Here is a 110,155-nt window from a genome sequence, read left to right on the forward strand (position 1 = left end):
TAATCAGCTCACGTTATGTGTGTTGAACAGGTGTCGATTGCTCATCTGGCCTGTTCAAGATTTTCCAAAAAGCCCGCCGGCAAGCGGGCTTTTTGGTTTCTGCGATTCGTGAATCTACATCGTCGCTTTCCTGCAAATAAAACTGTGCCGGATAGTAGCATGGGACCTCCGCTTTTCGCCCTACAAAATCCGTTGCTTTCAAAGAGCTAGGCCACTCATCAGCACGGAGTGGGACGCAGCTGGCCCAGGACGCGCAGGATTTCGTTTTCAAAGGCCACTTTCGATTCAAGGTCGGCCAGCCTTTTGTGACCCTCTGCAACGCACCTCAGCAAGCCCGGCAGGTGACCATGCTGGGGCGGCTCGTTGCCGTTCGTGACCAGGTAGCCTTTGTGGTACTGCGCGGCGATGTAACCCTGCGTTTCCAACGAGCGCAGCGCTTCACGCACAGGCATACGGCTGACCTGGAAGGCATTGGCGATGGCTTGCTGCGCAAGCCGTTCACCTGGTTCAAGTCGTCCGTCCATAATGGCTCCGCGAAGCGCTTCTTCTATGGTCTCGCGAGGCAGCGCTATAGGCTGTGCAATGCCGAGGGCAATGGTTTCGAGCACGTGCTGCGCGTGCAGTTTTTGCGTTCTGCGGTTACTCATTTACTTCTCCTTTTTACGCATGCGAACACAACCCTGCGCCGGAGCGCCTGACTCGGCGCGGCACAGGTTGAGGTGTGATTTCTTAGGTGCCACCTCCTGGCCGGGAGGTGGCCTATCAGGCGGCTCAGTCCACGCTCATGCCGTCATCTTCATCCGGGGATGACAGCTCCGGTGTGCCGGCAGCGATGGCCTGCCCTTTGGCGTGGTTTCAGCGACTTCCCGCTCAGGCGCGGTCGGTTGCGCAGACCATTCGCGGCGGTTGACCGTTTTGTCCGTGACAGTGCCGTCCTCTTCGATGACCTGCACCACGACAGGCTGGGTGCCCAGGTCTTGCAAACGTACCTGGTCGCCTTGCTTCAGATCTGCGTCGCCCATGGCCTCTTCCAGCCCCGCCCACACCGTGCGGGGCTTACCGCCCTCGGGCTTGGCGTCACGAAGTATTTTGTTGGTTGTGTGTTGGTGCTTCCCATGCTCGATGCGTGCCCTCGATGACTTTGCTCCTGGACGGGGCTGTCTGGCTCGTTGCTGCTTTTGTGTCGGAAACAGACGCTCTTCCACCTCATTGACTATCTGGGCAGCCATCTCCGTGAGGTGGTCCAGATCATCGACCAACTTAGGCGAGTTTTCGACTTGCTTGTAAGTGGCGACGATGCTGGCCTTGAACGCTTCACGATAGCTGTCGTTTTCCATGTAAGACGTGAGCGCTTCAGGGTCTTGTTCCGCCGCAATAAGCCAGATGGCGTGGTCTTTACCTCGCAAGCCCATGACCGTATCAGAGGCTCTGACATCCGCTTCGGACATCGGAAAATCACGACGCCATTGTGCTTCAAGCCTGACCAGCTCGCTGGGCTCTGCAGGTCCGGATCGTTGGCCCGACTGGTCTGCCCTTCAGCTGTGGCTGTTGCTGCGGGATCGGCAGTCGATTGCGCACGCTGCGCCTGCCATTGCAAAGGCCTGATCGCCCTTGGGCTCACCACGTTTGGAATGCCCAGCGTGGTCGCCACCAGTTCGACTAACGAAACGCGCATCCGCTCTGGCACGAAGTCCAGCTCTTTGGTCAGTACCTGGCTAACCTGCTCAGCGGTTTCCTTCTTATCCCTCGATTGTCACTGTAACGGGTCCCGTATCTCCCGTGAGGAGTCATCAACCGAGGCCAGGTTGTTGGCATTAGGCTTTGCGGCTTCGGGGTTCACTGGTGCCGGCGCTGGGCTTGTGCCAGCTGAAGTACTCACCGGCTCAGGCGTGCTGGTCTGTGCCTCAGACGTGGCCGGCGGTGGAATCCACATCAGGGTGAGCACGCTGTGCCTGCCATTGCGCAAAGCCTGGTCGCCTTTTGGCTGACCGCGTTCAGGAATGCCCAGGGTGATCGCCACCGTCTCCACGAACGCAATGCGCTCCGGCTCGGGAACAGTGTCGAGCTGGGTGGCCAGCGCCTGGCTAACCTGGTCAGCCGTTTTTCCTTGGCCATACAGCGCTTCGATAGGCACGGTAACGCCTAGGCGATCCGCCTGGTCCCGCACGTCCCGTGTGGCGTCATCAACGTGCCGAGGCAAGTCGGTGGCAGGACCAATGCTCTGGCCATCACGTTCGATGTCCAGCTCTGCACGGCGGTCAGCCAGGCTTTGCGTTCATGGCCTTGTCGGTGAAATGCACGTCCAGGCCATTCTTGGCCACCGCCTCGATCCACCAGCTTTTTGAATTCGGCGGTGCCGGTGATGGTCAGTGTGCTGCCGAACCGCTCCCTGGCCAGCTGGAGGGCCACGGACACCCCGGATTCGGTAATCCCCGTGCGGCGCATAGAGATTGTTTTGCCCGTGTCCACAAACAGGGTCTTGTCGGTCTGCTTGTCCAGGTAATGCACGTTCTGACTGAACTTGGCTTTGCGTGTGTAAAGGTCCTTGGCGCTGAGGTCGCGGGCCCGCTGACTGGCGGCGGCGGGATCAACCTGTTTGGCAAAGCGATCCATGACCCGCTTCACCCGGTCACGCACGCCTTCAGGGCCAGGCCCTCTGGCACCGCTGATGCTGAAGCCTGGGTCTTCTTTTTCGTCTTCTAACAGATTGCGTATGGCTGCACTGCCCATGAAATTCACCTCGGTGTTGGGTTTCGGGTTGTGGAACTGTTCACGCGCTTTAAGCCGTTCGAAGGTCAGCACGGAAACCAGCTGCGCCTTGTCTTGGCGGGTTAAGCGTTGATCGGAGAACACGGCGCGCCTGAGCGCGTAATACTGTTGATCGATCCGGCGTATTGCCCATCGATGCGCCGGGGCAATCTGGTTGTGCTGCGCTTCCCGCGTGAAATACGCGGCCACCGTCGAGGCCTGCCTGTTAACGGTCAGGGCCTTGATCGAGGCGCGCTTGAACACCAGCGCCTTGTCTGCGGGCCGTTTGAGCGGATCGAACAGCATCCGGGCGCGCTGCTCGATGTCAGCCACCGTCGCGACCCGATGCGGGTTCTTGGCGTAGGGCGGGACGACAGAGCCAGGCCGCCATTGGCGGGGAGGGCGAGGCTTGCCTGGAGCCCTGGGCCTACGCCCGACAGAAGATCGTCCAGGCGTTGCTGTCGCAGTCGCTGCCTTGGGCATCGACGTGACGGAAGGTGCTCTGTAGAACACCAGCGCGTTGTCAGAAGGCTTCTTGAGCGGATCAAAAAGGCGTCGGCCTCGCTCCTCGATGTCAGCGATGGTCGCGACGCGGTGCGGGTTCTTGGCATACGGCGGGACTACGCGTCCAGTTCGTACTCGGGCGTTTCGGGGCTTTCCAGCTCCGGTCCGGCGTCGGCCTGTAGCGCCTGCTGGCGTTGCTGTTCCCGTTGCTTCCTGAGAAACGGCGGCAGGCCCGCGTCCTCCTCTTCCTCGCTCAACTGTGGACCTGCTCCCTCTTCCTCTTCCTCGTCCTCCTCCTGGTACAGATGGTCGCAATCCAGAATCTCCTCCTGGTTGCGACTGTCCCAGGTGAACGTGTGCATCACTGGGCAGTAGCACCGCACCGTCACGGCTTCGGGCCGATCCGGCTTGCCGGTGATCTGCCACATCGCTGACGGACAGGTCTTGCAGGCCATCGGCAGGTGCGGCAGTGCGTCGCCCCGCAGTTTCAGCAGGACTTCGCTGGTGATCTCTCTGTCGTTGCCCGGTGTGTACGTTGTCATTGTGTTCTCCATGGACTTGGTAGAATTTCTGCTCGCGCTCAGCAAGCAACTGCTGACGCTCTTCTGGGCTGGCAGCCACATAACGCTTGCGAAACGCCGGTGTCGCCTTTTCCACATACTTGATTTCCATCGCCCGTTGCGGCCATTCAGTTAACCGCTGGGCAATGATCGCTTTATCAAGCGGCTCCTTTTTCAAGTCGCGCCTGACGATAAAGTCATCGTGAAAGATGGTTTCTTTGAGGTTGGTAAACTTCGCATCACCGGGCAACTTGACGGCCACGTACTCATTGTCTTTGCCCTGGTTGCGGATGCGCGTTTCACCGTAGGTGGCCGCCAACTCGTAGAACGCCTCACGGGTGGTCACGTTCTTTTCAATCACCTGCCTAACCAGCGTTTGCTTGAACTCCCGATTCTTACCGTAGAAGTCATCGCCCTTGTACCTGGACAGCACGCTTGCGGCATCAGCAATGTCTACCCGAACATGCTCTCTGGGTGACGCAAGGTTGTACTTCTGGTTTAGGTATTCCTGGAAAGCCTCAAAATACTTCTCATGATTCTTATAAAAGCCCACGGGGTTGGCTTCATTACCACTGAGCAAGTTAATGCGCGGCACGATCACATGAATATGCGGTTTGCGCTCGACAGGCTTGCCGGTCTTCTTGTCAGTTACCCATTTGATTTTCGGCAAATGCGCTTCTGCATAGAAATTGAATTCTTCCGCTTTATACGCATACATGAGAAACTGTTTAAATTCGGCTGTAACTGCTTTAAGTGTGGATTCAGCCACAGCGTCTTCACGAAAGCTAAGCGTGAACGTCAAGTAACGGTCCTGGCCGCGATCAGGGATGCTCTCATATATAGAACGGGTTAAATCGAGGTCGCCGGATATAACCAGGCGATGATCCAGTTCATCGCGAGTGAACTCACGCCCTGACTTATTGCCTTCTTCGAGATATTCCTGTGCGCCAGTGTTGTACCCACTGGGCCTAATCAGCATCAGAGACACCTGCCAACAGCAGGGCCTCGATGGCGGTCAACTTGTTCAACCAGAGGGTGTATGTCTTTTCAGAAATGACGCCACGGCGGTGTGCAGCATTCACCTGATGGGCCAACTGGTTAATGTTGTTGCTGGTTTTGTTATAGAAGAACAGCAGCCGGTGATAGTCCTGTGGCTTGGCCGCTTTAACATTGAAGGTGAGTTTCGCATTGATAAAAACGTCACGCAGGAACTCGGAAGTCGTCATGCCTGCTTCCTTGGTTTTCCTGAGTATCTCGGTGTGATCATCCTCACCCACACGCAGGGTCAGGACACGGGTCTTGGGGGGCTGCTCAGCCATGGGGCCTCCGACGATCAATGACGCAATTGATTTATCGACTGATGACAAACGACAAGCGCAGCGCTACCGCTCTGCGGGGTTTCAAAGGGGTTTCCCCTTTGGCACGGCGATGTATTCGGGGGGGCGCTTCATCCCCCCGTATACATCGGTAACGTGCCTGTTTTGCGAATTCGGATTTCGAGTACGGCTCCAGAAGACAAGTGCACACTGCATTTGCACTGCACTCGCACTGCAAAATAACTGCACCTACACTGCATCACACTGCACTTTCACTGCATTATCAGTGCACGTGCACTGCACCTCACTGCATTTGCACTGCATCTTCACTGCACCTACACTGCATTGCACTGCACTTTCACTGCATCCCCACTGCAAACCCTGATGAAAAGGAACATTTATGGCCAAATCAACCATTGCTGACACCCTAAACAGAATGGCCAACGCACAGAACGGTCGCAGTGTGGCCAGCCGCCTGCGTGACATTTTCCCTGACATCGAAAGAGCGCTTGAGGCAGGGGTGAGCCGCACAGCCATTCTGAAAGCGCTAGAAGATGATGGATTGGCAATCACCATGAAAACATTCGAAAGCGCTCTGTACAGAATCCGCCGTAGCACTAAGATAAGTGAGGCAAATACAGGCATCGCTGGAAGTTCAGAATCACGTAGTGCGAGTCAGAAACTAACAACATCTCAACAGCCTGAAGGTAAGCCTCACCCTTTCGCAGGGCTCGGCGGTAACGGCAGAGACAGCAATGCAGTGCACCACTCTGTACCTGACAAAGACCGAATATACGGACGAAAATAGTCAGAAAAGGGGTGAACTCACCCCTTTTTACTCATCAGCTCTAAGGAAACTCTGAAAAAGACTTCCAAATCTGGTGAAATACGCCAGTCCCAAGCACTGAACGGTTGAGTCCCGATGAAGCAGATGTCCTTCGCTGACGCCGAATACGCTGGCAAACGCAAACAAACCCGCCGTGAACGCTTCCTGATCGAGATGGATCAGGTCGTGCCCTGGAATGGCTTGGTCAAACTGATCGAGCCACACTATCCAAAGGGCGAAGGTGGTCGCCCTGCCTATCCGTTGATGGCGATGTTGCGGGTTCATCTGATGCAAAACTGGTTCGGCTACAGCGATCCGGCCATGGAAGAATCGCTCTACGAAACCACAATTCTGCGACAGTTTGCAGGACTGCACCTGGATCGGATTCCGGACGAAACCACGATCCTCAATTTCCGCCGACTGCTGGAGAAACATGAGCTGGCCGGTGGGATTTTGCAGGTCATCAATGGCTATTTGGGCGACCGTGGTTTGTTGCTGCGCCAGGGCACCGTGGTCGATGCAACGATCATCCATGCGGCGAGTTCGACCAAGAACGAGGACGGAAAACGTGACCCTGAAATGCACCAGACGAAGAAAGGAAATCAATATTTCTTCGGGATGAAAGCGCACATCGGTGTCGATGCCGAATCCGGTTTGGTGCATAGCGTGGTGGGCACGGCGGCGAATGTAGCTGACGTAACTCAGGTCGACCAGTTACTGCACGGAGAAGAAACTTACGTCTCTGGCGACGCGGGCTACACCGGTGTCGAAAAGCGTCCCGAGCATCAAAATCGCCAAATGATATGGTCGATTGCAGCGCGGCCCAGCAGTTATAAAAAGCATGCAAAGGAAAGTCTGATCGGGCGCATGCGTCGCAAAATCGAATACGCGAAAGCTCAACTGCGCGCCAAGGTTGAGCATCCGTTTCGAGTGATCAAACGCCAGTTTGGTTATACGAAAGTACGCTTCCGAGGCCTGCTGAAAAACACTGCGCAGCAGACCACGCTATTTGCTCTGTCCAATCTGTGGATGATGCGAAAACGACTGCTGAATACAGGAGAGGTGCGCCTGTAATGTGGACAATTGACGCTAAAAAGCGCTTGTCCGAAGAAAAAAGAGGAGTTGGGCGAGGCAAAGGTCTGATTTTCGATTGAAACGACGTTTTTTGAAACTTTGAAGCAACGGGAGGGTTAAAAAGTCTGCCTACTTCAGACCTTCCCTAACACCTGCTTTTTAACATTACTGGGCAACCTATCAATAGCCTGACTCTGTTTTTTTGATTCTCCATACCAATAGTTGGCGTTTTCCTGACTGTCCTGCGCAAAATCATACAACATCACCCCCCCAACAGAGGCCGTCATCACAGTTAAAGCAAGGGCAACAGAAAGACAAACATTCGTAATTAACAGCTTGGTATCTCGCAAACTCGCTGACAGTTCGTTTATTTTGCCTTCCGCCTTTGCAGCCACTGATTGCAGCGCCTGAGTAGACCCCGTCAATACAGCAGAGGTATCAGCAACCACAATTTCCTTGATACGTTGATGCGCATTTTCAATTTCAAGTTTGGTTAAGGCACTCAACATGCCTTTGGTCTCGTCTCGTAAAGACCCTACAGTCCTTTCCGAATCTTCAACAGCGAGCACAATTTTCTCAATGACCGTATTCATCGCGCGTGGAACATCACGAACCACCTCTTCCAGTGAATCACTCACACTGTCGAGCATCATCTTATTGGCAAGCACTACGGAAAAGATGGGATCTTTTTCGGACAGGCGAATCCCATGCTCGGAGAATACTTCATTACGAATTTTATGATTCAGCTCTTTATCATTCATTCGAGTTTCCATCCTCACGGGAAAAAACCACATCCAATTGACGATAAACATCATTAAACACATTGAATATTCTTGACTTAGGCATCAAGCCAAAATCAGTGGAGACTTTAACTTCACGGTAAGTCATGTGCCGCTCAGTCATCAGTCGAATATCAGTAATAAAGTCATCACCATTTCTTTGAACGATTGTGACAACCCCTTGAATGATCGGCAAGGCCTCTTGAAACCATTCATTCTGCTCCAGGGTTTTGCCATCAAAAGTAGGCTTACCCCAAAACTCGTTTACCCAAACAACAATTTTTGCATTGGATTGGGTGCTTCGCACCAGGTCAATCAAGGAAATTAGTCCGGCTGCCGTGTCGTCTTTCGATTGGCCACCGGTGACGACACAGTGTATGAATACCTGTTTACCGTATTCCTGCATTGTTTCAAGAACACAATTGGATTTTATGAACTGCGCGAACGGTAAAAACGTCGAGGCTCCGTTATCGACAACCGACACCCTGTCGCTCAGCAGAATGGACTCAAAGAGCGGATCAAAAAGGCGCTGCATCACGATCCCGTCTTCAGCAATTTTGATCAGTTGAACGTTTAACGCAGCAATTTGGTAAAAGGTGCTGTTTACCGGGTCAGTATCCCCGCACGCTGGCTCATGGCCGCGTTCAATCATGTACTGCGCGAGAATGGATGACGCGAAGGACTTACCCACGCCGCCTTTCCCTTGAAGAATCCAGTGGGTAGTATTTTCCATCGGCATAAGGTTGTTCATAGTGTTTCCTATGGTCGAGTTGAGGCGATCAATCGCCTGAATAGAATGGTTTGTGGCGTAGAGTTTCAACACCAAGGGCGCGGCCCTTGTCATCCCGCAACGGCCGCGTTGACCTCGGGAGCGCGGGGTGGTGAAGCTACCCCACACTCCCAAGGTGAGCCTTTTCTGAACGAGGTAGCGTCAAGTGTGCGCTGCGCCCGTGCTTCCGTTCGCCGCGACGATAGAGCGCGTCACGACGAGCCGGGAGCGCGGCACCTGACGTGTCCGAGAACGAAAGAGGGTGTGGTACTGGTACGGCGGGTTGAAGACGATCAGCCCTGATGACTGTTTGCGTCGGCGTCATCAGTGTTGAGCTGAGCCATTTCCAGTAACGCTGGCGGGATTGTCTCAACCGCCCAGTCCGCCTCAAAGGGTGGTACCAGGTTACGCTGTTCAGCGATACACAGGCATTGCAGTAGCGTCGCCAGGGAGACACCCAGGCTTGTTCCTGCACGACTGTCCTGGAACTCAAATATGGCCCCTAGATCTGGAGCCAAAGGCGCTGACGTTGCACCGTGGTTCATATGATTCCCCTCTTGGTCGCAATTTCTCTAGCCACCGCCAGAAGCTTTTCATTGCGCTGTGCTTGCTCGGGTGAGACATGGATCAGCGCCTCGAACCGATCCGGGTCGAAGATGATCTGTTTTTCGTACACTTTGGGAGCCTTGGCAGCCTCATTGGTCCGTGTGAAGTCCCGGACTCGAAGCTTGAGCGTTTCGACCAAGCTTGCGTCTTCGTCATCGACTTTCACGCGGTGGTGCAGGCACTGCAGTTCAAGCTTGAACCACTGATGCCCCTTCACCAGCTGCCCCTCCGAAGTGATCCTGGCTGATGGCACCTTTGTGCGAATACCTTCAGCAAGCTCAACATTTTTACCAACGTACTGACCAAACAAGCTCTGGACTGGGCCGAAATAGGCAATCATCCAGGGCAGGTTGCGCAGGTGTGCACCTGTGTACAGATGGCCCTCAGAGTCCAGCCATTGATCAAGCATGTCACCGGCGAATTTGTCAGAGAACGAAAATCCGAAGTCACTGCGCAAGATCAGCACAATCCGGTCGAACTCGTTGATGGCCAAGTCGGTCAACTCCCGAGAAACAGGCCCCGGTGCACGGCGACTGTCAGGTCCACGGCCACTCGCTTTGAGCTTGTAGGGACAGAATTCAAGATCGAGCCGATTGAAAGCAAAGCCCTTCATTTCACTCCCAACGTGACTCCCGTACCGCCGGGCACCTCCGGGAGTTTCCTTGTAAACGCCCTTGAGCTGGATGGCGTTGTCGCAGTAGGGGCAAACCGCAAAATGGCGGTCATCTCCTCGCTGTTGACCTGGCTGGAACCACGGATGACGCCGCCCTAACCACTCTTCGACATTTTCCTTAGTGACCTTGTAGGCTGGATGCCTTCCTGGCGTAACCTTAAAATGTGCAACCATCGTACTTCTCCACCCGTGCCCACCAATGCTCCGACAAAGGTGCCATGACTGATTGCTGCTGAGCAAATCTTAGAGCTTCCATGACATTGCCATAGGTCAGGGTCAGCCTCTGCCCTGATGCGCTTTCCAGTTCGAATACCAAGGAGCATGCGCAACCTTCTCCTGAATTTTCGGTGACACCGATCAGCCGAGCCACCGGTGGGCAGTTTGAGTTTTGGTTCATGACAGTTCTCCTGGGTCGATGCTTGAACGGCAGATGTTCCACGACGCTAGAACCCGTCACGGCGTGACGGGTACCGAGGAGGGCTAAACCATCATCCATGTGAACCGGTAGGGGTCCATGAACGGGATATTGTCGTCACCGCCGTCAAAATCCCCAGCGGGTTGCGGTGCAGACGCTTTGGCCTGTGCTTGCTTACCTGATGCACGTGGCGGTTTTGATGCGGCTTTCCCTTTGCCGGACGGTTTTTCCGGTGCCGCCTGCTGGGGGGCTTGCTGCTGAGTGGGTTCCTGATGATCACTGCCGCCGCTACCGTGGCCGTTCTGGCCTTGTTGTGAGTCGCCCTGTGGACGGCCACCGAGCAGCTGCATGGTGCCCTGCATGTCCACGACGATTTCCGTTGTGTAACGCTTCACCCCGTCCTTTTCCCATTCGCGGGTTTGCAACTTGCCCTCGATGTAGACCTGCGAGCCCTTGCGCAGGTATTCGCCGGCGATTTCTGCGATCTTGCCAAACAGCGACACGCGGTGCCATTCGGTCTTCTCGACCTTCTGCCCGCTCTGCTTGTCGGTCCATTGCTCGCTGGTGGCCAGGCTCAGGTTGGTTACCGCTGTGCCGTTGGGCAGGTAACGACAGTCAGGGTCTTGTCCGCAGGTGCCTACCAGGATCACTTTATTGATGCCACGCGCCATGATTGCGCTCCTTCTTCAATGAGTTCTTTAAGGGGTGTCTTCGTTCGGATCAAACACGAATATCGTGCTCAGAAGCTTTCGGCCTAGGGCTGTGGACTGCTCAGCTGGGCCCAGCAGCAATGCCGTTGAACCGTCTGCCGACAACTCAAACTCTGCAAAGCAGTTGTCGCAATCCACTGGACGCCAGGTCATTTCCCACGCTCTGACGTTGACGATATCCACGGTTGCGGGTGTTTCACAGTTGGGGCAGTGCGCCGTCATCGTGTCACCGTCTGGCCACTGCGCCGCCTTGGGCTGTTGTTCTTCAGGCATAGCTAATGCTTCCTTTAGAAAGAGGGGTCATGCGCGCGTGGGTTTGCGGCTGAACACGAATTCCAGCTTGGCTTCGTGGTTGAGCTTCAGTGCCGCGTCAAAGGACTTGCCGGTTTTCTTGCTGTGAAAGCCCTTCAGTACGCCGGTCTTGCCCGTCGTCAGCAGCGCCTCGATCTGGCCGGGGGACAGCATCTTGCCGCTGACTTCCGGGTAGAACTTGAACACGCAGGCGCGACAGCCGATCACTCGCGGGGTGACGGCCAGGTCACTGCCGCACATGGGACACTGAGCGTTCAGGCTGTCCAGTACCGGCTTACCGTCGCCCTGCACGTTGCCCAGGTCGATGTTTTGCACCTGGTCTGCAATGAAGGCCTCCAGTTCGTCCAGGAACGCGTCCACGCTCAGTTCACCGGCCTCGATCATCTGTTGCTGTTCATGCCAGAGCGCGGTCATGTCCGGCGTAGTCGCGATATCAGGCAGCGCGGCGATGAACTCCAAACCCAACGGGGTGGGGATCAGTTTTTTCTTCTCTACCGCGTAGAAGCCACGCTCCTGGAGCTTGGCCAGCACCGCGCCACGGGTAGCGGGGGTGCCGATGCCGCCGTTCTCGCCTTTCTTGCCCTGGTCACGGTCGATCAGCAGCTGCTTGATGCGTGGGTCTTTCACATATTTAGCGACCCGCCGTAGGTCCTTGAGCAATTCGGCTTCGGTGTAGAGCGGCAGGGGCTTGGTCTTTTCCTTAACTACCGTGATGCCGTCACATACCCCGGCGTCACCGACTTTCAGACCCGCCAGCGCATCGAAGGGGCTTGCCACCTCGGCGGCGTCCGACCCGTCTTCCTCTTGCTCGTTTTCTTCAGTGACCTGCGCCGTCCAGCCTGGCTGCGTCACTTTGGTGGAGCGTGCAACGAAGGTGTGTCCGTTCACGCCAAAACGCACTTCGGCACTGAGGTAGCGTTTTTCGGGCAAGAACTGCGCGACGTAGCGTTTGACGATAGCCAGGTACACGGCGCGTTCATCGGCGCTCAGTTGGGCGATGTCGATCTTCACCGCCGTGGGGATGATCGCGGTGTGGGCCGAGACCTTGCTGTCGTCGAAAGCCCGGCTTTTGCGTTCCGAATTCACCTCGGTGAACATCCCGGCCAGGTCCGGCAGGGCCTCGCTCAGCAGGCTCAAGGTCTGCGGGGCCTCGCCAAATTGTTCGTCGGTCAGGTAACTGCAATCCGAACGGTTATAGGTGATGGCCTTGTACTTCTCACGCAGCGCCTGGGTCAGTGCCAGGGTCTTTTCAGCATCGATGCTGTGGGTCTTGCTCATGTACACCTGCAGGTCGAGCAACGCGAACGGCAATGGCGCCGGCGTTTGCTTCTCTTCCACGCGGGCCTCGATCACGGCTGCAGCTTTCTGCCGGCACGCGTCGGCCACGTTGGTGGCGTAGGCCTCGTCAATGATCCGGTTCTTGTCATCGATCGGGGCATCGGCGGCCACCACGAGGCGGGCCTGCGCACGACTGCTACCAAAGGCCAGGCTTGCCGCAACCGTGTAGTAAAACGCACTGGCGTGACTCTTGTTCGCCAGGTAGCGATTCACGATCAGACCCAGGATCGGGGTTTGGACACGGCCCACCGACAACACGCCTTTAACGCCCTTGGCCCTACCGGCCAGGGTGCAGGCGCGGGTCATGTTGAACCCGTACAACTGGTCGCCGATGCTGCGGGCCAGAGCTTTCTGGAACAGGCCGTAAAACTCGCGGTTGTCGCGCAGCCCCTCCAACGCTTTGCGGGCAGCGTTGGCGTTCATGTCGTTGATCAGGATGCGTTTGACCGGCGCGGTGTTGCCGAAATGCACCAGGACCTCATCGACCAGCAACTGGCCTTCGTCGTCCGGGTCACCGGCGTGGACGATTTCTGAGGCGCGACCGATCAGCTGCTGGACCACTTTGAGCTGGTCGCGGGTGCGCGCAATCGGCTGGTACTTGGCCGGACGCAGCTTCAGGGGCAGGTCGGCCTGGACCCAGTTTTTATAATCAGGGTTGTGCACCTCAGGTGGGGCCAGTTCGAGCAGGTGGCCCACGCACCAGGTGACGATATCGTTGCTGCCGCACTCGAAATAGCCGTCCTTGCGTATGACGGTGCCCAGCGCCTCGGCAATGACCTGGCCCAGGGCAGGCTTTTCCGCAATGAATACTCGCATGGTGTTCTCCTTGTCAGTATCTGGGGCTTAGCCCCGGACCTTGCCGAACTTGTCGTTGATTTTTTGGGTGTAGCTCTGATCAGCACCGGGGCAGCTGTTGAGGTAGTCCTGGCGCGCCGTGGCGGTCTGGCTCCATCTGATGTTCCCGTGCTTCTTGACCAGGATGCTGAAGTAGTCCTGTTCGGCGCTGCGGCACTCGCTGCCACCGCTGTTGCCGGTGAATTTGCCGTAGAGGCAAAGCACGGACTTGCACGGGTCGCCGGCGAACGCTGAGCCGCTGCCCAACAGGCACACTGCGAACAGTGCGCAGACCCGAGTTTTGCCGCGACCGGGCACGGCGTTGCCAGCGGCCTGACCCTGGCGGTCAGCCGTTTTGCTGAAGGTATTCATGTGTTGCTCCTGCAAGCGTTTGGATGTGCCAGTGGGGGGACTACATCGTTTCGGGGGTATCGTCAGCCTGCGCAGGCTCGGGATCCGGCTCGACCTCGGGCGGCTGAGCCTTGTCCGCTTCGACCTGAGCCGGGTTGGACGCGGTGTCTTTGGGGTTCCAGCGCTGCCGCTGTTCGGCCTGCATGGGCTTGGTGTCGGCCACGGCCACCTTGGCTTCGACGGTGCGCACCGGCACGGTGAGCGCGTCGATTTTGGTTGCGTCTCCAACCGGCAAGGGCGGAGGGGTCATCTTCTGTCGCGCTTTAAATACGTCCTCTTCGAAGTAAATGATCTTGCGCGCCAGAATTTTCATGGGCTCTGTTTGCCGGTTGCCCTGGACAAAAATCAATTGCTTGTCGAAAGGTAACTCGTTCACCTCCTGGGGCAGCAACAAGGGCCGGGGCTGCTCGCTGTAACTGTCTGTTTGACCTCGAGCACCCACCTCGTGCTTCTGTCTGTTCAACGATTGGTTATGGACGCGCACGGTCGTGTTGCCCAAGCGCGTGCTGTACTCCTTGGCCAGCTCGATGTCACCGGGGGCGAACACAATTTCGTTGTGAATCGCCTTCATGATGGCATTGCCGGCTGTCTCGCCATAGATAGCGCGGACCTGATCCTTGCCCTGGAAGATGAGGAAAAACCTCAGACCGGCACCTCGGGTCAGCGCAGGCGCGGTTTCCATGATTTCCATGCGACCCATAATGGCGAATTCGTCCATCATCAGGGCCAGTTGGTATTTGTACCGAAGCGTACCGTCTGCGCAGTGCCCGCCTTGCTCCGGAATGACCGTGGAATTGAGCCGAATCGCCTGGGTGAAAAACAGGTTCATCAGCGGGCCGTACTTCTTCAGGTTTCTTTCGGTAACGCTGAAGTAAACGGTGGTCTTCTCCTCGCGCATTTTGGCAAAGTCGATGTCGTCATCCGACACGGCCCAGGCCACCGTCTTTTCGGCATACACCGACAGCACGTCGCGCACGATATCCACGGTAGTGGACCAACCGCTGCTCTTGTTTTTCGAAGCTTCGTACACACCGTTAAGCTCTCGAAGGGTTTCAACGGTCAATGCATTAGGGCCGGTGCTGCGCAGCTCGATGATCTGCTGAGCCCATGCCCCCATCCCGGTACCCAATGAGCCAATTTCGTAGGCCTGGGGCAACGTACAAGGCATGGCCGGGGTTTCCATCAGGTACAGCAGGATGGATGAGAAGACGTTACCGGCCTTGTTGTACCACTCCTGGTTTTTCGGGTTGTCGGAGACAAACAGCACGCGGGCCAGGGTACGAATATCGCCTAGCCGGTACAGCGGGTCGCGGCTAATGGCACTGACCGGGTTCCAGCGGTGCGTTTCCAGGCGCTCCGGCGAAAAGCGGTAGACCTTGTGGCCAGCTGAGGCGCGAAAGCCCGAAGTAACATCCCAGTTTTCGAATTTCGGATCGTTGACCACCATTGAATCGGGGTAGCTCAACAGGTTGGGGATCACCGCACTGACGCCTTTCATCGAGCCTGGGGGCGCAGCCAACATCACAAACTGTTGGCCGTAACTGGCCAAAAATACGTCTTTGGTAGGGTGCTTGCCCAAGAGGAATGCAGGATGCTCCTCGATCCGCTCTTGTGGATTGTCCGGGCTGATGGGTTGTGGTTTGGCTTTGGCCATCAGCGGCTCCCTGCTTGACGCTGAAGCGCCTGTTCGTTGTTGCTTTGGGCCTGAAGTGCGGCCTGCTGGTGTTGCAGGGCGATGGACACCTGCTGGTTGGCCTGAATCTGCTTGAGCGAGGCGCTGATGACTTCGAGCTGGTTCGCCTGTCGATCAAGCTGTGACTGAGTCGCGCAGCCGGTCAGGGACAGCATGAATACAGCGGACAGGGTCAGTGCGGTACGAACGTTCATAGTTTGGAATCCTTGATGGGATCGTGGACGACAACCGAATCGGGATAACGGAGCAAACTGGGAATCACAACCCCTACGGGCTTGCCGGAACCTGGCGGAGCAGCCAGCAGAAACGAATCCTCCGTGGGGTGCTTGCCGAGCAGGAACGCGGGATGCTCCTCGATCCGTTCTTGGGGATTGTCCGGGCTGATGGGTTTGGATTTAGCCCTGGGCATCAGCGGACACCTGCCCGACGCTCAATCGCCTCGGCTTCGAGGCTTTTTTGCAGGGCGATGGCCACCTGCTGATTGGCCTGGATCTGCGTGAGCGATGCACTGATCTCATCGAGCTGGGCGAGTGCGATATAAATCCCCAGCCAAGCTGCAATGACGAAGACGACGCCCAGCGCGATGGGCAAGGGCAACCCCAAAAAGAGAAGGGGTTTCGATTCTTTTGCTTGTTCCATGGGGAATCTCCTGCAAGGTGCTTCCGGACACAGCCCGACACCAGGTGGCTGATAGCCGTCTGCGTGGCGGTGCATGGGGAGGGTCTGAAAATGCGGGTGTATCAGGGGGCGAAGCAGCTACCTATTTGCACAGCCTCCGCTTGAGTTATCGAGTGGCTGTTGATCGGCATGTCGCCACTTCAAGTAGTCCTCGACACGCCAGAAACCGGCAGCGGCAGCATTGCGTTCAAGCATCCACAACGTTTCGCCAGGCTCGACCATGCCGTGGTAATCCTTAGCTAACTTACGGCGTGGATCGTCGTCCTGTTCAGCTGCCAATTGCTCCTGATTGAACTGGTCGCTGCGTGCCTGCTCTTCGGCCAACTCCTCTTCAGTGAAGTAGTCATAGGGATCATCACCAAAGTCAGGCTCTGCGAACTGGCATTCCCATTCGCTGCGTATCTCCTGTTCATCGCTTCCGGTGGCCAGCAGATGACCGAGGTAGTCCAGGGCACCGGCTGGAATGTCTGCCAGCGGCATGTCCAGAATCCGGGCGACTTCGGGCTTCGCTTTCTCAGTAGCCTCATCAAGCGCCTTGCTGATGCGCTCATATTCAGCCTCATCGGCTTCCCGCTTAGCGCGCAACCGCTCGCTGTTCGCCACCTGGTCGGCCTTGGCCTGCTCGATGACCCTGCTCCAGTCAGGCGGCGGCGGGCAGACACCCTTGTCGATCAACCCGGCATTGATCATGCTGAGCAACGCCATGTCCTGCTCCGGCACCGGCGTGCTGACGATTGGGTCCGCGGAATCGTCCTCGATGGCGTCCGACAAGCCGCGTTTCATACGGCCAGTGCCCACTCGCCTCACCAGGTGAAGCTCTCCCCAGGCGTTGCCGGTCGCCCTCCGGCCTTCCATTTCCAGGCTCGTGGTGTATTTCATCAACCACTTGTGCATGAACCGCTGACGCTCGGGTGCCATGCGCAGGGAAATGTCATGGAAGCGCTGATAGAACGCTTCGTCATGCCCGCACGCCATGCTGTCGCCCTGGTGCGCCACCTCGTGTTCGACCAGCCCGAAGATGTAGGCTGCCGTTTTCATGGGTTCGGACTTGAGCCGTTGCACGATGGGGCGGTTGATGGCCAGGTAGGTTTTACCATCCGTCCACGCTTCACTGGTGTTTGACTCGCCAAGCAACACATCCAGGCGGTCCTTGTTATGTCGAACGGTGCCATCATTCCAGCGTTCAGCCCCCACACACGCACCGGCGTAGTGTTGCAGGCACCAGCGCAACGCGATCCAGGCCCGGCGTGTTTCCTTGTCCAGCGCCTTTTTCTCATCGACAATCGATGTGCGCTCGACATAAGCCTTTTTGACCGTCGCAAACGCGGCGCACTGGGGCACCTTCAGCTCTCGGTACCAGTGACTGACGGCAGGTCTGGCATTGGCAATCACTCGTTCCAGCACATCTTCAAAATCTTCAACGCTATGGCAACCGAAGCGGTCGAGTGTTTGTGGATGCAGCACCTGGATAATGCGTTGCCCGGCAATGCCTTCGCCTTTGGGTATGTCACTGCCCTTTAAAACAACGGTGTAGGTGCCTTTGTGCTCACGAAACGCCTTGTTAATAAAATCCATCAGGGTGATATGCCGTTTGCCTGGCAGCACCGTAATGACTTCTTCATGGCAGAATATTTTGGCCACATCAGCTGCACCGCTGAGCAAAGACAGTGCTGATCGCGCTCGACGTGCTTCTGTCTTGCGGCGTCCACCCAACTCCCCCGAGACCTTGTCGGCCAACGGGCCGAACACCTTGGCGATTGCTTTCCAGACCGGGCAGGTTTTGCGCAGTATCTCGCTACGGGAGACGTTGAGGGCAATCGCCTGCTTGGTCACGATCAGGCCTCCAGCCCCCCAGAGGTGCGAGGAATCGTGACGGACCAGCACACCTTGGTTGTAGATCGAAACTGCGCCTTCTTCCTTGGCCCGGTAATAGGCGTATTCGTCTTCAAAGTCCCACTTTTCCGTTGCAGGATCGCGGGTAATGAGACGGCCATTGAGTTCAACGCTGATGCGGGTGTAGCGCACCAGGTCACGAATCTCCTGGACGGCAGACATCAACTCCAAATCGTTGAGCGGTTCGTACCAGGTGCCCTCGATGGAGCAACCCGGTGCGCCGTGTTCAAGATCGTCCAGCTCGTAGTTGTAGCCCATCGAGCGGGTATCAACGGTCATCTGCCAATCGTTGGAAGCCCAACGTGTCTTGGCATGCGCCATGATCTGACCCCGGCCCAGGCGAAACCGGCCATAGGTGGCATCGCCTTCCTGGTGCGGTGTGCCAAAGCGTCCGAAGTAGCGCAGCACGTCATTGCGGCTGGCAAATCCGCGACCGTCATCAGCGCAGTGAAAGCCCTCTTTGGTCATGGTCAGGCGCAATGCGGTGGCATCGGCGTCTACAGAGTTCATCACCAGCTCGATGATGGCCTTGCCGATCGATCCGGCCTGACTATGGATGATGTGTTGAATGATTTCGGGGTCCAGCTCGAAAGGTAGCAGCACGGTACACCTCATATGGATAAAGCTAGGCACAGCCAAACGCCAGACAGCTGATAGCCGACTGCGTAGCGGTGCACTGGGATGGTTTGAAAATGCGGGAGTATCAGGGGGTGATGCGGGTGCAATGCCTACTTGCTGGTGTTACGGGTATTACCGGGTTGCTTTGCCAAACGGTAAACACGGACACGGGCATAGCCTGACTCACTATTGGCGAGCGTGGTCCAGCTCCCCTTGTGGCCGGTGTTCAGCCTCTCGATAAACGGCGTGACCTCATCATCGGTTTTCGTACCCGCCAACACGATGGTTATGGTGAAGTTCGCCAACATGGCTTCTGCTGATGCCTTAGAGAGCGCCAGTACGTCTTTTGCGTCACTTTTTGCGAACACTTTTTCGGTGGTCATCGTAATGCCTCGTCTGTTGTCTGAATGCATGCAGTGAGCGTAAAGCCTACTTGCGGGCCTTACTGGTGTTCTTGTACTCGCCTTGGTACTCGAACTGGCGCAGCTCGCGGTCGTTGGCAAAGCGGGCATCACCGTGCAGCGAAGTCTTGGGCTTCAAGCGCACGAAAACGGCCATCAACGTAACGCCGACCGGCAGGAACGTCAGGGCTGCCGTCACACACCACGACCAGGGCACGTACAGCATCCGCCGGTCGTTCCAGGGCAGCTTGCGGGCCTCCCACAGCGTGTCCCAGGACAAGCCCGCGAAGTGCCCCTGGGTCAGTTGCAGAAACATCGCTCCCCCTGCGTACAGGCCTGCCACGAAGAAAACCAGCATCAATGCGATGACCAGTAATGTCAGTCTCCACCACATAAACTTCTCCTGTCACCCTGCCGGACGTGCGTGTGCTCGGCCTCCTGAACATGAGCACGTGCAGCCTCGAAGGCTGCAAACGTCCTCGGATAAGGCTGGATCGCTTCGATCATCTTGAACACTTGCCCCAATGCATCACGGTTGTGCCGCTCGCGTTCTACAAGGGCTTTCTCCAGGCCGTGTGCTGGATTGCGCGTAATGCTGTTGTGCAGCGTGACGTAATCCATCTGGATGGCTTCGGCCACTGCGTAGAACTGTGAGTAATTGAGCAGCAGAACGTATGGCTGCGTGGGTGGCTTGGGCCTTTCTGCTACGCGCTTATCGCTACCGCGTGTTGCAAACATCCGAGTAAAAATCCGTTTCAACCGCATGACACACTCCTATTTAGCGTCGTTGACGCTGGCCATTGAGCAAGGCCAGCTTGTGTTCGGGTTCGTAGTACACCTGGACGATCTCGTGGTTTTCCATGTAGATCTCCACGTCGAACGTCATCCGTACTTTGCGCTCGATGTACTCGATGTCCAGGCCCCTGCCGATTTCGGACTGTTTGACCAGATCCGCGACCCTTGAAGCGCCTTCACCTTCATTGGCGTGTGCCGTGGTTACCCAGCCACCTTTACCTGTGTTGGAGACCTCCATCAGGTGCCAGACTTCATCGCCAGTCAGCTCGGCCAGAACCACATGGTCAGGCTTCATCCGCATGGCGCTGGCGATCAACTGTTTGGGGGTCACCACATGCCCATAGAGCAGGGTCACGTGATTGGGGTGCAAAGGCAGTTTCAGTTCATCAATCTCGGCAATCGTCAGCATCCGCCGGTGCGGTGGAAACCGGTCGAGCAGCGACAGACCGTGCGTGGTTTTGCCAGAACCCGGCCCGCCAAAGATGGCGATGTTCTGACGGTGGGCAATGGCAATGTCGTAGAAACCTCGCCAGTCGCAATCGGCATGACAGCGCTTCATCTCGTGCTGCCAGTCCTTCAACTCCAACACGCTCGAAGACACTGCCCGAGTGCGGTCATACCGACCCTCCCGGATGTAGTCGTCGAGCGTGAAGCGCTCCAGGGAAGGTTTGCGAAACGTCATCGACAAGGTGCCTTTCTCGCAGGCCGGGGCCATGACGATCTGGCCCCGCTCCCCACCCGGCAGCTCCACCGTGTGAATCGGTGAATGAGGAGCCAGCACGCGGTAGTTCAGCGCACAGAGCGCATTGGCCAGCCGCCAGCACAGGTTGTAGGTGAGCCAGGGCGCGTCCTCGCGCACCCAGCCGTCTGGACCGTCTACCCAGATTTCAAAGGGCCGGTTAATGGCCACGTCCTGGGTGCCGGGGCGATTCAGGCGCTCGGTGACGCCTGCCTGGTCGAGAAAGTCCAGGACCAGCGTGTCTTCGGTCAGCCCTTGTTCCTCTGGGTCTTGCGAGTGATCTGGTTCTTGCGTCATGAATACTCCTTAGCGGTTCTCGAAAACCGATGAAAAGTCGATGTCGCGGGCCACGATGACGGTGATGACCGTGCCTGGCAGCAGATGCGCGGTGTCCGGGATGTTGATGGTGCTGTCCAGCGCCTTGTTGGCCATGCTCTCCACGTTCTGCTCGCTGTTGTTCACCGTGTAGCCCCCGGACCCTGAGCTTTTCTGCGTCGTGTTGGACGCAGCCTGAAGCGCGTCCTGGATGAACGACAACATCACCGCACCGCCAAAGCGCTGCATGTAGTGACGATCGATCCAGGCTTCGGTCCCGCTGGCTCCCATGGGGCCTGCACCCAAGCTGTCAATCTTGGCCCGCACACCCGATTGGGTTTCGATTTCGGTCCAGGTGGTGAACACGCTGGTTTCGCCTGGCCCCACCTCAACCGTCTGTTCGCCAGTGAGCTTGTCACCTGCCGCCGCAATCACCGTGGAGCCATCAGCGGAATACAGCGGATCGGTCAGACGACAATCCACCATCCCTGGGTGGGTACTGATGATTTCGGTGTACAGCGCGCAGCGCGTGTAGGTGTTGTGGCTGACCAGGTACTTGCGGTTCGGTGCCAGGTACGCCTTGGCCGGGGCAAAGGTGGTGCCGCCCAGGTCACTCAGACTGCTGCGTTTTCGGGTGGACGATTCACCACCCAGCCCGCCGCTCGATCCGCCTTGCACGTCAGCCAGCAATGAAGGCGGCAGGGAGGGCTGATCGTTGGTCGGCTGTTGCGGCTGAGTATCCGCAGCGCCGGTGCCCATCGCATCTTCCGAAGTGACGAACATTGCAGCCCCCAGTTTGCGTTGCCGGGGGGTCTCCACGACCGGTGTGTTCTGCCCGGGCGGTGGCGGCACACTGGCGGCATGTCCCTGATCGGTCGATCCGCGATTGGCGTCCCTTTTATCCTTTTCCTCCTTCGCCAATCGGTCTCTTTCAGCGCGGGCTCTCCTGTCCTCTTCGGCTTTGTCAGCGGCCAGCTTGGCTTCCCGAGCCTTCTTCATGCTGTCGTCACTGCCCAGATTCACATCCAAGGTCGCGTCCTTCTTGACGTGGGTTTCATCAACCTCTGAGCCGGTAGTTTTCATCTGGGAAATGGTGAAGTACCAGAGTCCGCCAATCACCAGCAGCCCTACAAACACCAGCCCGGCCAGGCCCAGGTAAAGCGACTTCTTGTTTTGGGCATCGCCTGTGCGTTTGGCCCGCACGTCAAAGGCCCCACGGGCCTGGGTGCTGGCGGGCTCCGAGGCCGGGGCGTGTTCCGTTGCCGCTCCTTGCTCCGTGGTCGCTGCTGGAGCCGCTGCGTGTTCGGGCGGCACGATGCTGTCCGGCCCTGGTGTGCTATCCGGAGTTTGGTCATTGTCATTGTTCTGCATGCTTGAGCTCCCGAATCTCGCCGGTGGTGGTCCCGTTGAAGTTGTACCCCGTGTTCACCTGAGCGGTAGGCCGGGCCTCTACAACCAGGCTGTTCAAGCGGAACCGAAACAAGCGGCTCACCCCATGCACCACGACCACGTTCTGTTCGTTGTGCGCGTCGGCCAGGGTTTCGGTGCCATCGGGCAATACCTGGTACAGCACCGGGCGAGGCCCGTTGCCGGTGAAGCGGAAGCAGGTCAGCATGCCGTTGTCCCAGCCCTCATACGGCGCTATGGACCGGCTCTCTGCACTGGAGCGCTTCTGATAGGGGCCGTTTTGCACCGGGCCGTCGCAGGGGTTGCCAGGGTCACGGCGTACCGCGCCGGATTTTTTCGGCGGCTCGGGGTAGGTGAAGCGCAGCGCGTAGGTCATGTCCGCAGCCCGAGTCACCAGTTTCAGTTCCAGCAGGTAGGTGTGCCGGTTGGTGTTGATCACCAGATTAGTATTGGGCTCCTGGTCGGTAGTGGGCTTGATGGCCACCAGGTTACCGGCCTTGTTCGGACCGATGGACCAGGCCTTGGGATCACCTGACACCATCAGGCCTGATGCCTCGTTGATGGTCTCGTTGGCCGGAAGCTGTACCAGCGAGGTACGACCCACCGAGGCCTGGATGCGGTACACGTTGTCCGGGCTGTAAACAGCGGTCTGCACGCGCCGGTCGAGTGATGAGCCGGTGCCCAGGCTCTCGGCAAGAGCCGGGACGACACACGTTAAGGCCAACAGCGCCGCGAGGCCTGAGACGGCTTTATTTCCCATTGGACACCCCCACTTCCTGGGTCATCGTGTAGGCCTTGACCCCAAAACCTCGGGGGTTTAGCCACTGATCACCGGCTTTTTTGGCAGGATTTTTGTAGTCGTAGGTCACCGTCGCCACCCAGGTCACCGGGGCCAGCTGAGGATCGGGCGTGCCGTTGCGGTCCAGCACGGTTTTGGTGATCCGCACCTGGGCGGTGCCTTCCCGGTCTTTGCGTTCCAGGAAGTTGATATTGTTGATATCCGTGCGGATTTGCCGGTTGGTCCCCAGCACTTCCAGATAGCCCTTGGAGGACAATTGGAAGTTGCGGTACTCGGTAAACGTCTCGCCGTAGGACATCAGCTCCACCATGCCGAACTCTGCGTCGTGGCTTGAGAAGTTGTAGCTCTCGCGAAACCGTACATAGGCCGAGAGCCAGAACTCGTCATCGATCTGCTCCGGTGGCTTGCCCTTGTCGTCGGCCCACACCACGTCCGTGTAGCCGGAGTTGTTGTCTACCCGTACCAGGCCAAGTTGCACGGTCTTGAGCGGGGTCAGGCCCATCACGGCGGCGATGGACATAAAGGTCAGCACACCGAAGAAGCCCGCCAGGCGACGGGCGTTTTTGGTCTTGGCCTTCTCGTCGGCGGCGATGTTCTTCTCGAAATACCGCGCTGCATGGATGAATGCCTGTTCGGCCAGGCTGATTTCTTGTGCGGTGGCCGCGTCGATGCTGGTACGGGCGGCCAGTTGCCGCTCCTGCTCGATCACGTCCTGTTTGGATTTTCGTAGCTTTCTCATAAGTCACCTAAACCTGGACATACACGTGCTTCGCGGATCAGTTCGCGGAGCATTTGGAGTCGTTGGGCGGGGCCTCGGCGGGCTTTGCCGGGGAGGCGGTTACCGGTCGCTTTTGCTGGGTAGTCTTGAGCGGCTGGGCCTGGGGCGCGGGGCTTGCCGCTGGCTGTACCTGGCCAGGCAAGGGTGCGGGCGTTGTCACAGGGGCAGCCCGAGGCGCAGGGGCATGGGTAAAGGGCATGTCTTCCCACTGCCCTTCTGGTTCGGACAGTTTGGGTGCAGAGCCACACCCTGACAGCAGGGCAGCCGAAAGCAGCCCGCTCAAAGCAAGTTTGACATTCATAGTGGAGTACCTGAGAGAAGCGAGGGTGTTGCGAGTAGGGAGAGGGCGTAGCCGGTGAAGCGGTGTGCTATTTGATGTTGTTGCGTCCCCTCCGCAGTTTGGAAATGCCGGCAGCGGCACCGCTGGTCATGCTTTTGGCTGCTCCAAATCCTGAAATTTTGCTGATCATTCCGCCTCCGGAGGGGCCACCGCCCATGATGGAGGCTGCTTGCTGAGGCAGTTCGATCACAAGCGCTGTGAACGTGCAGAAGACAATCAGGATGGTGAGATTCCCCTCCAGGGTGGTCGTCAACGTTCCGTCTTTAATCATCACGGTGTTGATAAAGCCGATTTCGATTGCCAGCACAACCGATATCAACACCTGAGCCAACATAAAGCCTGCGATGGCTGAAACCCACCCCCAGAAATACTGCCGGGTCTGGTCAAACAGCAAAAAGGCGATGAACAGAGGCCCTACGGCCACAACAGCCGTTGTCGAGACTTTCAGTACAAACAGCGTGGCGACGGCGGCCAGCAAGAACGGGATACCGCCCAGCACGTAAAACACCACCCCCTGAATGCCCAACCAGATTTTAGCAAAACTGGTTGTTACGATATTGAATTCCATAGCCCCTATCAGGGCGCTCAGGTTCGACGCATAAGTAACAATCAAACTGTCGATCTGGTTGGTTTGCGTGCCCTCCTGGCCGGACAAAATCCCCCCCATCCAGTTGGGCAAGCCAGTGATAAAGGGCACAATCGTTTGTACGTACCATTGCACACTGAACGCACACGCGGTGATGGCAGCCATTTTCATAATTTCTTTGGCCACATCCTCGAAGGCAACGTTCATCCCCCGGTACAGCCATTGCATGTTTCGCAGCGTGAAGTGGATCAACCACATCGTCCCGAAGAGCGCTCCAAGCCCCAGCATCACCTTGGCCATCCCGGTGACCAAGGCGCTTTGCAGAGCAGCATCAACGAAATTGAACAACGTCTGGGCTATCTTTGTTACGTCCATGCCGCCTCCGTTATTTTGCGCGGGTATAGGTGATGTAATCGAAATAGATGACGTTGCCTTCCAGGCGCATGGTTACAAGACCATTAGCCATGCTTAAGACACTATCCGACTCCGCCTTGGCTTCAAATCGCTGCATGCTTTTTTCCCTTTTGCCATGCCCCAAAATATCATCTGTGGTTTCAAGGTTTACGTGAAACAGTTCTCCGTCTTTGGAGATATCCATGACAAAGGTTGGCTTGCCCATTCTTTTCATGTTTTCTCCAGTCCATCGCCCCACAAATCCATCCCCTTTGCTATCGAAGCAACCCGACAGCGCCAGTGCAAACAGGACCAAGCAAGAAAAAGCAGTCATTCTTTTAAACATGGGTCATCTTCCCTTTTGAATTTATTGGTTAATCACTCATAGCTAGGCCGCACGCTCGTTTTACCGTTCATGTAGTCACTGAACGCTTGGGCCCGTTTTTCGTTTTCCATCTTCTCTTGCTGCTGCTGAAGCATCTGCATGTTGGCCAGCCGCATCTGCTGGTTTTGCAGCTCGATCAGCTCCTGCTGGTAGCGCAGCTGTAAATCCTCCTTCTGCTGTGGGGTCGTCACCTCGTTCAACCGGGCCCGTAGGAACTCGGCGTTCTTGACCCGTTCGGTGCTGGCGTTGTAATTGCGTTCCAGCGCATCGGCAACCGACATCATCTGGTCGAATTTCTGCTGCACGCTGGCATTATCCGAGGTTAAGCCGTAGCGGTCACGCAAACTGGCGATGTCCCGTGCCGTGCCGTAGACATCGGCCCAGTCCCCCATGGGCATCACCTTGTTCAAGGCCGGGTCGTTCAGGAACCCACCCAGCATGTCATTGCCGGTGATGATGCTCTTGTAGTGGTTGTACTGCTGCGCGGTCTCGCGGATGGCGTCCTTGGCCGTGGTCAGTGCATCCATCGCCTGCTTGGCCTGGGCCAACGCATTCGCCCTCAGCGTGAGCAGGGTAGACGGGTCCAGGACCGGCACGCCTGGCACTGCTGCGTAGGCCGCAGGCAGGGCGGCGGTCAGCATGAGCGCGCTCAGCGCGCAAACCAGCATCTGCTTTTTCATGACGCATTCTCCATTTCGTTGTGTTCCTGAAGGGCCTTCCAGGCTTTCTGAAAGGCCGGCAGCCAGCGTTGTGCGTCTCGCGTGTTCATGGACTGGCGCAGGTTGTCGGCGTAGTCGAACGCAGGCAGCCATACAGCGGGGTCGTCGGTGTTCAGCCATTGGCGCACGGCCTCGGCCACCAGGAACGCATCGACCCACACCTTGGGATCGGTAGTGCCCAGGTGTTGCCGGATACGCTCGGCGACCGCCAGGTTCATTTTCGTGGCCGACAGCAACGGCAACCAGTACTTGAGTGGGCCGCCCAGCTCCATCTTCAGCTTCACCGTCTGGTGACCCTGCTGCACCACCATTTCCCGGCTGAGTTTCCCCATGTCACGCACCGCTTCGAACAGCTTGCCCTTGACGCCAAACTTCGCGTAGTTCTCCGGCAGGGCCCTTTCATTGGGCAACCACATGGGGGTGGTCACCTGCTGAATGACCGCCGGAGCATACTTCGTCGCCAGCGCTTGCTCGGGGTACTGGGTGTCCATGATCAGGATTTCCCCGCGCATGCGTCCGCTCTGCAAGACCTCCTGGATGGCATCCGCCGTGCTTTTGAACGACAACGGTGCCCAGTACTCGGCCACCACATTCAGCAGCAGGTTGCCGGGGCGGGCCTGGTGCATTTCGCGCTTCATGTAGAACAGCGTGTTCAGAAACGCCTCCATGACCTCGGGGTGTTTCTCGGCATAATTGTTTTTGAGTAACTGCGTGCAATCGAAGGCGAGACGCCGGTAGGTCTGCGCATCGAACTGGTTGACCGGCGAGTCCAGTACCCAGGCGTATTGCCCTACACGGCCTTCACCGGCCAGGCGACACCATTTCGATAGCCGGGTCCGCAAGCAGTTTTCGCCTTGCTCGGGGATGTTTCGCAGCAGCAATGACATGCTGCGATTGCGCACGTTGGTGTGCGCCATGACCGCCTCGATCGAGTCCTTGATCCTTTTCTGGTCAGCGTCGTTGCTCTTGTCAGGACCACCGGCGCAGCACAGCACCAGGTCAAACAGCATTTGCCGCAACCCCGGACTGTCGTGAAACTGGAACGGGTTGACGCCGGTGAATTGCCCCAGCTGCACGGTGTAATACTCGGCCCCCAATGCACACAGCAGGTGCCTCAGCGACTCGTTGTAGTCGATGCCGAAAATCAGCGGATCGAAGCGGCTGAGAAAGGTCAGCAGGGTGGCCTCAGCGGTGGTTTTACCGACCCCCGTCTGGCCCGTGAAGACCGCATGCCCTGGCAGCATTTCACCGAGGTTGTTCTGACCGGGCGGGCTGTCATGCACGTTGAGGACATACAACGCCTTGTTGGCCGTCAGCACGGGCATCACACCCGTGCCATCACCGATGGGGTTGCCCTTGACCTTGCCCGTGGGAGTGGAGTGCAGGGAAAAGCTGCACGCCAGGTTCTCGGTCGATTTCATCATGGGGTACATGGCCTCGGTCACACCGGGGAACTGCGTGTACCAGGTGTCGATGTTGCTCATGGTCGAACGCACAAAGGTCGCGTCACGCACCGTAAACACCGACGCCATTTTCGTGCCGTTCTCGATGGCCTGGTCCGGGGTCTTGCCGAAGACGATCAGGGAGGCGTGATAGCGGCCAAACGCCTTGTCGCCCAGGGTGATGGCCTCGATGGCATTTTCAAGCTCCTCGGTCTGCTTTGAATCACGCTCGACCGACCCCAGATCCGCCACGTGCTTTTTGAATTTGTCCTTGGCCTTGTTACGGTCTTCGAACAGAAACGTTTGCACCAGGGTGAACTCGAACTGCTGCTCGATGGCCTCGTCCCACATACCGGGGTAGGTCCCGCCACTGGGGTAGTCGCGCAGGTCAAAGGTGGTCGCGAAACGCTGGCCACCCCGATTGGGCCGGTTCTCGACAAAATCGTAGTTTTCGAAGTTGGTGACGCTATCAATGATCGCGTCCCCCAGGCGGGTATCGCTGACCAGCACGTCTTTTTCGTGCCCGTTGATCAGCAGGCTGTAGTAGCGCCCGATCTGCGAGAACAGCGCACCGTGTTCGTTTTCCTCCAGCCCCATGATGACCGGGTCATATTCGGCCAGCAAAGTTTCGGACAGCGACAACAGGTCGCTCATGCGCTCGATCCCTTCATCCACCTCGCGGTACTTGAGGATCAGGGCAATGCTGTACCCGACTTGGTAGAAGGTGCCGTTGCGAAACGGTGCGGTGTAAGCGTCCACGAAGTCCTGAAGCGCGGGCAGCGGCAAGGTGTATTGCGTGTCCAGCTCGATGCCCGTCTTGGTGATGTAGGTTTGCAGCATCAGGTGCTTGCCTTCCTTTTTGCCCAGGGCCAGGAAGTAGCGGTTGAGGTTATGAAACAGGTGGACCAGTTCGTCATCACTGCGGGTTTCGCTGGAAACCCCCTTCAACTGGATCAGGCTCACCAGGCGATTGCCGGGCAGGGTCACCATGTGTTCGTGGACCGGATAGCGCATCAATGGCGCTTTCTTTTCCGGGGGCATAACGCTTGTGTGAAAATCGTGCGCCATAGAATTCATTCCATTGCGGGTTAAAGGGGGTCAGCAACAACGGTTTGCCGTACTTGAGGCTCAGCCAGAGACGCCGCCGCCCAAAGCGGATGCGGCGCAAATATTGAGGATCAATCAGGCCCACGACCCTCAAGGCAATGAGGGCTATCAGGAACGGGGCGGCAGCGACCAGGCCCCACACCCAGGACAGCAGGAAGGTTGCGGCCACACCGAAGACCAGGCCGCCCATCAGCAAGCCCACCATCGGCATGATGGGGATGTTCCAGAACATCGCGGGCCGACTCATCGCGTTGTAGCTTTCGAAGGTCAGTTTCTTGAGTACTTCGTTACTGGCCATAAGCGCTCCTGGTCAACCCGGCACGCCGGTGCCGAACACCTGCCAAGCCGCCGTGGCCAAGGCCACAGACCCACCGACAACCAGGATCACTCCGACTTGCTGCAGGTAGTCCATGAAGGTGTGCGAGCGGTCGCCCGTGGAGCGAGCAATCAGCCATTGGGCACCTGACCAGATCAGGCAAACCAGGCCCAGGGTGCCCGCCAGGGTATAGAGGCCCAGGCGGATATTGCTGCCCCACTGGTTCAGCGTGCTGAGCCAGTCGGCGGAGGCGATGCCGGGCAGGCAGGCCACTGCCACCAGCAAAATGCAGAGTTCGCCTTTGTTGGGCACAAGGGTACGTTTGATCATCATTGATCCTCTTTGGGGAGAGTTGAGGGTTGTTCTGGGGGTGAAGCCGGAACAGCAGGTGCAGCGGATGGAGCAGAAACAGGCGGTGGCGCAGGTGGCAGATAGCGCGGGTACTGGCGCAGCACGTCCCAGCTTTCATAAGTCGGCTCAACGGTGGACGCCGGGGCCTGAGCGGGCTGGAGCTGGCTCGGATCAGCTGAACTACTTTCCAGAGCCGGTACGGTCACGGTGGTACCGTCTGCGTTGGCCAGCACACGCTGCACGTGGCTGCTGCCACCGAATTCGGCCTCGGCCTTGAAGCCGCGTTTGGGGTTGCCGCTGTAGTAGCAGGAAATAGCCTTGTGCAGCGCTGCCTGCCGGTTGGGCTCCTTGGCGCTGGCACTTGCGTAGCACTGTCCAAGAACAGCGGCAGCCATGCGCAGGTTGGTGCAGGGTTCGAATACGGGTTCGGGTCGGCTGACATCGAAATGCTGCCGGTTGATTTGGCCCAGGCCGATGCTGAAGTCTGCCCCTTCCGCGACCAGCTTTTTCACCGCCAATACGGCTTCATCCAGGCTTTGCGGTTGACGCGGCAACACTTTGCCGACCACGCCAATGGCATAGGGATTGAAGGAGGATTCTGTCTTGACGATGGGAGTAAGCGTGGCGGGATGTATCGAGGGAGCGCATTGCATAGCCAGGGCCAGGAAGGCGCTGGTGGTGAGCATGTTCAAAACTCCTGAGTTACGGAACGACTACTTTCTTGCAGCCTCTGCAATGAGCTCCTGAACGGCCTGCTCCAAATAGTTATCGATCAGGTAGCGAGCGAGCTCCGAGGGTGAAATCTGCCTGGAGCTTTGGGTTTCATAGCTCACCCGTATCGCAGCTTTGTTCAGCGCCTCCACCCTGGCCGGGCGGATATAAACGCTTACTGTCTTGGTGGTTGTTTCATCTTCGGATGACGCCATGGGAACTCCTAAGGGCTGTGAGAACGCAAAAAAACACCGCCTGGCAAAACCAGGCGGTGAAATGGGAAATCGTGGGAAGTAGTAATGCCTAGGCGGCACGTACCCTCGAATAGCAAAGGGTTCCGTGGCGCCTGACAAGGCGCTCCAGCGCTGCGTCCTGGGCCAGCAGCGCAAGGAAAGCCGCTCTGCGCGCAGCATCAGATTTCATGTCGATGATCAGACGCAGCGTTTTTTCCAGCTCTGTCGGCAAATTACGAAACTCGATGCAGTCAAGCTGACGGTTAGAACGAACCAAGGTAGCGGCTTTTAATTGCTCGACCGTAGCGTCCTGCACAACACAGGCCCTACCGCCAAACTCACAGGAGCTACCGCCAAACTGAACGAACCCATGAGCGCCATTCAGCGCGGTGATAGTCGTCGTGTGCGTGACCTCAGGATCGAAGCGCAGCAGCAGATAGCCAGGAAACAAACGCACCTTCGTCTCTACCGATGAAGGGCGATCCGGACGTTTGCGGTAGGTAGTGCTTTCGGGGGAATACACCTCCACGTCCAACTGTTCGATCAACGTGATAAGTGACTGATGTACGGCAGAATTGTGCATCAAAACACGCCAATTTTTCATATTCAGAACCTTCCGATCAGGCGCTCTTTCGAATTCCCAAACCGCTGAGCGCAGGGGCGAGTGGTGTGCTGATGGAAACCAGCTCCATCTGTACTGGGCCGGGATGGTCACCAGGTGATGGATTTGTAGATAACAAAATAGAGCAAACAAAAGAAAAAGTAAATGAAAAACCATCTATTAGATGGTTTGTTTTCTTTTCCGTGAGCCAACTGCATGAAACCATGCGATTTTATGGGTAAAAAATGGACACGCTTCGAAGCTTCGTAGGAGCAAAAATCAAGGCTCTTCGTAAATTGTCAGGCATGAGCCAAGCAGCCCTTGCTGAAAAAATAGGCTGTGATGCGCCGCTTGTAGGCTGTTACGAAAGAGGAATTCACCTCCCCGGCGTTGAGCAGTTGATAAAAATCTCGATGGCTTTTGATGTAGCTCCTGGCGAACTGCTACCAGGTGGCCAAGACGTACTGAGGACGCGCCTGATATCGCTTAGACAGGCAATCGCTGACAAAGCAATAGAAGTTGATTCGCCAGAATCTCTAGAAGAGATTCTGGCATTCATGAATAAATTCACGACTTACAACAAGTCTGATGAAAAATAACACGCCATATCAAACATCAGCCCAGGCCGTATTTACGTGAAATTTCCATTATTCGAAAACGTCGTTGGTAATTGAATTCAATTGCTTCGTGATCTATTGGAAAAATACCATCCGACAACAAAGATGCGTACTTTTCGTCTAAACGTATCAAGTCTATCAATTCTTTTATTTCGACTCTCACTTCATCTTCATCAATTATCATTATTTTCTCCAACACGGTGCACGCGGCATCTATGAAAGGTCAGAAAATCTATTTATCAGTTTTTGAAATTAGAACTCTTACCACCTTGATCAAACGCGCTGGCCACGACTAGCAAAACTGCTGATAAAACCAAGATCAGTACAACGCTATTTGTTGAGTGCGTTGGAGAACTTGAAACCAAGGATAACGCTCCAAGCGGGGCTAGGCCACCCGCTATAGCAGTTCCAATCTCACGACCAGTACCAACGCCTGATGATCTTGTGTTGGTAGGAAACTGACGACTCAAGAAAGAGCCTTGTGGAGCGAACATCATAGGTGCAAGTACACCAGTTGCAAAACCAATAGCGACACAGATCCACAAGCTCTGCCCTGTCTCCAAGAGCTGCATGAAGGTGTACGCAAATATTGCAGACAGCGTCCCTCCAGCCATCAATACTTTTTTGCTGCTCCAGCGATCACACAAAGCGCCAAAACAAGGAACCGTGAAAATTGCTATTAGACTGGCAATGGTTACAGATAGCGACGTGGTATTTGCGGAGACTCCCTTATACAAGGTGAGGTATGCGAGTGAAAAGGTTTTGAATATATAGCTTAATGCATTATACCCAATTGCAACAAGAAGCACGACAACAAGACCTTTAAAGTCTTTCTTAAGCAAGGTCAGCAAAGGCGCTTTTTCTATCCCTGTGTTCGACGTGACCTGTGATTTGTTGTCTTCACTGATCTTCTGGAACGCAATCGTTTCTGGAATGCTTCTGCGCACCCACAATCCAACCATGACAAGAACGATACTGGCTATAAATGGAATTCTCCACCCTCCAGAAAGCAAGAATGCTTCACCTTGCATCGTCAGAAGATAGACCGTCAACGACGACAGAAGCAGCCCCAGGTTCAACCCTAGAGCGGGCCATGCGCCCTGGCTGCCGCGCTTGTTCTCGTCAGCATGCTCATACGCTGTGACAGCTGCAGCAGCGAGTTCAGCACCTGCGCCTAGACCTTGCAAGATTCGAATCACCACCAACGTTGCCGGTGCCCAAATGCCTAGCGTGGCATAACTAGGAATAAGTCCAATGATTGTTGTGCAAAACCCCATTAGGCAAAAGGTCACCATCAACATACGTTTGCGGCCAAACTTATCTCCGAGGTGTCCGAAAAGAATACCTCCCAACGGTCGAGCTATGAAGCCGATTGCGAAGGTCGAGAAAGACAGTAAGGTCGCATTTTGCGCATCAGCAGGATTAAAGAAAACTTTAGAAAAAACCGTGGCAGCCATCAATGCATACAGATAAAAATCATACCACTCCAGCATTGATCCAACGATTGTTGCAGCGGCAACCTTCCGCAAACGAATTTTGCGCTCGGTTTTAGTTTCATCTGGCATCAATCTATTTTTATCACTCATGGTTGTATCCATACTATTATAATTTATGTTAACTGCACTGCTTAAACTACAGAGCCTTCTAGTTTTGCCACTATCATTTCTGCAATTGGAATCGCCGATGTGGCTGCCGGTGATGGCGCATTACACACGTGCAGCATTCTGGATGTTTGTACAAACAGAAAATCTTGTACAAATCCTCCTTTGTTTGTGACGGCCTGTGCGCGTATGCCTGCGTCCGAAGGTTTTAAGTCTTCAAGGTTCAAAGAGGGATAATACTGTTGGCATTGCTCCAGGTAGCTTTTCTTGCAGGCCGAGTTTCTAATTTCGCTGACACCCGAGCGTAAGTTTTTGCCAAGAAGCTTCCAAAAACCTGGATACAAACTATATTCCAAAACATCGCGAGCATTAAATGCAAGTTTATTGTAGCCTTCGCGCGAAAGCCCAAGCACAGCATTAGGCCCAACCGTAACCCCTCCATCAATCATGCGAGTTAAATGAATCCCGAGAAATGGAAGCCCTGCTTCTGGCACTGGGTAGATCAGGTGATTGATGCTATTGTTTTTTTCTGACGGTAAACGAAAGTATTCACCACGAAAAGGTATGATCTGAAAATCGACATCTAGCCCAGCCATTGCAGCTAGACGATCAGACTGTAAACCCGCGCAAACTACGATTTTTTTGGACTTCCAGGATAACGCTTCTGATGACACCGATACGTGGCTCTCATGCTCCTGAATTGCGGCTATCGTTTGACCAAATGCTATTTCCCCACCGGCTTTAGTTATCAAATCAGCCATGACATCTGACACGATTCGGTAATCCACAATACCGGTGCTGTCTACAAACAGTGCACCCAGACCTGTAATATTGGGTTCGCGTTGTCTTAGCGCCTGAGCGTCTAGTCGTTCAACGTTGAGCCCATTCTGTCTGGCTCGCTCTTCAAGACTGCTGAGCAAGGCAAGCTGCCGAGGATTAGATGCAACAAGCATTTTCCCGCAAACTTCAAACGGGATCTTGTGTTCGGTACAGAAGGCTTTGGTCAGTTCTGCCCCGCGCTTGCACAGTCGGGCCTTCAAACTGCCAGGCTCGTAATAGACCCCTGCATGGATGACCCCGCTGTTGTGACCAGTTTGGTGCTTTGCTATCGCGGCCTCTTTTTCCACGAGCACCAACGAAGCGCCGGGATGAGCCCTAAGTAGTTGCATGGCTGTGGCCAGCCCCACAATCCCACCCCCAATCACACAAAAATCGTAAATCATGAAAGTCCTTTTTATGTCTGGTTGTCTGACAACGAATATGAACGGCGACAGGTACTGGTGCCCTCACTGACACCGCTACTCCATCACATCTATATTGAGGCGTAGAGCGGCAGAATTCAGATGCAAGCGAGCGCAGTTAGCGGCTTCAACCGGGTTGCGACTTTTGATCGCATCGTAAATTTCACGGTGCTCGCGATTGGCACCGCTTGGACCTACCGCAAGCTTTGACGAGTTTTCCCACGCCATGAAACGAGCCCGGATGAGCTGGCTTTCAAGAAAGTCATGGAATGCAGCCAGGTATTCGTTTTTGCAGGCAGCTACGATGGCCCTATGAAATTCCACATCCGCCTTTGAAGATGCTTCAAAATTCCCGGCATTACCTTCCATCAGTGAGATGGCGTCAGACAGCCGCTCCAAATCTTTCGTCGTGTGCCGTTGCGCAGCCAGTGACGCGGCTTGTATTTCAATGCACGAGCGTAATTCAAACAGCTTAGCGAGATCCGCTGCATGGCTCTCGCTGCTAGGCAGCCTAAAAACCGTTCCAGATGGATTTTGAGAAACAAAAGAGCCGTTGCCTCGACGAATCACTAGCACGCCATCGGCTTTCAGCTGTGAAATGGCCTCGCGCACTACCGAGCGGCTGACACCGAACTGATCAGCCAGCTCATGTTCTGTTGGCATCTTCGAGTCGGCTTGGAGCCCCCCGCTCGCTATTTCTTTGCGTATCGTTGACACGACACCTTCAACAAGGGATTGAGGTCGTGAGAAGCTGAGCATAATGTTTTTGTCCTGTTGTCTGACAATAAGGCTAAGGAATATAGGATCCAAATTCCACTTTTCCCGACGAATGGCTGTGGGTGAGATTATGTTGATTCTCGCTTAGAGCGCACCGGCAGCAAGCGCGGAGCTGGGCAGCCCACAGCCACAGCCACAGCCACAGCATTGAATTGATGCTGTTGCGTCTTCATTTTCATGGACACTAAAAAGATGCCGCAGCCCAGAACGGGCTGGGCTGGGCTGGGCGTGGACAGGCTGTTACATCATGCCCATATCGTGCAGATGACAGGTGAAAGCTATCGACTCAAGGACAAGCGCAAAGCAGGAACCAAATCTTCTCGGGCCGAACCGGCTCGAAAATATGAACCCGAGGGGGGTCAAAACTAAGTTGGCGATTTAGCACGGAAGGGGGTCACTTTTTAGTTGGCGTTGACACCTATTTTTCGGCGAATGGGCCATCGATGCTTTCAAAAACGACCGCCACGCCCCTCAAGGCGGTGAGGGCTACTAGGAACGGCATGGCAGCGGCCAAGCCCCACACCCAGGACAGCAGGAACGTCGCGGCCTTGGTCGATCACTTCAAAAGCGGTTAAGCCACTTCATCAAGGCTTCTGCTACGCACGGAGGGGCCATGTGGCCTGCGAACTCTCGCAGCAAGTGCAGATACTTAGGGTCTGAAAGCTGGCATATGGGCAGGTTACGGACTGTGTTATAGTCTCGCTCGGACATAATCTTCCCTCCAGGGAGTTTTGTTCACGCCGGGGATGGTGACAGCCATACCCCGGCATCTTATATTTTTAGCTTCTACTGCATACTCATGATGAGTTAATACTCATGATGGGTTTTTCTTCAAATAATCCGCTACGAACTGCTCGACTTCTTCTTTCATCGTTCTCCCATTGCGCATGCAAGCAATGCGAAAACGCTCATGCGTTGAAGCATCCAAGTTAACGTTCAACCGTTTCTCTTGTGCCTTGCTTGCCTTTTCCAGCTCTCTAGGTGCATTTTGTTGTGCACGACTAGTCGCTGCTTTTAATAGGGCCATTACCCGTTCTCCACTAACCGTTTAATTTCTTCTGCGAAAATTAGAGAATCTAATCGTGCGCCGCTATTGCCGCTGGTGACTGGTGTTTTACCTTGTGCAATTGACGTTGGGAATGCGATCCGGTCATGCAGCGCACTACTCAACACAGGTATTCCATAATCACTTAGCGCGTCGGCTGCTTCTTTCCCAAGTTTAGTACGGGGGGAAAGCCGGTTAACAAATAAAGCTGCTTGTAGACCGGGCCGGTGTGCCTGATGTGCTTTTACCAGCTCGACCGTTTCAGCTACCGCCCATATGTCAAAGACACTGGGGGCACATGGCAGCAGTACAAGGTCTAAAAATGACAGCACCTCGGCAGAGAGCCCGCCCGCTGTGTCCACCACCACAAAATCTGCTGTCGGCAGATGCCGTAAGTCATTGGCTTGGGTAGCAGTGAACACCTCTAGCGTCTCCGGGAGGTTTGCCCCCTCGGACCAACGCTCAATGCTTCGTTGCCGGTCCAGGTCCACCAGAAGAACGCGGTACTTTTGAGCAAGCGCGCCTGCCAGGGCCAACGCAGACGTGCTTTTCCCTGCACCGCCTTTCTGCGTAACAAAGCCTATCGTTTTCACGCCAATCCCTCTTGATAAGTGAGTAAATACACAATATGAGTACGATTATTGTGCATCGTTTTCGCGGTCGAGCTGAAAGCTTTCGGTAGCAGCAACATTGCTCCACTCATCAGACGCCAGATAAAAGGCAGCCATGTCAGCCGATACGGCCCAGCGAGCCATGAACCTCTTGATCTTTGCTGGCATGCCCAATAGTGCCACCTGATCTTAATGTGTATAGGCTCATTACACACCAAAACTCACATTGTGTAAATACTCATTATGAGTTTTATCTCATCGCTCTTTGGCAAGAGCGCCTGCTTTAAATCTGCTCTACAGAAGTGGGGCTCTGCTTTTGGGATGAGGCGGATGATTGCTTGTGCTTGAGCGTACAGCATGTGAGTAAAAACTCAATATGTACATAATGAGTTTTTACTCATAAATCTAAGGCCTTTTCGGAATGTGTACATACACATCTTTCCCATAAAGTGTATTTACTCATAACAATGATGTTCAGCAGCTGTAATGGCTCAAATGGGTAGTTCTTTCTAAGGTAGCTCTTTAGGGTTGCGTTTAGGTCAATTGGGCCACGCCTGATATGCTGGGTCTATTTGGGTATACCAAAATGGGCCATACGATGACGACTCTCAATGTTGCGCGGGTGTACCTGCGTGTCAGTACCGAAGACCAGGACTTGCAGCGCCAAGAAGCGATCATTGGCAATGCGCGAGCATCGGGCTACTACGTGGCTGCGGTCTATCGCGAAAAAGCATCGGGCGCTCGACCCGACCGTCCCGAGCTGTTGCGCATGATAGAGGACCTGCAACCAGGTGAAGTCGTCATCGCTGAGAAGATCGACCGAATCAGCCGTCTTCCCTTGGTCGAAGCAGAAAAGCTTGTGGACGCGATCAGGGCTAAGGGCGCACGCTTGGCAGTGCCCGGCATCGTCGATTTATCGGAATTGGCCGAGGCATCCAGTGGCATCGCCAAGGTGGTGTTGCAAGGTGTACAAGACATGCTGTTGCGTGTGGCACTGCAAATGGCCCGTGACGACTTTGAGGACCGTCGAGAGCGACAGCGGCAAGGCATCGATTTGGCCAAGAGCGCTGGTCGATACAGAGGGCGTAAACCAAATGTTAAAGTGCATGAAAGGGTCATTGCCCTTAAAAGCGGCGGGTGTAGCATTGCAGAGACTGCGCGGCTGGCGGGCGTCAGTGTCAGCCAGGTAAAACGTGTTTGGTCGCAGTACCTGGCGGCTAAGACAGATGTCTGAGGCGCTGCCTTGGTCCAGTGCCCGTCTGTGACCTTGCTGAAGCATTTTCAGTCTCTCGGTCAACAGTATCAAACCCTTTTCATTAGGCACAAAAATGCTCGATTTATCCGCAGAGCAACACCAGCTGGCGAAGGTAGTCCATGATTATGCCAGCCGATTTCCATCGACAGAAAGTGGCGATAGCCAGCTACTTCAGGGCTGCTATGACTATATGATGGCTTTCAAACAGGTGCTCGACAGCTCATCAAAGGTCCAGATGGACTACATCTGCCTGCAATATCCAGGATTTTTTCGTTTCGCGAAAATGATGGAGTTGCTGGCACAAGGGATTGCTGATGGCGTCATCCAGGTACCAAAAGAACACTAACAAGGGTTGTAAGCCGGGATTGCAAGCCGTTACACCTATGCATCAATTCGTTTTGGACAGCCACAGAGCTAACAGAACTGGAAAACCACTACCCGAATTTATCTGTAGATCATATTGATGTATATTGTAATCTACAGACCATAAACTGGGAGTGGTGAACATGAGCCAAGCGACTACTGCACGTGCACAGTCCACCAAGGATGCTGGCGCGGTGGCACTACGCACCGCAGTGACGATCATGGAGCGATGGAAAGCGACACCTAAGGATATCGAGAACACCCTTCGTATATCACGCAGCACCTACTCGCGCGCCAAGGATCAAGGTCGTTCCGTGAGCTTGGATAATGATCAAATTGCACGTATCAGCCTTATCCTGAACGTACATGGTGCGCTGAGAACAATCTTCGACAACCCAGAAAACGTCTATGGCTTTCCACGAATGGCCAACGACAACGAATTTTTTGATGGCAGAGCCCCGCTGGAAATCATGTCCACAGGCTCATTCATCAACCTGTACGAGACTTACCGTCGCATTGACGTGTTACGAGGTGCCCAATGGTAAGCGCTGCTGATCTGAATGTGCTGCGCGGGGGAGGGAGCATCAAGTCATACCGCTTGGTGAACTCCAAGTTTCCTCCGATTGCCTTGTTCGATGACGTGGCCAGCGCTGACGAGTTCGATATCCTTTACCAAGTTCAGGCCCTGACGAATCCCCGTCTGCAGAACGAGGTAGGCGACCTCAACCTGATCCCTCGCAGCGAAATACCTTTCGGCATCACTGGCTGCTCCTACGCCACCGCGCCGTTCACACACGTGAACCCTGACGGCTCCCGCTTCAGCGATGGCTCGTTCGGCATGCTTTACCTGGCTGCCTCCATGGATACGGCCATCGCCGAAGTGCGCCATCACCAAGAAATGTACTGGAGCAAAGTGCAAGGGCTGAACTACGAGCGTTTCGTATTCCGTGGTCTGACCTGCGAATTCGACGAGGTGGGTGTACTGGACGCAACTGTGCTGTATCTGACGGACGCGATCTATGCTCCAAACGATTACAGCGCCTCAAGAGCGCTCGGCCGCGAAGTGAGGAAGGCCAAAGCTTCGGGTCTGCGCTATCGCTCCGTTCGCTCGCCTGGCAATACCTGTTGGGCGCTGACTACCCCTCGACATGTTGATTCGATTATCCAATCAAGCCATTACGAAATGGTCTGGAACAAGAAAATCACCAGCGTTAATAAGCTCGTAGCCAGCGCGTGAGAGCCCAAAATTGCTACTGAACGCCTGGATACCGTGCCGACGCAGTACGTCCTTGATCTGAAAGTAAGGCGCACCCATTTTCACATACGGTTTTGTATCGTAAGCGCGAGCAGCTGTTATGGGGGTTGTAAGCCGGAGCTGCCGAAATTTCCGTCATGGGCGGGAAGCCAGTACTGGTGCGGATTGACGCCAAACAGTTGTATTCCCGCAGCGACGCCGCCAAGCCGAAAACGGCTTGATTGAGCGGCCAAATATGTACGGAAAACCGTATCGGATAAGGTCGGTGTGGCAGGCAGCTCTTGGCTCGCCTATGCTCCTTCTCGCCAACAGATATGGCGCAAAGCCACTTAGCACTCAGGAGTCAGGTTGTGATCACGGAATTGAACATAGATGGCGTCACCAGTTACAAATCCAAGTCTACTCTCTCGCCCACCAACAAGACGTCTCTCATCTACGGGCTAAATGGTGCAGGTAAGAGCACCATCTCCGAGTTTTTGTACAATCATACCGAACCTCGGTTTGCTAAATGCAGTCTGAAAACCAGTCAGCCATGTGAAATTTTGGTGTACAACCAAAGCTTCCTCAACGACTACTTTTACGAAGAGGACAATTTAAAAGGAATTTTCACCCTCTCGAAAGAGAACAAGGTTGCACTCCAGCAAATCGAAGCCGAGACGAAAGAGTTGGAGAAGCATCTGACCGCTCAGCAAGAGAATTCAAAGCGGGCCACTGAAAACGCCACCAAACTCGATCAAGAAAAGACCAAAGCAAGCGGAAAAGTCTGGGAGATCAAGACGAATTTCACGGGTGGGGATCGCGTCCTGGAGTTTTGCCTAGAAAGCCTCAAAAGAACAGAACTTCTCTTCCAGCATATTATTGGATTACCTCTGCCGGAAAATGCACCTAGCTACACCATAGATGGGGAGCCTAGAGAATTCGGAAAAAATCGTACGCTAAGGTTTTCCGAGCTGTCGTAACGGCCTGAATTTCCCGTCTTCCAGCTTGCGGCTCTGCCGCCAGACGTAATCGCCGGTCAGGTTGACGTGCTCCCAGCCCAACGGCGACAGATACTGATACAGGTCGGGGTTGTAAGCCGGAATCTCAGAAATTTCCGTCACCCTTTTAAGTCCCCCAGGCGGGGGGCTCGACGAGAGCGACAGACCTTGTGTGTAGAAGTTTCAAAATGCTTATGCATCAAGAGACAGTGCCCTGCCCGAAGATATTTACATTCGGTGTGCCTTGGGCGTATACGCCCAAGGCTTGAGGCAGGGAGTTATTGGTTAATTCTGCGGTCTTCGTGTGCGAGCATCGTAAGGCGTCTCTGTAATTCAACAAGGTCAGCTCTTGCTTGGCGCAGCTGTTGTGTTGTATTCGCTATTTCGTCAGGATTGGCCTCTTCTGTAGCGTCTTCAAGCTCTTCAGTAAGGTCGTTAACAAAGGTTTGTTTGTCCTGTATTTCTTGTCTCAATTCAGCAGCGGCCCCACGTGGGCAGACTTGTATGTCGCGTGACGATGAGCCGACATGAGAGACTCGTTTGCCCCCGCCTAATAGGGAGTTGGGTGTAACCGGGATTTCTAGCCCACCAACCGCAGGTTTGAAGTTTCGTTGTTGGAGCTGGTTGAGAGCGTTCAGGTGGGGGCTGTTGGAAGGGCCCGCGTGGGTGTTGATGTCTAAGCGTTGAGCATCAAAAGCTTTAACTAAAATTGTGTTCTGCCGGTCTTGGTGAGCTGGCCTCTCACCCAATTGGCGCAGTCGCTGCGCCTGCATGCTTAGTCTTGCCCCCGGCTTTTGTAGTCCTTCTGAAGCTTGGTTGATTGCGGTTGTGGTGGCATGTGGCGAGGAATTGGCGGGAGAGGAGGCGAAATGGTTTGGCGCTTCCTCCGCAGGGGTCGTGTAGTTGAAACTGGAATTAACTGAACTGGTTGAAATACGATTCATTGGGAAACCTATTTTTCAAAGGATTTACGGCGCAGAAGCACGTCTGCGGTCGTCATTTTTACCCTTGTGGAGAGGACGGAAGTGTTAGTGGAGCCGCACTAGCCGGCAGTTCCCAGTCTGCGCAGAAATATTTTCTCTCTCTGGCAAGATGTTGAAGTTCACCTTCGGATAGCAATGAACAGGGCAGCCTGCGGCTGCAAATCGCCCGTTCTTGCGATCGCGTAGCAGCAGAAACTGTCGCTGTCGCCGGTCTTCGAATTCGTCACGCGCTATTTATAAGGCCACGCGCAACAAAATGTCTTGAATGCCTTGCAACACCACCTTAGCTACGCCACTGGACGTCTCGGTCAATTCCGATAGGGGGGGCTACAGAATTCGGAAATAATCGTACGCAAGGTTTTCGAGCGTATTCCAGTCTACGATTTACTAGGTTTCGAAGGTTTGCCATCAGCCGCTCCGTAAGGTTGGGCTATACCCTATCCGGATGTCAGGTAGTCGTGTGTCATAGCGTCAGAATAGAGTCCTATTTAGAATTTATTGACGTTATCGAGTGAAGGTCTTAGATTTCAACCTGACAGAATTCAGTTTGAGGTATGAAATGTCGCAGGTTTATCACAAGCCATTGAGCCGTACAGCGTTGAGGGCGCGCCTGTGGGACTGCAACGCTCGTCGCGCTCGTGCCGATGCGATGGCCACACTCAGCGTGTGCCGCTGGCTGTGTAGCGGGGTACGTTAGAAAATGCAGGGACATCGTATCGGCTATGTCCGGGTGAGTAGCTACGACCAAAACCCGGAACGCCAATTGGAGCAGACCGAGGTAAGCAAGCTGTTCACCGACAAAGCCTCTGGCAAGGATACCCAGCGTCCGCAATTGGAAGCCATGCTTGGCTTCGTCCGTGAAGGTGATACGGTCGTGGTGCACAGCATGGATCGCTTGGCCCGCAACCTGGATGACCTGCGCCTTCTTGTGCAAAGGCTGACCAAGCGCGGCGTTCGTATCGAATTTTTGAAAGAAGGCTTGGTATTCACCGGCGACGATTCGCCAATGGCCAATTTAATGCTGTCGGTCATGGGGGCTTTTGCGGAGTTCGAGCGAGCGCTTATTCGCGAGCGACAGCGCGAGGGCATTGCCTTGGCCAAGCAACGTGGCGCTTATCGGGGCCGCAGGAAAGCCCTGTCCGTCGAGCAGGCTGTTGCAGTCCGGGCTCGGGCCGCTGCCGGCGAGCCAAAGGTCCAGTTAGCTCGTGAATTCGGTATAAGTAGGGAAACTCTCTACCAGTACCTACGTCCGGATGACTGATACATGCCCCGTCGCTCAATACTCTCGGCCTCTGAGCGCGACACGTTGCTTGCGCTGCCGGAAAGCCAAGACGACCTGATCCGCTATTACACCTTTAACGAATCCGACCTGTCGCTGATCCGTCAGCGACGAGGTGATGCCAATCGCCTCGGCTTTGCGGTGCAGCTCTGCTTGCTTCGCTACCCCGGATACGCGCTGGCCAGCGACAGCGTGCTGCCCGATCCGGTCATTGAGTGGATAGCCCGACAGGTTCAGGCAGCTCCAGAAAGTTGGGCGAAGTACGGTCAGCGCGATGTCACCCGTCGAGAGCACGCCCAGGAACTGCGTGCCTACCTGAGTTTGCTGCCGTTCGGATTGTCGGATTTCCGTGCCCTTGTACGCGAGTTGACCGGCCTGGCCCAGCAGACCGACAGAGGCCTGTTGCTGGCTGGGCAGGCGTTGGAGAGTCTGCGTCAGCAACGGCGGATCTTGCCGCCCCTTATGGTGATTGATCGAGCCTGCTCCGAGGCAGTGGCCAGATCCAACCGGAGGATTTATCGTGCTTTGATCGAGCCGCTGAACCAGCAGCATCGTAATAAGCTTGACGAACTATTGACCGTTAAGGCAGGCAGCAACAGCACTTGGTTGACCTGGCTACGCCAGTCACCATTGAAACCGAATTCACGGCACATGATGGAGCACATCGAGCGGCTGAAGATTTTCCAACTGGTTGCGCTGCCTGAAGGGCTTGATCGGAGCATCCATCAGAACCGCCTGTTGAAGCTGGCCCGGGAAGGTGGGCAGATGACACCTCGGGATCTGGGCAAGTTCGAGAATGAGCGGCGCTACGCCACCCTGGTGGCCGTCGTGCTGGAAAGCACCGCTACGGTGACGGATGAACTGGTGGATCTGCACGACCGTATTCTGGTCAAGCTGTTCAGCAGTGCCAGGAACAAGCATCAGCAGCAATTTCAGAAGCAGGGTAAAGCGATCAACGACAAGGTGCGCTTGTACTCGAAGATCGGACAGGCTCTGCTGGACGCCAAAGCCTCGGGTGAAGATCCCTTCGCCGCCATCGAGGCGGTCATGCCTTGGGATGAATTCGCTCAAAGCGTCACTGATGCCGAGCTGCTTGCCCGCCCAGAGGCCTTCGACCATCTGCACCTGGTCAGCGAGAACTTCAATACGCTGCGCCGCTACACTCCGGCCTTTCTGGAGGTTCTTCAGCTGCGGGCCGCCCCAGCTGCGCAACGTGTGCTGGATGCCATCCAGCAGCTGCGCGAGATGAACGTAGACAATTTGCGCAAGGTGCCGTCGGACGCCCCGACCGCGTTCATCAAGCCCCGCTGGAAACCGCTGGTAATCACGCAGGAAGGGATCGATCGTCGTTTTTACGAAATCTGCGCCCTGTCCGAGCTGAAAAATGCGCTGCGCTCCGGTGACATCTGGGTTAAGGGTTCCCGGCAGTTCCGTGACTTTGAAGATTACCTGCTGCCACCCGCACAGTTTGCCGCGCTCAAAAAGGAACAGGCGCTGCCATTAGCGATCAACCCCAACAGCGACCAGTACCTGGAAGAGCGCTTGCAGCTGCTGGATAAGCAGTTGGCCACCGTCGCCAAGCTAGCCAAGGACAATGAACTACCCGACGCGATCCTCACCGAGTCCGGACTGAAGATTACACCGCTGGATGCGGCGGTACCGGACACCGCCCAAGCGCTGATCGACAAGACCAGTCAGCTACTGCCACGCATCAAAATCACCGAGCTGCTGATGGATGTGGACGAGTGGACGGGATTTACCCGTCACTTTACACACCTGAAGGATGGGGCCCTGGCCAAGGATAAAACCCTGCTATTGTCCGCAATCCTCGGCGATGCAATCAACATCGGACTGACCAAAATGGCCGATTCGAGTCCGGGCATGACTTACGCCAAGTTGTCGTGGCTGCAAGCTTGGCACATCCGCGACGAAACATACGCGGCGGCACTTGCCGAACTGGTCAACAGCCAGTTCAGTCATTCCTTCGCTGCCAACTGGGGAGACGGCACCACCTCATCGTCCGATGGCCAGCGCTTCCGCGCAGGCGGTCGAGGCGAAAGCACCGGGCATGTCAACCCGAAGTACGGCAATGAACCGGGGCGGTTGTTCTATACCCACATCTCTGATCAGTACGCACCGTTCAGCACTCGCGTGGTGAATGTCGGTGTCCGCGATTCAACCTATGTGCTCGATGGATTGCTGTATCACGAGTCAGATCTGCGGATCGAGGAGCACTACACTGATACTGCGGGCTTTACCGATCATGTGTTCGCCTTGATGCACCTGCTGGGCTTTCGTTTTGCCCCGCGCATCCGCGACCTTGGAGAAACCAAGCTGTATGTGCCACAGAGCGTGCAGGAATACCCGACACTGCGCCCAATGATCGGCGGCACGCTGAACATCAAGCACGTTCGCGCTCACTGGGACGAGATCCTGCGTCTGGCCGCTTCGATCAAACAAGGCACCGTCACCGCCTCGTTGATGTTGCGCAAACTGGGCAGTTACCCACGCCAGAACGGACTAGCCGTGGCCCTGCGGGAGTTGGGCCGGATCGAGCGCACGCTGTTTATCCTGGACTGGCTGCAAAGTGTCGAGCTGCGCCGCCGTGTGCATGCAGGCCTGAACAAAGGCGAGGCGCGCAACGCCTTGGCCAGGGCGGTGTTCTTCAATCGCCTCGGTGAAATCAGAGATCGGAGCTTCGAGCAGCAGCGCTATAGGGCCAGCGGATTGAACCTGGTGACCGCCGCCATCGTGCTGTGGAACACGGTCTACCTGGAGCGGGCCACCCAAGGGCTGACTGAGGCCGGAAAGCCTGTGAATACCGATCTGTATAAGTACCTGTCGCCGTTGGGTTGGGAGCACATCAACCTGACCGGCGATTACGTCTGGCGGCAGAGCCGCAAGCTGGAAGACGGAAAATTCAGGCCGTTACGACAGCTCGGAAAACCTTAGCGTACGATTTTTTCCGAATTCTCTAGGCTCCCCTAGATGATCTGAAGGCTGAGGCGTCGTCCATTGAAGGCGAGGGTGCAGCTTCATTCACGAAAATTCCAACCCTTTCGGCTGGCTGGCTGACCATTGAAGGGGATTCCCTCTGGTCGAAAATCATTGTCGGCAGCCAAGAAGGTTCAGTTGCAGAGTTCATCACTAAAACTCGCAATTCTGACTGGGTGAAGCAAGGGCTCCAGTACATTTCAGATGATAAGGATCCTCAAGCCTGCCCTTTCTGTCAGCAAGAAACGATCACTAAAAATATCATCGATTCCATCCGCCAAGTCTTCGACGAAGCCTATGAGCAAGATGTTAAGCAGATGGAGTCAATCAAGACCCGCTATGAGGCGCTAACCTCCAGCCTGAGTCTCCAAGATATTTCAAACTCTCCGCTTGCCAGCAAAGAGCTTGTGGAAGCCTGGAGCATTGCCTGTGAGGGGTTGAAAGCGTCAATCCGCGAAAATATTCTGCACATTGGCAACAAGATCAAAAGCCCGAGCACGCCGGTTGTCCTCAACGATACCCAGTCCGCCGTCGACGTGATCAATAATTTGATCGGCGGCCTGAACGAGCTGATTGAGGCACATAACGACAAGCTGGCGAACAAGAAGAAAACTCGGGATGACATAAGATCGCGCTTTTGGACGCTGATGCGCTGGGATTATGATCAGACGATTTCTGCCTACTCGCAATCAGCTTCAGATCTCAAAGATGAGGCCAGCGAAATAAGCCAAGAAGCCACCAAGATCAACACTGATGTTACAGCCTCTAACGGCAAGCTTGCTGCTCTCAGAAAGCAAACGGTCAACATCGAAGAGTCAATTGAGAACATCAACGCTGGGCTGGTAGAGATTGGCATCGATGGATTTTCTGTGGTGCCATACGGTGAAAATTTCTACCGGGTTTCCAGGGCTACCGATCAAGCGAATGCATTTCACTCGCTGAGCGAGGGGGAAAAAACCGTTATTAGTTTTCTATACTTCATGGAGCTTTGCAAAGGGCAGAAGACGGCCACTGCGGTGCCTCAGTCGAAAGTGGTTGTGATTGATGATCCCATTTCCAGCCTTTCTCACCTCTACGTGTTCAACATTGGGCAGCTGATCAAGAAATATTTCATTAACGATAAACTCTACGCGCAGGTGTTTGTTCTCACCCATAGCCTGTATTTCTTCTACGAGCTTACGCACACTGATAAAGAGAAGCGTGCGGAGACACAGCACCTATTCAGGATTTTCAAAAATACAAACGGAAGCACTGTAATTCCAATGAAGTATGAGGAGATCCAGAATGACTACCAGTCCTATTGGTCAATCATAAAGGACCAGGCCTCACCGCCTGCGCTGATTGCTAACTGTATGCGGAACATTGTCGAATATTTCTTCAATTTTGTTCAAAAGAAGGATTTTAATAACGTTTTCCAAAAGCCAGCCCTGTCGACTGATAAGTTCACGACGTTCTACAGGTACATGAACCGAGAGTCACATTCCTTTGGTCAAAACATTTTTGACATAAAGGAATTTGATCACGATGTGTTCAAAGATGGTCTGAAGTTAATTTTTGAAGAGTGTGGGTATGCGGAGCACTACCAGGCTATGAGTAAGTAAATCCGACATGGGGCGAGCATTCGTAATGTGGCGAGTGCGCCGTCTCAGCGGCTATCCGCCACGGTTTCCCGTGTACATTTTGTACCCCTCATTCAGGCCGTTTTCCGCTTGGCGGCATTACTGCCGGGAAACAAATGTTTGGCGTCAAACCGCACCATTACTGGCTTTCCGCCCATGACGGAAATTTCGGCGGTTCCGGCTTACAACCCCGTTCAGGGCAAAACACCCCCTGAGCCTTCATCTGATGCAGATAGCCGCGAATCAAGTCGTTGACCTCCGACGTCCGGCACCCTATGGCAATGTCGCGGAGCGACCCCACCGGAAGGGTAAAAGCCTCCTCAACTTCGTTTCCTCGGTCTAGGGCGAACCTGTACTCCCTCTGATGAGCGTAATTATCCCGCTTTTTCAGCACGGCTTGCGCTTTATCAAACGAACCGTTGAAGGTCAAAGAATCGTAGTAGTCCACAAGCCCAGCCACTGCACCGAAGCCCCTGCTATGGATTTCATCGAGAACTCTTTTCTGAAATGCCCCGGTGTCGACAACCACGGCTGCATAGTCGCCGAGGTCATCTACTTCAGGCTTCATCATCTGAGCCTCAACAAAGCGCTCGAAAGCCTCGTCGGATTCGAAGGTGCATCCCCGCTCATGCACCGCATAAAGACATAGGACGTTCAGGGGGTTATGACCGTCGAACTGAATAACCGAGGGCCCCGCCAAGTCCTCCGCAGGGATGGTGTATTCCCAGTCTGGCAGGTCATCACACGTTAGGGTCATCGTGAACTGCCCCGGCTGTAGTAGCGATATCGTCCCTTCGTGTCGGTCCCCGATATTCGCCTCCGCCTGTTCCTGATATCTGCGGAAGAAACTTAATGGATTCATGTACAGCAAGCCGTCGAGAAAGCCTTCACGGTGCGCTTCTTCGCCGCATACCTTTACCTGAAAAAAAATCCTATTCATGCCAATCATCCTCGAAAGCGACCGTGTCTAGCGAAGTAATGTAACCGTCCGGTTAACCCACTTATTGTCGTGTGATAACTTCGTTCAATGCTGACAACGGTTTTATACCGTCGCTTAGCATGAATACCTTGTCCGGCTCGCTCAGAAACCAAGCGAATGAGCCCCAAGCAAGACCGCTAATGGTCTTCTTAAAACCTGGTGACTGACGGTCCGCATAGGCCGTGACGAATGCTACGCTCGATCGTTTGAACCCTCCTTTGTCCGTGAGCGAAAATAAAGCCTCTTGTCTGCGTTCTGTAATCGCACCGTCGGTGGCCACTACCTCGACGAACACGATGAGCGGATGAACAGGTTCCAGGTCAACCAGGATCAAGTCAGGTAAGTTTTTTTGCGCTTCAATATCCAGGCCTATGCTGGAAGCCATGCGCAAATCCTGCATAGCCACCTTGTTGCTGGACTCGCTCAGCCAGAGGACAACAGGCTTCGCCAGGAACTGCTTTGCGAAGACCTCTACCACCGCCCGGGATATCTCCGAACTGGGGCCAGGGGCTAAAGTACGGGTCTCACCATTGGGAAAACGGACCAGAACCCCTTCCTTGTCAGTTCCTCCAAGGCGCATCAGAGAAATCCTTGCCAGCGCCCCTTTGTTCAGGTGCTCCTCCTGCCAACGCAAGATGGCGGATGCCAATTCGTCCCCCTTCAATAATGGGGAAAACAGCGCAGCGAGCCCATTTCTGAGCGCATAACGCGGAGCGCCCGCAGTCGTGGAAACGGTTTTGTCCTCGATAACTGCACCAACGGCGATCAGCCCCTCGCGCAAGGTCTCATCCCGAATGGGTTCGCGCGTGTTGTCGGCGTACCATCGCTTCCCAGGAATGGTAAAATTGCGCTTTCGCAAATTCGACCTGTAGTTGTGACGCGCGTCGTCACTGCCGTCCGCTGCCTGCTGATCAGTCATGCGATAAACGTGCACCGGCCCCAATAGAACGCCAGTTCCCTCCAAAGCTCCGATGTAGAGCATCGTGAACACAGTACTGGCTGCCAGTTCGCGCGTGCAATACGTTCTATTGGGCGTTCCTTCTGGGAAAATTAGCGGTAGACGTTCGGCGACTAAGTCCCTTGCTACATAAGGTGGCAGCACTACCTATCCCCTTCGAACAATTCAGTGCAAGCGGCTTCGATTGCGTGACGATCAGCCCCTGCATTTACCAAACGAGTCAGTTCGCCCAGGTCGTCTGGTGCAGGCAACGGTAGCGATTCCAGCTCGTAGGCCGAAACGGCAACCGAGCCGCTGACGCAGCGAAATGCGCGATCTGCAGCCCCACTGTTGATAAAGGCCGCCAATACCTCCGCACTGACCTCCGGCACCTCGCTGATCGGGCGGATCATATTGATATGGTTTTCAATAACGACACCGCCGTGCGTCTTCAAGAACTCGGCGGGTAACGCTGCTGCGATTAGTCGCCGGCTCTGCTCTTTGGCGGTGGTCCGCTGCAAGAGCACGCATGGTTTGGTCGTAACCATCCACCCATCACTGGCTTGCAGTTCAAAATAAGGCGCGTGGTTTCTCTTTTCCGCACGAAATATGAAATGGCCATCCGCAGTAATGGCTTCGGCCCAAATGAGCGGTAACCGCTTGCTGCTTGGGCGGTGTGCCAGCTGGCTCTTGTATCGATTCCATACAAGCGGACCGGTGCTCACCGTATAGCCCCAATCGGCCAGGCGGTGCGGCATTTGCGTCAAACGCTTTACCAATGCGCCTTGTTGGGCAGTACGGGGCAAAATCCATGGCAACGAAGGATCAGCAGGAAACTCAATCACACCGGTTTGGTGGATCGCCAGGCCGTTTGTTGCCGGTGAAATTTCTGCCACCACCACCGGCGCGCCAGCAGCACCGCGCCGGTAAGTGGCCAAAGCGGTTTCCTGCAGCACATCATCGAACATACCTTTGCGCACAGTGACAAAATCGATGGACAGCGGCGGTGCCGATCGGCCAAGCAAAGCCCGAAGGTTTTTGAAATAGACACCTGCGAGAAAGGAGGTCGGCGTAACGTAAGCGATCACCCCACCCAGTTTGGTATGACGCAACGCCAAATCCGTAAACAGTCCGTAAAGATTAGCGTGGCCATAGAGCGAACGCTTGTAACGATCACGTGTTTCTGGATCGAGTTTTGCTCGGCCATAGGGAGGATTCCCTATTACCAAGTCAAAGCGATCTCTGACAGGGCTTCGACGCAACGAATCACAGACGGTAACCATCACCGGCAGCCGTCTGCCTGCTATGCGGCTCACTGGGAGTACCACCGCATCCAAAGTAACCTGTGTAAGCCAAGCGCCGAATGGATCGATCTCGTAACCGCGTAGACGGTTACCGATGCTTTGCATCAGCAGCTTTGGACTACAGCCCTTCGCCTCATTGATGATTCGCTGGGCGATAGGCACGAGAAAAGCGCCCCCCCCGCAGGCCGGATCGAGCACTCGGCACGTTGCCCAGTCCATGCCCGCTGTTGTCACTTGGTCGATCAATCGTGCAGTCAGAACAGGGGGGGTGTAAAAAACACCATAGGTCCCGCGGTGTTCTAAAGGAAGCATCCCTGTATAGGTAAGCCCTATTTGATAGGCGGCGGTCTCAGCATCAAAGCTCGCGGCAATACGACCAATAGTCTCCGCCAGTGCAGCAGCCGCTTGAGGGAGCACCTCCACAGTGAAAGGCTGTAGCGGCGCTCTAAGGTCTGGAGAAACGATGTCAATGCTGGTCAGTTCATCCCACCAGCTCTCAATTAGACGAACACCGAAAGCCCGTGCCAAAGCCAACTGGTGCTCAATCGGAAACGTATTGGCTAAAGCACGGGCCATGATGCGTGCAGAGGCCAGCATCTGACTCGGAGACTCAGTCGCCGTAAGGCCTACCTGCCGTATGAGTTTTGCCTGTGCCATATGAGTGATGTCTCCCTGTTTGCGCGGCGGAGAGTCTACAGTACTTGGCTTTTACTGCCGACCGCAGGTCTTAGATTTTATGTTTAGGCTTCGCGCGCACATGACCGGTATCTGCCACCTTAGACGGGCTATCTCTCACGGCTGAGCGCTATGACCTGCGCTATGACTTGGTTGTTGCCAAAACACACGTTTTTTCACGAGCGGCTCGTATGGCTTAAGTACACTTTCTGTTCCGTTACTCCCCGAACCCTGATTACTTCGCCTTTACAACCCACAGCTGATCAAGCCGGGTCGTGTAGCTCTGGCTCAAGGTGAGCGACCGTAATGTGGTTGACCTAGCTTCAAGGAAGCCACATGGTTATGTCGATTTGCCTGTAGAAACTGGGTGACCACTACAATCGTCTGCTATCAACTCAAGGAAGAATTATGTCCAAGATCAAGCGTCCCCCAGAATCCGAAGTAGTGTCCTGGCTACAACAGCTTATTGAGAAGGAGGAACTGCTTGAGTCGATCCAGGGGCAAGAGGCGATCACATCCTTAACGGACGCGGTAGACCAGGAGTATTTCCTTCCATCCTTTGGTATCGATTACATCTCTCGACGTGCTTCAGCGGAGGCGGCAGACCATGTGCTGAGTCGATTGGGCTTGCTGGAGATTATCTCGATCAACACCAGCATCTCACTGACCACAGGGGAGGTGCTGCGTCCAGACATCCTTTGTTTCAACCCTGAGACGAAGACGCTCGTGGTTTTTGAGGTCAAAAGGGCTAGCGAAACCGAGCGACAGACTGTCACAGAGCTTGCCGGCTACGAGCAGGAGCTTCGGAATATGCTCCCTTTTTTGGGCAACTTCGACGTTTGCTTCGTGGTAGTCGCGGCTGATTGTCAACGCCAACTAAAAAGTGACCCCCTTCCGTGCTAAATCGCCAACTTAGTTTTGACCCCCCTCGGGTTCATATTTTCGAGCCGGTTCGGCCCGAGAAGATTTGGTTCCTGCTTTGCGCTTGTCCTTGAGTCGATAGCTTTCACCTGTCATCTGCACGATATGGGCATGATGTAACAGCCTGTCCAGCATGGCCGCTGTCAGTGTTTGATCATCCGCAAAGGTTCCGGCCCACTGGGTAAACGGCAAGTTACTCGTGAGGATCAGGCTGCCTTGCTCGTAGCGCTTGGCGACAACATTGAAGAACAGGTTGGCTTCATCACGACCAAACGGCAGGTAGCCGATTTCATCGATGACCAACAACCCAGGGGCCATCACCACACGACTGAAGTATTCCTTGAGCCGTTCCTGGCGGTGCGCAGCGGTCAGTTGCAGCATCAAGTCAGCCGCCGTGACGAAGCGGGTTTTGATACCGGCCATCACTGCCCGGTAGGCCAGGGCGATAGCCAGGTGGCTCTTGCCTACACCACTAGGCCCCAGGAACACGATGTTCTCGGCACGTCCAACAAAACTCAGTGCTGCCAGCTCCTGGAGCTGTGCCCGGGGGACGCCGGTGGCAAACGCGAAGTCGTATTGCTCCAGCGTTTTCACAGCGGGCAGCGCGGCAGTTTTCAGCAGGGCCTGTCGAGAGCGTTCACTTCGGGCATCGGTCTCGGCAGCCAGCAGCTTTTCGAGGAAGTCGGCAAAGCTGTCTTCGCCGCTTGCTGCTTGTTGGGCCAGGTGCGGCCAGTCCACCCCGACGCGCTCAAGCTTTAGCCCCTTGCATAGTTCTGTCAGGCGAGCATGTTGAAGGTTCATGCTCTCACCTCCAGCAGTTGCTCATAAACCGACAGCGGATGCTGCAAGCTCTCGTACGGCAGGACCCGTCCCAGGCGTAGGCCTTGGGCGGGTTGTGGGCGCAGGCTCTGTGTTGGCAGTGGTAATAGTACCTGCTGCTCTTGGGCCAGACGTACCGCCGGTTGAACACCCGTCGTGCCGTGAATCCGCTGATGAGCGACTTCGTCGAGCCATTGGCCGATATGTGCGTTGGCCGTCACCACATCCAGCGTCAGACCCGCACTCTTGAGCGTAGCGGCCAACGGGGTAATGAAACTGCCCTTCAGATACCCGTTGAAGCGCTCAACCTTGCCCTTGGTCTGGGCACGGTAAGGGCGGCAGACCTTGGGAATAAAACCAAACTCATCGGCCAGCGCAGCCAATCGGGGATGCCAACGGTGCTGGCCCTCCCCAAAAGCATCTCGCTCGGTGATGATGGTTCCGGCGTTATCAAACAATGCCTGCTCGGGCACGCCGCCAAAGTAAGCGAACGCCTCCCGAAGCCCTGTCAGCCAGGCTTCGCTGTCCTCTCGCTCGGAGAAACGGACAAAGCTTGCTCGACTAAAACCAAGTGTCGCCACGAACGCCTTAAGCGGCTGACGGCCTCGTCGAATGGTGGTGAAGTCCACCTGTATCTGCTTGCCGGGCAGTGTCTCGAAACGTACCACCGGCTCTTCTGCCTTACGTTTGAAGGGGCGAATATAAGCCTTCAGACGACTGACGCCGCCGCTGTACCCCAATGCCGTGATCTCACGCAGCAGGACGGTCGCCGGAATCCAGTGTGGGCGCGCCGCCTCAATACGCTCGTGCAGGTAGTCCTTGAAGGGGTCGATTTTGCACGGACGTGCGGGTCTCACCTTGTCACTGGGTAGCGACCGGGCCTTTCGCAGGTACTTGCGCACGGTGTTACGCGAAATACCCAGCTCACGGGCGATGAATTTGATGCCATGGCCCTGACGGGCCAACACTTTAATTTCCACAGACTGCTCCTGGGTCAACATATTGGCAGCTCAAAGCCGCCAGTTTTACCCAGGGGGGTCAATTCTAGGTTGGCGTTAGGGGGTCATTTTTACAGTGGCGGTGACAACTACACAGCCCTACTCAAAAAGCTGGGAGCAGGTATCCATCAAAGGGATGAGGAATGGTCCTAACGGGGCCTACGCGTGCACCGTTTGCGGTTTGCCAATGTCACGTGTTCCGAAGCCTCTGTCCTAGGAAAACCGTTTGGGAAACACCTCATGAGCCACCACAAAACCCCCGATGCCCCTGCCGGCATGCTGGTACTTGACCAGCGGCAGGTAAGCCTAATGGATATGTTTGCCGGCGCAGATGATCTGCTGGCTGAAGGAGAACAGGCGCATCGTGACGCGCTTCGATAAACGCGCAACAAGTTTTGCGGCGATAGTCTCATTGGCATGTGCTATGCGGTGCTTGCGACAATACTTTACGTACAAAGCCTAACAAAAAACCAGTTACCGAAGTTTACTCGGTAACTGGGTTCAATTGACTAGAGGAACCGTGGATTTATTCCATTTTCACTCCGTCAAGCCTCACGCCTTGATTTGTAGTGGGCAATAAATAAAACAGCATTTCCTTAAACTAAGCTTTTTTGAAGTCTGGCTTACCGTTGGCGGCTCGCCACTCTTTAAGTATCTTTAATACACCTGCAGGACTGTCCTCTACACCTTCTGCGGGGTAAAAAATAAGCCCATTCTTCTCTGGATGTTCACTGATGTCATCAAAGTGCTTAGCAAGCTTACTTATGTACTGTCCGTACTCATCACCCTCTAGATTTTGTTTGTTGACAAAAAACTCTTCAAGAAACGCTAAAAACTCAGCCTCTGTATACTCTTCATATTTATTTTTAAATTCCATTTCACAATCCCTCTTTCTTGGTGTGAGTTTGAATATGTAGTTTGGGGGTCATTATACGCATGTTTTCCACATCGTAAACCGCTCCGGCTGGATGAACAGGTATGACGTGATGAATCTCAAATTGACCACGCCCTCCAACTTGCTCGCTCGGAATTGCAAATGGCGCAGTGCCTCCTTTAATCAGAGTATTATTTGATCCTTTGAATTGTTTTGACAACTCTAGATCAGCACCGACAGCGAGCCAGAAAGCTTTCCGAAAGTCTCTGAAGTTCTTGAACTCCTTGCCGCGAAGCTGATCAGCAATCTGCGATGGAATGGGAGCCCCTTCACCTTGCGATGCAGCCCCTAGCCAGATCCCCGATACAGGTTGACCGACACCTGTTGCAACGCCCGGATCTTCTCGCCGATCCCGGAACATCGTATAGATGGGTGGTAAACCAGAGTCTGCCGGAAAAACCGTAATGAAATCATCAAAACTGGCTTCTGAAACAGCCGGGAATGCATCTATCCTCCCTTCAACGGGCGTTACTGCAGCCCCCGTATACACGGGTGGAGCTGGCTGTTCAGCAGGCGATGTTGTTGAGCTATTCCCAAGACTGACAATCGGTGTCCAAATCAATATCCTGGGTGGTACATCTCCCGTCGTCACGCTATAGGTGTTCTGCTCTACATCAAGAACAGCTGATACCACTCTTACTTTCGACGATGCTGTCAAAGCATCGGTCTTGACAACAAAAACTTCAGACTGCCCATCTGCTGCTGTTTTAGAGCTAAGTCGAAATGGCAAATCAACAGTACCACCAGATGCCGCAATCGCTGGCAAGTCTTTACCAAGCTCAGGCGTCAGATCCGACAATGGTGTGTTGAAAGCATAACGCTCAGGTAACTCTCCGTTAGCCAGTTTGGGTGAATAGACCAAAGCTGACACGCCGACCAAAAGCCCCGAAGCCGTACCAGCGGCTAAATTAGTTAGCGCGGCAACAGCGGAGCGGATAGCTGCTTGCAAGGTAACTGTCGCCGCTTCGATAACGGCAATCGTTCCCGCAGCCGTCATGATAACGGGAGCGGTAGCTGAAAGCGGGCCAGGCGCACGGAATGTATTAGCTGTCCGAACGGCCTCTGCAGCAATACGAGCCTGCTCTTCGGCAATGCGTTTGGCTTCCGCAGCTGCTGCTTCATCAGCTAAGCGTTTGGCTTCCGCAGCCGCAGCTTCATCAGCCAAGCGTTTGGCTTCCGCAGCCGCTGCTTCATCAGCTAAGCGTTTGGCTTCTGCAGCCGCTGCTTCATCAGCCAAACGTTTAGCTTCTGCCTCTGCAGCAATGCGAGCATCCTCTTCAGCCTGCGCCGTAGCCACGGTCTGTAAAAGTGCAGCTGACTTTTCCGTGAGTATTCGGATCTTCTCCTCAATAATTTTCGCAGCATAGGCGGCGGTAGCTGACGCTTCCCAACTTTTGAAAACCTCGAGCGGGGTGCCACGATCTTGTCTTGATTGAAAGATATTTACAAAGTCTACTGCGCTTTTTTTAATTTCTACTGCCAACACATTTCTGCCAAAAAAAGCGCTAGCTGCTGCGTTGGCATTTGCCAGTTCTGCAGTGTTCTGCGTGATCAGGTTATCCACCACACTTTTTTCAGTTTTGGCCTTTTCAAGTGCGGATAAAGGATTGGGCCCGACTGCAGCAGCAATTTCTGCGTCAATGTCTGCCGGTAATTGCGGCAAATAGGCCGTAAAGGCTTGCTCAATGTTTCGTTGAGTAGTGGCTACCGTTGCCACCACAGAAATCGTGTACTGCTCACCTTTAATTCCTTGCTGACTAAAGAACTTATCAATTTCAGCGTCTGCAGGCACTTTACCGTCCCATGGCAGCGGCTTGGCAATCACACCACCTCCTGGAATAGGACCTGGAGGCTGAGGCAGTGGTGGATCAGGTGTAACGATGATAGGGGGCAGTGTAATCTCGTTCTGTGACATGTCTTTCTCCTTAATTTGTGGGTCACCTTGCAAAATCTCACTCTCAGAACGGATGGTATCGAGGCATGAGATAACTGTATATATATACAGTAAAAATGACGGTCGTCAACTCAGAGACCTATAGGCTTCGCATATCTGAAGACGGCGTAGGCAAAAAAGTGAAGTGGCGTAAACGGAGTTTGATCTTCAATACGTTGGGCCTGCTCGTGCTGCTAGAGGGTGTGCCGGCTGATTGGGACAACGTCGAAGCCTGGCTGCCCCCTGCAGCTGCAGGTGATGTTCTGGCATTAGCTCAATCATTCAGATCTGCTCAATCGCAATAGGAGAGGAGTGCCCTGGCTGTTTGGGCCTCGGTGCAGCTCGATCGTTGACAACCTCTGACGTGCGTTCCCTTCGCTGCGCTCAGGGCCGGGCTTTCGTGCTGCGCATCGAGCCAGGCCATGAAGCCGACCCGTCTCTCCCCTTCGGGCTTCAATCCTCGCGGGCATGAGCGAGCAGACAAGCGCAGGCGTTCGTCAGCAAAAAATCGAAGTGGATCAGGTGGCCACCGCGATGCATGAGATGGCATCCACGGTTCAGGAGGTGGCGCGTAACACCACCGATGCGTCAGCTGCTGCAACCCTGGCCGAAGAGCAGGCCCGTCATGGCGGCGCAGTGGTCAGGCAGGCCACGACGCAAATCAGCGAGCTCTCCCAGGCAATCGAAGAACTGGGTGGCGCCATGAGTGTATTGACTCAGGACAGTGAGAAGATTGGCAAAGTCATTGACGTGATCAAGGCGGTTGCCGAGCAAACCAACTTGCTGGCGTTGAACGCGGCCATCGAAGCTGCGCGTGCAGGCGAGCAGGGTCGTGGGTTTGCGGTGGTCGCAGACGAAGTGCGTTCACTTGCTCAGCGTACGCAAGACTCCACCAAGGAAATCGAAACGCTGATCCTTGCCTTGCAGCAAGGTACGCAAGCCGCCGCCACACTGATGGTATCCAGCCGCGAACGCACATTGGGCACTGTTGAACTGGCGCAAAAGGCCGAGCAGGCAATCACCCAAATCAACCACTCCATAGGCACGATTCAGGAAATGAGCCTGCAAATATCAACTGCCGCAGAGCAACAAAGTGCCGTGGCTGAAGAAATCAATCGCAGCATTCTCAGTGTTCGTGATGTGGCAGATCAGTCCGCGATAGCGAGCGAGCAAAGCGCAACGGCGACGATTGAGCTGGCGTCCCTGGGGCACGACTTGCAAAAAATGACTTCACACTTCAAGACGTGAAACGCAAGTTACAACCCAAAGACCGCTTACAAACGCCTGAGCTGAAACGGTGTTTCATTTTGAGAAAACGCCGAAATCCCACCTTCTTCGATATCAGCTTCCGGAGCGGAGCGATGACGCAGGTTATTGACAGTTCTGCGTAAGCTGGCACCGGTGCTGGAGATCGCCTCCCCGCTCATGTCCTTGACTGTTTTCGCCAGTTTGACGGTCTGGTCGGCAACATAGCTTGTGGTACTAGATGCGGTCGATTTCACCTTATCCTGTATAAACGACTCGGCTTTCTTAACCGCAGGGTCAGTCGCCAGTCCAGCGGTGGTCCAGCCTGCGAAAACGCCTACCGAACCCACCAGGTTGCTCAGCTGACTAACCGCAGCCTTGGTCGCCGGATCAGTGATATTTTTCGTCGCCATTTTCTGCAACTTACTTACCCCGGCGTAACCACCGGCTAGGGCCAGGCCATTTTTTGTCAGGCTGGTGGCCGACACCAGACTTCTCACCGCCTTGAGCCCGTCGGTCGCGACGTCCAGTGGCAGGCCGGCCATCCGCTTGCCCGCATTGAGCGCCGCACCTGAGTAGCTGGCCGACTTGATCGCTTTGTAAGCATCAAGCCAATCAGTTTCTTCACTCAACGCGGCCTTGGGCTCTTTATCTTTCATGCCAAGTACGAATGCCCCGCCACGCAGGTGATCGCGCGATTGCACACTGAGCATGCGGTCGCCAAAGCCTGCATTCGCAACCAAGCCACCCGCCGTAGATACGCCAAAATCAACAGCACCCTGCACCGACGGTCTGGACGCTAGTGCTGGAGCCAATACGGTACGCACCACATTTAGCGCCGAGAACGTCTGCACTGCAATCCCCATGTCCACAACCTGTCGACCAAGCGCAGGCGAGTGGCGCTTCACCGATGCGGCCATCGCATCATGCAACTTGTCCGGCGAAGTGCTCAGGTAATGCAGATCACCCCTCGCACGATCCATCATTTTGGTGCCCACCTGGTCCATGGCACCCGACAGCGCTCCGGAAATGAGCGGGGTCAGCGGCTTGAGCGGCGTTGGTAGCCAATCGCCCTTGTTGATCGCAGGCTGCATGTACTGAAGCACCGAGGCAGCGGCAAATGGCGTGTTCTCAAAAGCACTTGATGCGGTCGTCGCCAAACGGTCGAACTTTTCCGCCTTGGCGAATGTTTCGGCGATGGTTGCGGGGGTCTCCCCTTCGGAGTAAAGGCGGTTGGCGCGTGTCTCTACCAACGCATCGATCTGCTCGTTGTGTGCAAGAGCGGCATCACGCTCATCCGGTGAGCCTATTACCGAAAACCTGTGCGCAGCGAACACGTGATGTTTCAGATAATCGGTAATAGCTTGTAGATCGCGGCTCGAGGTAGTGCTGACAGACCGCACAGAACTCGAAGCAAGGGACGCGTCGGAAGCTGTCCGAAAACTCTCCATTGCAACGCCAGGCGGTTGTTGGGCGGATTGGTTGATGTGCATGGAAATTCTATCTCGGTCTACGGAAGTTTGAGCAGCTGTATCCTGAGTCAGGCTTGTCCGGAGCGAATGTTTGCGTGAAAGCAATACAGAGAAGTTTCGATCAAACAGCGCCAGAAACAGCGGAAACGTCAGGCTACACTCCAGTTGAACTGGATTTACAAAAAACTGTGTAGTCGCTGGGCCGTTAACGGTTCCATCGCTGCACTACCAGCTCGCCCAGTCGCGGGCTTTGGCAGTACCAAGTACCAGGGCGCGGTTTCGCGTCCGCCAAAGGCAGATAGGGAATCCGCAATGCTCGACGTAAATAACAGCACCGAATACGAGAAGGTTGCCCAGCAGGTCTACCAAGCGATTCTAGCCAGCGATGAGGTTGAGACGATGGAGGTACTGCATAACGTCCAAATCACCGGGCGTTCAGGCGTAGCTCACCAGATCGACGTGTACTGGCGCTACCTCAAAGACGGTGTAGAGCATCAGATACTGGTGGAGTGCAAATACTACAAATCCACCATCGCCCTCATCCACGCACGCAACCTGCTTGGCTTGCTCTCTGACATTCCCAACAGCCAAGGCGTCTTGCTCACCACTAAGGGGGTTCAGAGCGGCGTGGTGAACCTGTGCAACTTCTACGGAATAAGCCTCAAACGGCTTCGTGATCCCAAAGGCTCTGACTGGGATGGCTTTATACAGAAGGTCGAGATCGAAGGCATCCTTAGGCGGACTGAGTATGTCGATTTCGCTCTCAAGATTGATGGTAAGGATGAAGAGTCAATCGCCACGTTGGCAGGCGATAGCGGCGTCTCAGTGAACACCTTGGAGGCGCTTTTCCAAGACGGCACAGCTTCATCCCCCCAAGCCGTCGACCTCAATCCCGGCCTTTTTGGCATAGGCCTCGACCACGGTATAAATGCCGTTGACCTTGCCCCTGAAAAACGTATCCCTTGCCAGGTGCCTCAATAGCCGCAAGGATACGACATGACTAAGCCCAAGACAGACCGCGTTAAATACACCCTCGAGTTCAAGCTTGAGGCCGTGCGACTGGTTGATACAGGCCTGACGCTTGCTGCCGCTGCCCGCTCTCTGGGTATATCCGACCAGACCTTGTTCAACTGGGTCAAGGCGCATCGCCAAGGCAGGCTGACCGGCGCTGACATCAAGCCTGTCACTCCTGAGCAGATGGAGATAAGCCGTCTACGAGCCGAGCTGGCACGCGTCAAGATGGAGCGCGACATTCTGGAAAAGGCGACGGCGTACTTCGCAAAAGCATCCAGCTGAAGTACGCGTTCATTTTTACTCATCGCCGTCTCTGGCCTATCGGTGTGCAGTGCCGGGTGCTGGGCGTCAGTGCGACCGGCTTTCATTGCCACCAAGCTCGCTGTGCAGCTAATTGCCCTCAACGAGGTTTAAGCGACGCGGCCTTGCTCGTCCACATCCGCGCCATTCATGCCCGCAGTCGTGGCAGCTACGGCTGGCCTCGTATCTGGCGGGGTTTACTGGCCGATGGGGTCCGTGTCGGCAAACCGACCGGTCTGCACGCCGACCGCTACGAGTTCTGGCTGTACCGGCAGATTAGGAAGCGTTTGAACGAGAAGGCCGACACGCTTGCGCAAATGGACATCCCCTTCCTACGGCAGCCGGTGGACGCCCAGCTCGATGCGCTGACGCGGGAGCTGCGCGCGCAGTTGCTGGCATTCAACCGCGAGCTGAAGCGGGGCAAGCTGACGCACCTCACCTACGATAAGGACGCGAAGACGCTGATCTGGCACAAGCCCAAGGGCGAGAATCAGAAGGTGCGCGAGCAGTCGTTCTACGAGCAATTGCCGTACTGCGATGTTGCCGACGTATTCCGCTTCGTCAATGGTCAATGGTCAATGGTCAATGCCATTTTTTGTCCGCGTTGACGCCATTGCAGCCGCGCTATGCGAAGAAGGTGGCCGACGCCGATAGTTTGATGGCGGTCGTCATCGCGCAGGCGATGAACCACGGCAATCAGGTCATGGCACGCACCAGCGACATTCCTTACCACGTGCTAGAGACGACCTATCAACAGTACCTGCGCCAAGCATCGCTCCAGGCCGCCAACGACCGGATCAGCAATGCCATCGCCGCGTTGCCGATTTTCCCCCATTACTCGTTCGACCTGGATGCGTTGTACGGTGCCGTCGATGGTCAGAAATTCAGCATCGAGCGCCCAACCGTGAAGGCGCGCCACTCGCGCAAATACTTTGGCCGTGGCAAGGGTGTCGTCGCCTACACGTTGCTGTGTAACCACGTGCCGCTCAACGGCTATTTGATCGGCGCACACGACTTCGAGGCGCACCACGTGTTCGACATCTGGTATCGCAACACGTCGGACGTCGTGCCGACCGCGATTACCGGTGATATGCACAGCGTCAATAAGGCCAACTTCGCCATCTTGCACTGGTTCGGTCCACGCTTTGAGCCGCGCTTCACCAATCTCGAAGACCAACTCCAAGAATTGTACAGCGCCGATGATCCGGCGCTTTACGAGAAGTGCCTGATCCGGCCGGTCGGCCAGATCGATCAGCAGCTCATCATCAGTGAAAAACCGAACATCGACCAGATCGTTGCCACGCTAGGCCTCAAAGAGATGACGCAAGGCACGCTGATCCGCAAGCTTTGCACCTACACCGCGCCGAATCCGACACGGCGCGCGATCTTCGAGTTCGACAAGCTCATCCGTAGCATCTACACGTTACGTTACCTGCGCGATCCGCAGTTGGAACGGAACGTACATCGCTCGCAGAACCGCGTCGAGTCCTACCACCAGCTACGCTCGACCATCGCACAGGTCGGTGGAAAGAAGGAATTGACCGGGCGCACCGACATTGGAATCGAGATCAGCAACCAGTGCGCTAGGCTGATCGCCAACGCCATCATCTACTACAACTCGGCCATCCTGTCGCACCTGCTGACGAAGTGCGAAGCGAGCGGCAATGCCAAGGCCGTGGCGCTGATCACCAAGATTTCACCGGCGGCCTGGCGGCACATTCTGCTGAATGGGCACTACACCTTCCAAAGCGACAAAATGATCGACCTGGACGCACTACTGGCAGGGCTGGAGTTGGGGTGACGGAATTTTCTGGGGTTCCGGCTTACAACCCCTGAAAGGGGCAGAACGATGCCACGCAAGCGCTGCCACAACCTTTCGGCAGCAGCTATATCACGTAAACCTATGTATTCGATTATTGCCGCCAAATCGTTGTCCGCTGATTCTAGCCAGAAAATGGGTAGCATCAGGACGCTCGCCGATGGCGCAATCGTGCCAACCGCTCTGCCATCCTTCGCTCGACTTCATCATGCGGGATAGCAGGGCGAGAGTCGGCCAGACTTGCCTCCACCTTCGCGCGTAGCCAGACGGTGTAATTGGCCTCTAGCTCTTCAGTTTCAAACTCCGAAACGATAGGCGAACGATCAATCATAAGGATTTTCTCCATTTATCTCTGAGTGAGTTTACACCCGAGCGACTGACGAAGGAATTTTCGGCGGTTCCGGCGTGCAACCCCTTCTATGAGACGCCGCCCTTGTTGATCGCGTCGTTCAGCACTTTAGCCGAGACGAACTTGATGACTTTCTTGGCAGCGATTTCGATGGCGGCACCAGTCGAAGGGTTGCGGCCAGTGCGTGCTGGACGCTCTGCCACTTTCAATTTGCCGATGCCCGGTAGAGTGATTTCTGCACCGCTTTCCAGTTGGTCGGCAACGATCTGTCCCAATTGCTCAAGAGCCTTACGCGCGGTGGTTTTTGGCGCATCGATAGCTTCTGCAATACCGGCAACCAATTGGTCTTTCGTCAGAGCCATGGTGGTGTTCCTTCCCTATCAAATTCATTTGGATTGCAGAGTAAGGGGTCAGCTTGGGGCAGGCAAGAGCCCAGCTATCCAGTAGCAGCCCCCATTGACCGCGAAATGTAGAGACACGAACCAGGCTTGAGTTAGGTCCGAATACTCACTGACGTAGTACTGAATTCATACGCGCACTCCCCATCATGAACCATCCTCATGTTCTGTTTTTAAGGGGTCTCCGGCTTGCGGCCCCTGTGGGACCGCAGATATCTGATGTACACCATATTGCACACTCGAGGCGCGGCCATCAGCAGGCTGACCAACGGGGGCCTGAACGGGTGGGGTAGTGGGTGAACGATCTTGCCGAGGTGGTACGGACACAGCCTTACGGCTGGCCCTGAGAACGCTCACAGTGGCCGGTTGAGAGACTTCAGTGAGGATGTGCGTGTAGCTGGCCACCGTTCTCACCGAAACGCCGGCGAGTGTTGCAATGGCAGAACGTACCAGCGCCTTGCCCTGGTCCTGAAGCTGACGGCACGCGGCGCGTATCTTCGATTCTGTGGCTTTGTGCCGCAGTTCATGGGTGCGCCTGGCCGCCAGGCTCTGCCGCTCGGTGAGCGACAGGCTGCTATCGAGCTGCATTGCGCCTCGGTGGCAACGACGATCACCGGTGTAGCGATCCCACGTCCAGCGACCTACGGATTTGACCGTGGCGCGTATCGACGACAGCGGCAGGTTTTCCGAAAAACCCTGCTTTAGAAAGCTGTTGTGGTTGTAGGCATACGCATCGAGCGAGCGCATGAATGACTCGAACGAACCCAGCTCGCGCTCGCGATTGACGATGCTGTACGCAAAATAACGCAGCTGCTCGAACAGGATGCAGTGCCGCGAATGGCTGACCTGGTCAAGCTTGGGACCTGTGGCCCACGGCTTGACGGTCAACTCCACAGCGCTCGCCAGTTCGCCCAGTTCGTACACGTGGCTGTGAAATTCGGTCGTCTCCCACCAGGGGTGACCAGGTGTTTTGGCGACAGGGCCACCGTGGTAGTCCACGTCCGCGTCGAGGCGAGCGGCAAACGCGGCATAGATCGCCTTCATGTACTGAATCGGCTTGGTCCGTGCATTCTCGGTGGTGCACACGGACGGCACGGCATAGAACAACTGGGAATGGCCGCTTTTGCGGTTGCGCACCATCAGGTTCGGCGCGGGCAACCCGGCATCGTCCCAGGCCAAGGCGTTGGCATGGTCGAGGTCGAACACCAGCCACGACACCATGCCGGGGCGATTGACCTGCATATAGGGGTAACGCAGCGCGTATTCACGAGGGCGAACGCGGGTGGCGGTTTTGTCGTCGCTGCACCGTGCCATGTATGGCGCTTCCAGCAATAACCGGTTGAGCGCGGTGCCTTCTTCGAAGAAGCGTGCCGGCGGAAGGTGTGTGCTGCTGGCCAGCGCATCGGCGTTGGCCGTGTGCGAGGTCGCGAGGGAAGGGCTGATCGCGTGGTCGTGGCTCATGCTTCACCGCCTTGGCCAACTGGTTGGCCAACGCGGTGAAAGGGTGTGACGCAAGGGGTCAACTGGGGGGGCAGGGTGCTGTCATAGAGGTCGCACAGCAGCTGAAAAATCTTTTCCATAAGTCCACCGTTCAGCGGTGAACTGAAGGCTTCACTTTTGACGACTTGCACAAAGCCGCAGTGAACGCCATAATCAGCTCACGTTATGTGTGTTGAACAGGTGTCGATTGCTCATCTGGCCTGTTCAAGATTTTCCAAAAAGCCCCGCCGGCAAGCGGGGCTTTTTGGTTTCTGCGATTCGTGAATCTACATCGTCGCTTTCCTGCAAATAAAACTGTGCCGGATAGTAGCATGGGACCTCCGCTTTTCGCCCTACAAAATCCGTTGCTTTCAAAGAGCTAGGCCACTCATCAGCACGGAGTGGGACGCAGCTGGCCCAGGACGCGCAGGATTTCGTTTTCAAAGGCCACTTTCGATTCAAGGTCGGCCAGCCTTTTGTGACCCTCTGCAACGCACCTCAGCAAGCCCGGCAGGTGACCATGCTGGGGCGGCTCGTTGCCGTTCGTGACCAGGTAGCCTTTGTGGTACTGCGCGGCGATGTAACCCTGCGTTTCCAACGAGCGCAGCGCTTCACGCACAGGCATACGGCTGACCTGGAAGGCATTGGCGATGGCTTGCTGCGCAAGCCGTTCACCTGGTTCAAGTCGTCCGTCCATAATGGCTCCGCGAAGCGCTTCTTCTATGGTCTCGCGAGGCAGCGCTATAGGCTGTGCAATGCCGAGGGCAATGGTTTCGAGCACGTGCTGCGCGTGCAGTTTTTGCGTTCTGCGGTTACTCATTTACTTCTCCTTTTTACGCATGCGAACACAACCCTGCGCCGGAGCGCCTGACTCGGCGCGGCACAGGGTTGAGGTGTGATTTCTTAGGTGCCACCTCCTGGCCGGGAGGTGGCCTATCAGGCGGCTCAGTCCACGCTCATGCCGTCATCTTCATCCGGGGATGACAGCTCCGGTGTGCCGGCAGCGATGGCCTGCCCTTTGGGCGTGGTTTCAGCGACTTCCCGCTCAGGCGCGGTCGGTTGCGCAGACCATTCGCGGCGGTTGACCGTTTTGTCCGTGACAGTGCCGTCCTCTTCGATGACCTGCACCACGACAGGCTGGGTGCCCAGGTCTTGCAAACGTACCTGGTCGCCTTGCTTCAGATCTGCGTCGCCCATGGCCTCTTCCAGCCCTACGCCCCACACCGTGCGGGGCTTACCGCCCTCGGGCTTGAGCGTCACGAAGTAGCTCATCTGGTTGTCGTCATTGTGCTGATACGGTGCTTCCCCATGCTCGATCAGCGTGCCCTCGATGACTTTGCTCCTGGACGGGGCTGTCTGGCTCGTTGCTGCTTGAGGTGTCGGAAACAGACGCTCTTCCACCTCATTGACTATCTGGGCAGCCATCTCCGTGAGGTGGTCCAGATCATCGACCAACTTAGGCGAGTTTTCGACTTGCTTGTAAGTGGCGACGATGCTGGCCTTGAACGCTTCACGATAGCTGTCGTTTTCCATGTAAGACGTGAGCATGGCAGCGGCTTCAGGGGTCTTGTCATCCGCCGCAATAAGCCAGATGGCGTGGTCTTTACCTCGCAAGCCCATGACCGTATCAGAGGCTCTGACATCCGCTTCGGACATCGGAAAATCACGACGCCATTGTGCTTCAAGCCTGACCAGCTCGCTGGGGCTCTGCAGGTCCGGATCGTTGGCCCGACTGGTCTGCCCTTCAGCTGTGGCTGTTGCTGCGGGATCGGCAGTCGATTGCGCACGCTGCGCCTGCCATTGCGCAAAGGCCTGATCGCCCTTGGGCTCACCACGTTTTGGAATGCCCAGCGTGGTCGCCACCAGTTCGACTAACGAAACGCGCATCCGCTCTGGCACGAAGTCCAGCTCTTTGGTCAGTACCTGGCTAACCTGCTCAGCGGTTTTTCCTTCTCTATATAGCGCCTCGATTGTCACTGTAACGCCCAACTTATCCACCAGGTCCCGTATCTCCCGTGAGGAGTCATCAACGTGCCGAGGCAGGTCGTTGGCATTAGCCGGCGTAGGCTTTGCGGCTTCGGGGTTCACTGGTGCCGGCGCTGGGCTTGTGCCAGCTGAAGTACTCACCGGCTCAGGCGTGCTGGTCTGTGCCTCAGACGTGGCCGGCGCGGTGGAATCCACATCAGGGTGAGCACGCTGTGCCTGCCATTGCGCAAAAGCCTGGTCGCCTTTGGGCTGACCGCGTTCAGGAATGCCCAGGGTGATCGCCACCGTCTCCACGAACGCAATGCGCTCCGGCTCGGGAACAGTGTCGAGCTGGGTGGCCAGCGCCTGGCTAACCTGGTCAGCCGTTTTTCCTTGGCCATACAGCGCTTCGATAGGCACGGTAACGCCTAGGCGATCCGCCTGGTCCCGCACGTCCCGTGTGGCGTCATCAACGTGCCGAGGCAAGTCGGTGGCAGGACCAATGCTCTGGCCATCACGTTCGATGTCCAGCTCTGCACGGCGGTCAGCCAGGCTTTGGTTCATGGCCTTGTCGGTGAAATGCACGTCCAGGCCATTCTTGGCCACCGCCTCGATCACCAGCTTTTTGAATTCGGCGGTGCCGGTGATGGTCAGTGTGCTGCCGAACCGCTCCCTGGCCAGCTGGAGGGCCACGGACACCCCGGATTCGGTAATCCCCGTGCGGCGCATAGAGATTGTTTTGCCCGTGTCCACAAACAGGGTCTTGTCGGTCTGCTTGTCCAGGTAATGCACGTTCTGACTGAACTTGGCTTTGCGTGTGTAAAGGTCCTTGGCGCTGAGGTCGCGGGCCCGCTGACTGGCGGCGGCGGGATCAACCTGTTTGGCAAAGCGATCCATGACCCGCTTCACCCGGTCACGCACGCCTTCAGGGCCAGGCCCTCTGGCACCGCTGATGCTGAAGCCTGGGTCTTCTTTTTCGTCTTCTAACAGATTGCGTATGGCTGCACTGCCCATGAAATTCACCTCGGTGTTGGGTTTCGGGTTGTGGAACTGTTCACGCGCTTTAAGCCGTTCGAAGGTCAGCACGGAAACCAGCTGCGCCTTGTCTTGGCGGGTTAAGCGTTGATCGGAGAACACGGCGCGCCTGAGCGCGTAATACTGTTGATCGATCCGGCGTATTGCCCATCGATGCGCCGGGGCAATCTGGTTGTGCTGCGCTTCCCGCGTGAAATACGCGGCCACCGTCGAGGCCTGCCTGTTAACGGTCAGGGCCTTGATCGAGGCGCGCTTGAACACCAGCGCCTTGTCTGCGGGCCGTTTGAGCGGATCGAACAGCATCCGGGCGCGCTGCTCGATGTCAGCCACCGTCGCGACCCGATGCGGGTTCTTGGCGTAGGGCGGGACGACAGAGCCAGGCCGCCATTGGCGGGGAGGGCGAGGCTTGCCTGGAGCCCTGGGCCTACGCCCGACAGAAGATCGTCCAGGCGTTGCTGTCGCAGTCGCTGCCTTGGGCATCGACGTGACGGAAGGTGCTCTGTAGAACACCAGCGCGTTGTCAGAAGGCTTCTTGAGCGGATCAAAAAGGCGTCGGCCTCGCTCCTCGATGTCAGCGATGGTCGCGACGCGGTGCGGGTTCTTGGCATACGGCGGGACTACGCGTCCAGTTCGTACTCGGGCGTTTCGGGGCTTTCCAGCTCCGGTCCGGCGTCGGCCTGTAGCGCCTGCTGGCGTTGCTGTTCCCGTTGCTTCCTGAGAAACGGCGGCAGGCCCGCGTCCTCCTCTTCCTCGCTCAACTGTGGACCTGCTCCCTCTTCCTCTTCCTCGTCCTCCTCCTGGTACAGATGGTCGCAATCCAGAATCTCCTCCTGGTTGCGACTGTCCCAGGTGAACGTGTGCATCACTGGGCAGTAGCACCGCACCGTCACGGCTTCGGGCCGATCCGGCTTGCCGGTGATCTGCCACATCGCTGACGGACAGGTCTTGCAGGCCATCGGCAGGTGCGGCAGTGCGTCGCCCCGCAGTTTCAGCAGGACTTCGCTGGTGATCTCTCTGTCGTTGCCCGGTGTGTACGTTGTCATTGTGTTCTCCATGGACTTGGTAGAATTTCTGCTCGCGCTCAGCAAGCAACTGCTGACGCTCTTCTGGGCTGGCAGCCACATAACGCTTGCGAAACGCCGGTGTCGCCTTTTCCACATACTTGATTTCCATCGCCCGTTGCGGCCATTCAGTTAACCGCTGGGCAATGATCGCTTTATCAAGCGGCTCCTTTTTCAAGTCGCGCCTGACGATAAAGTCATCGTGAAAGATGGTTTCTTTGAGGTTGGTAAACTTCGCATCACCGGGCAACTTGACGGCCACGTACTCATTGTCTTTGCCCTGGTTGCGGATGCGCGTTTCACCGTAGGTGGCCGCCAACTCGTAGAACGCCTCACGGGTGGTCACGTTCTTTTCAATCACCTGCCTAACCAGCGTTTGCTTGAACTCCCGATTCTTACCGTAGAAGTCATCGCCCTTGTACCTGGACAGCACGCTTGCGGCATCAGCAATGTCTACCCGAACATGCTCTCTGGGTGACGCAAGGTTGTACTTCTGGTTTAGGTATTCCTGGAAAGCCTCAAAATACTTCTCATGATTCTTATAAAAGCCCACGGGGTTGGCTTCATTACCACTGAGCAAGTTAATGCGCGGCACGATCACATGAATATGCGGTTTGCGCTCGACAGGCTTGCCGGTCTTCTTGTCAGTTACCCATTTGATTTTCGGCAAATGCGCTTCTGCATAGAAATTGAATTCTTCCGCTTTATACGCATACATGAGAAACTGTTTAAATTCGGCTGTAACTGCTTTAAGTGTGGATTCAGCCACAGCGTCTTCACGAAAGCTAAGCGTGAACGTCAAGTAACGGTCCTGGCCGCGATCAGGGATGCTCTCATATATAGAACGGGTTAAATCGAGGTCGCCGGATATAACCAGGCGATGATCCAGTTCATCGCGAGTGAACTCACGCCCTGACTTATTGCCTTCTTCGAGATATTCCTGTGCGCCAGTGTTGTACCCACTGGGCCTAATCAGCATCAGAGACACCTGCCAACAGCAGGGCCTCGATGGCGGTCAACTTGTTCAACCAGAGGGTGTATGTCTTTTCAGAAATGACGCCACGGCGGTGTGCAGCATTCACCTGATGGGCCAACTGGTTAATGTTGTTGCTGGTTTTGTTATAGAAGAACAGCAGCCGGTGATAGTCCTGTGGCTTGGCCGCTTTAACATTGAAGGTGAGTTTCGCATTGATAAAAACGTCACGCAGGAACTCGGAAGTCGTCATGCCTGCTTCCTTGGTTTTCCTGAGTATCTCGGTGTGATCATCCTCACCCACACGCAGGGTCAGGACACGGGTCTTGGGGGGCTGCTCAGCCATGGGGCCTCCGACGATCAATGACGCAATTGATTTATCGACTGATGACAAACGACAAGCGCAGCGCTACCGCTCTGCGGGGTTTCAAAGGGGTTTCCCCTTTGGCACGGCGATGTATTCGGGGGGGCGCTTCATCCCCCCGTATACATCGGTAACGTGCCTGTTTTGCGAATTCGGATTTCGAGTACGGCTCCAGAAGACAAGTGCACACTGCATTTGCACTGCACTCGCACTGCAAAATAACTGCACCTACACTGCATCACACTGCACTTTCACTGCATTATCAGTGCACGTGCACTGCACCTCACTGCATTTGCACTGCATCTTCACTGCACCTACACTGCATTGCACTGCACTTTCACTGCATCCCCACTGCAAACCCTGATGAAAAGGAACATTTATGGCCAAATCAACCATTGCTGACACCCTAAACAGAATGGCCAACGCACAGAACGGTCGCAGTGTGGCCAGCCGCCTGCGTGACATTTTCCCTGACATCGAAAGAGCGCTTGAGGCAGGGGTGAGCCGCACAGCCATTCTGAAAGCGCTAGAAGATGATGGATTGGCAATCACCATGAAAACATTCGAAAGCGCTCTGTACAGAATCCGCCGTAGCACTAAGATAAGTGAGGCAAATACAGGCATCGCTGGAAGTTCAGAATCACGTAGTGCGAGTCAGAAACTAACAACATCTCAACAGCCTGAAGGTAAGCCTCACCCTTTCGCAGGGCTCGGCGGTAACGGCAGAGACAGCAATGCAGTGCACCACTCTGTACCTGACAAAGACCGAATATACGGACGAAAATAGTCAGAAAAGGGGTGAACTCACCCCTTTTTACTCATCAGCTCTAAGGAAACTCTGAAAAAGACTTCCAAATCTGGTGAAATACGCCAGTCCCAAGCACTGAACGGTTGAGTCCCGATGAAGCAGATGTCCTTCGCTGACGCCGAATACGCTGGCAAACGCAAACAAACCCGCCGTGAACGCTTCCTGATCGAGATGGATCAGGTCGTGCCCTGGAATGGCTTGGTCAAACTGATCGAGCCACACTATCCAAAGGGCGAAGGTGGTCGCCCTGCCTATCCGTTGATGGCGATGTTGCGGGTTCATCTGATGCAAAACTGGTTCGGCTACAGCGATCCGGCCATGGAAGAATCGCTCTACGAAACCACAATTCTGCGACAGTTTGCAGGACTGCACCTGGATCGGATTCCGGACGAAACCACGATCCTCAATTTCCGCCGACTGCTGGAGAAACATGAGCTGGCCGGTGGGATTTTGCAGGTCATCAATGGCTATTTGGGCGACCGTGGTTTGTTGCTGCGCCAGGGCACCGTGGTCGATGCAACGATCATCCATGCGGCGAGTTCGACCAAGAACGAGGACGGAAAACGTGACCCTGAAATGCACCAGACGAAGAAAGGAAATCAATATTTCTTCGGGATGAAAGCGCACATCGGTGTCGATGCCGAATCCGGTTTGGTGCATAGCGTGGTGGGCACGGCGGCGAATGTAGCTGACGTAACTCAGGTCGACCAGTTACTGCACGGAGAAGAAACTTACGTCTCTGGCGACGCGGGCTACACCGGTGTCGAAAAGCGTCCCGAGCATCAAAATCGCCAAATGATATGGTCGATTGCAGCGCGGCCCAGCAGTTATAAAAAGCATGCAAAGGAAAGTCTGATCGGGCGCATGCGTCGCAAAATCGAATACGCGAAAGCTCAACTGCGCGCCAAGGTTGAGCATCCGTTTCGAGTGATCAAACGCCAGTTTGGTTATACGAAAGTACGCTTCCGAGGCCTGCTGAAAAACACTGCGCAGCAGACCACGCTATTTGCTCTGTCCAATCTGTGGATGATGCGAAAACGACTGCTGAATACAGGAGAGGTGCGCCTGTAATGTGGACAATTGACGCTAAAAAGCGCTTGTCCGAAGAAAAAAGAGGAGTTGGGCGAGGCAAAGGTCTGATTTTCGATTGAAACGACGTTTTTTGAAACTTTGAAGCAACGGGAGGGTTAAAAAGTCTGCCTACTTCAGACCTTCCCTAACACCTGCTTTTTAACATTACTGGGCAACCTATCAATAGCCTGACTCTGTTTTTTTGATTCTCCATACCAATAGTTGGCGTTTTCCTGACTGTCCTGCGCAAAATCATACAACATCACCCCCCCAACAGAGGCCGTCATCACAGTTAAAGCAAGGGCAACAGAAAGACAAACATTCGTAATTAACAGCTTGGTATCTCGCAAACTCGCTGACAGTTCGTTTATTTTGCCTTCCGCCTTTGCAGCCACTGATTGCAGCGCCTGAGTAGACCCCGTCAATACAGCAGAGGTATCAGCAACCACAATTTCCTTGATACGTTGATGCGCATTTTCAATTTCAAGTTTGGTTAAGGCACTCAACATGCCTTTGGTCTCGTCTCGTAAAGACCCTACAGTCCTTTCCGAATCTTCAACAGCGAGCACAATTTTCTCAATGACCGTATTCATCGCGCGTGGAACATCACGAACCACCTCTTCCAGTGAATCACTCACACTGTCGAGCATCATCTTATTGGCAAGCACTACGGAAAAGATGGGATCTTTTTCGGACAGGCGAATCCCATGCTCGGAGAATACTTCATTACGAATTTTATGATTCAGCTCTTTATCATTCATTCGAGTTTCCATCCTCACGGGAAAAAACCACATCCAATTGACGATAAACATCATTAAACACATTGAATATTCTTGACTTAGGCATCAAGCCAAAATCAGTGGAGACTTTAACTTCACGGTAAGTCATGTGCCGCTCAGTCATCAGTCGAATATCAGTAATAAAGTCATCACCATTTCTTTGAACGATTGTGACAACCCCTTGAATGATCGGCAAGGCCTCTTGAAACCATTCATTCTGCTCCAGGGTTTTGCCATCAAAAGTAGGCTTACCCCAAAACTCGTTTACCCAAACAACAATTTTTGCATTGGATTGGGTGCTTCGCACCAGGTCAATCAAGGAAATTAGTCCGGCTGCCGTGTCGTCTTTCGATTGGCCACCGGTGACGACACAGTGTATGAATACCTGTTTACCGTATTCCTGCATTGTTTCAAGAACACAATTGGATTTTATGAACTGCGCGAACGGTAAAAACGTCGAGGCTCCGTTATCGACAACCGACACCCTGTCGCTCAGCAGAATGGACTCAAAGAGCGGATCAAAAAGGCGCTGCATCACGATCCCGTCTTCAGCAATTTTGATCAGTTGAACGTTTAACGCAGCAATTTGGTAAAAGGTGCTGTTTACCGGGTCAGTATCCCCGCACGCTGGCTCATGGCCGCGTTCAATCATGTACTGCGCGAGAATGGATGACGCGAAGGACTTACCCACGCCGCCTTTCCCTTGAAGAATCCAGTGGGTAGTATTTTCCATCGGCATAAGGTTGTTCATAGTGTTTCCTATGGTCGAGTTGAGGCGATCAATCGCCTGAATAGAATGGTTTGTGGCGTAGAGTTTCAACACCAAGGGCGCGGCCCTTGTCATCCCGCAACGGCCGCGTTGACCTCGGGAGCGCGGGGTGGTGAAGCTACCCCACACTCCCAAGGTGAGCCTTTTCTGAACGAGGTAGCGTCAAGTGTGCGCTGCGCCCGTGCTTCCGTTCGCCGCGACGATAGAGCGCGTCACGACGAGCCGGGAGCGCGGCACCTGACGTGTCCGAGAACGAAAGAGGGTGTGGTACTGGTACGGCGGGTTGAAGACGATCAGCCCTGATGACTGTTTGCGTCGGCGTCATCAGTGTTGAGCTGAGCCATTTCCAGTAACGCTGGCGGGATTGTCTCAACCGCCCAGTCCGCCTCAAAGGGTGGTACCAGGTTACGCTGTTCAGCGATACACAGGCATTGCAGTAGCGTCGCCAGGGAGACACCCAGGCTTGTTCCTGCACGACTGTCCTGGAACTCAAATATGGCCCCTAGATCTGGAGCCAAAGGCGCTGACGTTGCACCGTGGTTCATATGATTCCCCTCTTGGTCGCAATTTCTCTAGCCACCGCCAGAAGCTTTTCATTGCGCTGTGCTTGCTCGGGTGAGACATGGATCAGCGCCTCGAACCGATCCGGGTCGAAGATGATCTGTTTTTCGTACACTTTGGGAGCCTTGGCAGCCTCATTGGTCCGTGTGAAGTCCCGGACTCGAAGCTTGAGCGTTTCGACCAAGCTTGCGTCTTCGTCATCGACTTTCACGCGGTGGTGCAGGCACTGCAGTTCAAGCTTGAACCACTGATGCCCCTTCACCAGCTGCCCCTCCGAAGTGATCCTGGCTGATGGCACCTTTGTGCGAATACCTTCAGCAAGCTCAACATTTTTACCAACGTACTGACCAAACAAGCTCTGGACTGGGCCGAAATAGGCAATCATCCAGGGCAGGTTGCGCAGGTGTGCACCTGTGTACAGATGGCCCTCAGAGTCCAGCCATTGATCAAGCATGTCACCGGCGAATTTGTCAGAGAACGAAAATCCGAAGTCACTGCGCAAGATCAGCACAATCCGGTCGAACTCGTTGATGGCCAAGTCGGTCAACTCCCGAGAAACAGGCCCCGGTGCACGGCGACTGTCAGGTCCACGGCCACTCGCTTTGAGCTTGTAGGGACAGAATTCAAGATCGAGCCGATTGAAAGCAAAGCCCTTCATTTCACTCCCAACGTGACTCCCGTACCGCCGGGCACCTCCGGGAGTTTCCTTGTAAACGCCCTTGAGCTGGATGGCGTTGTCGCAGTAGGGGCAAACCGCAAAATGGCGGTCATCTCCTCGCTGTTGACCTGGCTGGAACCACGGATGACGCCGCCCTAACCACTCTTCGACATTTTCCTTAGTGACCTTGTAGGCTGGATGCCTTCCTGGCGTAACCTTAAAATGTGCAACCATCGTACTTCTCCACCCGTGCCCACCAATGCTCCGACAAAGGTGCCATGACTGATTGCTGCTGAGCAAATCTTAGAGCTTCCATGACATTGCCATAGGTCAGGGTCAGCCTCTGCCCTGATGCGCTTTCCAGTTCGAATACCAAGGAGCATGCGCAACCTTCTCCTGAATTTTCGGTGACACCGATCAGCCGAGCCACCGGTGGGCAGTTTGAGTTTTGGTTCATGACAGTTCTCCTGGGTCGATGCTTGAACGGCAGATGTTCCACGACGCTAGAACCCGTCACGGCGTGACGGGTACCGAGGAGGGCTAAACCATCATCCATGTGAACCGGTAGGGGTCCATGAACGGGATATTGTCGTCACCGCCGTCAAAATCCCCAGCGGGTTGCGGTGCAGACGCTTTGGCCTGTGCTTGCTTACCTGATGCACGTGGCGGTTTTGATGCGGCTTTCCCTTTGCCGGACGGTTTTTCCGGTGCCGCCTGCTGGGGGGCTTGCTGCTGAGTGGGTTCCTGATGATCACTGCCGCCGCTACCGTGGCCGTTCTGGCCTTGTTGTGAGTCGCCCTGTGGACGGCCACCGAGCAGCTGCATGGTGCCCTGCATGTCCACGACGATTTCCGTTGTGTAACGCTTCACCCCGTCCTTTTCCCATTCGCGGGTTTGCAACTTGCCCTCGATGTAGACCTGCGAGCCCTTGCGCAGGTATTCGCCGGCGATTTCTGCGATCTTGCCAAACAGCGACACGCGGTGCCATTCGGTCTTCTCGACCTTCTGCCCGCTCTGCTTGTCGGTCCATTGCTCGCTGGTGGCCAGGCTCAGGTTGGTTACCGCTGTGCCGTTGGGCAGGTAACGACAGTCAGGGTCTTGTCCGCAGGTGCCTACCAGGATCACTTTATTGATGCCACGCGCCATGATTGCGCTCCTTCTTCAATGAGTTCTTTAAGGGGTGTCTTCGTTCGGATCAAACACGAATATCGTGCTCAGAAGCTTTCGGCCTAGGGCTGTGGACTGCTCAGCTGGGCCCAGCAGCAATGCCGTTGAACCGTCTGCCGACAACTCAAACTCTGCAAAGCAGTTGTCGCAATCCACTGGACGCCAGGTCATTTCCCACGCTCTGACGTTGACGATATCCACGGTTGCGGGTGTTTCACAGTTGGGGCAGTGCGCCGTCATCGTGTCACCGTCTGGCCACTGCGCCGCCTTGGGCTGTTGTTCTTCAGGCATAGCTAATGCTTCCTTTAGAAAGAGGGGTCATGCGCGCGTGGGTTTGCGGCTGAACACGAATTCCAGCTTGGCTTCGTGGTTGAGCTTCAGTGCCGCGTCAAAGGACTTGCCGGTTTTCTTGCTGTGAAAGCCCTTCAGTACGCCGGTCTTGCCCGTCGTCAGCAGCGCCTCGATCTGGCCGGGGGACAGCATCTTGCCGCTGACTTCCGGGTAGAACTTGAACACGCAGGCGCGACAGCCGATCACTCGCGGGGTGACGGCCAGGTCACTGCCGCACATGGGACACTGAGCGTTCAGGCTGTCCAGTACCGGCTTACCGTCGCCCTGCACGTTGCCCAGGTCGATGTTTTGCACCTGGTCTGCAATGAAGGCCTCCAGTTCGTCCAGGAACGCGTCCACGCTCAGTTCACCGGCCTCGATCATCTGTTGCTGTTCATGCCAGAGCGCGGTCATGTCCGGCGTAGTCGCGATATCAGGCAGCGCGGCGATGAACTCCAAACCCAACGGGGTGGGGATCAGTTTTTTCTTCTCTACCGCGTAGAAGCCACGCTCCTGGAGCTTGGCCAGCACCGCGCCACGGGTAGCGGGGGTGCCGATGCCGCCGTTCTCGCCTTTCTTGCCCTGGTCACGGTCGATCAGCAGCTGCTTGATGCGTGGGTCTTTCACATATTTAGCGACCCGCCGTAGGTCCTTGAGCAATTCGGCTTCGGTGTAGAGCGGCAGGGGCTTGGTCTTTTCCTTAACTACCGTGATGCCGTCACATACCCCGGCGTCACCGACTTTCAGACCCGCCAGCGCATCGAAGGGGCTTGCCACCTCGGCGGCGTCCGACCCGTCTTCCTCTTGCTCGTTTTCTTCAGTGACCTGCGCCGTCCAGCCTGGCTGCGTCACTTTGGTGGAGCGTGCAACGAAGGTGTGTCCGTTCACGCCAAAACGCACTTCGGCACTGAGGTAGCGTTTTTCGGGCAAGAACTGCGCGACGTAGCGTTTGACGATAGCCAGGTACACGGCGCGTTCATCGGCGCTCAGTTGGGCGATGTCGATCTTCACCGCCGTGGGGATGATCGCGGTGTGGGCCGAGACCTTGCTGTCGTCGAAAGCCCGGCTTTTGCGTTCCGAATTCACCTCGGTGAACATCCCGGCCAGGTCCGGCAGGGCCTCGCTCAGCAGGCTCAAGGTCTGCGGGGCCTCGCCAAATTGTTCGTCGGTCAGGTAACTGCAATCCGAACGGTTATAGGTGATGGCCTTGTACTTCTCACGCAGCGCCTGGGTCAGTGCCAGGGTCTTTTCAGCATCGATGCTGTGGGTCTTGCTCATGTACACCTGCAGGTCGAGCAACGCGAACGGCAATGGCGCCGGCGTTTGCTTCTCTTCCACGCGGGCCTCGATCACGGCTGCAGCTTTCTGCCGGCACGCGTCGGCCACGTTGGTGGCGTAGGCCTCGTCAATGATCCGGTTCTTGTCATCGATCGGGGCATCGGCGGCCACCACGAGGCGGGCCTGCGCACGACTGCTACCAAAGGCCAGGCTTGCCGCAACCGTGTAGTAAAACGCACTGGCGTGACTCTTGTTCGCCAGGTAGCGATTCACGATCAGACCCAGGATCGGGGTTTGGACACGGCCCACCGACAACACGCCTTTAACGCCCTTGGCCCTACCGGCCAGGGTGCAGGCGCGGGTCATGTTGAACCCGTACAACTGGTCGCCGATGCTGCGGGCCAGAGCTTTCTGGAACAGGCCGTAAAACTCGCGGTTGTCGCGCAGCCCCTCCAACGCTTTGCGGGCAGCGTTGGCGTTCATGTCGTTGATCAGGATGCGTTTGACCGGCGCGGTGTTGCCGAAATGCACCAGGACCTCATCGACCAGCAACTGGCCTTCGTCGTCCGGGTCACCGGCGTGGACGATTTCTGAGGCGCGACCGATCAGCTGCTGGACCACTTTGAGCTGGTCGCGGGTGCGCGCAATCGGCTGGTACTTGGCCGGACGCAGCTTCAGGGGCAGGTCGGCCTGGACCCAGTTTTTATAATCAGGGTTGTGCACCTCAGGTGGGGCCAGTTCGAGCAGGTGGCCCACGCACCAGGTGACGATATCGTTGCTGCCGCACTCGAAATAGCCGTCCTTGCGTATGACGGTGCCCAGCGCCTCGGCAATGACCTGGCCCAGGGCAGGCTTTTCCGCAATGAATACTCGCATGGTGTTCTCCTTGTCAGTATCTGGGGCTTAGCCCCGGACCTTGCCGAACTTGTCGTTGATTTTTTGGGTGTAGCTCTGATCAGCACCGGGGCAGCTGTTGAGGTAGTCCTGGCGCGCCGTGGCGGTCTGGCTCCATCTGATGTTCCCGTGCTTCTTGACCAGGATGCTGAAGTAGTCCTGTTCGGCGCTGCGGCACTCGCTGCCACCGCTGTTGCCGGTGAATTTGCCGTAGAGGCAAAGCACGGACTTGCACGGGTCGCCGGCGAACGCTGAGCCGCTGCCCAACAGGCACACTGCGAACAGTGCGCAGACCCGAGTTTTGCCGCGACCGGGCACGGCGTTGCCAGCGGCCTGACCCTGGCGGTCAGCCGTTTTGCTGAAGGTATTCATGTGTTGCTCCTGCAAGCGTTTGGATGTGCCAGTGGGGGGACTACATCGTTTCGGGGGTATCGTCAGCCTGCGCAGGCTCGGGATCCGGCTCGACCTCGGGCGGCTGAGCCTTGTCCGCTTCGACCTGGAGCGGGTTTGGACGCGGTGTCTTTGGGGTTCCAGCGCTGCCGCTGTTCGGCCTGCATGGGCTTGGTGTCGGCCACCGGCCACCTTGGCTTCGACGGTGCGCACCGGCACGGTGAGCGCGTCGATTTTGGTTGCGTCTCCAACCGGCAACGGGCGGAGGGGTCATCTTCTGCTCGCGCTTTAAATACGGTCCTCTTCGAAGTAAATGATTCTTGCCGCGCCAGATTTTCATGCGGGCTCTGTTTGCGGTTGCCTGGACAAAAATCAAGCTTGCTTGTCGAAAGGTAAGCTCGTCTCACCTCCTGGGGCAGCAGCAAGGGCCGGGGCTGCTCGCTGTAACTGTCTGTTTGACCTCGAGCACCCATCTCGTGCTTCTGTCTGTTCAACGATTGGTTATGGACGCGCACCGGTCGTGTTGCCCAGGCGCGTGCTGTACTCCTTGGCCAGCTCGAATTGTCACGGGGCCGAAGACATTTCGTTGTGAAATCGGCCTTCATGATGCCGATTGCCAGGCTCTCCCGGCCATACGATGCGCCGCGCGCAGCTGAGTCCTTGCCCTGGAAAAATGATGAGAAGCGAAGGCCTGCACCATCGGTCAGCGCACGGCGCGATTTCCATGATCTCCATGCGAGCCCATAGATCGCGATTTCGTCGCATCATCGAGGACCACGCTTGGTACTTGTAGTACCGAAGCGTAGCCGTCTGCGCAGATGCCCGCCTTGCTCGGACATCGACACGGTGGATTCTGAGCCGAATCGGCCTGGGTGAAAACAGGTTCATCAGCGGGCCGTACTTCTTGCATGGTTTCTTTCGGTAACGCATGAAGTAGACGGTGGTCTTCTCCTTGCGCAGCTTGGTGCAAAGTCGATGTCGTCATCCGAGCACGGCCCAGGCCACCGTCTTTCTCGGCATACACTGGACAAGGCACGTCGCGCAACGATATCGACGGTAGGTGGACCAACCGCTGCTCTTGTTCTTCGAAGGCTTCGTAACACGCCGTTAGAGCTCTCGAAGGGTTTCCACGGTCAGCTGCATTAGGGGCCGGTGCTGCGCAGCTCGATGGATCTGCTGAGCCCACACCCGATGCCCGGTAGCCCAGTGAGCCACCTTCGTAGGCCTGGGGCAAGTCAGTCATACCATGAGCATGGCCTCCAGGGTTTCCATCAGGTACAGCAAGATGGCATGAGAACGACGTTGGCAGCCTTGTTGTACCACTCCTGGTTCTTGCGGGTTGTCCGGAGACAACAGCACACGCCGGCCAGGGTAGCGAATATCTGCCCCATAGCGGTACAGCGGGTCGCGGCTGAAGTGGCAGCTCGAGCGGGTTCCAGCGGTGCGTCTTCCAGGCGCTCCGGGCGAAAAAGCGGTAGACCTTGTGTCCAGGCTGCAGGCGCCGAAAAGCCGCGAAGTAACCATCCAGTTTTCGAATTTGCGGGATCGTTGACCACCACTGAATCGGGGTAGCTCAACAGGTTGGGGATCAACGCATCCTGACGCCTTTCATGCCGAGTGCCTGGGGGCGCAGGCCAAGCATGCACGAACTGTCTGGCCATAGCTGGCCAAGAAGGTACGTCCTTGGTAGGGGTGTTTGCCAATGAGGATCGCAGGGGTGCTCCTCGATCCGTTCTTGGTGGATTGTCCGGGCTGATGGGTTGTCGATTTAGCCTTGCCCATCAGCGGCCCCCTGCTTGACGCTGAAGCGCCTGTTCGTTGTTGCTTTGCGCCTGAAGCGCGGCCTGTTGGTGTTGCAGAGCGATGGACTGCTGCTGGTTGGCCTGTATCTGCTTGAGCGAGGCGCTGATGACTTCGAGCTGGTTCGACTGTCGATCAAGCTGTGACTGAGTCGCGCAGCCGGTCAGGGACAGCATGAATACTGCGGACAGGGTCAGTGCGGTACGAACGTTCATAGTTTGGAATCCTTGATGGGATCGTGGACGACAACCGAATCGGGATAACGGAGCAAACTGGGAATCACAACCCCTACGGGCTTGCCGGAACCTGGCGGAGCAGCCAGCAGAAACGAATCCTCCGAGGGGTGCTTGCCCAAAGAGGAACGCGGGGTGCTCCTCGATCCGTTCTTGGGGATTGTCAGGGCTGATGGGTTTGGATTTAGCCCTGGGCATCAGCGGACACCTGCCCGACGCTCAATCGCCTCGGCTTCGAGGCTTTTTTGCAGGGCGATGGCCACCTGCTGATTGGCCTGGATCTGCGTGAGCGATGCACTGATCTCATCGAGCTGGGCGAGTGCGATATAAATCCCCAGCCAAGCTGCAATGACGAAGACGACGCCCAGCGCGATGGGCAAGGGCAACCCCAAAAAGAGAAGGGGTTTCGATTCTTTTGCTTGTTCCATGGGGAATCTCCTGCAAGGTGCTTCCGGACACAGCCCGACACCAGGTGGCAATGGCCGTCCGCGTGGCGGTGCATGGAAAGGATTTTTCAGTGCGTGTTGGCTTGATCGGCGTGACGCCATTCGAGGTAGCTCTCGACTCGCCAAAAACCGGCAGCGGCAGCATTGCGTTCAAGCATCCACAACGTTTCGCCAGGCTCGACCATGCCGTGGTAATCCTTAGCTAACTTACGGCGTGGATCGTCGTCCTGTTCAGCTGCCAATTGCTCCTGATTGAACTGGTCGCTGCGTGCCTGCTCTTCGGCCAACTCCTCTTCAGTGAAGTAGTCATAGGGATCATCACCAAAGTCAGGCTCTGCGAACTGGCATTCCCATTCGCTGCGTATCTCCTGTTCATCGCTTCCGGTGGCCAGCAGATGACCGAGGTAGTCCAGGGCACCCGCTGGAATGTCTGCCAGCGGTATGTCCAGAATCCGGGCAACTTCGGGCTTCGCCTTCTCTGTGGCCTCATCAAGCGCCTGACTGATCCGCTCATATTCAGCCTCATCGGCTTCCCGTTTAGCACGCAACCGCTCGCTGTTCGCCACCTGGTCGGCCTTGGCCTGCTCGATGACCCTGCTCCAGTCAGGCGGCGGTGGGCAGACACCCTTGTCGATCAACCCGGCATTGATCCTGCTGAGCAAGGCCATGTCCTGCTCCGGCACCGGCGTGCTGACAATCGGGTCCTCCGAATCGTCCTCGATGGCGTCTGACAAGCCGCGCTTCATACGGCCAGTGCCCACACGCCTTACCAGGTGAAGCTCTCCCCAGGCGTTGCCGGTAGCCCTTTTGCCTTCCATTTCCATGCTCGTGGTGTATTTCATCAACCACTTGTGCATGAACCGCTGACGCTCGGGTGCCATGCGCAGGGAAATGTCATGGAAGCGCTGATAGAACGCTTCGTCATGCCCGCACGCCAGGCTGTCGCCCTGGTGCGCCACCTCGTGTTCGACCAGCCCGAAGATGTAGGCTGCCGTTTTCATGGGTTCGGACTTGAGCCGTTGCACGATGGGGCGGTTGATGGCCAGGTAGGTCTTACCATCCGTCCACGCTTCACTGGTGTTCGACTCGCCGAGCAACACATCCAGCCGGTCCTTGTTATGTCGAACGGTGCCATCATTCCAGCGTTCAGCCCCCACACACGCACCGGCGTAGTGTTGCAGGCACCAGCGCAACGCGATCCAGGCCCGGCGTGTTTCTTTGTCCAGCGCCTTTTTCTCATCGACAATCGATGTTCGTTCGACATAAGCCTTCTTGACGGTCGTGAAAGCGGCGCACTGGGGCACCTTCAGCTCTCGGTACCAGTGACTGACGGCAGGTCTCGCATTGGCAATCACCCGCTCCAGCACATCTTCAAAATCTTCAACGCTATGGCAACCGAAGCGGTCGAGCGTTTGCGGATGCAGTACCTGGATGATGCGCTGCCCGGCAATGCCTTCGCCTTTGGGTATGTCACTGCCCTTTAAAACAACGGTGTAGGTGCCCTTGTGTTCACGAAACGCCTTATCAATAAAATCCTTCAGGGTGATATGCCGTTTGCCTGGCAGAACCGTGATGACTTCTTCATGGCAAAATATTTTGCCCACATCAGCTGCGCCGCTGAGCAACGACAGTGCTGATCGCGCTCGACGTGCTTCTGTCTTGCGGCGTCCACCCAATTCCCCCGAGACCTTATCAGCCAGCGGACCGAACACCTTGGCGATTGCTTTCCAGACCGGGCAGGTCTTGCGCAGTATCTCGCTACGGGAGACGTTGAGGGCAATCGCCTGCTTGGTCACGATCAGGCCTCCAGCCCCCCAGAGGTGCGAGGAATCGTGACGGACCAGCACGCCCTGGTTGTAGATCGAAACCGCGCCTTCTTCCTTGGCCCGGTAATAGGCGTATTCGTCTTCAAAGTCCCACTTTTCCGTTGCAGGATCGCGCGTAATGACACGGCCATTGAGTTCAACGCTGATGCGGGTGTAGCGCACCAGGTCACGAATCTCCTGAACGGCAGACATCAACTCCAAATCGTTGAGCGGTTCGTACCAGGTGCCCTCGATGGAGCAACCCGGTACGCCGTTTTCAAGATCGTCCAGCTCGTAGTTGTAGCCCATCGAGCGGGTATCAACGGTCATCTGCCAATCGTTGGAAGCCCAACGTGTCTTGGCATGCGCCATGATCTGGCCCCGGCCCAGGCGGAACCGGCCATAAGTGGCATCGCCTTCCTGGTGCGGTGTGCCAAAGCGTCCGAAGTAGCGCAGCACGTCATTGCGGCTGGCAAATCCGCGACCGTCATCAGCGCAGTGAAAGCCCTCTTTGGTCATGGTCAGGCGCAATGCGGTGGCATCGGCGTCTACAGAGTTCATCACCAGCTCGATGATGGCCTTGCCGATCGATCCGGCCTGACTATGGATGATGTGTTGAATGATTTCGGGGTCCAGCTCGAAAGGTAGCAGCACGGTACACCTCATATAGGTAAGGCCAGGCACAGCCAAACGCCAGACGGCTGATAGCCGACTGCGTAGCGGTGCAGTGGGATGTTTGAAAATGCGGATGTATCAGGGGGTGACGCGAGCGTAATGCCTACTTGCGGGTCTTACTGGTGCCCTGTGATGGCTTCACCAGTCCGCACACACGGGCATAGCCTGACTCACTATTGGCGAGCGTGGTCCAGCTCCCCTTGTGGCCGGTGTTCAGCCTCTCGATAAACGGCGTGACCTCATCATCGGTTTTCGTATCCGCCAACACGATGGTTATGGTGAAGTTCGCCAACATGGCTTCTGCTGATGCCTTAGAGAGCGCCAGTACGTCTTTTGCGTCACTTTTTGCGAACACTTTTTCGGTGGTCATCGTAATGCCTCGTCTGTTGTCTGAATGCATGTAGTGCGCGTAAAGCCTACTTGCGGGCCTTACTGGTGTTCTTGTATTCGCCCTGGTACTCGAACTGGCGCAGCTCGCGGTCGTTGGCAAAGCGGGCATCACCGTGCAGCGAGGTCTTGGGCTTCAAGCGCACGAAAACGGCCATCAACGTAACGCCGACCGGCAGGAACGTCAGGGCTGCCGTCACACACCACGACCAGGGCACGTACAGCATCCGCCGGTCGTTCCAGGGCAGCTTGCGGGCTTCCCACAGCGTGTCCCAGGACAAGCCCGCGAAGTGACCCTGAGTCAGGTGCAGAAACATCGCACCCCCTGCGTACAGGCCTGCCACGAAGAACACCAGCATCAATGCGATGACCAGTAATGTCAGTCTCCACCACATAAACTTCTCCTATTACCCTGCCTGGCGAGCGCGTGCTCGGCCTCCTGAATATGAGCACGTGCCGCCTCGAAGGCTGCGAACGTGTTCGGATAAGGCTGCATCGCTTCGATCATCGTGAACACTTGCCCCAATGCATCACGGTTGTGCCGCTCGCGTTCTACAAGGGCTTTCTCCAGGCCGTGTGCAGGGTTGCGCGTAATGCTGTTGTGCAAGGTGACGTAATCCATCTGGATGGCTTCGGCCACTGCGTAGAACTGTGAGTAATTGAGCAGCAGAACGTATGGCTGCGTGGGTGGCTTGGGCCTTTCTGCTACGCGCTTACCGCTACCGCGTGTTGCAAACTTCCGAGTAAAAATCCGTTTCAACCACATGACCCACTCCTATTTAGCTCGTTGACGCTGACCATTGAGCAAAGCCAGCTTGTATTCGGGTTCGTAATGCACTTCCAGGATGTCCGTCTCTTCCATGTACACCACCACGTCGAACGAGGTTCGTACCAAGCGCTCGATGTACGCATAATCCAGGCCCTTGCCGACCTCCGACTGCTTCACCAGGCCGCACACACGGGCATAGCCTGCTTCACTGTCGTTGGCGTGCGCCGTGGTCACGGTGCCCTTGGTGCCGGTGTTCAGAATCTCGATGAAGTGCCACACCTCGTCACCGGTCAGCTCGGCGAGAAACAGGTGGTCGGGCTTCATACGTAGCGCGCTGGCCACCAGGGCTTTGGGTCCCACCACATGCCCGTAGAACAGATGCACATGGTTGGGATGAAACGGCAGGGGGTCTTCCAGCATTTCCTGGATCGTGACCATGCGCCGGTGAGCCGGAAAGAGGTCGATCAGCGTCTTGCCGTAGGTGGTTTTTCCCGAGCCAGGCCCGCCGAACACGATGATGTTCTGACGATGGGCAACGGCCATTTCCATGAACGGGTCAAAGTCCCCGGCAGCGTGAGCGTCCTTCATGTCACACTGCCAGGGCTTGAGGGTCAGCACCGGTGAAGCGATGGCCTGGGCCCGGTCATAGCGGCCACTGTTGACGTAATCCTTGTGGGTGAAACGCAGCAAGGAGGGTTTGCGAAACGTCATCGACAGGGTGCCTTCCTCGCACGCCGGTGCCATGACGATCTGACCCCGCTCCCCGCCAGGCAATTTAACGGTGTGAATCGGTGAATGAGGGGCCAGCACGCGGTAGTTCAGCGCACAGAGCGCATTGGCCAGCCGCCAACACAGGCTGTAGGTGAGCCAGGGCGCGTCCTCGCGCACCCAGCCGTCTGGACCGTCTACCCAGATTTCAAAGGGCCGGTTAATGGCCACGTCCTGGGTACCGGGGCGATTCAGGCGCTCGGTGACGCCTGCCTGGTCGAGGAAGTCCAGGACCAGCGTGTCTTCGGTCAGCCCTTGTTCCTCTGGGTCTTGGGAGTGATCTGGTTCTTGCGTCATGAATACTCCTTAGCGGTTCTCGAAAACCGATGAAAAGTCGATGTCGCGGGCCACGATGACGGTGATCACGGTGCCCGGCAGCAGGTGCGCGGTGTCCGGAATGTTGATGGTGCTGTCCAGCGCCTTGTTGGCCATGCTCTCCACGTTCTGTTCGCTGTTGTTCACCGTGTAACCTCCGGACCCCGAGCTTTTCTGCGTCGTGTTGGACGCGGCCTGAAGCGCGTCCTGGATGAACGACAACATCACCGCACCGCCAAAGCGCTGCATATAGTGACGATTGATCCAGGCTTCGGTCCCGCTGGCCCCCATAGGGCCTGCACCGAGGCTGTCCAGCTTGGCCCGCGCACCCGATTGGGTTTCGATTTCGGTCCAGGTGGTGAACACACTGGTTTCGCCTGGGCCAACCTGTACTGTCTGCTCGCCGGTGAGCTTGTCACCCGCCGCCGCAATCACTGTAGAGCCATCGGCGGAATACAGCGGATCGGTCAGACGACAATCCACCAGCCCTGGGTGGGTGCTGATGATTTCGTTGTACAACGCGCAGCGCGTGTAGGTGTTGTGGCTGACCAGGTACTTGCGATTCGGTGCCAGGTACGCTTTGGCCGGGGCAAAGGTGGTACCGCCCAGATTGCTCAGGCTGCTGCGTTTTCGGGTGGACGATTCACCACCGCCCAGGTCGCTGCTCGATCCGCCTTGCACGTCAGCCAGCAATGAAGGCGGCAGGGAGGGCTGATCGTTGGTCGGCTGTTGCGGCTGAGTATCCGCAGCGCCGGTGCCCATCGCATCTTCCGAAGTGACGAACATTGCAGCCCCCAGTTTGCGTTGCCGGGGGGTCTCCACGACCGGTGTGTTCTGCCCGGGCGGTGGCGGCACACTGGCGGCATGTCCCTGATCGGTCGATCCGCGATTGGCGTCCCTTTTATCCTTTTCCTCCTTCGCCAATCGGTCTCTTTCAGCGCGGGCTCTCCTGTCCTCTTCGGCTTTGTCAGCGGCCAGCTTGGCTTCCCGAGCCTTCTTCATGCTGTCGTCACTGCCCAGATTCACATCCAAGGTCGCGTCCTTCTTGACGTGGGTTTCATCAACCTCTGAGCCGGTAGTTTTCATCTGGGAAATGGTGAAGTACCAGAGTCCGCCAATCACCAGCAGCCCTACAAACACCAGCCCGGCCAGGCCCAGGTAAAGCGACTTCTTGTTTTGGGCATCGCCTGTGCGTTTGGCCCGCACGTCAAAGGCCCCACGGGCCTGGGTGCTGGCGGGCTCCGAGGCCGGGGCGTGTTCCGTTGCCGCTCCTTGCTCCGTGGTCGCTGCTGGAGCCGCTGCGTGTTCGGGCGGCACGATGCTGTCCGGCCCTGGTGTGCTATCCGGAGTTTGGTCATTGTCATTGTTCTGCATGCTTGAGCTCCCGAATCTCGCCGGTGGTGGTCCCGTTGAAGTTGTACCCCGTGTTCACCTGAGCGGTAGGCCGGGCCTCTACAACCAGGCTGTTCAAGCGGAACCGAAACAAGCGGCTCACCCCATGCACCACGACCACGTTCTGTTCGTTGTGCGCGTCGGCCAGGGTTTCGGTGCCATCGGGCAATACCTGGTACAGCACCGGGCGAGGCCCGTTGCCGGTGAAGCGGAAGCAGGTCAGCATGCCGTTGTCCCAGCCCTCATACGGCGCTATGGACCGGCTCTCTGCACTGGAGCGCTTCTGATAGGGGCCGTTTTGCACCGGGCCGTCGCAGGGGTTGCCAGGGTCACGGCGTACCGCGCCGGATTTTTTCGGCGGCTCGGGGTAGGTGAAGCGCAGCGCGTAGGTCATGTCCGCAGCCCGAGTCACCAGTTTCAGTTCCAGCAGGTAGGTGTGCCGGTTGGTGTTGATCACCAGATTAGTATTGGGCTCCTGGTCGGTAGTGGGCTTGATGGCCACCAGGTTACCGGCCTTGTTCGGACCGATGGACCAGGCCTTGGGATCACCTGACACCATCAGGCCTGATGCCTCGTTGATGGTCTCGTTGGCCGGAAGCTGTACCAGCGAGGTACGACCCACCGAGGCCTGGATGCGGTACACGTTGTCCGGGCTGTAAACAGCGGTCTGCACGCGCCGGTCGAGTGATGAGCCGGTGCCCAGGCTCTCGGCAAGAGCCGGGACGACACACGTTAAGGCCAACAGCGCCGCGAGGCCTGAGACGGCTTTATTTCCCATTGGACACCCCCACTTCCTGGGTCATCGTGTAGGCCTTGACCCCAAAACCTCGGGGGTTTAGCCACTGATCACCGGCTTTTTTGGCAGGATTTTTGTAGTCGTAGGTCACCGTCGCCACCCAGGTCACCGGGGCCAGCTGAGGATCGGGCGTGCCGTTGCGGTCCAGCACGGTTTTGGTGATCCGCACCTGGGCGGTGCCTTCCCGGTCTTTGCGTTCCAGGAAGTTGATATTGTTGATATCCGTGCGGATTTGCCGGTTGGTCCCCAGCACTTCCAGATAGCCCTTGGAGGACAATTGGAAGTTGCGGTACTCGGTAAACGTCTCGCCGTAGGACATCAGCTCCACCATGCCGAACTCTGCGTCGTGGCTTGAGAAGTTGTAGCTCTCGCGAAACCGTACATAGGCCGAGAGCCAGAACTCGTCATCGATCTGCTCCGGTGGCTTGCCCTTGTCGTCGGCCCACACCACGTCCGTGTAGCCGGAGTTGTTGTCTACCCGTACCAGGCCAAGTTGCACGGTCTTGAGCGGGGTCAGGCCCATCACGGCGGCGATGGACATAAAGGTCAGCACACCGAAGAAGCCCGCCAGGCGACGGGCGTTTTTGGTCTTGGCCTTCTCGTCGGCGGCGATGTTCTTCTCGAAATACCGCGCTGCATGGATGAATGCCTGTTCGGCCAGGCTGATTTCTTGTGCGGTGGCCGCGTCGATGCTGGTACGGGCGGCCAGTTGCCGCTCCTGCTCGATCACGTCCTGTTTGGATTTTCGTAGCTTTCTCATAAGTCACCTAAACCTGGACATACACGTGCTTCGCGGATCAGTTCGCGGAGCATTTGGAGTCGTTGGGCGGGGCCTCGGCGGGCTTTGCCGGGGAGGCGGTTACCGGTCGCTTTTGCTGGGTAGTCTTGAGCGGCTGGGCCTGGGGCGCGGGGCTTGCCGCTGGCTGTACCTGGCCAGGCAAGGGTGCGGGCGTTGTCACAGGGGCAGCCCGAGGCGCAGGGGCATGGGTAAAGGGCATGTCTTCCCACTGCCCTTCTGGTTCGGACAGTTTGGGTGCAGAGCCACACCCTGACAGCAGGGCAGCCGAAAGCAGCCCGCTCAAAGCAAGTTTGACATTCATAGTGGAGTACCTGAGAGAAGCGAGGGTGTTGCGAGTAGGGAGAGGGCGTAGCCGGTGAAGCGGTGTGCTATTTGATGTTGTTGCGTCCCCTCCGCAGTTTGGAAATGCCGGCAGCGGCACCGCTGGTCATGCTTTTGGCTGCTCCAAATCCTGAAATTTTGCTGATCATTCCGCCTCCGGAGGGGCCACCGCCCATGATGGAGGCTGCTTGCTGAGGCAGTTCGATCACAAGCGCTGTGAACGTGCAGAAGACAATCAGGATGGTGAGATTCCCCTCCAGGGTGGTCGTCAACGTTCCGTCTTTAATCATCACGGTGTTGATAAAGCCGATTTCGATTGCCAGCACAACCGATATCAACACCTGAGCCAACATAAAGCCTGCGATGGCTGAAACCCACCCCCAGAAATACTGCCGGGTCTGGTCAAACAGCAAAAAGGCGATGAACAGAGGCCCTACGGCCACAACAGCCGTTGTCGAGACTTTCAGTACAAACAGCGTGGCGACGGCGGCCAGCAAGAACGGGATACCGCCCAGCACGTAAAACACCACCCCCTGAATGCCCAACCAGATTTTAGCAAAACTGGTTGTTACGATATTGAATTCCATAGCCCCTATCAGGGCGCTCAGGTTCGACGCATAAGTAACAATCAAACTGTCGATCTGGTTGGTTTGCGTGCCCTCCTGGCCGGACAAAATCCCCCCCATCCAGTTGGGCAAGCCAGTGATAAAGGGCACAATCGTTTGTACGTACCATTGCACACTGAACGCACACGCGGTGATGGCAGCCATTTTCATAATTTCTTTGGCCACATCCTCGAAGGCAACGTTCATCCCCCGGTACAGCCATTGCATGTTTCGCAGCGTGAAGTGGATCAACCACATCGTCCCGAAGAGCGCTCCAAGCCCCAGCATCACCTTGGCCATCCCGGTGACCAAGGCGCTTTGCAAAGCGGCATCAACGAAATTGAACAACGTCTGGGCTATCTTTGTTACGTCCATGCCGCCTCCGTTATTTTACTCGGGTATAGGTGGTGCTGTCGAAATAGATGATATCGCCTTCCAAGCGCATGGTTACAAGACCACCAACCATGCTTAAAACGGTGTCTGACTCTGCCTTGCCTTCGAATCGCTGCAAGCCCTTTTCCTTTTTTTCATTTTTCCCCATTAGATCCCGTGTGGTGTTTGTGGTCTCAAGGTTTATATGAAAAACTTCCCCGTCCTTTGAGATATCCATGACAAAGCTTGGCGTGAACATTCTTGTTTTGTCTTCGCCAGTCCATCGCCCAACAAATCCATCCCCTTTGCTATCGAAGCAACCCGACAGCGCAAGTGCAAACAACACCAAGCAAGAAAAAGCAGTCATTTTTTTAAACATAGGTCATCTTCCCTTTCGAATTTATTGGTTAATCAATCGTAGCTGGGCCGCACGCTCGTTTTACCGTTCATGTAGTCACTGAACGCTTGGGCCCGTTTTTCGTTTTCCATCTTCTCTTGCTGCTGCTGAAGCATCTGCATGTTGGCCAGCCGCATCTGCTGGTTTTGCAGCTCGATCAGCTCCTGCTGGTAGCGCAGCTGTAAATCCTCCTTCTGCTGTGGGGTCGTCACCTCGTTCAACCGGGCCCGTAGGAACTCGGCGTTCTTGACCCGTTCGGTGCTGGCGTTGTAATTGCGTTCCAGCGCATCGGCAACCGACATCATCTGGTCGAATTTCTGCTGCACGCTGGCATTATCCGAGGTTAAGCCGTAGCGGTCACGCAAACTGGCGATGTCCCGTGCCGTGCCGTAGACATCGGCCCAGTCCCCCATGGGCATCACCTTGTTCAAGGCCGGGTCGTTCAGGAACCCACCCAGCATGTCATTGCCGGTGATGATGCTCTTGTAGTGGTTGTACTGCTGCGCGGTCTCGCGGATGGCGTCCTTGGCCGTGGTCAGTGCATCCATCGCCTGCTTGGCCTGGGCCAACGCATTCGCCCTCAGCGTGAGCAGGGTAGACGGGTCCAGGACCGGCACGCCTGGCACTGCTGCGTGAGCAGCAGGCAGGGCTGCGGTCACTATGAGCGCGCTCAGCGCATAAGCCATCACGTGTTTGTTCATGATGAAACCTCCATTTCGTTGTGTTCCTGAAGGGCTTTCCAGGCCTTCTGGAAGGCCGGAAGCCAGCGTTGTGCATCTCGCGTGTTCATGGACTGGCGCAGGTTGTCGGCGTAGTCGAACGCGGGCAGCCATACAGCGGGATCGTCGGTGTTCAGCCATTGGCGCACGGCCTCGGCCACCAGGAATGCGTCTACCCATACCTTGGGATCGGTCGTGCCGAGGTGTTGCCGGATACGCTCGGCCACTGCCAGGTTCATTACCGTGGCCGACAGCAACGGCAACCAGTACTTGAGTGGGCCGCCCAGCTCCATCTTCAGCTTCACCGTCTGGTGACCCTGCTGCACCACCATTTCCCGGCTGAGTTTCCCCATGGCACGCACGGTGTCGAACAGCTTGCCCTTGACGCCAAACTTCGCGTAGCTATCGGCCTGGGCGTTTTTGTTGGGCAGCCAGATGGGCGTAATCACCTGCTGAATGACCGCCGGAGCATACTTCGTCGCCAGCGCTTGCTCGGGGTACTGGGTGTCCATGATCAGGATTTCCCCGCGCATGCGTCCGCTCTGCAAGACCTCCTGGATGGCATCCGCCGTGCTTTTGAACGACAACGGTGCCCAGTACTCGGCCACCACATTCAGCAGCAGGTTGCCGGGGCGGGCCTGGTGCATTTCGCGCTTCATGTAGAACAGCGTGTTCAGAAACGCCTCCATGACCTCGGGGTGTTTCTCGGCATAATTGTTTTTGAGTAACTGCGTGCAATCGAAGGCGAGACGCCGGTAGGTCTGCGCATCGAACTGGTTGACCGGCGAGTCCAGTACCCAGGCGTATTGCCCTACACGGCCTTCACCGGCCAGGCGACACCATTTCGATAGCCGGGTCCGCAAGCAGTTTTCGCCTTGCTCGGGGATGTTTCGCAGCAGCAATGACATGCTGCGATTGCGCACGTTGGTGTGCGCCATGACCGCCTCGATCGAGTCCTTGATCCTTTTCTGGTCAGCGTCGTTGCTCTTGTCAGGACCACCGGCGCAGCACAGCACCAGGTCAAACAGCATTTGCCGCAACCCCGGACTGTCGTGAAACTGGAACGGGTTGACGCCGGTGAATTGCCCCAGCTGCACGGTGTAATACTCGGCCCCCAATGCACACAGCAGGTGCCTCAGCGACTCGTTGTAGTCGATGCCGAAAATCAGCGGATCGAAGCGGCTGAGAAAGGTCAGCAGGGTGGCCTCAGCGGTGGTTTTACCGACCCCCGTCTGGCCCGTGAAGACCGCATGCCCTGGCAGCATTTCACCGAGGTTGTTCTGACCGGGCGGGCTGTCATGCACGTTGAGGACATACAACGCCTTGTTGGCCGTCAGCACGGGCATCACACCCGTGCCATCACCGATGGGGTTGCCCTTGACCTTGCCCGTGGGAGTGGAGTGCAGGGAAAAGCTGCACGCCAGGTTCTCGGTCGATTTCATCATGGGGTACATGGCCTCGGTCACACCGGGGAACTGCGTGTACCAGGTGTCGATGTTGCTCATGGTCGAACGCACAAAGGTCGCGTCACGCACCGTAAACACCGACGCCATTTTCGTGCCGTTCTCGATGGCCTGGTCCGGGGTCTTGCCGAAGACGATCAGGGAGGCGTGATAGCGGCCAAACGCCTTGTCGCCCAGGGTGATGGCCTCGATGGCATTTTCAAGCTCCTCGGTCTGCTTTGAATCACGCTCGACCGACCCCAGATCCGCCACGTGCTTTTTGAATTTGTCCTTGGCCTTGTTACGGTCTTCGAACAGAAACGTTTGCACCAGGGTGAACTCGAACTGCTGCTCGATGGCCTCGTCCCACATACCGGGGTAGGTCCCGCCACTGGGGTAGTCGCGCAGGTCAAAGGTGGTCGCGAAACGCTGGCCACCCCGATTGGGCCGGTTCTCGACAAAATCGTAGTTTTCGAAGTTGGTGACGCTATCAATGATCGCGTCCCCCAGGCGGGTATCGCTGACCAGCACGTCTTTTTCGTGCCCGTTGATCAGCAGGCTGTAGTAGCGCCCGATCTGCGAGAACAGCGCACCGTGTTCGTTTTCCTCCAGCCCCATGATGACCGGGTCATATTCGGCCAGCAAAGTTTCGGACAGCGACAACAGGTCGCTCATGCGCTCGATCCCTTCATCCACCTCGCGGTACTTGAGGATCAGGGCAATGCTGTACCCGACTTGGTAGAAGGTGCCGTTGCGAAACGGTGCGGTGTAAGCGTCCACGAAGTCCTGAAGCGCGGGCAGCGGCAAGGTGTATTGCGTGTCCAGCTCGATGCCCGTCTTGGTGATGTAGGTTTGCAGCATCAGGTGCTTGCCTTCCTTTTTGCCCAGGGCCAGGAAGTAGCGGTTGAGGTTATGAAACAGGTGGACCAGTTCGTCATCACTGCGGGTTTCGCTGGAAACCCCCTTCAACTGGATCAGGCTCACCAGGCGATTGCCGGGCAGGGTCACCATGTGTTCGTGGACCGGATAGCGCATCAATGGCGCTTTCTTTTCCGGGGGCATAACGCTTGTGTGAAAATCGTGCGCCATAGAATTCATTCCATTGCGGGTTAAAGGGGGTCAGCAACAACGGTTTGCCGTACTTGAGGCTCAGCCAGAGACGCCGCCGCCCAAAGCGGATGCGGCGCAAATATTGAGGATCAATCAGGCCCACGACCCTCAAGGCAATGAGGGCTATCAGGAACGGGGCGGCAGCGACCAGGCCCCACACCCAGGACAGCAGGAAGGTTGCGGCCACACCGAAGACCAGGCCGCCCATCAGCAAGCCCACCATCGGCATGATGGGGATGTTCCAGAACATCGCGGGCCGACTCATCGCGTTGTAGCTTTCGAAGGTCAGTTTCTTGAGTACTTCGTTACTGGCCATAAGCGCTCCTGGTCAACCCGGCACGCCGGTGCCGAACACCTGCCAAGCCGCCGTGGCCAAGGCCACAGACCCACCGACAACCAGGATCACTCCGACTTGCTGCAGGTAGTCCATGAAGGTGTGCGAGCGGTCGCCCGTGGAGCGAGCAATCAGCCATTGGGCACCTGACCAGATCAGGCAAACCAGGCCCAGGGTGCCCGCCAGGGTATAGAGGCCCAGGCGGATATTGCTGCCCCACTGGTTCAGCGTGCTGAGCCAGTCGGCGGAGGCGATGCCGGGCAGGCAGGCCACTGCCACCAGCAAAATGCAGAGTTCGCCTTTGTTGGGCACAAGGGTACGTTTGATCATCAATGATCCTCTTTGGGGAGAGTTGAGGGTTGTTCTGGGGGTGAAGCCGGAACAGCAGGTGCAGCGGATGGAGCAGAAACAGGCGGTGGCGCAGGTGGCAGATAGCGCGGGTACTGGCGCAGCACGTCCCAGCTTTCATAAGTCGGCTCAACGGTGGACGCCGGGGCCTGAGCGCGCTGGAGCTTGTTCGGTTCAGGTGATCCGCCTTCCAACGCAGGGACCGTCACGGTGGTCGTGCCTGCATTGGCCAACACACGTTGCACGTGGCTGCTGCCGCCAAAAGCGGCCTCGGCCTTGAAGCCGCGTCTGGGATTGCCGCTGTAATAGCAGGAGATAGCCTTGTGCAACGCTACCTGCCGGTTGGGCTCCTGGGCACTGGCCACTGCGTAGCACTGCTCAAGAACAGCGGCGGCCATGCGCAGGTTGGTGCAGGGTTCAAATACAGGTTCAGGTCGGCTGACATCGAAGTGCTGCCGGTTGATCTGGCCCAGGCCGATGCTGAAGTCAGCCCCCTCCGCGACCAGCTGCTTCACCACCAATACAGCTTCATCCAGGCTTTGCGGTTGACGCGGCAACACTTTGCCGACCACGCCAATGGCATAGGGATTGAAGGAGGATTCTGTCTTGACGATGGGGGTAAGCGTGGCGGGGTGTATCGAGGGAGCACATTGCATAGCCAGGGCCAGGAAGGCGCTGGTGGTGAGCATTGCAGGTTCCTTCTAGTCAGTAGCAGTAAGAGGCGAGCCAGGTGCCGCTTTTTTGGAATCTTCAATCAACTGCTCAACGGCCATTTCAAGAAAATTATCGATCAGATAACGAGCGAGCTTTGAGGGTGAAATCTGCCTGGGGCTTTTAGTTTCATAGCTCACCCGTGTCGCGGCTTTGTTCAGCGCCTCCACCCTGACCGCTCGGATATAAACGCTTACTGTCTTGGTGGTTGCTTCATCTTCGGATGACGCCATGGGAACTCCTGAAGGTTGTGAGAACGCAAAAAAACACCGCCTGGCTAGACCAGGCGGTGAAATGGGAAATAGTGGGAAGTGGTAAAGCCTAGGCGGCACGTACCCTCGAATAGCAAAGGGTTCCGTGGCGCCTGACAAGGCGCTCCAGCGCTGCGTCCTGGGCCAGCAGCGCAAGGAAAGCCGCTCTGCGCGCAGCATCAGATTTCATGTCGATGATCAGACGCAGCGTTTTTTCCAGCTCTGTCGGCAAATTACGAAACTCGATGCAGTCAAGCTGACGGTTAGAACGAACCAAGGTAGCGGCTTTTAATTGCTCGACCGTAGCGTCCTGCACAACACAGGCCCTACCGCCAAACTCACAGGAGCTACCGCCAAACTGAACGAACCCATGAGCGCCATTCAGCGCGGTGATAGTCGTCGTGTGCGTGACCTCAGGATCGAAGCGCAGCAGCAGATAGCCAGGAAACAAACGCACCTTCGTCTCTACCGATGAAGGGCGATCCGGACGTTTGCGGTAGGTAGTGCTTTCGGGGGAATACACCTCCACGTCCAATCGCTCGATCGACGTGATAAGTGACTGGTAAACGGAAGAATTGTGCATCAAAACACGCCAATTTTTCATAATCGGATCCTTTTGATCAGGCGCTCTTTCGAATTCCCAAACCGCTGAGCGCAGGGGCGAGTGGTGTGCTGATGAAAACCAGCTCCATCTGTATCTGGGCCATGGGATGGCCAGCAGGTGATGGATTTGTAGATAACAAAATAGAGCAAACACAAAAAAAATCAACCATAAATGAATAAAAATATCTATTTCTGGTGTTTTTTTTTGGAGCGTCAGTGCCGATGCTCTCTGGCTCCAAAAAGGGATCAGAAATCATGCGCGATTTTGTCGCCGCTCGCCTGAAGCTGCTACGCACAGGTAAGGGGCTGAAGCAGTCTGAAGTGGCAGAACTCATAGACTGCGAGCCTAATACCATTAGCCGGTATGAAAGAGCTGAAACTATGCCTAACATCGAAGATCTGCTTAGGTTGGCAGACCTGTTCGGAGTATCTCCAATGGAGATACTTCCACCACAAGACTCTACAGCTCAACGTATTCATATGCTCCGACAAAACCTAACTGAAAAAGCTCTTCAACTAGAGACTATTGAAGACTTGGAACAACTAATAAAACTTGCAGATAGCCTGCGCGATAAAAAGAAGTAAAATCAATCATGTTGATACCGATTTAAAATATTTTTTATACTTACATAAAATTTCTTCAATACGTAGCACTCTATAAAAGTGGGTCAATATCGAACAGGCATCTAAAGGAATCAATCTAGTGTGAGCCCGAACGGTGCTAAATTGCTTCTCGAACTCCAAAAGATCTAAAAGCTCCTTAAATTCTTCTTGCATACCAAGGCGATCTTCTTTTGAAGAAGATTGCCTTTGAAAGTAATAGCACACACCAACCCAACAGGGTTGAGTAGCGTCTAATAAAGCGTAAACGTCACTTGCAACTTGATCTATTGAAAATAGACCGCCAGATAATAAAGATGTATAACTTTCTTCTAAACGCATCACATCAACCAATTTCTTTAACTCAATTCTCACATCATCTTTTTCAATTTCCATTATTTTCTCCATACACTGTACACGCATTATCTATGATAAAAGAGACAGACCTATTCATCAGTTCTTGAAACTAGAACTCTTAGCACCTTGATCAAATGCGCAAGCCACGACCAACAAAACTGCTGATAAAATCAAGATCAGTACAACGCCATTTGTTGAGTGCGTTGGAGAGCTTGAAACCAAGGATAACGCTCCAAGTGGAGCTAGGCCACCCGCTATAGCAGTTCCAATTTCACGACCAGTACCAACGCCTGATGATCTTGTATTAGCAGGAAACTGGCGACTCAAGAAAGAGCCTTGAGGAGCGAACATCATCGGCGCAAGTACGCCGGTCGCAAAACCTATAGCAATGAATATCCACAAGCTCTGGCCTGTCTCCAAAAGCTGCATGAAGGTGTACGCAAATATTGCAGACAGCGTCCCTCCAGCCATCAATACTCTTTTGCTGCTCCAGCGATCACATAAAGCTCCAAAACAAGGAACCATGAAAATTGCTATTAGACTGGCAATGGTTACAGAAAGTGACGTGGTATTTGCTGAGACACCCTTATACAAGGTGAGGTATGCAAGTGAAAATGTTTTGAATATATAGCTTAGAGCGTTGTATCCAATTGCAACAAGAAGCACTACAACAAGACCTTTTAAGTCTTTCTTAAGCAAAGTCAGCAAAGGCGCTTTTTCTATCCCTGTGTTCGACGTTAACTGAGACTCTTTTTCTTCACTAATCTCCTGGAACGCAATAGTTTCTGGAATGCTTCTGCGCACCCACAATCCCACCATCACAAGAACGATACTGGCTACAAATGGGATTCTCCACCCTCCAGCAAGCAAGAATGCTTCACCTTGCATCGTCAGAAGATAGACCGTCAACGACGACAGAAGCAGCCCCAGGTTCAACCCTAGAGCGGGCCATGCGCCCTGGCTGCCGCGCTTGTTCTCGTCAGCATGCTCATACGCTGTGACAGCTGAAGCAGCGAGTTCAGCACCTGCGCCTAGACCTTGCAAGATTCGAATCACCACCAACGTTGCCGGTGCCCAAATGCCTAGCGTGGCATAACTAGGAATAAGTCCAATGATTGTTGTGCAAAACCCCATTAGGCAAAAGGTCACCATCAACATACGTTTGCGGCCAAACTTATCTCCGAGGTGTCCGAAAAGAATACCTCCCAACGGTCGAGCTATGAAGCCGATTGCGAAGGTCGAGAAAGACAGTAAGGTCGCATTTTGCGCATCAGCAGGATTAAAGAAAACTTTAGAAAAAACCGTGGCAGCCATCAATGCATACAGATAAAAATCATACCACTCCAGCATTGATCCGACGATTGTTGCAGCTGCAACCTTCCGCAAACGAATTTTGCGCTCGGTTGTAGTTTCATCTGGCATCAATTTATTTTTTTCACTCATGGTTTTTCCATACTATTATAATTTATATTAACAGCACTGCTTAAACTACAGAGCCTTCTAGTTTCGCCACTATCATTTCCGCTATTGGGATCGCAGATGTGGCTGCCGGTGATGGCGCATTACACACGTGCAGCATTCTGGATGTTTGTACAAACAGAAAATCTTGTACAAATCCTCCTTTGTTTGTGACGGCCTGTGCGCGTATGCCTGCGTCCGAAGATTTTAAGTCTTCAAGGTTGAGAGAGGGATAATACTGTCGGCATTGCTCTAGGTAGCTTTTCTTGCAGGCCGAGTTTCTAATTTCGCTGATACCCGAGCGTAAGTTTTTTCCCAGAAGTTTCCAAAAACCTGGATACAAACTATATTCCAAAACATCGCGCGCATTAAATGCAAGTTTTTTGTAGCCTTCGCGCGAAAGCCCAAGCACAGCATTGGGCCCAACCGTAACCCCTCCATCAATCATGCGAGTTAAATGGATCCCGAGAAATGGAAGCCCTGCTTCTGGCACTGGGTAAATCAGGTGATTGATGCTATTATTTTTTTCTGGCGGTAAACGAAAGTATTCACCACGAAAAGGTATGATCTGAAAATCGACATTCAGCCCAGCCATTGCAGCTAGGCGATCAGACTGTAAACCCGCGCAAACTACAATTTTTTTAGACTTCCAGGATAACGCTTCTGATGACACCGATACGTGGCTCTCATGCTCCTGAATTGCAGCTATCGTTTGACCTAATGCTATTTCCCCACCGGCTTTAGTTATCACATCAGCCATGACATCTGACACGATTCGGTAATCCACAATACCGGTGCTGTCTACAAACAATGCACCAAGACCTGTAATATTGGGTTCGCGTTGCCTTAGCTCCACAGCGCCAAGTCGTTCAACATTGAGCCCATTCTGTCTGGCTCGCTCTTCAAGATTGCTGAGCAAGGCAAGCTGCCGAGGATTAGATGCAACAAGCATTTTCCCGCAAACTTCAAATGGGATCTTGTGTTCGGTACAGAATGCTTTGCTCAGTTCTGCCCCGCGCTTGCACAGGCGGGCCTTCAAACTGCCAGGCTCGTAATAGATCCCAGCATGAATGACCCCGCTGTTGTGGCCAGTTTGGTGCTTTGCTATGGCGGCCTCTTTTTCCACGAGCACCAACGAAGCGCCTGGATGAGCCTTAAGTAGCTGCATGGCTGTGGCCAGCCCCACAATCCCACCCCCAATCACACAAAAATCGTAAATCATGAAAGTCCCTTTTAATGTCTGGTTGTCTGACAACCAAAATTAACGGCGACAGGTACTGGTGCCCTCACGGATACCGCTACTCCATCACATCTATATTGAGGCGTAGAGCGGCAGAATTCAGATGCAAGCGAGCGCAGTTAGCGGCTTCAACCGGGTTGTGACTTTTGATCGCATCGTAAATTTCACGGTGCTCGCGGTTGGCACCGCTTGGACCTACCGCAAGCTTTGACGAGTTTTCCCACGCCATGAAACGAGCCCGGATGAGCTGGCTTTCTAGAAAGTCATGGAATGCAGCCAGGTATTCGTTTTTGCAGGCAGCTACGATGGCCCTATGAAATTCCACATCCGCCTTTGAAGATGCTTCAAAATTCCCGGCATTACCTTCCATCAGTGAGATGGCGTCAGACAGCCGCTCCAAATCTTTCGTCGTGTGCCGTTGCGCAGCCAGTGACGCGGCTTGTATTTCAATGCACGAGCGCAATTCAAACAGCTTAGCGAGATCCGCTGTATGGCTCTCGCTGCTTGGCAGCCTAAAAACCGTTCCAGAGGGATTTTGAGAAACAAAAGAGCCGTTGCCCCGACGAATAACTAGCACGCCATCGGCTTTCAGCTGTGAAATGGCCTCGCGCACTACCGAGCGGCTGACGCCGAACTGATCAGCCAGCTCATGTTCTGTTGGCATCTTCGAGTCGGCTGGGAGCCCCCCACTCGCTATTTCTTTGCGTATCGTTGACACGACACCTTCAACAAGGGATTGAGGTCGTGAGAAGCTGAGCATAATGTTTTTGTCCTGTTGTCTGACAATAAGGCTAGGGAATATAGGATCCAAATTCCACTTTTCCCGACGAATGGCTGTGGGTGAGATTATGTTGATTCTCGCTTAGAGCGCACCGGCAGCAAGCGCGGAGCTGGGCAGCCCACAGCCACAGCATTGAATTGATGCTGTTGCGTCTTCATTTTCATGGACACTAAAAAGATGCCGCAGCCCAGAACGGGCTGGGCTGGGCGTGGACGATACAGGGATATTTTCACTAACTGTCTATGCAGTTCACCGACTCAGGCGCGCTATCAAAATCGCTTCGCTAACCAATGGGCGGCATTGCTTGAGAAACTCGATCAACTGCCGGGCTGGAATGTTGCATAGCTCGACTACGGGCGTGCGGCGAATAATGTTATATTCTTGACCTGACATTTCGTACATGTCACCGCCACTGTAAAAATGACCCCCTAACGCCAACCTAGAATTGACCCCCCTGGGTAAAACTGGCGGCTTTGAGCTGCCAATATGTTGACCCAGGAGCAGTCTGTGGAAATTAAAGTGTTGGCCCGTCAGGGCCATGGCATCAAATTCATCGCCCGTGAGCTGGGTATTTCGCGTAACACCGTGCGCAAGTACCTGCGAAAGGCCCGGTCGCTACCCAGTGACAAGGTGAGACCCGCACGTCCGTGCAAAATCGACCCCTTCAAGGACTACCTGCACGAGCGTATTGAGGCGGCGCGCCCACACTGGATTCCGGCGACCGTCCTGCTGCGTGAGATCACGGCATTGGGGTACAGCGGCGGCGTCAGTCGTCTGAAGGCTTATATTCGCCCCTTCAAACGTAAGGCAGAAGAGCCGGTGGTACGTTTCGAGACACTGCCCGGCAAGCAGATACAGGTGGACTTCACCACCATTCGACGAGGCCGTCAGCCGCTTAAGGCGTTCGTGGCGACACTTGGTTTTAGTCGAGCAAGCTTTGTCCGTTTCTCCGAGCGAGAGGACAGCGAAGCCTGGCTGACAGGGCTTCGGGAGGCGTTCGCTTACTTTGGCGGCGTGCCCGAGCAGGCATTGTTTGATAACGCCGGAACCATCATCACCGAGCGAGATGCTTTTGGGGAGGGCCAGCACCGTTGGCATCCCCGATTGGCTGCGCTGGCCGATGAGTTTGGTTTTATTCCCAAGGTCTGCCGCCCTTACCGTGCCCAGACCAAGGGCAAGGTTGAGCGCTTCAACGGGTATCTGAAGGGCAGTTTCATTACCCCGTTGGCCGCTACGCTCAAGAGTGCGGGTCTGACGCTGGATGTGGTGACGGCCAACGCACATATCGGCCAATGGCTCGACGAAGTCGCTCATCAGCGGATTCACGGCACGACGGGTGTTCAACCGGCGGTACGTCTGGCCCAAGAGCAGCAGGTACTATTACCACTGCCAACACAGAGCCTGCGCCCGCAACCCGCCCAAGGCCTACGCCTGGGACGGGTCCTGCCGTACGAGAGCTTGCAGCATCCGCTGTCGGTTTATGAGCAACTGCTGGAGGTGAGAGCATGAACCTTCAACATGCTCGCCTGACAGAACTATGCAAGGGGCTAAAGCTTGAGCGCGTCGGGGTGGACTGGCCGCACCTGGCCCAACAAGCAGCAAGCGGCGAAGACAGCTTTGCCGACTTCCTCGAAAAGCTGCTGGCTGCCGAGACCGATGCCCGAAGTGAACGCTCTCGACAGGCCCTGCTGAAAACTGCCGCGCTGCCCGCTGTGAAAACGCTGGAGCAATACGACTTCGCGTTTGCCACCGGCGTCCCCCGGGCACAGCTCCAGGAGCTGGCAGCACTGAGTTTTGTTGGACGTGCCGAGAACATCGTGTTCCTGGGGCCTAGTGGTGTAGGCAAGAGCCACCTGGCTATCGCCCTGGCCTACCGGGCAGTGATGGCCGGTATCAAAACCCGCTTCGTCACGGCGGCTGACTTGATGCTGCAACTGACCGCTGCGCACCGCCAGGAACGGCTCAAGGAATACTTCAGTCGTGTGGTGATGGCCCCTGGGTTGTTGGTCATCGATGAAATCGGCTACCTGCCGTTTGGTCGTGATGAAGCCAACCTGTTCTTCAATGTTGTCGCCAAGCGCTACGAGCAAGGCAGCCTGATCCTCACGAGTAACTTGCCGTTTACCCAGTGGGCCGGAACCTTTGCGGATGATCAAACACTGACAGCGGCCATGCTGGACAGGCTGTTACATCATGCCCATATCGTGCAGATGACAGGTGAAAGCTATCGACTCAAGGACAAGCGCAAAGCAGGAACCAAATCTTCTCGGGCCGAACCGGCTCGAAAATATGAACCCGAGGGGGGTCAAAACTAAGTTGGCGATTTAGCACGGAAGGGGGTCACTTTTTAGTTGGCGTTGACACGTACACCTTTTGCGGGGTTTCGGTTTGTCACGAGTGCCAAGGTGGTAGAAGCCCTTGGCATTCGACTTTCTTACTCGCTGGATTGCCAGCCCTTCTTTTTCATGTAGTCCTTCATTGCCTCCTTGAACGCACCTACCTGCGATATATCATTGCTCGCGCAGAATGTGCGGAACTCACGCCTGAATGCTTGATCGAGCTTAAAGCCTAAGTCCACCAGTTTGTCGTCTGCCGCTACCTTAGTATTGTTACCAACTGCTGCCGTGTCGGCGGCTGATTTTGGTGGCTCACCCAAATCGCGACGTGGTGGTTTGGGCACCTTGACGACAGGGGCTTCGCCGGGCTTGGAAGTCTTGGTAGACATAGCGTTGAGTCCTAAATTAGCGGTGACCTCATAATAACACATTATTAGCTAATTAGCGCTTTAGCTAATTAGCTTTTATGCTATTTAGTGAGTCGGCTGAAGTGATCGACAGCTGATTGGATGACTTCCATTGCCTTGGCGCGTGGGCTCCGAAATGAGGTTTCGGTTACAGAGCGGCCCTTGTTCATTGCGTCTGCATAGCAATCTTGGTGCTGGATTGAACCAGCGAGTGTGGCGAAGCGCGTTTTTCCCAGGTACTCGCGTGCGGCATCAGTTGCCGCATCGCGCTTTGTAGCCTTGCATAGGGCAAACACTATGCGGTCTACCGGCACGCCGTGCAGATCGGCCAAGGCGTTGGCAAGCGCAATTTGTGGGTCGAGGTCGTCTAAAGTTAGGCCCGTTGGCAGTATCAGCAAGTTGCTGGCCTTGGCGATCTTCACAGTTTCTTCGGTGGCGTTCGCCGGGCCGTCGAAAATGTATAGATCGGCATCTCCGGCGCGACTGACTGCGGTGGCCACATTGCCAAAGAGCTGTACCGGAATAGCGGGTTCGATGTTAGCCAGCAGACGGCGCTGCTGCCAGTTGGTAGCTGTAGCTTGTTTTGTGTCGAGGTCGATAATCTTAGTTTCCCAACCTGCTGCCGTGTAGGTGGTAGCAAGTGCGCGCGCGATTGTAGATTTCCAAGCGCCGCCTTTTTGAGAGATGCAGCCGATAGCAAGAGGGGGTAGCATTTGCGGGGATTCCTTTTTATCGAATTAGCTAATTAGCTAAGATTAAGCAAAGTATAGCCATGATCTGGATGAGTGCAAGCAGATTATTGATTTAGCTAAATAGCTAAATCGCTAAAGGCATTAACCCACCTAGCTATGCCGATAACAGCAATTGGCCATTCATCTTATGGTCGGTTGGTTGCTCCATTGCAGCCTCGGCCGCCAGCGCTACGTAACGCTCCTACGGCTCTTAATGTTGTGGCCTTGGAACTGGCGCAAGGCCATGCCCGGCTCGACCAAGTAGACGCCTTTCTCAGAGTCGCGATTGCGCTAATTAGCTAATTAGCACAATCGCGAGCTGACCTATTCCTGTGCTTAGCGCCGAAAAGACACAAAGGTGTAGCGGTGCAAAATGATACGGCTCAAATGGGTAGCTCTTTTCTACATAGCTCTTTAGGATTGCTTTCTGGAGAAATGAGCCACCCCTGATAGACTCTGTCCCTTTGGGTATACCTAAATAGGCCATCTTCATGACAACTCTCAATATTGCGCGGGTGTACCTGCGTGTCAGTACCGAAAACCAGGACTTGCAGCGCCAGGAAGCGATCATTGGCAATGCGCGAGGCTCGGGCTACTACGTGGCTGCGGTCTATCGCGAAAAGGCCTCGGGCGCTCGATCCGACCGCCCCGAGCTGTTGCGCATGATCGAGGACCTGCAACCAGGTGAAGTCGTCATTGCGGAAAAGATCGATAGAATCAGCCGTCTACCTCTGACGGAAGCAGAAAAGCTTGTGGGCGCGATCAGGGCCAAGGGCGCACGCTTGGCGGTGCCCGGCATCGTTGATCTTTCGGAGTTGGCCGAGGTATCCAGTGGCGTCGCCAAGGTGGTACTGCAGGGCGTCCAAGACATGCTGTTGCGTGTGGCCTTGCAAATAGCCCGTGACGACTTTGAAGACCGCCGTGAGCGACAGCGCCAAGGCATCGACTTGGCCAAGGGCGCAGGTCGGTACGTTGGTCGTAAGCCGGATACCAAAATGCATGAACGGATCATCGCACTTAAAAACGGTGGGTGTAGCATTGCGGAGACTGCGCGACTGGCCGGGATCAGTGTCAGCCAGGTAAAGCGTGTTTGGGCACAGCGCCAGGCTAAGCTTGAGCAGATAAAATTCTAGCCGGCACGAGAGTCTGTCTACCGTCAGCAGTGCTTACCGTACGTTTTTTTCGGAACTCTGCGGGCTATCATACTTAATTCTTTGTAGAATAACGGCATCTTGCCACCCATGAGCCGTCAGGCTTTTTCCAAGGATTGAGGAAGTTTGATGAACGCTTTGATGACAGCCATCTGTATAGCGTGGGCTGGGTTTTTCTTTCTGTTTTATCGTGGACTCTATCACCGGCATGTTCGTCATGCTGCGTATGCCGAGTTTGCACGGGCCACGTTCACGGCAGTGCAAGCTCATTTCCCCGAGTTGAAATCTAAAAGCACGAGCCTCGTTATCGACAAAGGCTTTGGGATCAAAGATGACGAAGCTTGGCAGGAGGCGCTTCATACTTTCATTTCGCATCGAGTTGTTTCTGAGCTGAGCCCCAGGACCAGAGAGGCTTTGAAAGCGTCACCGAGTGCCAGCAAGGTTTTCTCTACGTTGACTGTCAACCTAGTGCTGTCACTTATCGCGCATCAGAGCATGCCTGATACCTACAACATCACCGAAGCTATCGCCTCGATTGAGGAGCCCGAGGACCCAATTGCATTTCTAACCGGTACGCCTAAATTCAAGCCGAAGAAGGAGGTATTGACCCGCTTGGCGGTTGCGGTGTTGGCAGTCGGACTTATGGGAGGGACATCACCTTCAAATGCAGCCAGTGGAGAAGCTTTTTCCCCTCTATCTGCATGCAGCGCGCTTGCCGATATCGACGGTTTTCAGCCAAACAAAAGCGGCTACGTTGAGCTTTACGATGGCATTTTCTCTTGCGCCACACCTTACAAGGAGTTGGGAAACCAAGCGTTGCCTAACAACATAGCGCTGTATGGCAAAGGAAATGCAAGCGAAGTCACGCGTGTGAAATTGATGCTTAACGTCAATGTTTCCTCACATGGGGCCCAAGACGCCAAACTTTTGGCAAGCCTCTGCACGCAGATGATAACCAACGTCACTGGGATTTCGGCTTCCGATCTAGAACAGAAAATAGCCCAGGGCAAGCCTTTCAAACAGCCTTTCCACGGTTATAACGCGTACCTAGATAGGACTGTATGGAAAACAGGGAAAGGCTACGAGCTTAACTGCGGTATTGCTACGCTGAATAACAAGGAGTAAGTGATGTTCTCAATTATGCTCAGCGGCGTACCGCACGGAATAAATCCACGGTGGTGGGTTGTCACAGGCGTAATAACTGCGTTGGGAGTGAACGTTTTTGCGTCAAGCTGGATCTCCGGTTTGATGCTGATATGTCTTGCCATTTTGATCAGCCCCCCAGTCTACGACCGCTTGCTGGTGGCCATCAAAGTCGGGGATCCGCTCCACTTGCGGATGTTGGTCGTCCTGATAGGTCTGACTGCTTCTACGTATGTGCTGAACGTTCACACCTCACGTATGGAGGATCAGCGCGTCGCTACAGCCAAAGCAGAGCAGGATCGTACGGATCAACTCGAACGTGAAGCCAGCGCAGCAGTTGCACACGCAAAGATTGAGAGCACCCGGCAGTTCTACCTAACCAACAAATCTTCGATATTGCGAGAAATGGCTACCGCGCTTGACTCGAGAGACGTCAATAAAGCAACCGCCATCAACGCCAGATATGCCTCTGTTATTACGGATCCTGAGTATCTGGTGCTGCAGCAGAAGCTGGCGAGACTCGCTGCTGAGATGGCTCAGGCCACGCGTGAGCAAGAGCGTAAGGACAATATTGCGGGACTGCTTAACGATCTCAAAACTGTAGACGCCGCCGATTACACCAAAGCAATGTCACTCTACACCTCACTGCTTGAGCTTGAACCCGCCAACAAGACATACCAGCAAAGTCTTGAACGCTTCAAGAAAGCTGAAGCTTCACGTCAGGCGAAAATCGAGGCCGATCAACAGGCCGCAGCGGCGCGTGCTTCACGCACTAAACAGATCGAAAGCCAGTTCAGCCAATGGGATGGTTCGCACCGAACATTTGAGAGGCTGATCAAACAGGCCATGAATGATCCCGACAGCTATGAACACGTCGACACCCGATACGTAGATAAGGGTAAATTTATCCGGGTCTACTCCACGTTTAGAGGTAAAAACGCCTTTGGAGGGACTGTCAAAAATACCCGAATAGCTGACTTTGACATTGATGGAAATTTCTTGCGAGAAGTCGAATAGAGTAGTGTCGAGCAGCCAACAGAATCCCCACGGCCGCGCCATACGGGGCGGCCAGTCTGCAGTTTAAAGAGTTGTCATGCAGTTGATTGAGGTGACGCAGTCAAGCAGGTGATTGGCTAGAATAACGCAAATGCTCGTCTGAAAGACGGGTGGACACTGCTGGCCGTGGTGTCTGCAAGCTTGAACAATGGCTCAGCGTCGGCGATGTACGTGCTAGGTAAATCTGGGCCTGTTGAGCAGGAGCCGGAAAAAGACGGGAAAGCGATGATCGGTGAATAATCCTGCCGCAGCGGGTGATGTCTACCACTTTCAATCCCAATGCACTATCTTGCGAGAGGAGCCCACAGCCGCCCAAATTTGGCATCATGCCGCCGCTCAGTACCTTTCAAAACGAAAAAACCCGCCTATTAGGGCGGGTTTTTTCTAGGCCTCGAAGGCACTAGGTGTAGCAAAGGGCTCAAAGGCCAGTGACCAAATAATAGCAATCACACAGTGGTTATGTCAATCACCCAGCATCACTACCTGTAGCGGCTCGCGTTTGAAAACACGCGTGCTCGCAATCAGCGCACTTTTCGGCTCAGATTAACTGCGACTGGCGCAGTCCTCTGGCTCACATTAGCTGCGAGCGAGCTTGCATTCAGCTGCGTCTGCTTGCATTACATCGCTGGCAACTCACATTAGCTGCGAATGAAAATGAGCGAAGCAGGTCGGCAAGTCAGCCGCGAGCATTTTGTCGTGCAGCTCGAGCGCAGGCGGATGAACACGTTAGTGAGCAGCGTTTTGATCTGATTGGCCTAGCGTCGAATTGCTCCACCAGATCGTTTATGCGGAAGCAATGACAAATCAGGATGGCCATATGTCCACATCAGCGTGGAGCTTCTTGAGCGACATATCCGCCAGTTGTGAATCTTTCTTCGGAACCCACAAGCCCTGATGACCACATATTATGCCCTGTACGAAAGTCCGGGAGTGGGGTTCATGCAAGGCAAAAAAGGCGAGGAAGCGGATTTTACGGATTGTAAATGAGTTTCGAGCTTGTTTTTAACGCAGCATCCCGGAGCGCAGCCACTTTTCATATAGAGCTTGAGGTGATGCAATGCCGTTGCTCATCTGGGATCAGTGAGAAGATGAGGATCAATGGTAGTTACCAAAGCAGTCTTCACCAAGGGGTCGATGTTGCGGCATGTTGTATTCATGACCAGCACCAGTGCGACCAGCCTGCTGTCGATCTTTCTGATCGAAGTGCTGACCGTGGTTTACATCGCGATGCTGCGTGACGACAGTTTGCTGGCTGCGTTCGCTGTAGCCAAAACCCTGATGTTCTTCCTCATTTCGATGATCCTAGGCATCGCCGTGGCGGTCTCGACAACGGTTTCGAGAAGCTTGGGCAGCGGCGTGCCGGATCAAGCTAGACGCCTCGCCAGTAGTGGTGTGCTGCTTGGCAGCATGGCTGCCATTTGTGGCGCTGCGCTTGAGCTGGTAGTTCTCGACCAAGCCATCCGCATGTTGGGCGGAGAGGGCAACAGTTTTACAGCGGCGCGTGAGTATCTGTGGCTAACCCTTCCGGCTTCGGTGCTGGTCGCTGTCGAGCAGCTATGCGTGCAGATACTGCGCAGTGCAGGCTTCGGCAAACAGGCGATGTGGACCCTGCTGACGGCGACGGCCGCCGTTGCCATCGCAGATCCGCTGCTTATTTTGGTGTTCGATCTGGGCCTGGTGGGTGCCGGCATCGCCTACCTGATATCGAGCCTGATATCGGCCTGTCTGGGGTTTTACTACGTTCACCGAGTCGCCCATCTGACCTGTCGGGTCAGCCTGAAGAACCTGTCAGGTGACATCAGAAATATCGGGCGAACCGCCTTGCCAGCGGTGATTGGCAACCTGGCGACTCCAGTGGGCATGGCATACGTAATGGCTGCGATGGCGCCGTTCGGGTCTCAGGCGCTGGCGACTATCGGGGTGATCGACAGGGTCATTCAGGTTGCTTTTTGTATCGTGTTCGCCTTGCCCGGTGCGCTGATCCCGATACTGGGGCAAAACCTGGGCGCAATGAACACTGCTCGCG

115 protein-coding genes and 12 pseudogenes (1 of these 127 cut by a window edge) are annotated in these 110,155 nt (G+C 55.5%); 32 read left to right on the plus strand and 95 right to left on the minus strand.

Going from position 1 to position 110,155, the window contains the following annotated elements; all coding sequences use genetic code 11:
* Nucleotides 1-218 precede the first annotated feature (218 nt).
* The 5 genes from PCPL58_RS00900 to PCPL58_RS31815 form a co-directional block, all read right to left on the minus strand.
* Nucleotides 219-647: a GntR family transcriptional regulator gene (locus tag PCPL58_RS00900; RefSeq protein WP_060409988.1), complete on the minus strand. Its 429-nt coding sequence runs from the start codon at nucleotides 645-647 to the stop codon at nucleotides 219-221.
* Between the two features lie 135 nt (nucleotides 648-782).
* On the minus strand, nucleotides 783-1,448 hold the full coding sequence (locus PCPL58_RS32385; RefSeq protein ID WP_331716478.1) for a relaxase: 666 nt from the start codon (nucleotides 1,446-1,448) through the stop codon (nucleotides 783-785).
* A 305-nt stretch (nucleotides 1,449-1,753) separates the two neighbouring features.
* Nucleotides 1,754-2,134 carry a hypothetical protein gene (locus PCPL58_RS32390; RefSeq protein ID WP_331716479.1) on the minus strand — a complete coding sequence of 127 codons (381 nt, stop codon included), beginning with the start codon at nucleotides 2,132-2,134 and terminating at the stop codon, nucleotides 1,754-1,756.
* Between the two features lie 8 nt (nucleotides 2,135-2,142).
* Nucleotides 2,143-3,231, minus strand: coding sequence for an LPD7 domain-containing protein (locus PCPL58_RS32395; RefSeq protein WP_331716480.1), 1,089 nt, complete (start codon nucleotides 3,229-3,231; stop codon nucleotides 2,143-2,145).
* Nucleotides 3,232-3,368: 137 nt separating this feature from the next.
* The gene (locus PCPL58_RS31815) at nucleotides 3,369-3,794 is read right to left on the minus strand and encodes a hypothetical protein (protein ID WP_065348611.1); all 426 of its coding nucleotides are present in this window, start codon (nucleotides 3,792-3,794) and stop codon (nucleotides 3,369-3,371) included.
* A 220-nt stretch (nucleotides 3,795-4,014) separates the two neighbouring features.
* Here PCPL58_RS31815 and PCPL58_RS31820 point away from each other — a divergent pair, with 220 nt between their 5' ends.
* Nucleotides 4,015-4,290 carry a hypothetical protein gene (locus PCPL58_RS31820; RefSeq protein WP_065348612.1) on the plus strand — a complete coding sequence of 92 codons (276 nt, stop codon included), beginning with the start codon at nucleotides 4,015-4,017 and terminating at the stop codon, nucleotides 4,288-4,290.
* Nucleotides 4,291-4,780: 490 nt separating this feature from the next.
* Here PCPL58_RS31820 and PCPL58_RS00930 read toward each other — a convergent pair whose 3' ends face one another.
* Nucleotides 4,781-5,131: a plasmid mobilization protein gene (locus tag PCPL58_RS00930; RefSeq protein ID WP_002556109.1), complete on the minus strand. Its 351-nt coding sequence runs from the start codon at nucleotides 5,129-5,131 to the stop codon at nucleotides 4,781-4,783.
* Between the two features lie 397 nt (nucleotides 5,132-5,528).
* On the opposite strand from PCPL58_RS00930, the gene PCPL58_RS00935 reads away from it, so the two are divergent.
* The gene (locus PCPL58_RS00935; protein ID WP_004666948.1) at nucleotides 5,529-5,936 is read left to right on the plus strand and encodes a hypothetical protein; all 408 of its coding nucleotides are present in this window, start codon (nucleotides 5,529-5,531) and stop codon (nucleotides 5,934-5,936) included.
* 114 nt (nucleotides 5,937-6,050) lie between these two features.
* A complete protein-coding gene (locus PCPL58_RS00940) occupies nucleotides 6,051-7,028 on the plus strand; it encodes an IS5 family transposase (RefSeq protein WP_065348561.1) in 978 nt (325 codons plus the stop codon).
* A 134-nt stretch (nucleotides 7,029-7,162) separates the two neighbouring features.
* Here the strand turns inward: PCPL58_RS00940 and PCPL58_RS00945 are convergent, their stop codons facing one another.
* From PCPL58_RS00945 to PCPL58_RS01085, 29 genes and pseudogenes are all read right to left on the minus strand, one after another.
* Nucleotides 7,163-7,789, minus strand: coding sequence for a hypothetical protein (locus PCPL58_RS00945; RefSeq protein ID WP_065348614.1), 627 nt, complete (start codon nucleotides 7,787-7,789; stop codon nucleotides 7,163-7,165).
* Nucleotides 7,782-8,651: a nucleotide-binding protein gene (locus PCPL58_RS00950; protein ID WP_004662055.1), complete on the minus strand. Its 870-nt coding sequence runs from the start codon at nucleotides 8,649-8,651 to the stop codon at nucleotides 7,782-7,784. The genes PCPL58_RS00945 and PCPL58_RS00950 overlap by 8 nt, the downstream gene beginning before the upstream one ends.
* Before the next feature lie 466 nt (nucleotides 8,652-9,117).
* Nucleotides 9,118-10,029 (minus strand): hypothetical protein, encoded by a 912-nt coding sequence (locus PCPL58_RS00960; RefSeq protein ID WP_157893870.1) that lies wholly within the window; start codon nucleotides 10,027-10,029, stop codon nucleotides 9,118-9,120.
* Nucleotides 10,013-10,252, minus strand: coding sequence for a hypothetical protein (locus PCPL58_RS30425; protein ID WP_157893871.1), 240 nt, complete (start codon nucleotides 10,250-10,252; stop codon nucleotides 10,013-10,015). The genes PCPL58_RS00960 and PCPL58_RS30425 overlap by 17 nt, the downstream gene beginning before the upstream one ends.
* 83 nt (nucleotides 10,253-10,335) lie before the next feature.
* Nucleotides 10,336-10,941, minus strand: coding sequence for a single-stranded DNA-binding protein (locus PCPL58_RS00965; RefSeq protein ID WP_065348617.1), 606 nt, complete (start codon nucleotides 10,939-10,941; stop codon nucleotides 10,336-10,338).
* Between the two features lie 27 nt (nucleotides 10,942-10,968).
* Nucleotides 10,969-11,253 (minus strand): hypothetical protein, encoded by a 285-nt coding sequence (locus PCPL58_RS00970; RefSeq protein ID WP_065348618.1) that lies wholly within the window; start codon nucleotides 11,251-11,253, stop codon nucleotides 10,969-10,971.
* Nucleotides 11,254-11,280: 27 nt separating this feature from the next.
* Nucleotides 11,281-13,446: a type IA DNA topoisomerase gene (locus tag PCPL58_RS00975; protein ID WP_065348619.1), complete on the minus strand. Its 2,166-nt coding sequence runs from the start codon at nucleotides 13,444-13,446 to the stop codon at nucleotides 11,281-11,283.
* Nucleotides 13,447-13,473: 27 nt separating this feature from the next.
* Nucleotides 13,474-13,836, minus strand: a complete 363-nt coding sequence (locus tag PCPL58_RS00980) for a TrbM/KikA/MpfK family conjugal transfer protein (RefSeq protein ID WP_065348620.1) — start codon at nucleotides 13,834-13,836, stop codon at nucleotides 13,474-13,476.
* A gap of 40 nt (nucleotides 13,837-13,876) precedes the next feature.
* Nucleotides 13,877-15,529 carry a type IV secretory system conjugative DNA transfer family protein gene (locus PCPL58_RS00985; protein WP_065348621.1) on the minus strand — a complete coding sequence of 551 codons (1,653 nt, stop codon included), beginning with the start codon at nucleotides 15,527-15,529 and terminating at the stop codon, nucleotides 13,877-13,879.
* The gene (locus tag PCPL58_RS00990) at nucleotides 15,529-15,762 is read right to left on the minus strand and encodes a hypothetical protein (protein WP_044422741.1); all 234 of its coding nucleotides are present in this window, start codon (nucleotides 15,760-15,762) and stop codon (nucleotides 15,529-15,531) included. The genes PCPL58_RS00985 and PCPL58_RS00990 overlap by 1 nt, the downstream gene beginning before the upstream one ends.
* A 17-nt stretch (nucleotides 15,763-15,779) precedes the next feature.
* Nucleotides 15,780-15,977, minus strand: a pseudogene (locus tag PCPL58_RS00995) (type IV secretory system conjugative DNA transfer family protein); the annotation flags it as partial.
* Nucleotides 15,977-16,207 carry a hypothetical protein gene (locus PCPL58_RS01000; protein WP_065348622.1) on the minus strand — a complete coding sequence of 77 codons (231 nt, stop codon included), beginning with the start codon at nucleotides 16,205-16,207 and terminating at the stop codon, nucleotides 15,977-15,979. The gene PCPL58_RS01000 and the pseudogene PCPL58_RS00995, both read right to left, overlap by 1 nt.
* A 117-nt stretch (nucleotides 16,208-16,324) precedes the next feature.
* Complete coding sequence (locus PCPL58_RS01005) at nucleotides 16,325-18,742, minus strand: ATP-binding protein (RefSeq protein ID WP_065348623.1); 2,418 nt, start codon at nucleotides 18,740-18,742, stop codon at nucleotides 16,325-16,327.
* A 125-nt stretch (nucleotides 18,743-18,867) separates the two neighbouring features.
* The gene (locus tag PCPL58_RS01010) at nucleotides 18,868-19,140 is read right to left on the minus strand and encodes a hypothetical protein (protein ID WP_044324439.1); all 273 of its coding nucleotides are present in this window, start codon (nucleotides 19,138-19,140) and stop codon (nucleotides 18,868-18,870) included.
* Between the two features lie 46 nt (nucleotides 19,141-19,186).
* Complete coding sequence (locus PCPL58_RS01015) at nucleotides 19,187-19,552, minus strand: hypothetical protein (RefSeq protein ID WP_004667995.1); 366 nt, start codon at nucleotides 19,550-19,552, stop codon at nucleotides 19,187-19,189.
* Nucleotides 19,537-19,923: a hypothetical protein gene (locus PCPL58_RS01020; RefSeq protein ID WP_065348624.1), complete on the minus strand. Its 387-nt coding sequence runs from the start codon at nucleotides 19,921-19,923 to the stop codon at nucleotides 19,537-19,539. The genes PCPL58_RS01015 and PCPL58_RS01020 overlap by 16 nt, the downstream gene beginning before the upstream one ends.
* 13 nt (nucleotides 19,924-19,936) lie before the next feature.
* Nucleotides 19,937-20,989 carry a P-type DNA transfer ATPase VirB11 gene (gene virB11, locus PCPL58_RS01025; RefSeq protein ID WP_065348625.1) on the minus strand — a complete coding sequence of 351 codons (1,053 nt, stop codon included), beginning with the start codon at nucleotides 20,987-20,989 and terminating at the stop codon, nucleotides 19,937-19,939.
* A 9-nt stretch (nucleotides 20,990-20,998) separates the two neighbouring features.
* Complete coding sequence (locus tag PCPL58_RS01030) at nucleotides 20,999-22,378, minus strand: TrbI/VirB10 family protein (protein WP_065348626.1); 1,380 nt, start codon at nucleotides 22,376-22,378, stop codon at nucleotides 20,999-21,001.
* A complete protein-coding gene (locus tag PCPL58_RS01035; protein WP_065348627.1) occupies nucleotides 22,365-23,174 on the minus strand; it encodes a TrbG/VirB9 family P-type conjugative transfer protein in 810 nt (269 codons plus the stop codon). The genes PCPL58_RS01030 and PCPL58_RS01035 overlap by 14 nt, the downstream gene beginning before the upstream one ends.
* Nucleotides 23,164-23,952, minus strand: a complete 789-nt coding sequence (locus PCPL58_RS01040; protein WP_065348628.1) for a VirB8 family type IV secretion system protein — start codon at nucleotides 23,950-23,952, stop codon at nucleotides 23,164-23,166. Before PCPL58_RS01040 ends, PCPL58_RS01035 begins: the two co-directional genes overlap by 11 nt.
* A 407-nt stretch (nucleotides 23,953-24,359) precedes the next feature.
* Nucleotides 24,360-25,292 carry a TrbL/VirB6 family protein gene (locus tag PCPL58_RS01045; RefSeq protein WP_065348629.1) on the minus strand — a complete coding sequence of 311 codons (933 nt, stop codon included), beginning with the start codon at nucleotides 25,290-25,292 and terminating at the stop codon, nucleotides 24,360-24,362.
* Nucleotides 25,293-25,302: 10 nt separating this feature from the next.
* A complete protein-coding gene (locus tag PCPL58_RS01050; RefSeq protein ID WP_065348630.1) occupies nucleotides 25,303-25,656 on the minus strand; it encodes a hypothetical protein in 354 nt (117 codons plus the stop codon).
* Nucleotides 25,657-25,688: 32 nt separating this feature from the next.
* Nucleotides 25,689-26,375 (minus strand): P-type DNA transfer protein VirB5, encoded by a 687-nt coding sequence (virB5, locus tag PCPL58_RS01055; protein ID WP_065348631.1) that lies wholly within the window; start codon nucleotides 26,373-26,375, stop codon nucleotides 25,689-25,691.
* The gene (locus PCPL58_RS01060) at nucleotides 26,372-28,870 is read right to left on the minus strand and encodes a VirB4 family type IV secretion system protein (protein ID WP_232002778.1); all 2,499 of its coding nucleotides are present in this window, start codon (nucleotides 28,868-28,870) and stop codon (nucleotides 26,372-26,374) included. The genes virB5 (PCPL58_RS01055) and PCPL58_RS01060 overlap by 4 nt, the downstream gene beginning before the upstream one ends.
* A complete protein-coding gene (locus tag PCPL58_RS01065; protein ID WP_060404295.1) occupies nucleotides 28,773-29,261 on the minus strand; it encodes a VirB3 family type IV secretion system protein in 489 nt (162 codons plus the stop codon). The genes PCPL58_RS01060 and PCPL58_RS01065 overlap by 98 nt, the downstream gene beginning before the upstream one ends.
* A 12-nt stretch (nucleotides 29,262-29,273) precedes the next feature.
* On the minus strand, nucleotides 29,274-29,609 hold the full coding sequence (locus PCPL58_RS01070) for a hypothetical protein (protein ID WP_020325459.1): 336 nt from the start codon (nucleotides 29,607-29,609) through the stop codon (nucleotides 29,274-29,276).
* Entirely contained in the window at nucleotides 29,609-30,316 is a 708-nt protein-coding gene (locus PCPL58_RS01075) for a lytic transglycosylase domain-containing protein (protein WP_065348633.1), read from the minus strand. Before PCPL58_RS01075 ends, PCPL58_RS01070 begins: the two co-directional genes overlap by 1 nt.
* Before the next feature lie 27 nt (nucleotides 30,317-30,343).
* Nucleotides 30,344-30,556 (minus strand): hypothetical protein, encoded by a 213-nt coding sequence (locus PCPL58_RS01080; protein WP_031599400.1) that lies wholly within the window; start codon nucleotides 30,554-30,556, stop codon nucleotides 30,344-30,346.
* 88 nt (nucleotides 30,557-30,644) lie between these two features.
* Nucleotides 30,645-31,178, minus strand: coding sequence for a transcription termination/antitermination NusG family protein (locus PCPL58_RS01085; protein ID WP_031598405.1), 534 nt, complete (start codon nucleotides 31,176-31,178; stop codon nucleotides 30,645-30,647).
* A gap of 71 nt (nucleotides 31,179-31,249) precedes the next feature.
* Between PCPL58_RS01085 and PCPL58_RS30430 the strand changes: the two genes are divergently transcribed.
* Nucleotides 31,250-31,417 (plus strand): hypothetical protein, encoded by a 168-nt coding sequence (locus PCPL58_RS30430; protein ID WP_157893872.1) that lies wholly within the window; start codon nucleotides 31,250-31,252, stop codon nucleotides 31,415-31,417.
* 3 nt (nucleotides 31,418-31,420) lie between these two features.
* Nucleotides 31,421-31,774, plus strand: coding sequence for a helix-turn-helix domain-containing protein (locus tag PCPL58_RS01090; protein ID WP_003319387.1), 354 nt, complete (start codon nucleotides 31,421-31,423; stop codon nucleotides 31,772-31,774).
* Between the two features lie 16 nt (nucleotides 31,775-31,790).
* Here PCPL58_RS01090 and PCPL58_RS31825 read toward each other — a convergent pair whose 3' ends face one another.
* The 4 genes from PCPL58_RS31825 to PCPL58_RS01110 form a co-directional block, all read right to left on the minus strand.
* Nucleotides 31,791-31,976 carry a hypothetical protein gene (locus PCPL58_RS31825; RefSeq protein ID WP_065348634.1) on the minus strand — a complete coding sequence of 62 codons (186 nt, stop codon included), beginning with the start codon at nucleotides 31,974-31,976 and terminating at the stop codon, nucleotides 31,791-31,793.
* Between the two features lie 55 nt (nucleotides 31,977-32,031).
* The gene (locus PCPL58_RS01100; RefSeq protein ID WP_083188280.1) at nucleotides 32,032-33,378 is read right to left on the minus strand and encodes an MFS transporter; all 1,347 of its coding nucleotides are present in this window, start codon (nucleotides 33,376-33,378) and stop codon (nucleotides 32,032-32,034) included.
* 41 nt (nucleotides 33,379-33,419) lie between these two features.
* Entirely contained in the window at nucleotides 33,420-34,616 is a 1,197-nt protein-coding gene (gene lhgO, locus PCPL58_RS01105) for an L-2-hydroxyglutarate oxidase (protein WP_065348636.1), read from the minus strand.
* A 75-nt stretch (nucleotides 34,617-34,691) separates the two neighbouring features.
* Entirely contained in the window at nucleotides 34,692-35,393 is a 702-nt protein-coding gene (locus tag PCPL58_RS01110; RefSeq protein ID WP_065348637.1) for a FadR/GntR family transcriptional regulator, read from the minus strand.
* A 246-nt stretch (nucleotides 35,394-35,639) separates the two neighbouring features.
* On the opposite strand from PCPL58_RS01110, the pseudogene PCPL58_RS28690 reads away from it, so the two are divergent.
* Nucleotides 35,640-35,780: pseudogene (locus PCPL58_RS28690) on the plus strand (ATP-binding protein); the annotation flags it as partial.
* 85 nt (nucleotides 35,781-35,865) lie between these two features.
* On the opposite strand, the pseudogene PCPL58_RS31830 reads toward PCPL58_RS28690, so the two are convergent.
* The 3 genes and pseudogenes from PCPL58_RS31830 to PCPL58_RS01120 all read right to left on the minus strand — a co-directional run.
* Nucleotides 35,866-35,946: pseudogene (locus PCPL58_RS31830) on the minus strand (conjugal transfer protein); the annotation flags it as partial.
* A 279-nt stretch (nucleotides 35,947-36,225) separates the two neighbouring features.
* Entirely contained in the window at nucleotides 36,226-36,438 is a 213-nt protein-coding gene (locus PCPL58_RS01115; protein WP_031598413.1) for a plasmid partition protein ParG, read from the minus strand.
* Nucleotides 36,438-37,049, minus strand: a complete 612-nt coding sequence (locus tag PCPL58_RS01120; RefSeq protein ID WP_054988361.1) for a nucleotide-binding protein — start codon at nucleotides 37,047-37,049, stop codon at nucleotides 36,438-36,440. The genes PCPL58_RS01115 and PCPL58_RS01120 overlap by 1 nt, the downstream gene beginning before the upstream one ends.
* A 616-nt stretch (nucleotides 37,050-37,665) precedes the next feature.
* Between PCPL58_RS01120 and PCPL58_RS01125 the strand changes: the two genes are divergently transcribed.
* From PCPL58_RS01125 to PCPL58_RS01145, 5 genes are all read left to right on the plus strand, one after another.
* Nucleotides 37,666-38,301 carry a recombinase family protein gene (locus PCPL58_RS01125; protein WP_065348638.1) on the plus strand — a complete coding sequence of 212 codons (636 nt, stop codon included), beginning with the start codon at nucleotides 37,666-37,668 and terminating at the stop codon, nucleotides 38,299-38,301.
* Between the two features lie 94 nt (nucleotides 38,302-38,395).
* Nucleotides 38,396-38,668 carry an arylsulfatase regulator gene (locus tag PCPL58_RS01130; protein WP_065348639.1) on the plus strand — a complete coding sequence of 91 codons (273 nt, stop codon included), beginning with the start codon at nucleotides 38,396-38,398 and terminating at the stop codon, nucleotides 38,666-38,668.
* Nucleotides 38,669-38,828: 160 nt separating this feature from the next.
* Complete coding sequence (locus tag PCPL58_RS01135) at nucleotides 38,829-39,230, plus strand: antitoxin Xre-like helix-turn-helix domain-containing protein (protein WP_044310948.1); 402 nt, start codon at nucleotides 38,829-38,831, stop codon at nucleotides 39,228-39,230.
* Nucleotides 39,224-39,922: an RES family NAD+ phosphorylase gene (locus tag PCPL58_RS01140; protein ID WP_044310949.1), complete on the plus strand. Its 699-nt coding sequence runs from the start codon at nucleotides 39,224-39,226 to the stop codon at nucleotides 39,920-39,922. The genes PCPL58_RS01135 and PCPL58_RS01140 overlap by 7 nt, the downstream gene beginning before the upstream one ends.
* Before the next feature lie 368 nt (nucleotides 39,923-40,290).
* Entirely contained in the window at nucleotides 40,291-40,899 is a 609-nt protein-coding gene (locus PCPL58_RS01145; protein WP_065348640.1) for an AAA family ATPase, read from the plus strand.
* Here the strand turns inward: PCPL58_RS01145 and PCPL58_RS30435 are convergent.
* The 3 genes and pseudogenes from PCPL58_RS30435 to PCPL58_RS31835 all read right to left on the minus strand — a co-directional run.
* A pseudogene (locus PCPL58_RS30435) lies at nucleotides 40,876-41,001 on the minus strand (hypothetical protein); the annotation flags it as partial. The gene PCPL58_RS01145 and the pseudogene PCPL58_RS30435 sit on opposite strands and share 24 nt — an antisense overlap.
* A gap of 194 nt (nucleotides 41,002-41,195) precedes the next feature.
* Nucleotides 41,196-41,861: a XopO/AvrRps4 family type III secretion system effector gene (gene xopO, locus PCPL58_RS01150; protein WP_032641726.1), complete on the minus strand. Its 666-nt coding sequence runs from the start codon at nucleotides 41,859-41,861 to the stop codon at nucleotides 41,196-41,198.
* A 276-nt stretch (nucleotides 41,862-42,137) separates the two neighbouring features.
* A pseudogene (locus PCPL58_RS31835) lies at nucleotides 42,138-42,221 on the minus strand (recombinase family protein); the annotation flags it as partial.
* A 379-nt stretch (nucleotides 42,222-42,600) separates the two neighbouring features.
* Here PCPL58_RS31835 and PCPL58_RS01155 point away from each other — a divergent pair.
* From PCPL58_RS01155 to PCPL58_RS01165, 3 genes are read left to right on the plus strand one after another with little or no spacing between them, the layout of a single operon-like run.
* Nucleotides 42,601-43,161, plus strand: a complete 561-nt coding sequence (locus PCPL58_RS01155) for a recombinase family protein (RefSeq protein ID WP_005737570.1) — start codon at nucleotides 42,601-42,603, stop codon at nucleotides 43,159-43,161.
* 3 nt (nucleotides 43,162-43,164) lie between these two features.
* Nucleotides 43,165-46,131 (plus strand): Tn3 family transposase, encoded by a 2,967-nt coding sequence (locus PCPL58_RS01160; RefSeq protein ID WP_060402558.1) that lies wholly within the window; start codon nucleotides 43,165-43,167, stop codon nucleotides 46,129-46,131.
* A gap of 41 nt (nucleotides 46,132-46,172) precedes the next feature.
* Nucleotides 46,173-47,774, plus strand: a complete 1,602-nt coding sequence (locus PCPL58_RS01165) for an AAA family ATPase (protein ID WP_083188283.1) — start codon at nucleotides 46,173-46,175, stop codon at nucleotides 47,772-47,774.
* A 157-nt stretch (nucleotides 47,775-47,931) separates the two neighbouring features.
* Here PCPL58_RS01165 and PCPL58_RS01170 read toward each other — a convergent pair whose 3' ends face one another.
* From PCPL58_RS01170 to PCPL58_RS01180, 3 genes are all read right to left on the minus strand, one after another.
* Nucleotides 47,932-48,732, minus strand: coding sequence for a hypothetical protein (locus PCPL58_RS01170; protein WP_065348642.1), 801 nt, complete (start codon nucleotides 48,730-48,732; stop codon nucleotides 47,932-47,934).
* A 61-nt stretch (nucleotides 48,733-48,793) separates the two neighbouring features.
* A complete protein-coding gene (locus PCPL58_RS01175) occupies nucleotides 48,794-49,873 on the minus strand; it encodes a BsuBI/PstI family type II restriction endonuclease (protein ID WP_083188284.1) in 1,080 nt (359 codons plus the stop codon).
* On the minus strand, nucleotides 49,873-51,669 hold the full coding sequence (locus PCPL58_RS01180; RefSeq protein WP_005620864.1) for an HsdM family class I SAM-dependent methyltransferase: 1,797 nt from the start codon (nucleotides 51,667-51,669) through the stop codon (nucleotides 49,873-49,875). Before PCPL58_RS01180 ends, PCPL58_RS01175 begins: the two co-directional genes overlap by 1 nt.
* Nucleotides 51,670-52,095: 426 nt before the next feature.
* Between PCPL58_RS01180 and PCPL58_RS01185 the strand changes: the two genes are divergently transcribed.
* On the plus strand, nucleotides 52,096-52,590 hold the full coding sequence (locus PCPL58_RS01185) for a hypothetical protein (protein WP_065348643.1): 495 nt from the start codon (nucleotides 52,096-52,098) through the stop codon (nucleotides 52,588-52,590).
* A 9-nt stretch (nucleotides 52,591-52,599) separates the two neighbouring features.
* On the opposite strand, the gene istB (PCPL58_RS01190) is transcribed toward PCPL58_RS01185, so the two are convergent.
* Both istB (PCPL58_RS01190) and istA (PCPL58_RS01195) read right to left on the minus strand, forming a co-directional pair.
* Complete coding sequence (gene istB / locus PCPL58_RS01190) at nucleotides 52,600-53,409, minus strand: IS21-like element ISPsy4 family helper ATPase IstB (RefSeq protein WP_005741073.1); 810 nt, start codon at nucleotides 53,407-53,409, stop codon at nucleotides 52,600-52,602.
* Nucleotides 53,406-54,428, minus strand: a complete 1,023-nt coding sequence (gene istA / locus PCPL58_RS01195; RefSeq protein WP_002551322.1) for an IS21-like element ISPsy4 family transposase — start codon at nucleotides 54,426-54,428, stop codon at nucleotides 53,406-53,408. The genes istB (PCPL58_RS01190) and istA (PCPL58_RS01195) overlap by 4 nt, the downstream gene beginning before the upstream one ends.
* A 237-nt stretch (nucleotides 54,429-54,665) precedes the next feature.
* Between istA (PCPL58_RS01195) and PCPL58_RS30440 the strand changes: the two genes are divergently transcribed.
* On the plus strand, nucleotides 54,666-54,806 hold the full coding sequence (locus PCPL58_RS30440; protein ID WP_157893873.1) for a hypothetical protein: 141 nt from the start codon (nucleotides 54,666-54,668) through the stop codon (nucleotides 54,804-54,806).
* A pseudogene (locus PCPL58_RS31840) lies at nucleotides 54,754-54,888 on the plus strand (IS5/IS1182 family transposase); the annotation flags it as partial. The gene PCPL58_RS30440 and the pseudogene PCPL58_RS31840, both read left to right, overlap by 53 nt.
* 138 nt (nucleotides 54,889-55,026) lie before the next feature.
* Here PCPL58_RS31840 and PCPL58_RS01200 read toward each other — a convergent pair.
* Both PCPL58_RS01200 and PCPL58_RS01205 read right to left on the minus strand, forming a co-directional pair.
* Nucleotides 55,027-55,302: a bacteriocin immunity protein gene (locus PCPL58_RS01200; RefSeq protein WP_065348644.1), complete on the minus strand. Its 276-nt coding sequence runs from the start codon at nucleotides 55,300-55,302 to the stop codon at nucleotides 55,027-55,029.
* A 1-nt stretch (nucleotide 55,303) separates the two neighbouring features.
* Nucleotides 55,304-57,274, minus strand: coding sequence for an S-type pyocin domain-containing protein (locus tag PCPL58_RS01205; protein ID WP_083188285.1), 1,971 nt, complete (start codon nucleotides 57,272-57,274; stop codon nucleotides 55,304-55,306).
* A 212-nt stretch (nucleotides 57,275-57,486) separates the two neighbouring features.
* On the opposite strand from PCPL58_RS01205, the pseudogene PCPL58_RS32865 reads away from it, so the two are divergent.
* Nucleotides 57,487-57,597 (plus strand): annotated as a pseudogene (locus PCPL58_RS32865) (TrfB-related DNA-binding protein); the annotation flags it as partial.
* A gap of 238 nt (nucleotides 57,598-57,835) precedes the next feature.
* Entirely contained in the window at nucleotides 57,836-58,540 is a 705-nt protein-coding gene (locus PCPL58_RS01215) for a methyl-accepting chemotaxis protein (protein WP_414860601.1), read from the plus strand.
* 26 nt (nucleotides 58,541-58,566) lie between these two features.
* Here PCPL58_RS01215 and PCPL58_RS01220 read toward each other — a convergent pair whose 3' ends face one another.
* On the minus strand, nucleotides 58,567-59,940 hold the full coding sequence (locus tag PCPL58_RS01220; protein ID WP_060413324.1) for a hypothetical protein: 1,374 nt from the start codon (nucleotides 59,938-59,940) through the stop codon (nucleotides 58,567-58,569).
* Nucleotides 59,941-60,321: 381 nt separating this feature from the next.
* Here PCPL58_RS01220 and PCPL58_RS32290 point away from each other — a divergent pair.
* From PCPL58_RS32290 to PCPL58_RS01235, 3 pseudogenes are all read left to right on the plus strand, one after another.
* Nucleotides 60,322-60,621, plus strand: a pseudogene (locus PCPL58_RS32290) (restriction endonuclease); the annotation flags it as partial.
* A 384-nt stretch (nucleotides 60,622-61,005) separates the two neighbouring features.
* Nucleotides 61,006-61,550: pseudogene (locus tag PCPL58_RS31640) on the plus strand (transposase); the annotation flags it as partial.
* Nucleotides 61,545-63,124, plus strand: a pseudogene (locus tag PCPL58_RS01235) (Tn3 family transposase); the annotation flags it as partial. The pseudogenes PCPL58_RS31640 and PCPL58_RS01235, both read left to right, overlap by 6 nt.
* Nucleotides 63,125-63,156: 32 nt before the next feature.
* On the opposite strand, the pseudogene PCPL58_RS31850 reads toward PCPL58_RS01235, so the two are convergent.
* The 7 genes and pseudogenes from PCPL58_RS31850 to PCPL58_RS31865 form a co-directional block, all read right to left on the minus strand.
* Nucleotides 63,157-63,288 (minus strand): annotated as a pseudogene (locus PCPL58_RS31850) (type II toxin-antitoxin system RelE/ParE family toxin); the annotation flags it as partial.
* Nucleotides 63,288-63,473: a type II toxin-antitoxin system RelB family antitoxin gene (relB, locus tag PCPL58_RS31855; RefSeq protein ID WP_080439133.1), complete on the minus strand. Its 186-nt coding sequence runs from the start codon at nucleotides 63,471-63,473 to the stop codon at nucleotides 63,288-63,290. The gene relB and the pseudogene PCPL58_RS31850, both read right to left, overlap by 1 nt.
* An 86-nt stretch (nucleotides 63,474-63,559) precedes the next feature.
* On the minus strand, nucleotides 63,560-63,853 hold the full coding sequence (locus PCPL58_RS01245) for an HU family DNA-binding protein (protein WP_044425124.1): 294 nt from the start codon (nucleotides 63,851-63,853) through the stop codon (nucleotides 63,560-63,562).
* A 183-nt stretch (nucleotides 63,854-64,036) separates the two neighbouring features.
* A complete protein-coding gene (locus tag PCPL58_RS01250; RefSeq protein ID WP_065348647.1) occupies nucleotides 64,037-65,350 on the minus strand; it encodes a replication initiation protein in 1,314 nt (437 codons plus the stop codon).
* A gap of 409 nt (nucleotides 65,351-65,759) precedes the next feature.
* Nucleotides 65,760-66,188, minus strand: a complete 429-nt coding sequence (locus PCPL58_RS01255; RefSeq protein WP_060409988.1) for a GntR family transcriptional regulator — start codon at nucleotides 66,186-66,188, stop codon at nucleotides 65,760-65,762.
* 125 nt (nucleotides 66,189-66,313) lie between these two features.
* Nucleotides 66,314-68,848, minus strand: coding sequence for an LPD7 domain-containing protein (locus tag PCPL58_RS31860; protein WP_331716483.1), 2,535 nt, complete (start codon nucleotides 68,846-68,848; stop codon nucleotides 66,314-66,316).
* A gap of 137 nt (nucleotides 68,849-68,985) precedes the next feature.
* A complete protein-coding gene (locus tag PCPL58_RS31865; RefSeq protein ID WP_065348611.1) occupies nucleotides 68,986-69,411 on the minus strand; it encodes a hypothetical protein in 426 nt (141 codons plus the stop codon).
* Between the two features lie 220 nt (nucleotides 69,412-69,631).
* On the opposite strand from PCPL58_RS31865, the gene PCPL58_RS31870 reads away from it, so the two are divergent.
* On the plus strand, nucleotides 69,632-69,907 hold the full coding sequence (locus PCPL58_RS31870; RefSeq protein ID WP_065348612.1) for a hypothetical protein: 276 nt from the start codon (nucleotides 69,632-69,634) through the stop codon (nucleotides 69,905-69,907).
* Nucleotides 69,908-70,397: 490 nt separating this feature from the next.
* Here the strand turns inward: PCPL58_RS31870 and PCPL58_RS01285 are convergent, their stop codons facing one another.
* A complete protein-coding gene (locus PCPL58_RS01285) occupies nucleotides 70,398-70,748 on the minus strand; it encodes a plasmid mobilization protein (protein ID WP_002556109.1) in 351 nt (116 codons plus the stop codon).
* Between the two features lie 397 nt (nucleotides 70,749-71,145).
* On the opposite strand from PCPL58_RS01285, the gene PCPL58_RS01290 reads away from it, so the two are divergent.
* A complete protein-coding gene (locus PCPL58_RS01290; RefSeq protein ID WP_004666948.1) occupies nucleotides 71,146-71,553 on the plus strand; it encodes a hypothetical protein in 408 nt (135 codons plus the stop codon).
* Between the two features lie 114 nt (nucleotides 71,554-71,667).
* Nucleotides 71,668-72,645, plus strand: a complete 978-nt coding sequence (locus tag PCPL58_RS01295) for an IS5 family transposase (protein ID WP_065348561.1) — start codon at nucleotides 71,668-71,670, stop codon at nucleotides 72,643-72,645.
* 134 nt (nucleotides 72,646-72,779) lie between these two features.
* Here the strand turns inward: PCPL58_RS01295 and PCPL58_RS01300 are convergent, their stop codons facing one another.
* The 28 genes and pseudogenes from PCPL58_RS01300 to PCPL58_RS01430 form a co-directional block, all read right to left on the minus strand.
* Nucleotides 72,780-73,406, minus strand: coding sequence for a hypothetical protein (locus tag PCPL58_RS01300; RefSeq protein ID WP_065348614.1), 627 nt, complete (start codon nucleotides 73,404-73,406; stop codon nucleotides 72,780-72,782).
* The gene (locus PCPL58_RS01305) at nucleotides 73,399-74,268 is read right to left on the minus strand and encodes a nucleotide-binding protein (protein WP_004662055.1); all 870 of its coding nucleotides are present in this window, start codon (nucleotides 74,266-74,268) and stop codon (nucleotides 73,399-73,401) included. The genes PCPL58_RS01300 and PCPL58_RS01305 overlap by 8 nt, the downstream gene beginning before the upstream one ends.
* Nucleotides 74,269-74,734: 466 nt before the next feature.
* A complete protein-coding gene (locus tag PCPL58_RS01315; RefSeq protein WP_157893870.1) occupies nucleotides 74,735-75,646 on the minus strand; it encodes a hypothetical protein in 912 nt (303 codons plus the stop codon).
* On the minus strand, nucleotides 75,630-75,869 hold the full coding sequence (locus PCPL58_RS30460; protein ID WP_157893871.1) for a hypothetical protein: 240 nt from the start codon (nucleotides 75,867-75,869) through the stop codon (nucleotides 75,630-75,632). Before PCPL58_RS30460 ends, PCPL58_RS01315 begins: the two co-directional genes overlap by 17 nt.
* A gap of 83 nt (nucleotides 75,870-75,952) precedes the next feature.
* Nucleotides 75,953-76,558, minus strand: a complete 606-nt coding sequence (locus PCPL58_RS01320; RefSeq protein ID WP_065348617.1) for a single-stranded DNA-binding protein — start codon at nucleotides 76,556-76,558, stop codon at nucleotides 75,953-75,955.
* Nucleotides 76,559-76,585: 27 nt separating this feature from the next.
* Nucleotides 76,586-76,870 carry a hypothetical protein gene (locus PCPL58_RS01325; RefSeq protein ID WP_065348618.1) on the minus strand — a complete coding sequence of 95 codons (285 nt, stop codon included), beginning with the start codon at nucleotides 76,868-76,870 and terminating at the stop codon, nucleotides 76,586-76,588.
* 27 nt (nucleotides 76,871-76,897) lie between these two features.
* Nucleotides 76,898-79,063: a type IA DNA topoisomerase gene (locus PCPL58_RS01330; protein WP_065348619.1), complete on the minus strand. Its 2,166-nt coding sequence runs from the start codon at nucleotides 79,061-79,063 to the stop codon at nucleotides 76,898-76,900.
* Between the two features lie 27 nt (nucleotides 79,064-79,090).
* Nucleotides 79,091-79,453 (minus strand): TrbM/KikA/MpfK family conjugal transfer protein, encoded by a 363-nt coding sequence (locus PCPL58_RS01335; RefSeq protein WP_065348620.1) that lies wholly within the window; start codon nucleotides 79,451-79,453, stop codon nucleotides 79,091-79,093.
* 1,799 nt (nucleotides 79,454-81,252) lie between these two features.
* Nucleotides 81,253-81,486 (minus strand): hypothetical protein, encoded by a 234-nt coding sequence (locus PCPL58_RS01340; protein WP_053486459.1) that lies wholly within the window; start codon nucleotides 81,484-81,486, stop codon nucleotides 81,253-81,255.
* Between the two features lie 17 nt (nucleotides 81,487-81,503).
* A pseudogene (locus tag PCPL58_RS28715) lies at nucleotides 81,504-81,702 on the minus strand (type IV secretory system conjugative DNA transfer family protein); the annotation flags it as partial.
* Nucleotides 81,702-81,932: a hypothetical protein gene (locus PCPL58_RS01345; protein ID WP_065348622.1), complete on the minus strand. Its 231-nt coding sequence runs from the start codon at nucleotides 81,930-81,932 to the stop codon at nucleotides 81,702-81,704. The pseudogene PCPL58_RS28715 and the gene PCPL58_RS01345, both read right to left, overlap by 1 nt.
* Nucleotides 81,933-82,018: 86 nt before the next feature.
* Entirely contained in the window at nucleotides 82,019-84,409 is a 2,391-nt protein-coding gene (locus PCPL58_RS01350) for an ATP-binding protein (RefSeq protein ID WP_065348648.1), read from the minus strand.
* 124 nt (nucleotides 84,410-84,533) lie between these two features.
* Nucleotides 84,534-84,800 (minus strand): hypothetical protein, encoded by a 267-nt coding sequence (locus tag PCPL58_RS01355; RefSeq protein ID WP_060402382.1) that lies wholly within the window; start codon nucleotides 84,798-84,800, stop codon nucleotides 84,534-84,536.
* A 46-nt stretch (nucleotides 84,801-84,846) separates the two neighbouring features.
* Nucleotides 84,847-85,212 carry a hypothetical protein gene (locus PCPL58_RS01360; protein WP_002556101.1) on the minus strand — a complete coding sequence of 122 codons (366 nt, stop codon included), beginning with the start codon at nucleotides 85,210-85,212 and terminating at the stop codon, nucleotides 84,847-84,849.
* Nucleotides 85,197-85,583 carry a hypothetical protein gene (locus PCPL58_RS01365; RefSeq protein WP_065348649.1) on the minus strand — a complete coding sequence of 129 codons (387 nt, stop codon included), beginning with the start codon at nucleotides 85,581-85,583 and terminating at the stop codon, nucleotides 85,197-85,199. Before PCPL58_RS01365 ends, PCPL58_RS01360 begins: the two co-directional genes overlap by 16 nt.
* Nucleotides 85,584-85,592: 9 nt before the next feature.
* Complete coding sequence (gene virB11 / locus PCPL58_RS01370; protein ID WP_065348650.1) at nucleotides 85,593-86,651, minus strand: P-type DNA transfer ATPase VirB11; 1,059 nt, start codon at nucleotides 86,649-86,651, stop codon at nucleotides 85,593-85,595.
* A gap of 9 nt (nucleotides 86,652-86,660) precedes the next feature.
* Entirely contained in the window at nucleotides 86,661-88,043 is a 1,383-nt protein-coding gene (locus tag PCPL58_RS01375) for a TrbI/VirB10 family protein (protein ID WP_065348651.1), read from the minus strand.
* Nucleotides 88,030-88,839: a TrbG/VirB9 family P-type conjugative transfer protein gene (locus PCPL58_RS01380; protein WP_065348627.1), complete on the minus strand. Its 810-nt coding sequence runs from the start codon at nucleotides 88,837-88,839 to the stop codon at nucleotides 88,030-88,032. The genes PCPL58_RS01375 and PCPL58_RS01380 overlap by 14 nt, the downstream gene beginning before the upstream one ends.
* Nucleotides 88,829-89,617 carry a VirB8 family type IV secretion system protein gene (locus PCPL58_RS01385; protein ID WP_065348628.1) on the minus strand — a complete coding sequence of 263 codons (789 nt, stop codon included), beginning with the start codon at nucleotides 89,615-89,617 and terminating at the stop codon, nucleotides 88,829-88,831. Before PCPL58_RS01385 ends, PCPL58_RS01380 begins: the two co-directional genes overlap by 11 nt.
* Nucleotides 89,618-90,024: 407 nt before the next feature.
* Complete coding sequence (locus tag PCPL58_RS01390) at nucleotides 90,025-90,957, minus strand: TrbL/VirB6 family protein (protein ID WP_065348629.1); 933 nt, start codon at nucleotides 90,955-90,957, stop codon at nucleotides 90,025-90,027.
* Nucleotides 90,958-90,967: 10 nt separating this feature from the next.
* Nucleotides 90,968-91,333 (minus strand): hypothetical protein, encoded by a 366-nt coding sequence (locus tag PCPL58_RS01395; RefSeq protein ID WP_065348652.1) that lies wholly within the window; start codon nucleotides 91,331-91,333, stop codon nucleotides 90,968-90,970.
* A gap of 32 nt (nucleotides 91,334-91,365) precedes the next feature.
* A complete protein-coding gene (gene virB5, locus PCPL58_RS01400) occupies nucleotides 91,366-92,052 on the minus strand; it encodes a P-type DNA transfer protein VirB5 (RefSeq protein WP_057424700.1) in 687 nt (228 codons plus the stop codon).
* Complete coding sequence (locus PCPL58_RS01405) at nucleotides 92,049-94,547, minus strand: VirB4 family type IV secretion system protein (protein ID WP_232002781.1); 2,499 nt, start codon at nucleotides 94,545-94,547, stop codon at nucleotides 92,049-92,051. The genes virB5 (PCPL58_RS01400) and PCPL58_RS01405 overlap by 4 nt, the downstream gene beginning before the upstream one ends.
* Nucleotides 94,450-94,938 (minus strand): VirB3 family type IV secretion system protein, encoded by a 489-nt coding sequence (locus tag PCPL58_RS01410; RefSeq protein ID WP_060404295.1) that lies wholly within the window; start codon nucleotides 94,936-94,938, stop codon nucleotides 94,450-94,452. The genes PCPL58_RS01405 and PCPL58_RS01410 overlap by 98 nt, the downstream gene beginning before the upstream one ends.
* A gap of 12 nt (nucleotides 94,939-94,950) precedes the next feature.
* The gene (locus PCPL58_RS01415) at nucleotides 94,951-95,286 is read right to left on the minus strand and encodes a hypothetical protein (RefSeq protein WP_020325459.1); all 336 of its coding nucleotides are present in this window, start codon (nucleotides 95,284-95,286) and stop codon (nucleotides 94,951-94,953) included.
* A complete protein-coding gene (locus PCPL58_RS01420) occupies nucleotides 95,286-95,993 on the minus strand; it encodes a lytic transglycosylase domain-containing protein (RefSeq protein WP_065348654.1) in 708 nt (235 codons plus the stop codon). Before PCPL58_RS01420 ends, PCPL58_RS01415 begins: the two co-directional genes overlap by 1 nt.
* 12 nt (nucleotides 95,994-96,005) lie before the next feature.
* Nucleotides 96,006-96,248 carry a hypothetical protein gene (locus tag PCPL58_RS01425; RefSeq protein WP_057443007.1) on the minus strand — a complete coding sequence of 81 codons (243 nt, stop codon included), beginning with the start codon at nucleotides 96,246-96,248 and terminating at the stop codon, nucleotides 96,006-96,008.
* 88 nt (nucleotides 96,249-96,336) lie between these two features.
* On the minus strand, nucleotides 96,337-96,870 hold the full coding sequence (locus PCPL58_RS01430) for a transcription termination/antitermination NusG family protein (RefSeq protein ID WP_057443006.1): 534 nt from the start codon (nucleotides 96,868-96,870) through the stop codon (nucleotides 96,337-96,339).
* A 254-nt stretch (nucleotides 96,871-97,124) separates the two neighbouring features.
* Between PCPL58_RS01430 and PCPL58_RS01435 the strand changes: the two genes are divergently transcribed.
* On the plus strand, nucleotides 97,125-97,454 hold the full coding sequence (locus PCPL58_RS01435) for a helix-turn-helix domain-containing protein (RefSeq protein ID WP_044424053.1): 330 nt from the start codon (nucleotides 97,125-97,127) through the stop codon (nucleotides 97,452-97,454).
* 6 nt (nucleotides 97,455-97,460) lie between these two features.
* On the opposite strand, the gene PCPL58_RS30470 is transcribed toward PCPL58_RS01435, so the two are convergent.
* The 4 genes from PCPL58_RS30470 to PCPL58_RS01450 form a co-directional block, all read right to left on the minus strand.
* Complete coding sequence (locus PCPL58_RS30470) at nucleotides 97,461-97,865, minus strand: hypothetical protein (protein WP_162273802.1); 405 nt, start codon at nucleotides 97,863-97,865, stop codon at nucleotides 97,461-97,463.
* 57 nt (nucleotides 97,866-97,922) lie between these two features.
* Nucleotides 97,923-99,269, minus strand: coding sequence for an MFS transporter (locus PCPL58_RS01440; protein WP_065348655.1), 1,347 nt, complete (start codon nucleotides 99,267-99,269; stop codon nucleotides 97,923-97,925).
* A 40-nt stretch (nucleotides 99,270-99,309) separates the two neighbouring features.
* On the minus strand, nucleotides 99,310-100,506 hold the full coding sequence (gene lhgO / locus PCPL58_RS01445) for an L-2-hydroxyglutarate oxidase (protein WP_065348656.1): 1,197 nt from the start codon (nucleotides 100,504-100,506) through the stop codon (nucleotides 99,310-99,312).
* Nucleotides 100,507-100,582: 76 nt separating this feature from the next.
* Nucleotides 100,583-101,284 (minus strand): FadR/GntR family transcriptional regulator, encoded by a 702-nt coding sequence (locus tag PCPL58_RS01450; RefSeq protein WP_010217228.1) that lies wholly within the window; start codon nucleotides 101,282-101,284, stop codon nucleotides 100,583-100,585.
* Between the two features lie 507 nt (nucleotides 101,285-101,791).
* Here PCPL58_RS01450 and istA (PCPL58_RS01455) point away from each other — a divergent pair.
* Together istA (PCPL58_RS01455) and istB (PCPL58_RS01460) are read left to right on the plus strand one after the other, a co-directional pair.
* Complete coding sequence (istA, locus tag PCPL58_RS01455) at nucleotides 101,792-102,814, plus strand: IS21-like element ISPsy4 family transposase (protein ID WP_002551322.1); 1,023 nt, start codon at nucleotides 101,792-101,794, stop codon at nucleotides 102,812-102,814.
* Entirely contained in the window at nucleotides 102,811-103,620 is an 810-nt protein-coding gene (gene istB, locus PCPL58_RS01460) for an IS21-like element ISPsy4 family helper ATPase IstB (protein ID WP_005741073.1), read from the plus strand. The genes istA (PCPL58_RS01455) and istB (PCPL58_RS01460) overlap by 4 nt, the downstream gene beginning before the upstream one ends.
* Before the next feature lie 119 nt (nucleotides 103,621-103,739).
* On the opposite strand, the gene PCPL58_RS01465 is transcribed toward istB (PCPL58_RS01460), so the two are convergent.
* Nucleotides 103,740-104,030, minus strand: coding sequence for a hypothetical protein (locus tag PCPL58_RS01465; protein WP_003344250.1), 291 nt, complete (start codon nucleotides 104,028-104,030; stop codon nucleotides 103,740-103,742).
* Nucleotides 104,031-104,110: 80 nt separating this feature from the next.
* Complete coding sequence (locus PCPL58_RS01470) at nucleotides 104,111-104,761, minus strand: ParA family protein (RefSeq protein ID WP_065348657.1); 651 nt, start codon at nucleotides 104,759-104,761, stop codon at nucleotides 104,111-104,113.
* A 509-nt stretch (nucleotides 104,762-105,270) separates the two neighbouring features.
* Here PCPL58_RS01470 and PCPL58_RS01480 point away from each other — a divergent pair.
* The 4 genes from PCPL58_RS01480 to PCPL58_RS01495 form a co-directional block, all read left to right on the plus strand.
* Nucleotides 105,271-105,912 carry a recombinase family protein gene (locus PCPL58_RS01480; protein WP_065348659.1) on the plus strand — a complete coding sequence of 214 codons (642 nt, stop codon included), beginning with the start codon at nucleotides 105,271-105,273 and terminating at the stop codon, nucleotides 105,910-105,912.
* A gap of 147 nt (nucleotides 105,913-106,059) precedes the next feature.
* Entirely contained in the window at nucleotides 106,060-107,055 is a 996-nt protein-coding gene (locus PCPL58_RS01485; protein ID WP_065348660.1) for a hypothetical protein, read from the plus strand.
* A 3-nt stretch (nucleotides 107,056-107,058) separates the two neighbouring features.
* Nucleotides 107,059-108,090, plus strand: a complete 1,032-nt coding sequence (locus PCPL58_RS01490; RefSeq protein ID WP_044394051.1) for a hypothetical protein — start codon at nucleotides 107,059-107,061, stop codon at nucleotides 108,088-108,090.
* Nucleotides 108,091-109,227: 1,137 nt separating this feature from the next.
* Nucleotides 109,228-110,155, plus strand: the 5' portion of a protein-coding gene (locus tag PCPL58_RS01495) for an MATE family efflux transporter (RefSeq protein ID WP_065348661.1). 449 nt of this gene lie beyond the right edge of the window; the window shows 928 of its 1,377 coding nt (coding positions 1-928); its start codon is at nucleotides 109,228-109,230; its stop codon lies beyond the right edge, outside the window.

Source organism: Pseudomonas cerasi (assembly GCF_900074915.1).
Lineage (GTDB): Bacteria > Pseudomonadota > Gammaproteobacteria > Pseudomonadales > Pseudomonadaceae > Aquipseudomonas > Aquipseudomonas cerasi.

Bases quoted from the DNA above. Each gene is read 5' to 3' on its own strand.
- PCPL58_RS01465 (WP_003344250.1), bottom strand. From the start codon at position 104,030: ATGTCTACCAAGACTTCCAAGCCCGGCGAAGCCCCTGTCGTCAAGGTG.
- PCPL58_RS01060 (WP_232002778.1), bottom strand. From the start codon at position 28,870: ATGCGCTATCCGGTCCACGAACACATGGTGACCCTGCCCGGCAATCGC.
- PCPL58_RS01480 (WP_065348659.1), top strand. From the start codon at position 105,271: ATGACAACTCTCAATATTGCGCGGGTGTACCTGCGTGTCAGTACCGAA.
- PCPL58_RS01305 (WP_004662055.1), bottom strand. From the start codon at position 74,268: ATGACAAGGGCCGCGCCCTTGGTGTTGAAACTCTACGCCACAAACCAT.
- virB5 (WP_065348631.1), bottom strand. From the start codon at position 26,375: ATGAAAAAGCAGATGCTGGTTTGCGCGCTGAGCGCGCTCATGCTGACC.
- PCPL58_RS01085 (WP_031598405.1), bottom strand. From the start codon at position 31,178: ATGAAAAATTGGCGTGTTTTGATGCACAATTCTGCCGTACATCAGTCA.
- PCPL58_RS01290 (WP_004666948.1), top strand. From the start codon at position 71,146: ATGGCCAAATCAACCATTGCTGACACCCTAAACAGAATGGCCAACGCA.
- PCPL58_RS31825 (WP_065348634.1), bottom strand. From the start codon at position 31,976: ATGATAATTGATGAAGATGAAGTGAGAGTCGAAATAAAAGAATTGATA.
- virB5 (WP_057424700.1), bottom strand. From the start codon at position 92,052: ATGAACAAACACGTGATGGCTTATGCGCTGAGCGCGCTCATAGTGACC.
- PCPL58_RS31865 (WP_065348611.1), bottom strand. From the start codon at position 69,411: ATGACAACGTACACACCGGGCAACGACAGAGAGATCACCAGCGAAGTC.
- PCPL58_RS32385 (WP_331716478.1), bottom strand. From the start codon at position 1,448: ATGTCCGAAGCGGATGTCAGAGCCTCTGATACGGTCATGGGCTTGCGA.
- PCPL58_RS01035 (WP_065348627.1), bottom strand. From the start codon at position 23,174: ATGGGAAATAAAGCCGTCTCAGGCCTCGCGGCGCTGTTGGCCTTAACG.
- PCPL58_RS32395 (WP_331716480.1), bottom strand. From the start codon at position 3,231: ATGCCCAAGGCAGCGACTGCGACAGCAACGCCTGGACGATCTTCTGTC.
- PCPL58_RS01065 (WP_060404295.1), bottom strand. From the start codon at position 29,261: ATGGCCAGTAACGAAGTACTCAAGAAACTGACCTTCGAAAGCTACAAC.
- PCPL58_RS01015 (WP_004667995.1), bottom strand. From the start codon at position 19,552: ATGTGGTGGAGACTGACATTACTGGTCATCGCATTGATGCTGGTTTTC.
- PCPL58_RS30430 (WP_157893872.1), top strand. From the start codon at position 31,250: ATGGAAACCAGCTCCATCTGTACTGGGCCGGGATGGTCACCAGGTGAT.
- virB11 (WP_065348625.1), bottom strand. From the start codon at position 20,989: ATGACGCAAGAACCAGATCACTCGCAAGACCCAGAGGAACAAGGGCTG.
- PCPL58_RS01440 (WP_065348655.1), bottom strand. From the start codon at position 99,269: ATGAGTGAAAAAAATAAATTGATGCCAGATGAAACTACAACCGAGCGC.
- PCPL58_RS01470 (WP_065348657.1), bottom strand. From the start codon at position 104,761: ATGCTACCCCCTCTTGCTATCGGCTGCATCTCTCAAAAAGGCGGCGCT.
- PCPL58_RS01050 (WP_065348630.1), bottom strand. From the start codon at position 25,656: ATGTTTAAAAGAATGACTGCTTTTTCTTGCTTGGTCCTGTTTGCACTG.
- PCPL58_RS01215 (WP_414860601.1), top strand. From the start codon at position 57,836: ATGGCATCCACGGTTCAGGAGGTGGCGCGTAACACCACCGATGCGTCA.
- PCPL58_RS00900 (WP_060409988.1), bottom strand. From the start codon at position 647: ATGAGTAACCGCAGAACGCAAAAACTGCACGCGCAGCACGTGCTCGAA.
- PCPL58_RS01335 (WP_065348620.1), bottom strand. From the start codon at position 79,453: ATGAATACCTTCAGCAAAACGGCTGACCGCCAGGGTCAGGCCGCTGGC.
- PCPL58_RS01075 (WP_065348633.1), bottom strand. From the start codon at position 30,316: ATGCTCACCACCAGCGCCTTCCTGGCCCTGGCTATGCAATGCGCTCCC.
- PCPL58_RS31860 (WP_331716483.1), bottom strand. From the start codon at position 68,848: ATGCCCAAGGCAGCGACTGCGACAGCAACGCCTGGACGATCTTCTGTC.
- PCPL58_RS01490 (WP_044394051.1), top strand. From the start codon at position 107,059: ATGTTCTCAATTATGCTCAGCGGCGTACCGCACGGAATAAATCCACGG.
- PCPL58_RS01110 (WP_065348637.1), bottom strand. From the start codon at position 35,393: ATGCTCAGCTTCTCACGACCTCAATCCCTTGTTGAAGGTGTCGTGTCA.
- PCPL58_RS01295 (WP_065348561.1), top strand. From the start codon at position 71,668: ATGAAGCAGATGTCCTTCGCTGACGCCGAATACGCTGGCAAACGCAAA.
- PCPL58_RS01170 (WP_065348642.1), bottom strand. From the start codon at position 48,732: ATGAATAGGATTTTTTTTCAGGTAAAGGTATGCGGCGAAGAAGCGCAC.
- relB (WP_080439133.1), bottom strand. From the start codon at position 63,473: ATGATTGATCGTTCGCCTATCGTTTCGGAGTTTGAAACTGAAGAGCTA.
- PCPL58_RS30460 (WP_157893871.1), bottom strand. From the start codon at position 75,869: ATGAACCAAAACTCAAACTGCCCACCGGTGGCTCGGCTGATCGGTGTC.
- PCPL58_RS00945 (WP_065348614.1), bottom strand. From the start codon at position 7,789: ATGAATGATAAAGAGCTGAATCATAAAATTCGTAATGAAGTATTCTCC.
- PCPL58_RS30425 (WP_157893871.1), bottom strand. From the start codon at position 10,252: ATGAACCAAAACTCAAACTGCCCACCGGTGGCTCGGCTGATCGGTGTC.
- PCPL58_RS01140 (WP_044310949.1), top strand. From the start codon at position 39,224: ATGGTAAGCGCTGCTGATCTGAATGTGCTGCGCGGGGGAGGGAGCATC.
- PCPL58_RS01435 (WP_044424053.1), top strand. From the start codon at position 97,125: ATGCGCGATTTTGTCGCCGCTCGCCTGAAGCTGCTACGCACAGGTAAG.
- PCPL58_RS01385 (WP_065348628.1), bottom strand. From the start codon at position 89,617: ATGAGAAAGCTACGAAAATCCAAACAGGACGTGATCGAGCAGGAGCGG.
- PCPL58_RS01040 (WP_065348628.1), bottom strand. From the start codon at position 23,952: ATGAGAAAGCTACGAAAATCCAAACAGGACGTGATCGAGCAGGAGCGG.
- PCPL58_RS01130 (WP_065348639.1), top strand. From the start codon at position 38,396: ATGCTCGATTTATCCGCAGAGCAACACCAGCTGGCGAAGGTAGTCCAT.
- xopO (WP_032641726.1), bottom strand. From the start codon at position 41,861: ATGAATCGTATTTCAACCAGTTCAGTTAATTCCAGTTTCAACTACACG.
- istB (WP_005741073.1), top strand. From the start codon at position 102,811: ATGAACCTTCAACATGCTCGCCTGACAGAACTATGCAAGGGGCTAAAG.
- PCPL58_RS00990 (WP_044422741.1), bottom strand. From the start codon at position 15,762: ATGAACGTTCGTACCGCACTGACCCTGTCCGCTGTATTCATGCTGTCC.
- PCPL58_RS01070 (WP_020325459.1), bottom strand. From the start codon at position 29,609: ATGATCAAACGTACCCTTGTGCCCAACAAAGGCGAACTCTGCATTTTG.
- PCPL58_RS01160 (WP_060402558.1), top strand. From the start codon at position 43,165: ATGCCCCGTCGCTCAATACTCTCGGCCTCTGAGCGCGACACGTTGCTT.
- PCPL58_RS00950 (WP_004662055.1), bottom strand. From the start codon at position 8,651: ATGACAAGGGCCGCGCCCTTGGTGTTGAAACTCTACGCCACAAACCAT.
- PCPL58_RS01180 (WP_005620864.1), bottom strand. From the start codon at position 51,669: ATGGCACAGGCAAAACTCATACGGCAGGTAGGCCTTACGGCGACTGAG.
- virB11 (WP_065348650.1), bottom strand. From the start codon at position 86,651: ATGACGCAAGAACCAGATCACTCCCAAGACCCAGAGGAACAAGGGCTG.
- PCPL58_RS01420 (WP_065348654.1), bottom strand. From the start codon at position 95,993: ATGCTCACCACCAGCGCCTTCCTGGCCCTGGCTATGCAATGTGCTCCC.
- PCPL58_RS01100 (WP_083188280.1), bottom strand. From the start codon at position 33,378: ATGAGTGATAAAAATAGATTGATGCCAGATGAAACTAAAACCGAGCGC.
- PCPL58_RS01415 (WP_020325459.1), bottom strand. From the start codon at position 95,286: ATGATCAAACGTACCCTTGTGCCCAACAAAGGCGAACTCTGCATTTTG.
- PCPL58_RS01020 (WP_065348624.1), bottom strand. From the start codon at position 19,923: ATGCGGTTGAAACGGATTTTTACTCGGATGTTTGCAACACGCGGTAGC.
- PCPL58_RS01375 (WP_065348651.1), bottom strand. From the start codon at position 88,043: ATGCAGAACAATGACAATGACCAAACTCCGGATAGCACACCAGGGCCG.
- PCPL58_RS01045 (WP_065348629.1), bottom strand. From the start codon at position 25,292: ATGGACGTAACAAAGATAGCCCAGACGTTGTTCAATTTCGTTGATGCT.
- PCPL58_RS00940 (WP_065348561.1), top strand. From the start codon at position 6,051: ATGAAGCAGATGTCCTTCGCTGACGCCGAATACGCTGGCAAACGCAAA.
- istB (WP_005741073.1), bottom strand. From the start codon at position 53,409: ATGAACCTTCAACATGCTCGCCTGACAGAACTATGCAAGGGGCTAAAG.
- PCPL58_RS01340 (WP_053486459.1), bottom strand. From the start codon at position 81,486: ATGAACGTTCGTACCGCACTGACCCTGTCCGCAGTATTCATGCTGTCC.
- PCPL58_RS01410 (WP_060404295.1), bottom strand. From the start codon at position 94,938: ATGGCCAGTAACGAAGTACTCAAGAAACTGACCTTCGAAAGCTACAAC.
- PCPL58_RS01330 (WP_065348619.1), bottom strand. From the start codon at position 79,063: ATGCGAGTATTCATTGCGGAAAAGCCTGCCCTGGGCCAGGTCATTGCC.
- PCPL58_RS01390 (WP_065348629.1), bottom strand. From the start codon at position 90,957: ATGGACGTAACAAAGATAGCCCAGACGTTGTTCAATTTCGTTGATGCC.
- PCPL58_RS30440 (WP_157893873.1), top strand. From the start codon at position 54,666: ATGAGCCACCACAAAACCCCCGATGCCCCTGCCGGCATGCTGGTACTT.
- PCPL58_RS01360 (WP_002556101.1), bottom strand. From the start codon at position 85,212: ATGTGGTGGAGACTGACATTACTGGTCATCGCATTGATGCTGGTGTTC.
- lhgO (WP_065348636.1), bottom strand. From the start codon at position 34,616: ATGATTTACGATTTTTGTGTGATTGGGGGTGGGATTGTGGGGCTGGCC.
- PCPL58_RS01245 (WP_044425124.1), bottom strand. From the start codon at position 63,853: ATGGCTCTGACGAAAGACCAATTGGTTGCCGGTATTGCAGAAGCTATC.
- istA (WP_002551322.1), top strand. From the start codon at position 101,792: ATGTTGACCCAGGAGCAGTCTGTGGAAATTAAAGTGTTGGCCCGTCAG.
- PCPL58_RS31815 (WP_065348611.1), bottom strand. From the start codon at position 3,794: ATGACAACGTACACACCGGGCAACGACAGAGAGATCACCAGCGAAGTC.
- PCPL58_RS01030 (WP_065348626.1), bottom strand. From the start codon at position 22,378: ATGCAGAACAATGACAATGACCAAACTCCGGATAGCACACCAGGGCCG.
- PCPL58_RS01405 (WP_232002781.1), bottom strand. From the start codon at position 94,547: ATGCGCTATCCGGTCCACGAACACATGGTGACCCTGCCCGGCAATCGC.
- PCPL58_RS01080 (WP_031599400.1), bottom strand. From the start codon at position 30,556: ATGGCGTCATCCGAAGATGAAACAACCACCAAGACAGTAAGCGTTTAT.
- PCPL58_RS01205 (WP_083188285.1), bottom strand. From the start codon at position 57,274: ATGTCACAGAACGAGATTACACTGCCCCCTATCATCGTTACACCTGAT.
- PCPL58_RS00965 (WP_065348617.1), bottom strand. From the start codon at position 10,941: ATGGCGCGTGGCATCAATAAAGTGATCCTGGTAGGCACCTGCGGACAA.
- PCPL58_RS01185 (WP_065348643.1), top strand. From the start codon at position 52,096: ATGTCCAAGATCAAGCGTCCCCCAGAATCCGAAGTAGTGTCCTGGCTA.
- PCPL58_RS00960 (WP_157893870.1), bottom strand. From the start codon at position 10,029: ATGGTTGCACATTTTAAGGTTACGCCAGGAAGGCATCCAGCCTACAAG.
- PCPL58_RS01155 (WP_005737570.1), top strand. From the start codon at position 42,601: ATGCAGGGACATCGTATCGGCTATGTCCGGGTGAGTAGCTACGACCAA.
- PCPL58_RS01255 (WP_060409988.1), bottom strand. From the start codon at position 66,188: ATGAGTAACCGCAGAACGCAAAAACTGCACGCGCAGCACGTGCTCGAA.
- PCPL58_RS00980 (WP_065348620.1), bottom strand. From the start codon at position 13,836: ATGAATACCTTCAGCAAAACGGCTGACCGCCAGGGTCAGGCCGCTGGC.
- PCPL58_RS01425 (WP_057443007.1), bottom strand. From the start codon at position 96,248: ATGGCGTCATCCGAAGATGAAGCAACCACCAAGACAGTAAGCGTTTAT.
- istA (WP_002551322.1), bottom strand. From the start codon at position 54,428: ATGTTGACCCAGGAGCAGTCTGTGGAAATTAAAGTGTTGGCCCGTCAG.
- PCPL58_RS01325 (WP_065348618.1), bottom strand. From the start codon at position 76,870: ATGCCTGAAGAACAACAGCCCAAGGCGGCGCAGTGGCCAGACGGTGAC.
- PCPL58_RS01300 (WP_065348614.1), bottom strand. From the start codon at position 73,406: ATGAATGATAAAGAGCTGAATCATAAAATTCGTAATGAAGTATTCTCC.
- PCPL58_RS01380 (WP_065348627.1), bottom strand. From the start codon at position 88,839: ATGGGAAATAAAGCCGTCTCAGGCCTCGCGGCGCTGTTGGCCTTAACG.
- PCPL58_RS00985 (WP_065348621.1), bottom strand. From the start codon at position 15,529: ATGGCCAAAGCCAAACCACAACCCATCAGCCCGGACAATCCACAAGAG.
- PCPL58_RS00970 (WP_065348618.1), bottom strand. From the start codon at position 11,253: ATGCCTGAAGAACAACAGCCCAAGGCGGCGCAGTGGCCAGACGGTGAC.
- PCPL58_RS01135 (WP_044310948.1), top strand. From the start codon at position 38,829: ATGAGCCAAGCGACTACTGCACGTGCACAGTCCACCAAGGATGCTGGC.
- PCPL58_RS01365 (WP_065348649.1), bottom strand. From the start codon at position 85,583: ATGTGGTTGAAACGGATTTTTACTCGGAAGTTTGCAACACGCGGTAGC.
- lhgO (WP_065348656.1), bottom strand. From the start codon at position 100,506: ATGATTTACGATTTTTGTGTGATTGGGGGTGGGATTGTGGGGCTGGCC.
- PCPL58_RS00930 (WP_002556109.1), bottom strand. From the start codon at position 5,131: ATGGCTGAGCAGCCCCCCAAGACCCGTGTCCTGACCCTGCGTGTGGGT.
- PCPL58_RS01320 (WP_065348617.1), bottom strand. From the start codon at position 76,558: ATGGCGCGTGGCATCAATAAAGTGATCCTGGTAGGCACCTGCGGACAA.
- PCPL58_RS01315 (WP_157893870.1), bottom strand. From the start codon at position 75,646: ATGGTTGCACATTTTAAGGTTACGCCAGGAAGGCATCCAGCCTACAAG.
- PCPL58_RS30470 (WP_162273802.1), bottom strand. From the start codon at position 97,865: ATGGAAATTGAAAAAGATGATGTGAGAATTGAGTTAAAGAAATTGGTT.
- PCPL58_RS01250 (WP_065348647.1), bottom strand. From the start codon at position 65,350: ATGAGCCACGACCACGCGATCAGCCCTTCCCTCGCGACCTCGCACACG.
- PCPL58_RS01485 (WP_065348660.1), top strand. From the start codon at position 106,060: ATGAACGCTTTGATGACAGCCATCTGTATAGCGTGGGCTGGGTTTTTC.
- PCPL58_RS01430 (WP_057443006.1), bottom strand. From the start codon at position 96,870: ATGAAAAATTGGCGTGTTTTGATGCACAATTCTTCCGTTTACCAGTCA.
- PCPL58_RS01000 (WP_065348622.1), bottom strand. From the start codon at position 16,207: ATGGAACAAGCAAAAGAATCGAAACCCCTTCTCTTTTTGGGGTTGCCC.
- PCPL58_RS01450 (WP_010217228.1), bottom strand. From the start codon at position 101,284: ATGCTCAGCTTCTCACGACCTCAATCCCTTGTTGAAGGTGTCGTGTCA.
- PCPL58_RS01355 (WP_060402382.1), bottom strand. From the start codon at position 84,800: ATGACCACCGAAAAAGTGTTCGCAAAAAGTGACGCAAAAGACGTACTG.
- PCPL58_RS00975 (WP_065348619.1), bottom strand. From the start codon at position 13,446: ATGCGAGTATTCATTGCGGAAAAGCCTGCCCTGGGCCAGGTCATTGCC.
- PCPL58_RS00935 (WP_004666948.1), top strand. From the start codon at position 5,529: ATGGCCAAATCAACCATTGCTGACACCCTAAACAGAATGGCCAACGCA.
- PCPL58_RS01010 (WP_044324439.1), bottom strand. From the start codon at position 19,140: ATGACCACCGAAAAAGTGTTCGCAAAAAGTGACGCAAAAGACGTACTG.
- PCPL58_RS01200 (WP_065348644.1), bottom strand. From the start codon at position 55,302: ATGGAATTTAAAAATAAATATGAAGAGTATACAGAGGCTGAGTTTTTA.
- PCPL58_RS01090 (WP_003319387.1), top strand. From the start codon at position 31,421: ATGGACACGCTTCGAAGCTTCGTAGGAGCAAAAATCAAGGCTCTTCGT.
- PCPL58_RS01345 (WP_065348622.1), bottom strand. From the start codon at position 81,932: ATGGAACAAGCAAAAGAATCGAAACCCCTTCTCTTTTTGGGGTTGCCC.
- PCPL58_RS01285 (WP_002556109.1), bottom strand. From the start codon at position 70,748: ATGGCTGAGCAGCCCCCCAAGACCCGTGTCCTGACCCTGCGTGTGGGT.
- PCPL58_RS01395 (WP_065348652.1), bottom strand. From the start codon at position 91,333: ATGTTTAAAAAAATGACTGCTTTTTCTTGCTTGGTGTTGTTTGCACTT.
- PCPL58_RS01115 (WP_031598413.1), bottom strand. From the start codon at position 36,438: ATGGCCCTATTAAAAGCAGCGACTAGTCGTGCACAACAAAATGCACCT.
- PCPL58_RS01125 (WP_065348638.1), top strand. From the start codon at position 37,666: ATGACGACTCTCAATGTTGCGCGGGTGTACCTGCGTGTCAGTACCGAA.